Origin of the sequence: Undibacterium sp. Ren11W, assembly GCF_049340485.1 — a bacterium.
Lineage (GTDB): Bacteria > Pseudomonadota > Gammaproteobacteria > Burkholderiales > Burkholderiaceae_D > Undibacterium.
Genome location: NZ_JBMPPB010000008.1, coordinates 114908 through 230250 on the forward strand (window position 1 = coordinate 114908; position 115343 = coordinate 230250).

The 115343-nt window shown below is 50.7% G+C and carries 101 protein-coding genes (2 of these 101 running past the window's edge); 46 read left to right on the forward strand and 55 right to left on the reverse strand.

The genetic code is table 11. The annotated features are described in order from the left end of the window. From ACO0K8_RS17060 to ACO0K8_RS17070, 3 genes are all read left to right on the forward strand, one after another. Window positions 1–411: the 3' portion of a lysophospholipid acyltransferase family protein gene (locus ACO0K8_RS17060; RefSeq protein ID WP_422947860.1), read on the forward strand. 438 nt of this gene lie to the left of the window's left edge; the window shows 411 of its 849 coding nt (coding positions 439–849); the start codon falls outside the window, past its left edge; the stop codon is at window positions 409–411. Further along, on the forward strand, window positions 408–1271 hold the full coding sequence (locus ACO0K8_RS17065) for a lipid A biosynthesis acyltransferase (RefSeq protein WP_422947861.1): 864 nt from the start codon (window positions 408–410) through the stop codon (window positions 1269–1271). Before ACO0K8_RS17060 ends, ACO0K8_RS17065 begins: the two co-directional genes overlap by 4 nt. Before the next feature lie 208 nt (window positions 1272–1479). Further along, entirely contained in the window at window positions 1480–2229 is a 750-nt protein-coding gene (locus tag ACO0K8_RS17070) for a transporter (RefSeq protein ID WP_422947862.1), read from the forward strand. 32 nt (window positions 2230–2261) lie between these two features. On the opposite strand, the gene phhA is transcribed toward ACO0K8_RS17070, so the two are convergent. Continuing rightward, window positions 2262–3143, reverse strand: a complete 882-nt coding sequence (gene phhA / locus ACO0K8_RS17075; protein WP_422947863.1) for a phenylalanine 4-monooxygenase — start codon at window positions 3141–3143, stop codon at window positions 2262–2264. Between the two features lie 101 nt (window positions 3144–3244). Then, window positions 3245–4360, reverse strand: a complete 1116-nt coding sequence (gene hppD, locus ACO0K8_RS17080; RefSeq protein WP_422947864.1) for a 4-hydroxyphenylpyruvate dioxygenase — start codon at window positions 4358–4360, stop codon at window positions 3245–3247. A gap of 190 nt (window positions 4361–4550) precedes the next feature. On the opposite strand from hppD, the gene ACO0K8_RS17085 reads away from it, so the two are divergent. Further along, on the forward strand, window positions 4551–5060 hold the full coding sequence (locus ACO0K8_RS17085) for an Lrp/AsnC family transcriptional regulator (RefSeq protein ID WP_422947865.1): 510 nt from the start codon (window positions 4551–4553) through the stop codon (window positions 5058–5060). Window positions 5061–5246: 186 nt separating this feature from the next. Here the strand turns inward: ACO0K8_RS17085 and ACO0K8_RS17090 are convergent, their stop codons facing one another. The 7 genes from ACO0K8_RS17090 to ACO0K8_RS17120 form a co-directional block, all read right to left on the reverse strand. Then, entirely contained in the window at window positions 5247–5969 is a 723-nt protein-coding gene (locus ACO0K8_RS17090) for a flagellar brake protein (RefSeq protein WP_422947866.1), read from the reverse strand. A 164-nt stretch (window positions 5970–6133) separates the two neighbouring features. Continuing rightward, the gene (locus tag ACO0K8_RS17095; RefSeq protein ID WP_422947867.1) at window positions 6134–7009 is read right to left on the reverse strand and encodes a MipA/OmpV family protein; all 876 of its coding nucleotides are present in this window, start codon (window positions 7007–7009) and stop codon (window positions 6134–6136) included. Between the two features lie 178 nt (window positions 7010–7187). Further along, window positions 7188–8612 carry a tetratricopeptide repeat protein gene (locus ACO0K8_RS17100; RefSeq protein WP_422947868.1) on the reverse strand — a complete coding sequence of 475 codons (1425 nt, stop codon included), beginning with the start codon at window positions 8610–8612 and terminating at the stop codon, window positions 7188–7190. 220 nt (window positions 8613–8832) lie between these two features. Next, entirely contained in the window at window positions 8833–9855 is a 1023-nt protein-coding gene (locus tag ACO0K8_RS17105; protein WP_422947869.1) for a rhomboid family intramembrane serine protease, read from the reverse strand. Between the two features lie 93 nt (window positions 9856–9948). Next, complete coding sequence (locus ACO0K8_RS17110; protein ID WP_422947870.1) at window positions 9949–10476, reverse strand: hypothetical protein; 528 nt, start codon at window positions 10474–10476, stop codon at window positions 9949–9951. A gap of 91 nt (window positions 10477–10567) precedes the next feature. Next, window positions 10568–12595: a M13 family metallopeptidase gene (locus tag ACO0K8_RS17115; RefSeq protein ID WP_422947871.1), complete on the reverse strand. Its 2028-nt coding sequence runs from the start codon at window positions 12593–12595 to the stop codon at window positions 10568–10570. A 429-nt stretch (window positions 12596–13024) separates the two neighbouring features. Continuing rightward, entirely contained in the window at window positions 13025–13768 is a 744-nt protein-coding gene (locus ACO0K8_RS17120; RefSeq protein WP_422947872.1) for a TetR family transcriptional regulator C-terminal domain-containing protein, read from the reverse strand. 319 nt (window positions 13769–14087) lie between these two features. Here ACO0K8_RS17120 and ACO0K8_RS17125 point away from each other — a divergent pair, with 319 nt between their 5' ends. The 5 genes from ACO0K8_RS17125 to ACO0K8_RS17145 all read left to right on the forward strand — a co-directional run bounded on the left by ACO0K8_RS17125 (window position 14088) and on the right by ACO0K8_RS17145 (window position 21181). Continuing rightward, complete coding sequence (locus ACO0K8_RS17125) at window positions 14088–15461, forward strand: NAD(P)-dependent oxidoreductase (RefSeq protein ID WP_422947873.1); 1374 nt, start codon at window positions 14088–14090, stop codon at window positions 15459–15461. Then, complete coding sequence (gene preA, locus ACO0K8_RS17130; RefSeq protein WP_422947874.1) at window positions 15454–16737, forward strand: NAD-dependent dihydropyrimidine dehydrogenase subunit PreA; 1284 nt, start codon at window positions 15454–15456, stop codon at window positions 16735–16737. Before ACO0K8_RS17125 ends, preA begins: the two co-directional genes overlap by 8 nt. Before the next feature lie 176 nt (window positions 16738–16913). After that, window positions 16914–18422: an NCS1 family nucleobase:cation symporter-1 gene (locus ACO0K8_RS17135; protein ID WP_422947875.1), complete on the forward strand. Its 1509-nt coding sequence runs from the start codon at window positions 16914–16916 to the stop codon at window positions 18420–18422. A gap of 35 nt (window positions 18423–18457) precedes the next feature. Next, the gene (hydA, locus tag ACO0K8_RS17140; RefSeq protein ID WP_422947876.1) at window positions 18458–19900 is read left to right on the forward strand and encodes a dihydropyrimidinase; all 1443 of its coding nucleotides are present in this window, start codon (window positions 18458–18460) and stop codon (window positions 19898–19900) included. Between the two features lie 33 nt (window positions 19901–19933). Then, on the forward strand, window positions 19934–21181 hold the full coding sequence (locus ACO0K8_RS17145) for a Zn-dependent hydrolase (RefSeq protein ID WP_422947877.1): 1248 nt from the start codon (window positions 19934–19936) through the stop codon (window positions 21179–21181). A gap of 92 nt (window positions 21182–21273) precedes the next feature. Here ACO0K8_RS17145 and ACO0K8_RS17150 read toward each other — a convergent pair whose 3' ends face one another. The 3 genes from ACO0K8_RS17150 to ACO0K8_RS17160 all read right to left on the reverse strand — a co-directional run bounded on the left by ACO0K8_RS17150 (window position 21274) and on the right by ACO0K8_RS17160 (window position 23486). Then, entirely contained in the window at window positions 21274–21774 is a 501-nt protein-coding gene (locus ACO0K8_RS17150; RefSeq protein WP_422947878.1) for an REP-associated tyrosine transposase, read from the reverse strand. A 90-nt stretch (window positions 21775–21864) separates the two neighbouring features. Continuing rightward, entirely contained in the window at window positions 21865–22527 is a 663-nt protein-coding gene (locus ACO0K8_RS17155; protein WP_422947879.1) for a glutathione S-transferase family protein, read from the reverse strand. Window positions 22528–22811: 284 nt separating this feature from the next. Beyond that, on the reverse strand, window positions 22812–23486 hold the full coding sequence (locus ACO0K8_RS17160; RefSeq protein ID WP_422947880.1) for a substrate-binding periplasmic protein: 675 nt from the start codon (window positions 23484–23486) through the stop codon (window positions 22812–22814). 385 nt (window positions 23487–23871) lie between these two features. Between ACO0K8_RS17160 and ACO0K8_RS17165 the strand changes: the two genes are divergently transcribed. Further along, window positions 23872–26022: a DUF6600 domain-containing protein gene (locus ACO0K8_RS17165; protein ID WP_422947881.1), complete on the forward strand. Its 2151-nt coding sequence runs from the start codon at window positions 23872–23874 to the stop codon at window positions 26020–26022. Window positions 26023–26176: 154 nt separating this feature from the next. Here the strand turns inward: ACO0K8_RS17165 and ACO0K8_RS17170 are convergent, their stop codons facing one another. After that, a complete protein-coding gene (locus tag ACO0K8_RS17170) occupies window positions 26177–26809 on the reverse strand; it encodes a tetratricopeptide repeat protein (protein WP_422947882.1) in 633 nt (210 codons plus the stop codon). A gap of 244 nt (window positions 26810–27053) precedes the next feature. Here ACO0K8_RS17170 and ACO0K8_RS17175 point away from each other — a divergent pair, with 244 nt between their 5' ends. The 4 genes from ACO0K8_RS17175 (at window position 27054) to ACO0K8_RS17190 (ending at window position 30280) form a co-directional block, all read left to right on the forward strand. After that, the gene (locus tag ACO0K8_RS17175) at window positions 27054–27638 is read left to right on the forward strand and encodes a LysE family translocator (protein ID WP_422947883.1); all 585 of its coding nucleotides are present in this window, start codon (window positions 27054–27056) and stop codon (window positions 27636–27638) included. A 139-nt stretch (window positions 27639–27777) separates the two neighbouring features. Continuing rightward, complete coding sequence (locus tag ACO0K8_RS17180) at window positions 27778–28632, forward strand: helix-turn-helix transcriptional regulator (protein WP_422947884.1); 855 nt, start codon at window positions 27778–27780, stop codon at window positions 28630–28632. Window positions 28633–28871: 239 nt separating this feature from the next. Then, window positions 28872–30074: an ABC transporter permease subunit gene (locus tag ACO0K8_RS17185; protein ID WP_422947885.1), complete on the forward strand. Its 1203-nt coding sequence runs from the start codon at window positions 28872–28874 to the stop codon at window positions 30072–30074. Next, window positions 30065–30280: a hypothetical protein gene (locus ACO0K8_RS17190; protein ID WP_422947886.1), complete on the forward strand. Its 216-nt coding sequence runs from the start codon at window positions 30065–30067 to the stop codon at window positions 30278–30280. The genes ACO0K8_RS17185 and ACO0K8_RS17190 overlap by 10 nt, the downstream gene beginning before the upstream one ends. Window positions 30281–30546: 266 nt before the next feature. On the opposite strand, the gene ACO0K8_RS17195 is transcribed toward ACO0K8_RS17190, so the two are convergent. The 4 genes from ACO0K8_RS17195 to ACO0K8_RS17210 all read right to left on the reverse strand — a co-directional run bounded on the left by ACO0K8_RS17195 (window position 30547) and on the right by ACO0K8_RS17210 (window position 37457). Next, window positions 30547–34824 carry a hypothetical protein gene (locus ACO0K8_RS17195; protein ID WP_422947887.1) on the reverse strand — a complete coding sequence of 1426 codons (4278 nt, stop codon included), beginning with the start codon at window positions 34822–34824 and terminating at the stop codon, window positions 30547–30549. After that, a complete protein-coding gene (locus ACO0K8_RS17200; protein ID WP_422947888.1) occupies window positions 34817–35044 on the reverse strand; it encodes a hypothetical protein in 228 nt (75 codons plus the stop codon). The genes ACO0K8_RS17195 and ACO0K8_RS17200 overlap by 8 nt, the downstream gene beginning before the upstream one ends. Window positions 35045–35180: 136 nt before the next feature. Beyond that, complete coding sequence (locus ACO0K8_RS17205) at window positions 35181–35975, reverse strand: substrate-binding periplasmic protein (protein ID WP_422947889.1); 795 nt, start codon at window positions 35973–35975, stop codon at window positions 35181–35183. Window positions 35976–36077: 102 nt separating this feature from the next. Continuing rightward, on the reverse strand, window positions 36078–37457 hold the full coding sequence (locus tag ACO0K8_RS17210; RefSeq protein WP_422947890.1) for a sensor histidine kinase: 1380 nt from the start codon (window positions 37455–37457) through the stop codon (window positions 36078–36080). A 257-nt stretch (window positions 37458–37714) separates the two neighbouring features. Here ACO0K8_RS17210 and ACO0K8_RS17215 point away from each other — a divergent pair, with 257 nt between their 5' ends. From ACO0K8_RS17215 to ACO0K8_RS17230, 4 genes are read left to right on the forward strand one after another with little or no spacing between them, the layout of a single operon-like run. Beyond that, on the forward strand, window positions 37715–38665 hold the full coding sequence (locus ACO0K8_RS17215; RefSeq protein ID WP_422947891.1) for a 4-hydroxyproline epimerase: 951 nt from the start codon (window positions 37715–37717) through the stop codon (window positions 38663–38665). Beyond that, window positions 38662–39792 (forward strand): NAD(P)/FAD-dependent oxidoreductase, encoded by a 1131-nt coding sequence (locus tag ACO0K8_RS17220; protein WP_422947892.1) that lies wholly within the window; start codon window positions 38662–38664, stop codon window positions 39790–39792. The genes ACO0K8_RS17215 and ACO0K8_RS17220 overlap by 4 nt, the downstream gene beginning before the upstream one ends. Next, the gene (locus ACO0K8_RS17225) at window positions 39789–40064 is read left to right on the forward strand and encodes a (2Fe-2S)-binding protein (RefSeq protein WP_422947893.1); all 276 of its coding nucleotides are present in this window, start codon (window positions 39789–39791) and stop codon (window positions 40062–40064) included. Before ACO0K8_RS17220 ends, ACO0K8_RS17225 begins: the two co-directional genes overlap by 4 nt. Beyond that, a complete protein-coding gene (locus ACO0K8_RS17230; RefSeq protein ID WP_422947894.1) occupies window positions 40061–41338 on the forward strand; it encodes an FAD-dependent oxidoreductase in 1278 nt (425 codons plus the stop codon). Before ACO0K8_RS17225 ends, ACO0K8_RS17230 begins: the two co-directional genes overlap by 4 nt. A gap of 20 nt (window positions 41339–41358) precedes the next feature. Here the strand turns inward: ACO0K8_RS17230 and ACO0K8_RS17235 are convergent, their stop codons facing one another. After that, complete coding sequence (locus ACO0K8_RS17235) at window positions 41359–42480, reverse strand: PilT/PilU family type 4a pilus ATPase (RefSeq protein WP_422947895.1); 1122 nt, start codon at window positions 42478–42480, stop codon at window positions 41359–41361. Window positions 42481–42820: 340 nt separating this feature from the next. On the opposite strand from ACO0K8_RS17235, the gene ACO0K8_RS17240 reads away from it, so the two are divergent. The 3 genes from ACO0K8_RS17240 to ACO0K8_RS17250 all read left to right on the forward strand — a co-directional run bounded on the left by ACO0K8_RS17240 (window position 42821) and on the right by ACO0K8_RS17250 (window position 46408). Further along, entirely contained in the window at window positions 42821–43981 is a 1161-nt protein-coding gene (locus ACO0K8_RS17240; protein ID WP_422947896.1) for a hypothetical protein, read from the forward strand. A gap of 16 nt (window positions 43982–43997) precedes the next feature. Next, the gene (locus tag ACO0K8_RS17245) at window positions 43998–44423 is read left to right on the forward strand and encodes a hypothetical protein (RefSeq protein WP_422947897.1); all 426 of its coding nucleotides are present in this window, start codon (window positions 43998–44000) and stop codon (window positions 44421–44423) included. Window positions 44424–44656: 233 nt separating this feature from the next. Further along, window positions 44657–46408 (forward strand): GspE/PulE family protein, encoded by a 1752-nt coding sequence (locus ACO0K8_RS17250; RefSeq protein WP_422947898.1) that lies wholly within the window; start codon window positions 44657–44659, stop codon window positions 46406–46408. A 7-nt stretch (window positions 46409–46415) separates the two neighbouring features. Here the strand turns inward: ACO0K8_RS17250 and ACO0K8_RS17255 are convergent, their stop codons facing one another. Next, entirely contained in the window at window positions 46416–47210 is a 795-nt protein-coding gene (locus ACO0K8_RS17255; RefSeq protein WP_422947899.1) for a helix-turn-helix domain-containing protein, read from the reverse strand. Between the two features lie 317 nt (window positions 47211–47527). On the opposite strand from ACO0K8_RS17255, the gene ACO0K8_RS17260 reads away from it, so the two are divergent. From ACO0K8_RS17260 to ACO0K8_RS17270, 3 genes are all read left to right on the forward strand, one after another. Continuing rightward, window positions 47528–48439: a dihydrodipicolinate synthase family protein gene (locus ACO0K8_RS17260; RefSeq protein WP_422947900.1), complete on the forward strand. Its 912-nt coding sequence runs from the start codon at window positions 47528–47530 to the stop codon at window positions 48437–48439. A gap of 22 nt (window positions 48440–48461) precedes the next feature. Continuing rightward, window positions 48462–49886, forward strand: coding sequence for an aldehyde dehydrogenase family protein (locus ACO0K8_RS17265; protein ID WP_422947901.1), 1425 nt, complete (start codon window positions 48462–48464; stop codon window positions 49884–49886). 274 nt (window positions 49887–50160) lie between these two features. Then, window positions 50161–50826: a GntR family transcriptional regulator gene (locus tag ACO0K8_RS17270; protein WP_422947902.1), complete on the forward strand. Its 666-nt coding sequence runs from the start codon at window positions 50161–50163 to the stop codon at window positions 50824–50826. Window positions 50827–50916: 90 nt separating this feature from the next. On the opposite strand, the gene ACO0K8_RS17275 is transcribed toward ACO0K8_RS17270, so the two are convergent. The 19 genes from ACO0K8_RS17275 to ACO0K8_RS17365 all read right to left on the reverse strand — a co-directional run bounded on the left by ACO0K8_RS17275 (window position 50917) and on the right by ACO0K8_RS17365 (window position 71270). Next, window positions 50917–52533, reverse strand: a complete 1617-nt coding sequence (locus ACO0K8_RS17275; protein WP_422947903.1) for a M28 family peptidase — start codon at window positions 52531–52533, stop codon at window positions 50917–50919. A 75-nt stretch (window positions 52534–52608) separates the two neighbouring features. After that, a complete protein-coding gene (ylqF, locus tag ACO0K8_RS17280; RefSeq protein ID WP_422947904.1) occupies window positions 52609–53550 on the reverse strand; it encodes a ribosome biogenesis GTPase YlqF in 942 nt (313 codons plus the stop codon). A 207-nt stretch (window positions 53551–53757) separates the two neighbouring features. Further along, window positions 53758–54924: a tetratricopeptide repeat protein gene (locus ACO0K8_RS17285; RefSeq protein WP_422947905.1), complete on the reverse strand. Its 1167-nt coding sequence runs from the start codon at window positions 54922–54924 to the stop codon at window positions 53758–53760. A 9-nt stretch (window positions 54925–54933) separates the two neighbouring features. Further along, window positions 54934–55836 carry an ExeA family protein gene (locus ACO0K8_RS17290; protein ID WP_422947906.1) on the reverse strand — a complete coding sequence of 301 codons (903 nt, stop codon included), beginning with the start codon at window positions 55834–55836 and terminating at the stop codon, window positions 54934–54936. Window positions 55837–55838: 2 nt separating this feature from the next. Continuing rightward, window positions 55839–57557, reverse strand: a complete 1719-nt coding sequence (gene mshL / locus ACO0K8_RS17295; protein WP_422947907.1) for a pilus (MSHA type) biogenesis protein MshL — start codon at window positions 57555–57557, stop codon at window positions 55839–55841. Further along, window positions 57550–57978, reverse strand: a complete 429-nt coding sequence (locus tag ACO0K8_RS17300; RefSeq protein ID WP_422947908.1) for a hypothetical protein — start codon at window positions 57976–57978, stop codon at window positions 57550–57552. Before ACO0K8_RS17300 ends, mshL begins: the two co-directional genes overlap by 8 nt. Further along, window positions 57963–58694, reverse strand: coding sequence for an MSHA biogenesis protein MshJ (locus tag ACO0K8_RS17305; RefSeq protein ID WP_422947909.1), 732 nt, complete (start codon window positions 58692–58694; stop codon window positions 57963–57965). Before ACO0K8_RS17305 ends, ACO0K8_RS17300 begins: the two co-directional genes overlap by 16 nt. After that, the gene (locus tag ACO0K8_RS17310; RefSeq protein WP_422947910.1) at window positions 58691–59371 is read right to left on the reverse strand and encodes a PilN domain-containing protein; all 681 of its coding nucleotides are present in this window, start codon (window positions 59369–59371) and stop codon (window positions 58691–58693) included. Before ACO0K8_RS17310 ends, ACO0K8_RS17305 begins: the two co-directional genes overlap by 4 nt. Continuing rightward, the gene (locus tag ACO0K8_RS17315) at window positions 59368–60318 is read right to left on the reverse strand and encodes an agglutinin biogenesis protein MshI (protein WP_422947911.1); all 951 of its coding nucleotides are present in this window, start codon (window positions 60316–60318) and stop codon (window positions 59368–59370) included. The genes ACO0K8_RS17310 and ACO0K8_RS17315 overlap by 4 nt, the downstream gene beginning before the upstream one ends. A gap of 108 nt (window positions 60319–60426) precedes the next feature. Then, complete coding sequence (locus ACO0K8_RS17320; RefSeq protein WP_422947912.1) at window positions 60427–63627, reverse strand: DUF6701 domain-containing protein; 3201 nt, start codon at window positions 63625–63627, stop codon at window positions 60427–60429. Between the two features lie 37 nt (window positions 63628–63664). Further along, window positions 63665–64189 carry a pilus assembly PilX family protein gene (locus ACO0K8_RS17325; protein ID WP_422947913.1) on the reverse strand — a complete coding sequence of 175 codons (525 nt, stop codon included), beginning with the start codon at window positions 64187–64189 and terminating at the stop codon, window positions 63665–63667. After that, entirely contained in the window at window positions 64161–65033 is an 873-nt protein-coding gene (locus tag ACO0K8_RS17330; RefSeq protein WP_422947991.1) for a type II secretion system protein, read from the reverse strand. The genes ACO0K8_RS17325 and ACO0K8_RS17330 overlap by 29 nt, the downstream gene beginning before the upstream one ends. Next, entirely contained in the window at window positions 65011–65586 is a 576-nt protein-coding gene (locus ACO0K8_RS17335; protein ID WP_422947914.1) for a type IV pilus modification PilV family protein, read from the reverse strand. Before ACO0K8_RS17335 ends, ACO0K8_RS17330 begins: the two co-directional genes overlap by 23 nt. Next, the gene (locus ACO0K8_RS17340) at window positions 65576–66037 is read right to left on the reverse strand and encodes a pilus assembly FimT family protein (RefSeq protein WP_422947915.1); all 462 of its coding nucleotides are present in this window, start codon (window positions 66035–66037) and stop codon (window positions 65576–65578) included. Before ACO0K8_RS17340 ends, ACO0K8_RS17335 begins: the two co-directional genes overlap by 11 nt. 140 nt (window positions 66038–66177) lie before the next feature. Continuing rightward, entirely contained in the window at window positions 66178–66573 is a 396-nt protein-coding gene (locus ACO0K8_RS17345) for a pilin (protein WP_422947916.1), read from the reverse strand. A gap of 70 nt (window positions 66574–66643) precedes the next feature. Beyond that, complete coding sequence (locus ACO0K8_RS17350) at window positions 66644–67111, reverse strand: pilin (protein WP_422947917.1); 468 nt, start codon at window positions 67109–67111, stop codon at window positions 66644–66646. 161 nt (window positions 67112–67272) lie between these two features. Continuing rightward, a complete protein-coding gene (locus tag ACO0K8_RS17355; protein ID WP_422947918.1) occupies window positions 67273–68502 on the reverse strand; it encodes a type II secretion system F family protein in 1230 nt (409 codons plus the stop codon). A 1-nt stretch (window position 68503) separates the two neighbouring features. Then, window positions 68504–70207: a GspE/PulE family protein gene (locus ACO0K8_RS17360; protein WP_422947919.1), complete on the reverse strand. Its 1704-nt coding sequence runs from the start codon at window positions 70205–70207 to the stop codon at window positions 68504–68506. A gap of 97 nt (window positions 70208–70304) precedes the next feature. Further along, a complete protein-coding gene (locus ACO0K8_RS17365; RefSeq protein WP_422947920.1) occupies window positions 70305–71270 on the reverse strand; it encodes a histone deacetylase family protein in 966 nt (321 codons plus the stop codon). Between the two features lie 365 nt (window positions 71271–71635). Here ACO0K8_RS17365 and ACO0K8_RS17370 point away from each other — a divergent pair, with 365 nt between their 5' ends. The 5 genes from ACO0K8_RS17370 (at window position 71636) to ACO0K8_RS17390 (ending at window position 77496) form a co-directional block, all read left to right on the forward strand. Further along, window positions 71636–72556 carry an AAA family ATPase gene (locus ACO0K8_RS17370; protein ID WP_422947921.1) on the forward strand — a complete coding sequence of 307 codons (921 nt, stop codon included), beginning with the start codon at window positions 71636–71638 and terminating at the stop codon, window positions 72554–72556. A 135-nt stretch (window positions 72557–72691) separates the two neighbouring features. After that, window positions 72692–73690 (forward strand): DUF58 domain-containing protein, encoded by a 999-nt coding sequence (locus tag ACO0K8_RS17375; protein WP_422947922.1) that lies wholly within the window; start codon window positions 72692–72694, stop codon window positions 73688–73690. Beyond that, window positions 73687–75744, forward strand: a complete 2058-nt coding sequence (locus tag ACO0K8_RS17380; protein ID WP_422947923.1) for a transglutaminase TgpA family protein — start codon at window positions 73687–73689, stop codon at window positions 75742–75744. Before ACO0K8_RS17375 ends, ACO0K8_RS17380 begins: the two co-directional genes overlap by 4 nt. A gap of 51 nt (window positions 75745–75795) precedes the next feature. Next, entirely contained in the window at window positions 75796–76887 is a 1092-nt protein-coding gene (gene mltB / locus ACO0K8_RS17385; protein WP_422947924.1) for a lytic murein transglycosylase B, read from the forward strand. A 303-nt stretch (window positions 76888–77190) separates the two neighbouring features. Beyond that, window positions 77191–77496, forward strand: a complete 306-nt coding sequence (locus tag ACO0K8_RS17390) for a hypothetical protein (protein ID WP_126126903.1) — start codon at window positions 77191–77193, stop codon at window positions 77494–77496. 211 nt (window positions 77497–77707) lie between these two features. Here the strand turns inward: ACO0K8_RS17390 and ACO0K8_RS17395 are convergent, their stop codons facing one another. After that, window positions 77708–78136, reverse strand: coding sequence for a MerR family transcriptional regulator (locus ACO0K8_RS17395; protein WP_422947925.1), 429 nt, complete (start codon window positions 78134–78136; stop codon window positions 77708–77710). Window positions 78137–78203: 67 nt separating this feature from the next. Between ACO0K8_RS17395 and ACO0K8_RS17400 the strand changes: the two genes are divergently transcribed. The 6 genes from ACO0K8_RS17400 to ACO0K8_RS17425 all read left to right on the forward strand — a co-directional run bounded on the left by ACO0K8_RS17400 (window position 78204) and on the right by ACO0K8_RS17425 (window position 89172). Then, complete coding sequence (locus tag ACO0K8_RS17400) at window positions 78204–80867, forward strand: heavy metal translocating P-type ATPase (RefSeq protein ID WP_422947926.1); 2664 nt, start codon at window positions 78204–78206, stop codon at window positions 80865–80867. A gap of 193 nt (window positions 80868–81060) precedes the next feature. Next, complete coding sequence (locus ACO0K8_RS17405; protein WP_422947927.1) at window positions 81061–82236, forward strand: efflux RND transporter periplasmic adaptor subunit; 1176 nt, start codon at window positions 81061–81063, stop codon at window positions 82234–82236. Window positions 82237–82247: 11 nt separating this feature from the next. Next, window positions 82248–85406, forward strand: coding sequence for an efflux RND transporter permease subunit (locus tag ACO0K8_RS17410; protein WP_422947928.1), 3159 nt, complete (start codon window positions 82248–82250; stop codon window positions 85404–85406). Next, on the forward strand, window positions 85399–86865 hold the full coding sequence (locus ACO0K8_RS17415) for an efflux transporter outer membrane subunit (RefSeq protein ID WP_422947929.1): 1467 nt from the start codon (window positions 85399–85401) through the stop codon (window positions 86863–86865). Before ACO0K8_RS17410 ends, ACO0K8_RS17415 begins: the two co-directional genes overlap by 8 nt. 140 nt (window positions 86866–87005) lie before the next feature. Then, the gene (locus tag ACO0K8_RS17420; protein WP_422947930.1) at window positions 87006–87947 is read left to right on the forward strand and encodes a metallophosphoesterase family protein; all 942 of its coding nucleotides are present in this window, start codon (window positions 87006–87008) and stop codon (window positions 87945–87947) included. A 184-nt stretch (window positions 87948–88131) separates the two neighbouring features. Beyond that, complete coding sequence (locus tag ACO0K8_RS17425; protein ID WP_295759796.1) at window positions 88132–89172, forward strand: GMP reductase; 1041 nt, start codon at window positions 88132–88134, stop codon at window positions 89170–89172. Window positions 89173–89449: 277 nt separating this feature from the next. Here ACO0K8_RS17425 and ACO0K8_RS17430 read toward each other — a convergent pair whose 3' ends face one another. The 7 genes from ACO0K8_RS17430 to ACO0K8_RS17460 form a co-directional block, all read right to left on the reverse strand. Next, window positions 89450–90127, reverse strand: coding sequence for a hypothetical protein (locus ACO0K8_RS17430; protein ID WP_422947931.1), 678 nt, complete (start codon window positions 90125–90127; stop codon window positions 89450–89452). A 270-nt stretch (window positions 90128–90397) separates the two neighbouring features. Further along, the gene (locus tag ACO0K8_RS17435) at window positions 90398–90763 is read right to left on the reverse strand and encodes a hypothetical protein (RefSeq protein WP_422947932.1); all 366 of its coding nucleotides are present in this window, start codon (window positions 90761–90763) and stop codon (window positions 90398–90400) included. A gap of 372 nt (window positions 90764–91135) precedes the next feature. Further along, the gene (locus tag ACO0K8_RS17440; protein ID WP_422947933.1) at window positions 91136–92020 is read right to left on the reverse strand and encodes a hypothetical protein; all 885 of its coding nucleotides are present in this window, start codon (window positions 92018–92020) and stop codon (window positions 91136–91138) included. Between the two features lie 412 nt (window positions 92021–92432). Then, the gene (locus tag ACO0K8_RS17445; RefSeq protein WP_422947934.1) at window positions 92433–92579 is read right to left on the reverse strand and encodes a hypothetical protein; all 147 of its coding nucleotides are present in this window, start codon (window positions 92577–92579) and stop codon (window positions 92433–92435) included. Between the two features lie 207 nt (window positions 92580–92786). Continuing rightward, on the reverse strand, window positions 92787–93053 hold the full coding sequence (locus ACO0K8_RS17450; protein WP_422947935.1) for a DUF2326 domain-containing protein: 267 nt from the start codon (window positions 93051–93053) through the stop codon (window positions 92787–92789). A gap of 70 nt (window positions 93054–93123) precedes the next feature. Continuing rightward, a complete protein-coding gene (locus ACO0K8_RS17455) occupies window positions 93124–93831 on the reverse strand; it encodes a lasso peptide biosynthesis protein (protein ID WP_422947936.1) in 708 nt (235 codons plus the stop codon). Window positions 93832–94410: 579 nt separating this feature from the next. Next, window positions 94411–94569, reverse strand: a complete 159-nt coding sequence (locus ACO0K8_RS17460; RefSeq protein ID WP_422947937.1) for a hypothetical protein — start codon at window positions 94567–94569, stop codon at window positions 94411–94413. A gap of 32 nt (window positions 94570–94601) precedes the next feature. Between ACO0K8_RS17460 and ACO0K8_RS17465 the strand changes: the two genes are divergently transcribed. Then, a complete protein-coding gene (locus ACO0K8_RS17465) occupies window positions 94602–95009 on the forward strand; it encodes a transposase (protein ID WP_422947938.1) in 408 nt (135 codons plus the stop codon). A 710-nt stretch (window positions 95010–95719) separates the two neighbouring features. Continuing rightward, a complete protein-coding gene (locus tag ACO0K8_RS17470; protein WP_422947939.1) occupies window positions 95720–95875 on the forward strand; it encodes a hypothetical protein in 156 nt (51 codons plus the stop codon). A 434-nt stretch (window positions 95876–96309) separates the two neighbouring features. Here ACO0K8_RS17470 and ACO0K8_RS17475 read toward each other — a convergent pair whose 3' ends face one another. Further along, a complete protein-coding gene (locus ACO0K8_RS17475; RefSeq protein ID WP_422947940.1) occupies window positions 96310–96858 on the reverse strand; it encodes a DUF5625 family protein in 549 nt (182 codons plus the stop codon). A gap of 916 nt (window positions 96859–97774) precedes the next feature. On the opposite strand from ACO0K8_RS17475, the gene ACO0K8_RS17480 reads away from it, so the two are divergent. After that, window positions 97775–98023 carry a hypothetical protein gene (locus ACO0K8_RS17480; RefSeq protein WP_422947941.1) on the forward strand — a complete coding sequence of 83 codons (249 nt, stop codon included), beginning with the start codon at window positions 97775–97777 and terminating at the stop codon, window positions 98021–98023. Between the two features lie 267 nt (window positions 98024–98290). Here ACO0K8_RS17480 and tcdA read toward each other — a convergent pair whose 3' ends face one another. Further along, the gene (gene tcdA / locus ACO0K8_RS17485; protein ID WP_422947942.1) at window positions 98291–99124 is read right to left on the reverse strand and encodes a tRNA cyclic N6-threonylcarbamoyladenosine(37) synthase TcdA; all 834 of its coding nucleotides are present in this window, start codon (window positions 99122–99124) and stop codon (window positions 98291–98293) included. Between the two features lie 216 nt (window positions 99125–99340). On the opposite strand from tcdA, the gene ACO0K8_RS17490 reads away from it, so the two are divergent. Both ACO0K8_RS17490 and pdxH read left to right on the forward strand, forming a co-directional pair. After that, complete coding sequence (locus ACO0K8_RS17490) at window positions 99341–99880, forward strand: hemerythrin domain-containing protein (protein WP_422947943.1); 540 nt, start codon at window positions 99341–99343, stop codon at window positions 99878–99880. Between the two features lie 12 nt (window positions 99881–99892). After that, window positions 99893–100528, forward strand: a complete 636-nt coding sequence (pdxH, locus tag ACO0K8_RS17495) for a pyridoxamine 5'-phosphate oxidase (protein WP_422947944.1) — start codon at window positions 99893–99895, stop codon at window positions 100526–100528. A gap of 66 nt (window positions 100529–100594) precedes the next feature. Here pdxH and msrA (ACO0K8_RS17500) read toward each other — a convergent pair whose 3' ends face one another. Further along, complete coding sequence (gene msrA / locus ACO0K8_RS17500) at window positions 100595–101179, reverse strand: peptide-methionine (S)-S-oxide reductase MsrA (RefSeq protein WP_422947945.1); 585 nt, start codon at window positions 101177–101179, stop codon at window positions 100595–100597. A 183-nt stretch (window positions 101180–101362) separates the two neighbouring features. Here msrA (ACO0K8_RS17500) and ACO0K8_RS17505 point away from each other — a divergent pair, with 183 nt between their 5' ends. Continuing rightward, window positions 101363–102139 (forward strand): helix-turn-helix domain-containing protein, encoded by a 777-nt coding sequence (locus ACO0K8_RS17505; RefSeq protein WP_422947946.1) that lies wholly within the window; start codon window positions 101363–101365, stop codon window positions 102137–102139. A gap of 128 nt (window positions 102140–102267) precedes the next feature. On the opposite strand, the gene msrA (ACO0K8_RS17510) is transcribed toward ACO0K8_RS17505, so the two are convergent. Further along, window positions 102268–102816 (reverse strand): peptide-methionine (S)-S-oxide reductase MsrA, encoded by a 549-nt coding sequence (gene msrA, locus ACO0K8_RS17510; RefSeq protein WP_422947948.1) that lies wholly within the window; start codon window positions 102814–102816, stop codon window positions 102268–102270. A gap of 261 nt (window positions 102817–103077) precedes the next feature. Between msrA (ACO0K8_RS17510) and ACO0K8_RS17515 the strand changes: the two genes are divergently transcribed. The 5 genes from ACO0K8_RS17515 (at window position 103078) to ACO0K8_RS17535 (ending at window position 110320) form a co-directional block, all read left to right on the forward strand. Next, window positions 103078–104622, forward strand: a complete 1545-nt coding sequence (locus tag ACO0K8_RS17515) for a hypothetical protein (RefSeq protein WP_422947950.1) — start codon at window positions 103078–103080, stop codon at window positions 104620–104622. Then, window positions 104619–105374, forward strand: coding sequence for a hypothetical protein (locus ACO0K8_RS17520; RefSeq protein ID WP_422947951.1), 756 nt, complete (start codon window positions 104619–104621; stop codon window positions 105372–105374). Before ACO0K8_RS17515 ends, ACO0K8_RS17520 begins: the two co-directional genes overlap by 4 nt. Before the next feature lie 5 nt (window positions 105375–105379). Further along, a complete protein-coding gene (locus ACO0K8_RS17525) occupies window positions 105380–108208 on the forward strand; it encodes an ATP-binding protein (RefSeq protein WP_422947952.1) in 2829 nt (942 codons plus the stop codon). Between the two features lie 82 nt (window positions 108209–108290). Further along, on the forward strand, window positions 108291–108878 hold the full coding sequence (locus tag ACO0K8_RS17530) for a hypothetical protein (RefSeq protein WP_422947953.1): 588 nt from the start codon (window positions 108291–108293) through the stop codon (window positions 108876–108878). An 836-nt stretch (window positions 108879–109714) separates the two neighbouring features. Further along, on the forward strand, window positions 109715–110320 hold the full coding sequence (locus ACO0K8_RS17535) for a hypothetical protein (protein ID WP_422947955.1): 606 nt from the start codon (window positions 109715–109717) through the stop codon (window positions 110318–110320). A 287-nt stretch (window positions 110321–110607) separates the two neighbouring features. Here ACO0K8_RS17535 and ACO0K8_RS17540 read toward each other — a convergent pair whose 3' ends face one another. From ACO0K8_RS17540 to ACO0K8_RS17560, 5 genes are all read right to left on the reverse strand, one after another. Continuing rightward, window positions 110608–111741 carry an aminotransferase class V-fold PLP-dependent enzyme gene (locus tag ACO0K8_RS17540; protein ID WP_422947956.1) on the reverse strand — a complete coding sequence of 378 codons (1134 nt, stop codon included), beginning with the start codon at window positions 111739–111741 and terminating at the stop codon, window positions 110608–110610. A gap of 203 nt (window positions 111742–111944) precedes the next feature. Continuing rightward, window positions 111945–112391, reverse strand: a complete 447-nt coding sequence (locus ACO0K8_RS17545; RefSeq protein WP_422947957.1) for a type II secretion system protein — start codon at window positions 112389–112391, stop codon at window positions 111945–111947. 277 nt (window positions 112392–112668) lie between these two features. After that, the gene (gene glcF / locus ACO0K8_RS17550) at window positions 112669–113901 is read right to left on the reverse strand and encodes a glycolate oxidase subunit GlcF (protein ID WP_422947958.1); all 1233 of its coding nucleotides are present in this window, start codon (window positions 113899–113901) and stop codon (window positions 112669–112671) included. 9 nt (window positions 113902–113910) lie between these two features. Then, window positions 113911–114975 (reverse strand): glycolate oxidase subunit GlcE, encoded by a 1065-nt coding sequence (glcE, locus tag ACO0K8_RS17555; RefSeq protein ID WP_422947959.1) that lies wholly within the window; start codon window positions 114973–114975, stop codon window positions 113911–113913. A 127-nt stretch (window positions 114976–115102) separates the two neighbouring features. Continuing rightward, window positions 115103–115343, reverse strand: partial view of an FAD-linked oxidase C-terminal domain-containing protein gene (locus ACO0K8_RS17560; protein ID WP_422947960.1) — the 3' end only. It continues 1244 nt past the right edge of the window; only the last 241 of its 1485 coding nucleotides appear in the window; its start codon lies beyond the right edge, outside the window — the gene reads right to left on this strand; it ends in the stop codon at window positions 115103–115105.

The following is a 115343-nucleotide window of genomic DNA, read 5'->3' on the forward strand; positions in this document are numbered from 1 at the left end:
TTGATGCTGGCTCCGGCGAATTTATCCGGCGTGCGCCTCATGCTGAAGGCCTTGAAAAAAGGCGAGCTGATAGGTTTATTGCCAGACCAGGTACCGCAGCAGGGTGAAGGCGCGTGGGCAAATTTTTTTGGCAAAGCCGCTTACACCATGACCTTGCCGGCAAAAATGCAAACCATGACAGGCGCCCCCATCATCCTGACTTACGCCGAGCGTTTGCCACACGGCCGCGGTTTTGTGGTGCGCTTCGTCGCCTTCGATGCGATTCTGGAAGGCGATGCCACCCAACAAGCCAACACCATCAATACGGCCATGGAACAATTAATAGCGCGCTGCCCGGCCCAATATTTTTGGAGCTATAACCGCTACAAGACACCCGACGGCGTCAACGGACCAGAACAGGAAACTGCATGAAACTCGTACTTGCCTTGATGTGGTTACTGCATTGGCTACCTCTATCCATTTTAGGACGCATAGGAGAAGCGGTCGGCAGCCTATTGTTCAAGCTGATCAAATCGCGTCGCCATATCACCCTGACCAATTTACGCTTATGTCTGCCGCAGCTAAGTGAAGAAGAAAGAGTCGCCATCGCGAAACGGCATTTTCAAGTCTATGTACGCAGTGTGTTAGAGCGCAGCATACTGTGGTGGGCTTCCGAGCGCCGCCTGCGCAAGCTAATCCATGTAGAGCCGTCGGTGCCAATGGATATCATCACGGCTGGCCCCACGATCTTGCTATGCCCGCATTTTGTCAGTCTCGATGTAGCCGGTATCGCGCTCTCGTTAGAATCACCGGTGTGCTCCATCTATACCGAACAAAGAAATAAAGTATTTGATGAGGCGCTGCGTAAAGGTCGTCTGCGCTTTAACAAAATCAAATTATTCTCGCGCGCCGAAGGCATCAAACCCATCATACGAGCGATGCGCGAACCTACGCCCTTCTTCATGTTACCCGACATGGATTTCGGCCCCAAAGATGCAGAATTCGTCCCCTTCTTTGGCATCAAGGCGGCTACGCTGACGGCAGCACCACGGATCGCCGCAGCCACCAAGGCCAAGGTGATACCGGTGATTGCCACCATACTGCCCAATTACCAAGGTTGGAAAGTGGTGTTTCATCCGCCTTGGGAAAACTACCCAGGCGATGACATGGTAGAGGCGACCCGCTTCATGAATAGCTTCATAGAAAAAGAAATCATGAAAGCGCCGGCCGAATATTTCTGGGCGCACCGCCGTTTTAAAACCCGTCCAGAAGGTGAAGCCAGCGTGTATTAAGCGGCACGGCACTTAGCTTAAAACCTCGCGTATTGGCATTCGCCAGCCCTGCCTCAAATAAAAAAGGCATTGAAACTCTTTATCGGATTTCAATGCCTTTTTAATTGAAATTAGAAAAAAATATCTGGCTCAACTTATCGCCTGTCACAATTTCTCATTAAAATATGACGTCCAAATAAACTCGCCGTCATACCTAGAAACAGCACTGATGTTAATAAAACTGCCCCTACCATTTTTACTAAATCTGACTTTGCTATTATTGTTCAGCGCCGATTGCACCTATGCGGCCCACCCGCTGGTGACTGAAGATAGTGGTGTACAAAGCACTGGCAAGCAACAAATCGAAATCAGTACTGATCACTACAGCGAGTCAAACCGCCAAAGTCAGAATGCTAGCTGGACCTATACCTACGGCGCAAATGATCAACTCGATCTATTTTTCGCTATTCCGATGAGATGGTCGGCCACGACAGGAATAGGCGACGCCTCGCTAGGGACGAAATATCTATTTTCAGAAAAAGATGGGGATAGCTGGGCGCTAAAAACAGAAATGTTTTTCCCTAGCGGATCGACACAAAAACAACTGAGTAAGGATAGCCACGACTTAGCGCTTACCTTAGTCTATAGCTATACAAACGCGGCATGGACCACGCACAGCAATCTAAGTATGACGCAAAGAAATTTTCACCAGGAACAGGCCAGCATAGAGCAGCGTGCGACGCAATGGCGCGTCTCATTGGCAACGCTATTTGCAGTCACACCAAAAATACAAGTGCTAGCCGACGCCGGACTATACCAAGCCAATCTCAAATCTGAAACCTACGTAGATCAGCATCTACTGACAGGCATCATTTACTCGCCGACTGACGATCTAGATCTGGATCTAGGCATCAAATATCTGCGCCACAAAAATTCTATTGAACGCCAGGCCGGCATAGGCATGGCCTGGCGGTTTTAAGAGTTATAGCTATTCCGATCGATCCGCAAGCCTTACGCTAGCAATTCAAGCTCATCCGCCAGCAAAGTATTCGCCGCCAAGGTATCGAGATGTTGGAGTTTTTCGTACAAGGGAGTGAAATCAGGTGCAGTCCCATCGAATAATTCCTGATAGCTATCGATGGCGAAATAAGTCTCTTGGTACGAATCGATCTTGTAGAGAGTACGCAGGCAACGCTCAATATTTAGATGGATATGGCGCGCTCCAGTTCCCTGCTTCAGACAATACTCGACCTCGCCACCTGAAGACAAAATACCTGCGCCATAAATGCGCAAACCCTGCGGCGTATTGATCAGACCGAACTCTACGGTGTACCAGTACAAGCGCGCCAGATTTTCCAGGCCACCGAGCTTCATCGCTTTCAAGCCGCCTTGACCATATCTTTGCATGTAATCGGCAAACACAGGATTAAACAGCAGCGGTACATGACCAAAAAAATCGTGGAAAACATCTGGCTCTACGATGTAATCGAATTCTTCCGGAGTGCGCAACCATACCGTCACCGGGAAGCGACGGTTGGCCAGATGATTGAAGAATGCCAACTCGGGGATCAAGCCAGGCACGGCCACAATGCGCCAGCCGGTAGCCTTGAATAACTCTTCCGAAGTGCTCTCGAATTCGGGGATGCCATCGGCTGCCTTCATCTGCTGCAGGGCATCAATGAACTCATCACAGGCTCGGCCCGGCAACAAGGCTGCCTGACGCTGATACAGTTTACGCCACAACTCATGCTCGGCTTCGGTGTAAGCGCTCCAATCCTGCTTTACGACGTATTGATCGTCGGCGTGAGTGTAGTCGCCGCGCAAGGCGGCGCCATCGGATTTTTCAGCGACTGTGGCTAAAAAATCGGCATTTGAAACGACTGAGGTTTGCATAATTTTTATCTCGAAATGAGTGAGTGTAGCCAATGCTAAGATCAAAAAAGGCTGGCAGCGCGAAGATCACGACAGCCAGCCTGAGAATTTCTGAGCGCAGCTTAAGCGCTGGCTTTCTCGTCTTTCAATACACCGCGGCGTATCTGATCGAGTTCTATCGATTCAAACAGGGCGCGGAAATTGCCCTCGCCAAAACCTTGATCGCCCTTGCGCTGGATTACTTCAAAGAAGATAGGGCCGATCACGGTCGTAGTAAAAATCTGCAACAACAATTCGCGTGAAGTTTCTGTGCTCTTACCATCCATCAAAATGCGTAATTTACGCAGCTCGGCTACGTTTTCGCCATGCCCCGGCAAACGACGATCGATCAGATCGTAGTAGGTTTCTATGGTGTCCTGGAAATCGACGCCGGAAGCCTTCATATCGGTGACGGTTTGATACACATTATCGGTACCCATCGCAATATGCTGTACGCCTTCGCCGTGATACAGATCGAGGTATTCGGAAATTTGCGATTTATCGTCTGAAGATTCATTGATAGGTATGCGTATCTTGCCGCAAGGCGAAGTCATGGCTTTCGATTTCAGGCCAGTATGCTTACCAGCGATATCGAAGTAACGCACTTCACGGAAATTAAACAGGCTTTCATAAAAATCCGACCATTCTTTCATGCGGCCCCTATGCACATTGTGCGTCAGGTGATCGATGTAGGTCAGGCCATTGCCTTTGTGATTGGCGTTGACGCCGGGAATCGCCACGAAATCGGCATCATAAATGCTGATATTGCCGATAGCGCCAGGTTCGCCGCCATCTTTGCCCTGCCAGCGATCGACGAAATAGATCAGAGAATCGCCGATACCCTTAATCGCAGGAATATTCAACTCCATAGGACCGGTCTGATTGTCAAAACCCCATGCGCCCAATTCCAAGGCACGTTTATATGCCAGATTGGCATCCTTGACGCGCAGCGCAAAAGCGCAAACGGAAGGGCCATGCTTGCGAGCGAAACGTTGTGCGAATGAATCCGGTTCGGCATTGATGATGAAGTTCACATCGCCCTGACGATACAAGGTGACGTTCTTGGTTCTGTGCTTGGCGATCGCAATGAAACCCATGCGGCCAAACAATTCGGCCAACTCTTTAGGATCGGGGGCGGCGTACTCGATAAACTCAAAGCCATCGGTGCCCATAGGGTTGTCCCAAGTCTGGATTTCCATGCGTGTCTCCTTTATATGTACTGCATTTGTAGGTTGATTTTTACTTCACCACATCAAAATTTCAGTTAACTTTGATATAGATCAAGCACTCAGTATAGTACGCAGCCCGCGCCATTAAATTGCAAAATACCCCAATAATTGAGAAAATTGCGCAATAATATGCCAAGATAAATAATATTATTAGCAGGCTATGACTAAAATCCCACTAGACAAGATAGACCGCAAGATTTTGGCGATTTTGCAAGCCGACGGCAGGCTGACCAATCAGGAAGTGGCCGAACGCGTCAACCTGTCGCCCTCGCCTTGCCTGCGCCGCATCAAGCGCCTGGAAGAAACCGGCGTCATCCGCAAATACGTGGCCTTGCTGGAGCCGGCCAAGATAGGCCTGGGCTTACTCGCCTACGTGAACGTGCGACTAGAGAAACATAATGAAGCGCCGGGCAAAGGTACATCACGCTCACCGCGTAGCGATTTTTCTGCCTCGGTGGAACAATGGCCGGAAGTGGTTGCCTGTTATGCGATGACAGGAGAAATGGATTATTTACTACGCGTCCACGTCGAAGATATGGATCATTTTTCACGCTTCATGATGGAAACGCTGCTGCGCCACACCGCGGTACTCGATGTGAAATCCAGCTTTGCCTTACAACAAATCAAGGACACCACAGCCTTACCGGTGATGAGCGCAGCAGCCAGTTAGCAATGCTCCAACAGGACTTCCTTCATCGGCACTAGGCTGACTTCGCCATAAAACTCTACTGGGAAAAGTTTAAAACAACCCCAGCCAGCGCGCATATCCCATGCGGGTTTCAAGCAGGTGTGCCTGAAGAAGCGCATGGAATATGCGTAGTGGCGGGGTGCGTTTTTTTAAATAGGAGCGTTGCCACTATACCACCGTGTGCGGTTGCTCTATCATTTGCTGGTAGATCAGGCTATGCAGCAGCATAGTGTTATTTGGTTCTACATCGACGAACTGTAAGCCGTGGCTGATGCTGACAGGCGCGTCGGGGTCGCTACGCTCGTCTTCGCTAATATTTCTGATGACAGCGCTGACCATCATCAGACTTTCGATGTGGTGCAATTTAATTTGAAACGACATCAAGAGTTTTTGATTTTTTTCAAACAAGGGCCGATTGGTCGTCACCAAAGCACCAGCAGCGCTGAGATTGGTAATCAAGACCGAAAATTTTTCATCCGGATTGGCACTACCGGCGATTTTTACCGAGGCGATGATACGCGACTTGATGCGCGGGTCTTTGCGCACCACCGAGCCCTGAATTTTCTCGGGGAAGGACAGGTGCATATACGCAAAAGGGGCACTGTTGACGCGCTTTACGTAACAATCAAAAGCAAATGCCTTTTGATTCGAAAACACCCGCACCACCACCTTATCGTTTTCCCGCAAGGAAGGCCGATTGCCGAGCACCAGCGGTGCGCCAACTAGGAAGCTAACGTTATCGAGATGGCCGATGACTTTCACAAAGGCCCGTTCGTCACCACACGAGACCGGCAGTTGTAACTGTATGCGATCACCGACCCGCAAACGCATATCGGCAAAAGAAAATTGGGAGTCGCTTTCTTTACTAGCTAAATTTTTTCCAGAACTCATTTTTTGTCTGATGAGGTAAATTAAAAAAGGATAACAGAGCACAAGCAGTCGGCATTTTTCTGTAGTCTGGCTCAGTATCGCCTGCCTACTCATCGAGCTCATTTGGCAAATTTATATTTTGGCGTTAATCGCCAGCTGCACTTAGCAACTAGGCGCCTGACGCATCAAAAGCTGTAATTTAAGCTGACCGCGAGGCTAACATTGGTTTTATTTTTGCTCAATGGACTGCCTGCCGGATTACCAAGTAATTGTTTAATTTCCAAACTAGAAAGCAGTGCCCACTTATCGTTATAGACATGATTCCATTCCACACTGGCGGTCAGCGATTCTAAGCCCGCTTGGCCCTGATAGCGCGGATAAGCAGAGCGCAGATGCTGGCCTAGCGTGACGCCATAATTGGTCTGCGCATAGGCGGCGTCGGCATAGCTAACAAGCAGCTCAAGGTCGAGCTGATCCTTACTAAGGTCGAGCAAACTAAGGTTAACACCGAGTTTGTATAAGTTTCCATTATCTCGATTTGTCACAGGCAATTCGGCTTGCAGACCAACGCTGAGCTGCTCCGTCACCGGGATGTTCAAAGACAGATCCGCCGTGGCAGAGAGCAGAATATCGCCCATGCCGAGTAAACTAGCAGAACCGGTATTGATAGAGCCAGAATTACTGCTCTCGGTACGCCCGCTACGATAGTTCAGCGCCGCACTCCACTCATAAGTATCGTCCAGCACGGTATAGCCTAAGCCACGCTTGCTACTGGCGAACCAGCCGTTAGGATTTTGGTATTCGAACACCAGAGAGCGACTCAGCCTGTATTGATGAGACCCCATATATTCAGGTTCAAGACTCAACTCCAGACCGACATAGCGTGCCGCTTCTATCTTTTCGCAGGTCTGCGACCGGGCTTGTGTCTGACTAGCAAGCTGCGGTTGTTCTTCATCATCGGCATCATCATCGTTGCCGCCCTTCGCCAGGGCGTTCACGCTAAAAATTATCAGGGCGGAGATAGCTAAAAATTTGCACCAAGTGTGCGTGAACGTATTCATGATGAGGGGGGCGTTTTCTCTTTGAGTCTGTGCGTCTGTGCGTCTGTGCGTCCTGGCCACATGCAAATTTACTGTTTGCGACGAACTCTAGCAAACTGCCGCAACGAATACCAGAAAAACGGCAGAAAAATCCAGGCTTGCGTGTTTCAGCCAAGCTTAAGCGCTTGCTACCTGGTGCTTATTTAGCGGCACTTAAATTTGGGTTCAGGTCCTGCAAGGCACCGCATTCTTGAAAATTCCCCGTCCGACAATTTTCCATCAAGCTCTTCGCCAGCGCCATTTCCGGTGCGCTCATCTGTTTAGCTAGCAGCTCTTGATGGCGTAAGGCATCCTCATGCTGCAAGGCCGCCCCCAGACTAAACCACAAATAGGCGCGCGCGTAATCCTGCTTGCCGCCCAAGCCTTTGGCCAGCATCAGGCCCAGATTATTCGCCGCATGTGCATATCGTTGCTGCGCGGCCTGGCTATACCAATGTAAAGCGAGGGCATAATCCTGAGCTTGGCCTAGCGCATTTTCGTAGATCGTTCCAAGATTATTCTGGGCCACGGCATAACCCTGCTCTGCTGCTAGCCGATACCATTTCAACGCTTCCGCATAGTCTTGCGGCACACCGCGTCCATTTGCGTACATATAGCCCAGATTGGTTTGCGCCACCGCACCACCCTGTGCCACTGCCATTCTGTACCAGCGCTGTGCCTCAGCATCATCTTGTGCGACCCCTTGTCCATAGGCGTACATTTGCCCCAGATTGATTTGCGCGGCGGCCAGACCTTGCGCCGCTGCCAGGCGATACCATTTCTGTGCCTCTGCATAATTTGGCTCGCCGCTTTCCGGCTTAAAATACAACAGCCCGAGCGCAAATTGTGCGGCACTATTACCTTGAGCCGCGGCCAGCTTAAACCACTTCTTAGCCTCGGGAATATTTTGCACTACGCCTCGGCCATCAACATACATGGCAGCCAAGCTTGCTTGCGCCTTGGCATATTTTTGCGCAGCAGCCAGACGCAGCCATTTCAACGCCTGCGCATAATCCTGCGGCACCCCAACACCACTTTCGTAAATTGCAGCGAGACTGGTTTGCGCCCTGGCATTACCTTGGTCGGCTGCCAACTGGCACCATTTGAGCGCTTCGGCAAGATCAACTGCGCTGCCCTGACCATTTTGCAACATCACCGCCAGATTAGTTTGCGCCCGCTGATTGCCCTGTTGCGCCGCCAACCGATACCAGCTTAAGGCGACTGCATCATCCGGAACCACACCACGACCTAACTCAACCATACGACCAAGATTAGTTTGCGCAACCGGATTACCCTGGCTTGCCGCCTGCCGGTAAAGTTTCAGGGCACGTTCGTAGTCCTGCTCTATCCCTTGCCCATTTTCATACATCATGCCCAAGGTCAGTTGCGCCCTAGGGTGAACAGACAGTTTATTTAGTTCGCGTAAAGCAAGTGAGTAATCGGCACGCTCGTAGGCGGCAATAGCCACGTTCAGTGCATCGGCGAGTGCGCCGTTAGAGTAAAAACTGCTGAATAACAGTAAGGCAGCAAGCAGGTGGCGCAGGAACGGGCAAAGCGGACGAAGAAAGCAAAAATCACGAGACATAGAATAGCGAAAAAAATACACAGAATTGCGCAGAAAAAGCCGCTATTGCGGCGCGAATAAGCTGTCAAATAGTAGCTGATTAATTAGCCAATAAAGCAATAAATTCGCGAATGTGTGGGGTTTTAGACAGTCGCAGCATGCGTAACCACTCTGTCTAGCCCTATGCGCCATGGTATTCGTGCAGCCCAATTACGCGCCAAGCTGACGCCATACTCAGTGCTTATTCCTGTAGCAGGCGCAGACGGGCATCGTCAAATAGTTGCTGCACCACGATAGCTTCACCGCGCTGCAATAAAGTCGAGATCGCATTGACTGCCAACACCTGCATGCTGGCACCCTCTTTCATCAGTACCGGTTGCCGGTTGTCATCATCATCGGCCAATACCGCCCATTGGGCGCCAGTGTCCTGCACCAGCGCATCGCCCAGCGCGGTATCGAGTGCCAGCATTTGCTTGAGCTGCCTCAGGGTCTGACTGCTAGTGTTTTCTTGCACGATGGCGTCTATGATGCTCAGTTTACCGGCCACGCTCTCATAGTTGTGCTGGGCCTCAGGCAGAGAGTGTTCACGCACCCAGCGTCTTTGTTCCTCCAGCAACAACATGTCGGCCATCGACAAGTATTCGAGGCGTTGCTTGTTAGGCGCACGATCTGCCGCAGTGATTGCCGGAATCGAGCGCGTGCCAAGGTAAGCCCACAGCGCACCTACCAGCAAACCTACGGTGTGCGCCCAATTGGCAATCGGACCGAGTAAGCCGGTCCAACACAGCAGGAACCAGATCAGCATCATATTCACCGTGGTCTTGGGCAAATCGGCAGAGAACTTGGCGTCATAACGACCGCGTATCCAAATATACCCAAACAGGCCATAGACCACGCCCGACATACCGCCAAAATACGGCGAATGCGCAAATAGGTATTGCGCCAGATTCGACATGCTCGCCACTACCAGCACGAAGACGACATAAAAACCCGCGCCTTTTTTGGCCTGTATCAACTTACCTAAATCCCAGACCCACATCATATTAAATACAAAATGCATGATACCGAAATGGATGAACATCGGCGTCACCAGACGCCAGACCTGACCATGCAAAATATCGCTCAACCCCTCGCTGCCCGGATTGGCAATAAACAGAGGCACTAATACTCCACGCGCCTCGCCCAGGCGTGACAATAGCGCGACGATGCCGCACAGAACTATCAGTACGATAGAAACCGAAGAGTAGCGTTTTATTTTTTGCATGAGGCGTCAATCATCAATGATCAATAATAGCTGCCGCGTATTTGCGGCGGTGTAAATGCAAACGCTCCTGGGTCGCATACCGACCTCACGAGATCAATGACCGCAACTGGGAGCAATCCCATCGCGCCCCACCAGATTCGGTCTTTGTCCGACCGAGCGTACGGTGCCGCTGCTGGCATCAAACAGCACATCCAGAAAAGCCTGCGTATTCCAACTATCGCAAAACAACCACGACCATGCCAGCTCGTCTCTTGCTTTGAAATATTGCGTGGATTGCGGCTGCGGCGGCCCGATCAGGCGCAGCACCTGCTCTTTGCTCATCCCAGTCTGTATCCTCGCGAACACCGCCATCTCCAACACCTTATCGATACGCTGCAGTTTCTGGTCTGCATCCAGATAGGCCATAAAGCTCTGCGTGCCTAAGGGCCCACGCGGATACGCCAGTTGCTTGCTACCATCCGGATTAGTCCAAAGCATGGCCGGCTCCCCCATAGTCGCCAGCACCTCTGGTAAGCTGGAAACACCGGGCTGTAGTGAGCTGCCGCCGTAAGAGGCGCAACCGCCTATCAACAGTGCGCCCACGAGCACAGCGCTGAGTTTTGTTGAAAATATCTTATTCATTACGCCTCCATGCCAAATCAATTCAGGTGTAGAAAATCAGTCATTATGCCGCAAGCAACGGCGTTCTAGGGCACCGCTGCTTGCACCTTACTTACCAGATAGTAACGCGCTGCTCGGGGGACAAATACATCTTATCGCCGTCCTTGACTTCAAAGGCTTGATAAAAATCTGCTAGATTTTTCAGGCTGCCGTTGACGCGAAACTCGGCTGGCGAATGCGGATCGGTTTTGATCAGCGCCAGCGCTCTTTGTTCTCGTGCCTTGTTGCGTCTGGCCTGAGCTAGTCCCATAAATAATCTTTGCTCGGCGGTCCAGCCATCAATTACCGGAGCCGGTTTGCCAGCCAGTGAAATTTTATAGGCTTTCAGGGCCATCACAATACCGGCGTTGTCCGCAATGTTTTCACCCAGCGTCAGCTCGCCATTTAAGAAATGACCTTGCACCGGGCTATAGCCATTGTATTGATCGACTAAGACCTTGGTTTTGGCTGCGAAGCGGACCCGGTCTTCTTTAGTCCACCAGTCGCGCAGATTGCCGTCGCCATCGTATTGCGAACCGGAGTCATCAAAGGCATGGCTGATTTCATGTCCGATAGAAATACCCAGCGCGCCATAATTAAAAGCATCTTCCGCATTCACATCCACCAGAGGTGCCTGCATACGCGCCGCCGGAAACACGATTTCATTCATCTCCGGGCTGTAATACGCATTCACGGTTTGCGGTGTCATGCTCCACTCTTCATGATCGATCGCTTTGCCCAGTTTATTTAGTTCACGCTGCGCCTCCCACTGATGCGCCCGCATCACGTTACCCAGCAGATCATCCCTGGCGATAGTCAATGCGGAATAATCGCGCCATGTATTTGGGTATCCGACCTTAACCTTAATCTTAGCGAGCTTGATTTGGGCTTCCTTCTTAGTCTCAGAACTCATCCAGTCAAGGTGCTCTATGCTTTCCTTGAAGGCAGTCAGGAAATGACCAACCATCGCGGCGGTTTGTTCCTTGCGCTCAGCCGGAAAATATTTTTCTACATAGCTGCGACCTATGCTTTCACCCAGCGTCTGATCGACCAGGGAAATCGCTCTTTTTTGACGTGTGCGATTTTCTTTGGCACCGCTCAATACTGCGCCCTTAAACGCAAAATTCTCTGCCACCAGGGCCGACGACAAATAGGGGCTATAACTGTTGATGAGCTGCCATTCGAAATAACTCTGCCAGACCGTCAGGGGAGTGTTTTTCATGATTTCACTAAAGCCCTGCAGATAGCTGGGCTGGCTGATGTTCACCTTAGTCGTCTGGTCCTGTATCCCGATTTGCTCAAAGTAGGCCTGCCAGTCATAGGCTGAACTGTTACCCTGCAGTGTGGCAATCGTTGTCAGGTTATACCCTTTAACCGGATCACGGTTTTCTACCGCGCTCCACTGTGCCGTGGCCATGGCAGTTTCCAACGCAAGGATCAGGCCGGCATTCGCAGCGGCCTCTTTATTGCCCGCCAGGCTGAGCATTTTTTCTACATGCAATTGATATTTGGCGCGTACCTCGCTGGTCTTGGGATCATCGAGCTTAAGGTAGTAATCGCGATTCGGCAGGCCCAAACCCGACTGATTGATGTCGGCCACATAGCGGGTCGCCTCCTTATTGTCCTGATGCACATTTAAAGTGTATGGAGCACCGACGCCGATCTGATTGTAATGCGCGATCAAGGCCGGGATCTGGCCCTTATCATTGAGTGCGGCGATTCTGGTCATTTCAGCCTTCAGCGGCTGCAAACCTAGTTGCTCTAACTTGGCCTCATCTAAAAAACTGGCATACAAGTCGGCGATTTTTTGCCTATCCGAACCTGGCGTATTTTCAGTTGACGCCGCGATTCCTTCTACGATGCCGCGCAATTGTTGCTGCACATCTTCGCGTGCCTTCATGAAACTGCCCCAATCGGATTTATCTGCTGGAATCTCGGTACTCTTTAACCAGCTGCCTTGCGAATAGCGGAAAAAATTATCCTGAGCGCGCACCGTAGTATCGATAGCCTGTGCTTGTACGCCAGAACCGAAAGGCGCAGCAGCCTGAGCCAAACTAGCTAGCAGTGAGAATGTGAGAGTACTGAGTAAATAAGATTTCATAGTGGTCTTTATGGGTAATGGAGCACGCTTTTTCAGCCGGATAAAGCTGTAAATAAGCAGAAATATTTTGCGGCGCCTGAGGCAAGTCGGGCCGCCAGTCAACGCCTGGCTATTCTGACCTAGCAGCATACAGGCAAGTTCCAAAGAGTCTGCAAAAAAATATTTACTGACAAGCAAAAATTTCTTGTTATTTTTAAAGTTAAAAGACCGCTTAAAAAAACGCCTTCATCGAGATGCAGCGCAAGGCACGATCCAGAGCTATACCTCGCTATTGCGAGAATTTGCAACAACGCGATGCATCCGAGTAGTGGTTTTTAGAAGTTCCCAAAAGTCGATACGCATATTCCATGCGCCTTTCCGAGGCAAATCAGGCTGCAAGGCGCATGGATTATGCGTGTACCCTCTGCCTATACGGACAAATATTGAGATTCAATTGTGTATTGCCACCGCCGCTAACACCATATCGACGATCAGTTTTTCGGCAGCCTCAAAATCTTTTGCGCTGAGCTTCTTTTGATTCAACACCAGATTCATTTGGGTAGAAAAGTCGGCATAGGATTGCGTCATGGCCCAGATGGTAAACAGCAAATGGGTGGGATTGACGGTAGCGATCTTGCCTTCGCTCATCCATTTTTCGAAGCTGGCGATATCCTTGCGCAGATAAGGGATAACTTTAGAGCGTATCTGCTGTCCATAGATTTTTGCCCCACCGATCACTTCCATCGCATACACCTTAGAAGCACTCGGATGTTCGCGTGAAAAACGTAATTTGGCTTGGATATAGCTACGCAATAATTCTTGCGGCTCGCGGCTCTCATCAGCCAGGCTATCCATACGAGCTAGCCAGACATCGAGCACATCGTCCAAGACGCGCTGATACAGAGCGGGTTTACTGGCAAAGTAATACAGCAGATTTTGCTTCGATACGCCGGCTTGCTGGGCGATGCTAGCAATAGAGGTACCTTGGTAACCGCATTCGGCGAACATGGTGACGGCGTGCCGCAAGATCTCCGTCTCAAGCTTGCCGCGCTTGTCAGCGGCTAGTGTTGCTGTTGTCGCCACCGTCGCTGCAGTCGCAGATACGACAGAACTCGCTGCTGTTCCGTTTGATTTAGCCGTCCGTGGCTTTTTCACAACGATGCGTTCTGATTTTTTGACGGATTTTTCAGGCATTTTTAAGCACTTTTTCTATGTATCCTGCTGCAATCACATACTGAGGGTCTACACATTGAGATCGGGCCACAAGGATAAAAACTTTACAAGGCGATCAATCAAGATGGTCGATCTGCTGTTTATTATGGCATCATAGTTTTACCACTTGGTAAAGTTTCTGCGAAATTTGTTGTATTTGGCTAGACCAATATTCATAGGACTTACGCAAAATTATTCCCGCTACAGCGTGCCGCCGACGACAGTAGTATGGCAAGCCGGATACGAGGACGCTGGGGCGGTTTTGCGTAAGTCCTAATTCAGACATTTTGAGGGATGGATCATGATAGATGCTCTACGACATTTACCCCATGCACAAGCCAGCCAAGAAACGCTGGCCGCGGCCTTCAGCGATCTGGCACCGCCCTTAACGGCGCGCCAGGCGCAGATAGAAAGCGAACGCTGTCTGTATTGTTACGATGCACCGTGCAGCCGCATCTGCCCATCCGAGATCGACGTAGCCAGCTTCATCCGCAATATCGCGCATGAAAATATCAATGGCGCGGCCAAAGTCATTTTGCAATCAAATATCCTCGGTGGCAGTTGCGCCCGCGTTTGCCCTACCGAGATCTTGTGCGAGCACGCCTGCGTGCGCAATCACGATGCCGAAGCCCAGCCCGTGAAAATTGGACTATTGCAGCGCCACGCGATCGATCATATGCACTTCGAGCAGCATCCATTTCAGGCCGCGCCTGCAACTGGCAAGACCGTAGCGATCGTCGGTGCCGGCCCTGCGGGCCTGGCCTGCGCACACCGACTGGCGATGCTGGGCAACCAGGTAGAGATATTCGAGTCACACGCCAAAGCGGGCGGTCTGAATGAATACGGTATCGCAAAATACAAACTCACCGATAACTACGCGCAGCGTGAAATCGATTTTCTGCTAGAGATAGGCGGCATACAAATTCACTACGGTCAAAGCTTGGGCGCGAATTTGCAGTTGCAGCAGCTCCAGGAAAAATTTGATGCAGTGTTTCTTAGTCTGGGTTTAACTGCCAGCCGCAGCCTGGGTTTAGCGGCAGAAGATGCGCCCGGCATTTTAGCCGCAGTCGAGTACATCGCAGAACTCAGACAGGCGCAGGATTTGAGCAACTTACCTGTTCCCAAACGGGCGCTGGTAATAGGCGCGGGCAATACTGCCATCGATATGGCGGTGCAAATAGCGCGCCTCGGCGCCGAAGAAGTCACTATCGTATATAGACGTGATATGGCATCGATGTCGGCTACCGTGCATGAGCAAGAGATCGCCAAATCAAATCAAGTCAAAATTAAACTCTGGGCGCAGCCGCAAGCCGTATTACTAGATGCGGCCGGCCGCATACGCGGCATGCGCTTTGAAAAAACCAAATTGTATGCAGGTCAATTGATCGCCACCGGCGAGAGTTTTGAGATTGCCGCTGACGCCATCTTTAAAGCCGTAGGCCAAACCTTGGACTCACATTCTATCAGCGATGCCTTGGCGCTCACACTGCAAAAAGACGCAGGCAAGATAGGAGTCGATGCACAGTTCAGAACCAATCTTACCGGCGTATATGCAGGCGGTGATTGCGTGACGCCCGGCCAGGATCTGACGGTGCAGGCAGTGCAACATGGCAAACTGGCGGCGCTCGCCATACATAGCGATCTGACTTCAAACATGGAGGCCCATCATGGCTGATCTGAGCATCAATTTTGCCGGCATCAAAGCACCTAATCCGTTTTGGTTAGCCTCGGCACCACCCACCGATAAAGCGTATAACGTGGTGCGCGCCTTTGAGGCGGGCTGGGGTGGCGTGGTCTGGAAAACCCTGGGAGAAGATCCACCTGCGGTGAATGTCTCTTCGCGCTATTCGGCCCATTACGGAAAAAATCGCGAGGTGCTGGGTTTTAATAATATCGAGCTGATCACCGACCGTACGCTAGAAATTAATCTACGCGAAATCACCCAGGTCAAAAAAGACTGGCCAGACCGCGCCATGATCGTGTCCCTGATGTACCCCTGCGAAGAAGCCGCCTGGCGCAGCATCTTGCCACTGGTAGAAGCCACCGGAGCGGACGGCATAGAACTCAATTTCGGCTGCCCGCATGGCATGCCAGAACGCGGCATGGGTGCGGCAGTCGGCCAGGTGCCAGAATATGTGGAGAAGATCACGCGCTGGTGCAAGCAGTATTCTTCACTACCAGTAATCGTCAAGCTGACACCTAATATTACCGACATCCGTCAGCCGGCGCGTGCCGCCAAAAACGGTGGTGCCGATGCGGTATCGCTGATCAATACCATCAACTCGATTACCTCTATCGATCTCGATAGAATGGTGGCCAGACCGATAGTCGGCGGGCGTAGCACCCATGGTGGTTATTGCGGCTCTGCCGTCAAACCTATCGCCTTAAATATGGTGGCCGAAATCGCGCGTGACCCGGCCACGCAAGACTTACCGATTTCGGGCATAGGCGGTATCTCCAACTGGCGCGATGCGGCAGAATTTATCGCGCTCGGCGCTGGCTCGGTACAGGTTTGCACGGCGGCGATGCTGCATGGTTTTCGTATTGTCGAAGAAATGAAAGACGGTTTATCGCGCTGGATGGATGAAAAAGGCTACGCCCGAATCGACGATTTTTGCGGCAAGGCGATCGCCAATACCACAGACTGGAAATACCTGGACATGAACTATCAGGCGATTGCCCAGATCGATCAAGACAAATGCATAGGCTGTGGCAAATGCTATATCGCCTGCGAAGATACCTCGCACCAGTCTATCCATCAATTGATTCAGGACGATGGCGGGCGCAAGTACCAGATCAACGAAGCAGAATGCGTGGGTTGCAATCTGTGTGAGATCACTTGCCCGGTAGCCGGCTGTATTACGATGCTGGCACAGGAAACAGGAAAACCGTATATGAATTGGACACAAGATCCGCGCAATCCGCGTGCCGAACTAGCCGGGCAGAATTAAACCTGTTAGATTAAGTATGGTATTTCCGCATCAGGACTTACGCAAAATTGTTCCAGCTAGGCGTACCGCCGAAGGCAGTACTTTAGTACGAGAAGGCGGATACAACGACGCTGGGGCGATTTTGCGTAAGTCCAATACATGTTTCAGCCAGCCTTCACCCGTCAAAGGAAACGAGCATGAACCAAGATCATTCTGTTAATTTTGAATTGTGGAATGAAGATCTGGCACCGACCACGGCCAGCCAGCGCACCTGGCGCTGGTTTCATTTTGCAGCACTGTGGGTAGGGATGGTGATGTGTATCCCGGCTTACACGCTGGCAGCGAGCCTGATAGAAGGCGGCATGTCGGCCATGCAGGCAGTGCTGACGGTGTTTCTCGCCAATGCGATTGTGCTTCTGCCCATGCTCTTGATAGGGCATGCCGGGACTAAATACGGGATACCGTATGCGGTACTGGCACGCGCCTCCTTCGGCACCAGCGGCGCCAAATTACCGGCTCTGATGCGGGCCATTGTGGCTTGCGGTTGGTACGGCATACAGACCTGGTTTGGCGGTCAGATGATTTATACCCTAGCCGGTGTAATGTTGGGACATGCACTGGGTGGCGATGCGATCGCCGGTTTAGGTATCAATGGCGCGCAACTGATCTGCTTTCTGATTTTTTGGGCGATACAGTTCTGGTATATTTTTCACGGTATGGATTCGATACGTAAGCTGGAAACCTATACCGCCCCCTTGAAAATCCTGATTTGCTTCGTCCTGCTGGCTTGGGTCTACAATAAAGCCGGTGGTTTTGGCACTATTATGGATCAACCATCTCAGTTCGTAGCGGGCGGCAAGAAAGCTGGCCAGTTCTGGTCTAGCTTCTGGCCTTCATTAACCGCCATGGTCGGCTTTTGGGCTACGTTGGCCTTAAATATTCCTGACTTCACGCGTTTTGCCAAGACCCAGCGCGATCAGCTCTTAGGCCAAAGCATAGGCTTACCAGTGCCGATGGCGCTGCTGTCTATGCTGGCAGTGATCGTTACTTCGGCGACCGTGGTTTTGTATGGCAAGGCGATCTGGGATCCCGTCGATCTGGCCAGTCGCATGACCGGCATCGCCGTCTTAATTGCCCTGATTATTTTGCTGATCGACACCGTCGGCGTGAATCTGGCGGCCAATCTGGTCGGGCCGGCCTATGACTTTTCAGCACTCAGCCCAAAACACATTTCCTACAAAACCGGTGGTTACATCACCGCCTTCATTGCAATCGCTATCATGCCTTGGAAGATACTAGAATCGACTCAAGGTTACATTTTCACCTGGCTGATCGGCTACTCTGCCCTGCTCGGGCCGATTGCCGGCATCTTGATTGCAGACTATTACCTGATACGCAAAACCGAACTCGTTGTCGCCCAATTATACGTGGCAGATGGCCAATATTCCTACGCCGACTCTGCCATACCTGGCTGGAACATGGCCGCAATCATTGCCTTCATCATCGGAGTGATGCCGAATATTCCCGGGTTTTTAAATGCGGCGTTTCCGACCTCCTTCCCCGCAACGTCGGTAGCCTTCAAGACAATTTACACCTATGCCTGGTTTGTCGGCTTGCTGCTCGCCAGCCTGCTGTATTTGCTCATGATGCAAGGCCAGCGCGACTCTATCAAAAATGCGCCTCGTAGCGAACACGCCAGCATGTAATTATCAGTATCTATCAGTATCTTTAAGGAGTAGTGATGAGTATTTTGATACGTGGAGGAACGGTGGTCAATGCCGACCGCGAATATCGGGCCGACGTGCTCTGTGCCGATGGCAAGATCATCGCGGTGGGCGAGGATCTGCGAGCCCCAGGCAGCGCCATCATTATCGATGCCGGTGGCCAATACGTGATGCCTGGCGGCATCGATCCGCATACACACATGCAACTGCCCTTCATGGGCACCGTCACCGCCGACGATTTTTTTACCGGCACCGCCGCCGGTCTGGCAGGCGGCACTACCAGCATCATCGATTTTGTCATACCCAACCCGCAGCAGTCATTAATGGAAGCCTACCAAACCTGGCGCGGCTGGGCCGAAAAATCCGCCGCTGATTACAGCTTTCATGTCGCTGTTACCTGGTGGGATGATAGCGTGCATGCCGACATGGGCAAGCTGGTGCGGGATTGCGGCGTGAATAGTTTTAAACACTTTATGGCCTATAAAAACGCCATCATGGCCGATGATGAAATTCTGGTGAAAAGCTTCAGCCGCGCACTGGAACTGGGTGCCATGCCTACCGTGCATGCAGAGAATGGCGAACTAGTTTTCACTCTGCAACAAAAACTCTTAGCGCAAGGCATGACAGGGCCAGAAGCCCATCCATTGTCACGCCCGCCCGCGGTCGAAGCCGAAGCGGCGAATCGCGCCATCGCGATTGCCAACGTGCTTAATACACCGGTGTACATCGTGCATGTATCTTGCATGGAGTCGCTAGAAGCCATCACGCGCGCGCGCAGCAAGGGCCAGCGCGTATTTGGCGAAGTACTGGCCGGACATCTGACGATAGACGACAACGTGTACCGTAATCCGGATTTTGACTTTGCAGCCGGCCATGTGATGAGCCCACCCTTCCGCTCGAAAGAACACCAGGCTGCTCTTTGGCAAGGTCTGCAAAGCGGCAATCTGCACACCACCGCGACCGACCACTGCACCTTTTGCGATACGCAAAAAGCGGCTGGAAAAAACGACTTTACCAAAATACCGAATGGTTGCGGCGGCGTAGAAGAGCGCATGGCGGTAATCTGGGATGGTGGTGTCAACAGCGGCAGGCTGACCCCGTCAGAATTCGTCAAAGTGACATCGACCAACGCTGCACAAATTTTCAATATTTATCCGCGCAAGGGCATTATTGCGACGGGTGCCGACGCTGATATCGTGGTGTGGGACCCGCAAGCGACGCGCACTATTTCGGCCAAAACACAATTTGCCAAAGGTGGCTTCAATGTGTTCGAAGGCCGCACCGTGCGCGGTCTACCTACACATACAATAAGCGGCGGCAAGCTAGTGTTTAAAGAGGGCGATCTACGTGCAGTGGCGGGGGCTGGCAAGCATGTGGATAGGCCGGCGTTCTCGCCTATGTTTGAGGCCTTGAAACAGATGAGCAATCTGGCTGCGCCTGTCAAAGTAAACAGACCCTAATACCGTTACTTCCCACCTTCAGAAAGTATCAGCATGCAAAGCGAGACACTAAGAATCAATGGCTCACGCCTCTGGTCAGCCATTATGGAGTTGGCGCAAATCGGCGCCACCGCCAAAGGCGGCGTGAAACGTCTGGCGCTCACGGAGCTGGATAGACAAGGCCGGGACCTGGTCGTTGGCTGGGGCAAGCAGGCGGGCTTAAGCATCACGCTGGACCAGATAGGCAATGTCTTCATGCGCAGAGAAGGCACAAACCCGGCCCTGCCGCCGATAGTCTCAGGCAGCCATATCGATACCCAACCCACGGGCGGAAAATTCGACGGCAATTACGGCGTGCTGGCAGCGCTGGAAGTAGTGCGCACGCTTAACGATCACAAGATTCAGACCGAAGCGCCGATAGAGGTGGCGTTCTGGACCAATGAAGAAGGCTCGCGCTTTGTACCGGTGATGATGGGTTCTGGCGTTTTCTGCGGGGCCTTCAGCCTCGAGACCGCGTATGCCGCCACCGACACCGAGGGAAAAAACGTCAAGGATGAGTTGCAACGCATAGGCTATCTCGGCACGCAAGTACCGGGAGATCATCCTATCGGCGCCTACTTTGAGGCCCACATAGAACAAGGCCCGGTGCTGGAAGACGCCGACAAAATCATAGGCGTGGTGCCTGCGGTCATGGGATTATCCTGGTACGACTGCGTCGTCACCGGCATGGAAGCGCACGCTGGCCCGACGCCCATGCATCTGCGCAAAGACGCACTGCAAGTGGCGACCAAGATCATGCAAGAGGTAGTGAATATCGGCAACCGCTATCCGCCGTATGGGCGCGGCACGGTAGGCATGGTGCAGGTGTTCCCGAACAGCCGCAACGTGATCCCGGGCGAAGTAAAATTTAGCATAGACCTGCGCAATATTAATGACGAATTGCTTAATAAAATGCATGAGGAAATCCTCGCCTTCGCCGCCCAGACTGCTGCTGAAACAGGTCTCAAGATACACACAGAAAGAGTTTCGTATTACCCGCCCTGCCCCTTCCATCCGGAATGCGTGGATGCTGTCAGGAGCGCCACCGCCAAACTCGGTTACAGCAACATGGACGTCGTCTCAGGCGCTGGCCACGACGCAATCTACGCCGCCAGGTTGGCACCGGCAGGCATGATCTTTGTTCCGTGCAAGGACGGCATCAGCCACAATGAAATCGAGGACGCCAGAGCCGATCATCTGGAAGCCGGTTGCAATGTGCTCTTGCATGCCATGCTGGAGCGAGCGAAAGTGGTGGTGGATTGATTTTCTAAAACGTAGGGTGGGCACGGCGTCATCGTGCCCACGCGTATCGATTGATAATTGGCCAAACTCGCAAGCAACGACGTTTGCATTTTCTAAGCGATGGCCCAATCGTGTGAATATGTTCCATTTTTTACATATCGATGAAAGCTCGAATACGGCCAATCAAGCACACGATCGACCAAGCGGTGTTTCACCGGATTGAAATGTAAATAATCCATATGACGAGAATAGTCGGCGTCATCACGAATTTGATGCTCCCAAAAACGTCGTTGCCAGATGGTCGATTCGCGATGTCTTTGTTTCGACGGAGTGATCCAATCATTGCGGAAATAGCTGGCTTTGCATGCCAAAGATACCTTTCTTTTAATCATCATCCAGCGCGTAGAAAAATCGACGTCGCCTTCGGGTAAAGTCCAAATACAATGCAAATGATCTGGTAACAAAACCCATGCATCAATAACGAAAGGTCGGGAGCAGCGCACCGATTCAATTGCTCCTCTCAAAGTATCGCGGACAAATTCATCGCATAAAATGCTCTGTCGACGGTAAGTAACAACGGTAAAAAAATAGGTGCCCCCCTGCGACAGACGCACGACGATAATGCGACACAGAAACTCCTAAACAAAATAATCTGTTCCCGCGTGGGCACAAAAAACCTGCCCACCCTACTTGGTCAAACACAATCAATAAAACGGTGCCTGTATGCCTTCCATCTCGAAAGACTTAACGATCGATGGTCGTGTCAGCATGCGCTGCAAATACGGGGCTACGTGCGGATAGTCGCGCGCTGGCTTTTGCATGCCGCGGGTCCAGCGACACAGCATGAACAAAAACAAATCGGCAATACTCACATGTTCACCCAGCAGATACTCGCCTTGGGATTGCGCCAGATTATCGTCGATATAGCCCAGCATTTGCGCCACGCGCTGCTCCGCATGCGCTTGAACCTGGGCCGCGCCTAACACATCATCATGCAGACGTTCGGGGTAAAAGTAACTCAGTAACTCCGCTTGCAAAGTATTCGTCAAATACATCATCCACTGATACAAGCGGGCGCGCTCTGGCGTCGCTATCGCCGGTGAAAAATTGCCAGACTGAGCTGACGCACCATATTGATCGGCCAGATACAGGCAGATTGCGGCGCTCTCGGTCAGCTGCAAATCGCCATCGATCAGCAGCGGAATCTTGCCGTTCGGATTGAGCTTGAGATAAGCAGCCTGCTGATGTTCTTGCTTACTGGTATCGACCAGCACCAACTGATACGGCAAGCCCAGTTCTTCCAGCAAAAAATGCGGTGCAAGGCAGGCGGTTCCTGGCGAATAATAGAGTTGCATCATGAGATCCATAGATGTTTAAAGTAAGAAACTGGCGCGTAGCTTGTCATGCTCCACAAGCAGACTTAGCTGCAGGCATCATAGCAGAACACCACTATTTTAAAACAATCTCTCAAGGACTCAAATCGAGATGCTGAGTAAGCCAGCGCAGCAAGGCGCAATAGGCATGCGCCTCACAGGCCGAAATGCCGCCAGCAGGCGCAGCGCTATTGCGTACTGACTTTTGGGAAGTTCTAAAAATCTATACGCGGACGCATCGCGGCCTTGCGACTCCTTGCGATCTCGATGCAAGGTTTTTAATTCGGATGCAGGGCTTTGGCCAGGCTGCCATTCTTCACGCCGCGCCGTATGACCTGATCGAGTATCGCCATTTCTGCTTCGTATTTTCCTTTGGCACTGGCAAAATGCATGCTGTCATAGAACATCGGTTGGATAGACACATTAAACACTTTATCGCGCAATTGAGCATCATTAAAACTCGGGATTAAGGTTTTTTGAATATACAGAGAGACTTGCTCGGCAGTGTCTAAATCGCGCGATTGCCATAGCATGACTTCACTATGTTTAGCGACTAGCTTCTTAAATCTCGCAGCCTCAGAAGCGCTGTCTTCCTGCACCGTAAATAGCACATTTTTGGCTTTTTCAAACTCCATACCGTGGCTAAAACCGCGTCCTATGCTAAGCACCTTGCCTTTCAAATCTTGTGCCGAGAGAAAAACGGGGGCTGGTTCACCATAGCTAATGACCCACACTTTTCCGGTTACCACAGGCAGAGAAAAATGATAGATCTGCAGTCTTTGTGGCGATTTTGAAAAACCATAAATGATGCCTTCGCCTTCTCTGGCCATTAACTGAGCACGATTCCAAGGTAGTTGGCGGCGCTCGAAACGCAATCCAGACTCCTGCTCAAAATACACTAGCAAGCGGTCAATTGATTTGCCGATAGGGAGCTGCTCGCCGTTGGGTCCCAATGACTCCTTCAAAAACAGCGGTATGTTTTTTTGAGTCTGAGCGACTGCGGATCCAACACTGAATAAGGCGCTAGTAAAGAGGGCAATTTGACAGTAGCGCTGTAGCGACATAGCTGAGGTGGAGAAATAAGGTGGAGAAATAAGGTGGGGAAATAAGGTGAGAAAATAAGGCGGAGAAGTCGTTCAAGAAATATATTCCTCTTAAGTATCCTTGCCTGACACTGTACAGTCAAGCCACACTTCCACGTAGCGATGCCCATCCTTAAAAAATATGAAAATACATTGCGTATTTTTACATATCGTGACATCCAAACCGCAACCTCCTGCGTTAAGCCCTTATGTGTATCTGCGCCGCAGATTCCGGCCTGCCCTCAGAAAGCCAACAATGCCTGCATTTCAGCAATATTCTCTTCGCCTGGCGCTCGCTGTGTTGCTCTTGTGCCAGCTCTTTACGAGTGACTCGGCGCTGGCCCAGGAAGATCCTCCGAGTCGGGTGGCGCGCCTGAGTTACACCCAGGGCAGCATCAGTCTGGCACCGGCCGGCAGCGAGCAATGGATAGTGGCCGACCCGAACCGGCCACTCACTTCCGGTGACCGTCTGTGGGTACCGGCCGGTGCCAGAGCCGAACTGCACATGGGTGCCAGCAGCCTGCGTCTGGCAGAAAACACCAGCCTGAGCATTAGTGAGCTGAGCGACAATCACCTACAGTTAAGCCTGACTGCCGGCACCCTGGTATTACGTCAACGCAGCCTGGGCACGCAAGAAGTGGTCGAGATCAATACCCCGAACTTTGCCTTTACCTTGCAAGAAGCAGGAGAGTACAAGCTCAGTGCCTATCCCAACGAGAGCCGCATCATCGTCCGACGCGGAACCGGGATTGCCTATGGGGAAAGCGATAGCATCACTCTGCACGAAGCCGAACAAGCGAACTTCTCAGGCAATAATCTGGCGCACAACAGCATAGATAGAATGCCGCCCTACGACAGTTTTGATCTGTGGGTGAATGACAGAGATAAGCTGGAAGATAATTCGGTCTCGGCACGCTATGTATCACGTGAAGTGATCGGCTATCAGCAACTGGATCAGCATGGCACTTGGGAGACCCATGCCGAATATGGCGCGATCTGGATTCCGCGCACTGTCGATGTGGGCTGGGCGCCGTATCGCAACGGTAATTGGGTCTGGGTAGCACCCTGGGGCTGGACTTGGGTGGACCGCGCCCCCTGGGGTTTTGCGCCTTTCCACTACGGGCGCTGGGCGCATATAGGCCCACGCTGGGCCTGGGTGCCAGGCCCCTATCTGCATCACACTTCGCCGGTGTATGCACCGGCGCTGGTGGCCTTTGTCGGTGGCGCACCTGGCGTGCATCTGAATCTGAACATCAGCACAGGATCGCATCCGCATCCAGCCTGGTTACCGTTGGCGCCCGGCGAGGCCTATCGTCCGTATTACCGTGGCAGTAGCGGCTATATTGACCGTCTCAACCAACATCAGGACTATCGCGCCAGCGTCCAGCAAAATAGTTCGCAAGAACGCGATCATCACGGCAGCCGCCCCTATCAAAATCAAGCTATACAGAATGCCATCAGTTCTATGCCTGCCAATCAATTCCTGCGTGGCCAGGCCAGCAGCTTAAACCCGGCAACGTTGGGATCGCCATTCTCGCAGAGCACAGCTGCAATCGCACCGGCGACAGCACGGCCACCATCCAGAGAGAGTATCTACGGCAACGCCAGACGGCTCAGCGCACCTGCAAACGAGCAATGGCTGCAGAGACCGGTAGTGCAGCGCCCGGACTCAGGCCGCATTAGTAGAGATGGTGAGCACCAGGCTGCATCAAACAATGAAAGATATACGCCACGCTATGGCGCCAGAATCGCCACTCCGCCTGGCGAAAACCAAACCACGCCAGCCGAGATCAGAACCCGCGCCAGCCCAGTCATGTCTACGCCCGTCGCGGCCACCCCGGAACGCGCCCGCAGTAATGCGGTCGACTACCGAGCCCCTGTCAACAACCATGTCAACCCAACTTCAAATCCAGCGGCGGCAAGCGTAGCGCCAGTCAGCAGATCGACACCGGGCTATGCCGGATGGACCCAAAATAATCCGGCTCAAGTGATCTTGCAAGAGCGTGAACATGCGCGCGAACCAGCACATGAACCTGCACGCGATGCCGAACGCCAACGGGAACAATTGGAACGCCGTACCGAACACCCGTCATCGCGTCGCAATGAAAACGAACGTGAGAACTATGGAGTGCGCTACCAATCATCCGGCAGCAATCAAGCAGAACAAAATCAAAGGCGAACAGACGCGGCCAGAACAGCGCAAGAAAGCAATAACAATACGAGAAGCACGATAGCGCCGGCAATAAACAGCGCGCCGACAGTAAGGCCGGAAGCGGCGCACACCAGCCCGCCGCCAGAAATTAAATCAGCACCCCAGCCACGCCCGGAACGCGCCGGCATCGCCGAACCAAAAGAAAATCCGCGCAATACGCACAGACCTGGCCAGGCCAGAGAGCAGGAACGATAAGTGCAACAACTACCATTTCCAGTCGCGCTAGCACTGCTGCCGGGGTAAGAAATTTGTCGAGCAATGGCAGAGCTATGCGCAACATCCACGCGGCCTGCAGGCCGAAATGCCGCCACCAGGCGCATCGATATTGCGCAAACGTCTGTGGGTGTGATTATTTATTGAGCTTAGTCAAATACCTGTCGATCACTTCCAAATTGCCGTTGGCTTGTTGTAGTTCCTGTCCCAGGCTCAGGGCGAGCTCGACATCTTTGATAGGCATACCTTGCAGCGCCAGCGCCTGGCGATTTTTCTTCGCGTTATTTGTCGGGCTGGCATCCAAGGCCGCCGAATAATTCCAGAGCGCGAAAGCGACGATCTTATTCGCAAGCACACCCTTCCCATCGCGATACAGTACGCCCATATTATTCAAAGCCAGAGGATCATTTTGCGCTGCAGCTTTTCGATACCAGCGCAAGGCCTCGGAATAATTTTGCGCGACACCAGTGCCATTTTCGTAAAGCGCACCCAGATTATATTGAGAAAACGAGCCACCCTGTTCTGCCGATTTTTTATACCATTTGGCCGCTTCTTTGCCATCTTTGGCGACACCCTGACCGTTTTCGTACATCACACCCAGATTGTATTGGGCGTACATATTCCCTTTTTCTGCCAGCGGTCGCATTTCCTTCAACGCTACTGCGTAATTTTTCGCATCATACGCTGCCGCCCCCTCATCCATCCCTGCCCAAGCGTAGGCGCACACGCCTATCGACAGCAGCAATACCGCAAAACTTTTTAATTTCATGATGCACCGTATGAGTAATTTGACGTGCGTGTATTTTACGGTGCATTCAGGCTAAATATGCTGCTTGCACGCTCATAAGCATGCACTTTTCAGCTCTGCGTCAAAACGCAACGAGGTGGCTGCGACGCAGATATGCTAGTGCGGGGACAGATACAGACGCATCACAAAAGCTGTCATCTGTATCTTGACGCAGTTTGGCAGCGCTCCTAGACTAGCCTCACTTTATACCCACCGTTAGATCCACATGACCGAACTACTACCTTTGATGACGTATTGTTTTGTGATGTCGGGCACCCCGGGGCCAAACAACGTCATGCTGGCCAGCTCGGGCGCGAATTTCGGTTACCGCGGTGCGCTGCCGGCGATACTAGGAATACAGTTTGGCGTCTTCGTACAAACGCTGGTGGTCTGTATCGGTCTGGGTAATGTCTTTATCGCCTATCCACAAATCCAGCAAGTGCTACGTATTGCCGGAGCCGTCTATCTGGTGTATTTAGCGTGGAAATTAAGTGGCGCAACAGTGGGAGAGGCGCACGCCCCCACTCCTGTTTCATTCGCTCAGGCGGCACTATTTCAGGCACTTAATCCCAAGACCTGGGTCAAGTCTATTACCATCGCCTCGGTGTTCATGCCGCTAGGCCTAAGCGCCAGCAGCGCTGCGCTGCTGGTCTCGGTTGTCGGGACATTGGTAGGTTTTCCGTGTAGTTCTATGTGGGCCTTATTCGGGGTGGCAATACGCGGTTTGCTGCGCGATCCACGCAAACAGCGCGCGTTCAACCTGACGATGGGTGCGACCCTGCTAGTGCTGGCCGGTTTATTTTTACGCTAAACTTCCTGCTGTGATGATGCTAGCTAAATCCTGAGAGAAGAACTTTTAAGCAGCGGCGGCGATTACTGTAGAATTAATTGACTATGTAGACTAGCTCCTGCTCTTCTGCCAGCTACTTCCCGGCCTGGATACTAAGCACATGTTACTCGTACTAAAAACTCTGTTCGAGAGCGAGTTATTAAGTATTCGCCACGCCATCGCACGCCCCGCATCCAAACTCTGCAGTGAGCTCAGGCATGCCAGCGCCGACGTCTTTTTATTGCCGATTGCCGGACTGTTTGCCAAGCATGACAGCCCCAGGCAACATTTCATTGCCAACCCTAATCACGCTTTGTTCTTTGGCTGCGGCCAGGCGTATAGGCTCAGCTTCCCTGGCGGTATCGGCGATGAATCTCTGCTATTTGAATTCTCGCCAGAAGCGCTCTCTAAGCTAGTCAATGAAACCCTAGGTCTGCCGGATCTACGCTCCGCCGCGCTCAATCGGCATTGCCTGCTAGCGCCAGCCACATTGCTGGAGCGCGAGCTGCTCTGGCGTCATTTAACGCTAGCCCAAGGCAAGCCGCTTGCGATAGAAGAACTCAGTGTGACAGTGCTCACTAAGGCCCTGCAAACGGCCTGTAAAGATAGCAGGCTTGCCGAACGCGCCAGACAGGTGCTGAGCGTAACTCGCAGACGCCAGCAAGTGGAGACCGTGAAAGAAGCGATTTCGCTCCAGCCTATGCAGGAATGGACACTCACTGAGCTAGCGTGCCTGGCCGAAACTTCACCCTATCATCTGGCACGCATCTTCAGGAGCGAAGTTGGCTTACCGGTGCATCGCTACCTGATACGCACGCGGCTAGGCCAGGCTTTAGAGACTATGCGCACGCAGGATCAGGATCTGACGGCCATCGCCCTAGATTGCGGCTTTGCTCATCACAGCCACTTTAGCGCCAGCTTTCGCTCGGTATTTGGCTTGACGCCCTCGCGCTTACGCACGCGCATGCGGGTCTGAGGGGAACTTCTAAAAACCCGTTAATCGGGATGCAGCGCAAGGCGCAAACCGGAGCAATACGTCGGTATTGCGGGGATCGTATTGAGCAATCGACGCCGCGACGCGCCCGAGTATAGGGTTTTTAGAAGTTCCCTGAGCAGCGCGCCATCGCTAGACGCTAGTATCGAGCAAGATCCTGATAGCGCAAATAATTCGCTTTCTTTAAGATACAAAGATATTGCTACTTTCAGGGAAATGTTATGCCGCACTATGTCGCCAACAAAACCTTGCTGGCTCAACCCGGCAGCCTGATACTGCTGGCCCTGCTCCTGTTAGCTTTTCCCTTTTTTGCCGCCCAGTTCGGTAATGCATGGGTGCGCATCATGGATCTGGCCTTGTTGTACATCATGCTGGCACTGGGTCTGAACATCGTGGTCGGTTTTGCCGGTCTGCTCGACCTCGGTTACATCGCGTTCTATGCACTGGGCGCGTATATGACGGCACTGCTGGCCTCACCCCAATTTGCGCTGGTACTCGAATCTATCGTCAACCACTATCCGCTGCTAGGGAAGGGCTTGCTGTGGCTATGCGGGCCTGAGATTGCGCAAAACGGCATCCACTTATCGGTATGCTTCATCGTTCCGCTGGGCGCGGCCTTAGCGGCATTTTTCGGCGTGTTGCTGGGTGCACCTACGCTCAAACTGCGCGGTGATTACCTGGCCGTGGTGACTCTGGGCTTTGGCGAAATCATCCGTATCTTTATCAACAACCTCAATGCCCCCATCAACATCACCGATGGTCCGCGCGGCATCAATATGATAGACCCTATCCGTATCTTCGGGATCTCGCTGGCGGGCGAACCAGGCTCGGGCGCCAATCTGGATCTGGGCGGATATTCTATGCCCTCGGTGAATGCCTATTACTTCTTATTTCTATTTTTGTGCGTAGTGATCGCCATTATCTCTATACGTCTACAAAACTCGCGCCTGGGGCGAGCCTTTGTGGCAATCCGCGAAGATGAAATCGCCGCGATGGCGATGGGCATCAACACCCGCAATATTAAATTACTAGCCTTTGCGCTGGGCGCCTCTTTTGGTGGTGTGGCCGGGGCCATGTTTGCCTCGTTTCAAGGCTTTATTTCGCCGGAATCTTTTTCGCTGAGCGAATCGATCACGGTACTGGCTATGGTCGTGCTGGGCGGCATGGGGCATATTCCCGGCGTTATCCTGGGTGCGATCTTACTCGCCGCTTTGCCAGAAATTTTGCGCTACCTGGTTGTGCCCATACAGCTGCATCTATTTGGACAGCTAGTGATAGAAGTCGAAGTCTTACGTCAATTGCTGATGGGGATGACGATGGTCCTCATCATGCTGAAACGCCCTTGCGGCCTATGGCCCAGCCCCAGGCATGAAGACCGCCTAGGCCCAGAGCCAGATCCCGCCACCTGCAGATCATGCCCGTAAAAATGAGCGCCGGCTATGCGGCGCTGCTGGTGGCAGTGATAGGCGTACTGGTGAGCCTACCATGCAATTCACTGTGGGCCCGGATCGGGGTGGCGCTACGTGGCCTGCTACACGATCCACGCAAACAGCGCTTATTCAATCTGACTATGAGTGCCACATTACTGCTGCTGTCCGGTTTATTTTACGCTAAACCTCATCCAAGCTAGCAGCGTCCGCCGCTGCTAATCGGCAGATCACGAGCACATTACGCGCCTAAAAAACTTAAATGGCATGCTGCCAAGCCGCATATCCGATGCGGGCTGCAGGCCAGGCACGCCGGAGAAGCGCATGAAATATGCGCGCTGGCAGGGTGCATTTTTAGAATCTTAAACCGCCATAGATAAGCAAGAAAATGCCTTTGAAGATTTTTATCTTGGTCCTCAGCTAGCCGCAACAAGATTAGCTGAGGACGGTGTTGACTATCGAGGGCTAGCTAGTCGGCCTGATCTTGAATTGGCACAGACTCGCTTGGCACTTGCGCTTTCACGCCCGCAGCATCGGCCACTGGCACGAGTTTCTTGGGTTTGTGTCGCCACAGGCCGTCGCTGCTGTAGGCGCTCCAGCCCCACTTGAGCCAGGCCAGTAAAGACCAGGCTAACCACAAGGCCCAGGCCAGCATCAGAGCGCGATACAGCATGATGGGCAGGCTGAGGACCCACGCGCCTTGCAGCTCTTTGCCGGACCTATCCAGGTACCAATTGAGCTTATCGTAGCTGGAATTATTCCCGGCTACTTGCATGTCTGGATAGCCCAATAAGCCGCCGCGTACCGCCTCTAACAAGACTCCTAGCATGGCCAGACTGAGTAGCAGTAGTGCCACTTGACGCCAGTTAAACAACCAGGTGGCGCTGGTTGTCGCGAGCCCGCTGCGGCCGGATTTTCCGCGCATAGCAAAGGCAAAAAACCAAACGATGACGATACTCGCAGCCCACCATTGCACTTGGGTCAGACCGAGCACCAGCAGTATCCAATGCCGGGTCTGCATAGGCACGCCTGATTGCCGACTAACGCGTCCTAGCACCACGGCCACGGCCAGCAAAACGAGCAGTTTGCCCCAGAATAAAATCGCCGGGCCGACGCCGGGGCCGCTACTGAGCAACAGCCAACGATCGTGTGGCATCTGCAGGCTGAGGCGGCTATTCACACTGGCGATATTCAGATCGACGCTTGCCGTGGCATAGCTGAGCGCCATGCCTTGATCGAGACGCCAGCGCACTTCTAACTCTTGTTTGCCGGGTAGGATGGGCAAGATGAGCTGGCGGCCGTTGGCGCGTATCGGCCTGACCTGGCCATTGATACTCACGCTTTGCAAAACCGCGCCTGGCGGCAAGCTGATACTGTGATCGCCACCGCGGCTACTACGCAGACTGAGCGCGAACAGATAGTCGCTGGCGCGCGCGCCTGGAGTGACTAACAAACGTGAATGATCGATGGTCAGGGTTTGCCCTACGATTGCTTGCGGCCGCTCTATACGCAGTTTTAGCACTTCGCCCGGCCATGGGTAAAACGCCAGATCAGCGTCGCCTCCTGCCGCCATCGCCACTGGCGCTATGCCATTGGCAGCGACATGCCACATGGTAGAAGCCGCTATCACCCAACTCTCTACCCATGCGGTATTCGGGATCGCAGTGAGACTTAACTCAGGCGCTTGCGCCAGAGTCGAACTCCAGCTCAGACTAGTCGCTTGCGGACCCAGATTGACCAAGACCTTGCCGTCTTTCACGATGACCCCGGCACTAGTGACCGCCTCGCCCGGTAGTAAAGGGATCTCGACCAAAGCCGGCACACCCAGAGGTGAATCTCTTTGCACCGTGGTCTCTACCCGCCACAACAAATCAAGTACCAGCCGTCTTTGCACCCGCAACAAAGGCGGTAGAGGCTGGGCCTCGCCTATGCTGCCGGCCTTGACGCGGCGCGACAGTTGCAGAGTATCGGCGGCCCCGTTGTCGTCGGAGATACCGGCCACATCCCAACCATCGGCATTGATATCGACGCGTCTTGGTTTGCGCGGCAAGGGCAATTGCAGGGTATCGCGATTACTCAGCTCACCGATCAGCTCTACCCTATGTTTACCAGCGGCGGCCAGCAACCACAAACCACCTTGCGCATCCTTTTGTACATAGGCAATTTTTCCATCGACTCTGGCCTCATGCGGCAACCAGTGTTTAGCACCGCCCGGCAAAGGCAGGGCGCTGTCGATCGCCGCATCGACCTCTAAACTAAGCCTGAGGCTAGTGCCGCTTAATTGCAGCGAGAGTCTGGAAATATCCACGCACTCAGGCAGGCAATCGGCCGGGCGCGTGAGTTTCTCACGCAACTCGTCGAGTTGTTCTGTACTCGGCGACTGCGCTTGCGCATGGCCGCTAGCGAGCGCTATCAGTGCCACGGCCAGCGCGGGCGCGAAGACCGCAATGGACGGTATCAAATGCGCCGATTTAAAACCGCCCGCAGCAGGCTGTGCTGGCGTACTCGCAGACCCGGCGTCCGGGGTATCCGGCGCGCCTTTGCGTTTACCTATTTCTGCCACACACCACAGCAATAAACCCAGGCACAGCAGGCGTAGCAGCACCACCAACTTATTCATCCAGGGTGAAAGTAACCATAGATCGAGTTGCTGATCCTGACGCACTGGGCCATCCCAAGTCAGACTATAAGTATTCCAGCTCCAATCCGGTAAGCCCGGGCCGGTTTGTACTTTGGCGTTTGGATCTATGCTTTGATATGGCTGATATTTTGCCAGTGGGGCAGACAATTTTGGCGGTGGTGGAGGAATCTCATAGACCTTAGATTTCAGCGCCAGCGATCCGGCCAGCCTGACGGAAGCGTCCCGCTTGCCTTGTTCGCCCTCCTCATCCGCCATAGACTTGTCTTCACTGATACTCACTTCAGGTGCTGCCGCTACTTCGATCGCCGCCGCCACTGGCGCTGCAACTGGCGCGGCGGGTGCCGCACGCTGAGCAAAGTTCATGTTAGTGCCGTATTCTAAAACCGGATATAAAGCGCCGCGTAGTTGTGCCGTGGCGAACACCAGACTAGTCATGAGCAAGATGAAGAAACTCAGTCGCTGCGCCCACAGCATGCCCTCTTTAAAGCGCCCGGCCGGCAAGGCCCGCATCAACGCCACCGTCGCCAGCAAGATTATCCACAGATAGCGCGGCGCGTCGACTTCCTGATAGGTCAGGATCAGCAAGAGTAATGCGAGCGCGCCCCACTTGCGGCCCCACAACTGGCCCACCGCCAAAGCGATCACCAACACCACAAAAAAATCGAGCAAATTCCAGGCCGAGATCCAGGCGCCTTGCGCATGATCGGCACCGCCTGCATGCAGTAGACGCCAACCGGCAGGCAGCGATAAAGCCATGCTGAGCTGATCCACATCATGCTGCCAGCCTAACGCGGGTAAGCGATGGCCAACGTTAGTCAGCACGCTGTCAGCGCTCATGATCAAGCGTCCGCGCTTGACCTCGACACCAGCCAGATTATCACTACCACGGGTAATCAATTGATCCTGACCGGCGATATCAACACGCCCTAATTGTGCCAGCCCACCCATATTCAAACGCGAGGCACGACTGATATCGCCGTGCAGACGATCGCTGATGGAGATAACACTACCGTCAAAACTCATCCATAACTGCCGCTCCAGCGCCAACTTATCCGGTGCCGGTTCGCTATCGCCGCGACGGATTTCTTTCAGGCCGAAACTGCTATCGGAGCGCATTAAAAACGCTGGCAGACTGCGCCACTCTGGCGGCAAACTGGTTTGTTGCGGATCGACCGCCTCTGGCCCGATCACGCTGGCGCTACGCAATAAGGGCGCGGCCTCAAAGACCCAGACTTCCTCAGTTGCCAACAGTGCTGCTGAAGTTGCCGCTGTTGGCGCTGTTGCCGGCGGTAAGTTTAGGGTTGGCACAGTGCCAGGATAACGTGCCAACAATTGTATGTCCCACACGCCAGCACGCGCCTGCACTTTTAGACTGCCGTCGGCTTCTAGCGTGACCGGTAGCATTGCGCTTAATTGTTTAGGGATCATGCCCGCCAACAAGGCTCGCCCCAGCACTAGCTCACGACTTTTTCCCGATACTTCCAAGCGCAAACGCGTTTCCACTTGCAAGGGTATGCCGTCTATCACTTTTCTAAATACCCGCACTTGAGCTTGCTCCTCGCCTTCGGTATCGGTCCTGCGTTGCAACCAGAGCCGATTGCTTTCATCGCGCACCGGCAGGTTGACCTGGCGGCCATTCAGCTCCAAACGCAAAATCCCGGCCGTCAGCGGCAAGGCCATAGATTCAGGTAAAGCGCTCCAGTAAAAACGCCCGCTCAGCTTGTGACTACCGACACCCAGCTTGAGCGCCGGCAAGCCATCGCGACTGAGCACCGCACTGGCCTTGCCGTCCACACTGAGCTCTTGCGGCCATTGCTGCTCATCCCCTGGCAAAATCAGCCACGTGTCTTGATATACCACCCAGTCTTGCGCGAAAGTAGCGCCGTTCGCGCCCGCCTTCAATTCTAAAGTGCCACCCCAGGCACACTGGCGCGTATTCACATCGTTGAACTGATGCGGACAGGTGGCGTCAGGCACGCTGTCGAGTACCCAGGGCACCCAAGACTTGAGCGGATCGGGAATCGCGCTACGCGGAAATTCGGCAGCATGGGCAGTTAGCATCGCGCTAAAGATGAAGGCGACTAGGCCTATCCAATGTTTAAGCATAAATATTTCCAGGTAGGCAGACTCGATTGATCTGGGGTGGGCGCGGCCAGCAGGCTAGCGACGCAGGCTCTGGTTTAGACTGAGGAAGATTATAAAGGGCTTCATGCTCAATTTTTGCAAGCCACACAACAAAAATAGCTGAAACAACATTCGGACTACGCAGAAAAACTGCCACGCGCAGCAGATTTGCAAAGCTATAGGCCGGACGCGCATATTCCATGCGGGTTTCCAGCCTATCTGGTCTGCAGCCCGCATGGAATATGCGCGCTGGCGGCATGCCATATTTTTGATGCAGGACGTTGTTACTGTTCAGCCCGCCTGACAATCCGTATCGATCTGACGAGAATCGGAAAACCTCAATCTACCGCTTTAACTAAGTGCGCAACTTTGCCTTTAAACTCCGCCGAGTCACGCACTTTGCCCTGCAAACGCCAGACTTCACGCACGCTCTGGCGATATTTAAGTTCGAAGGCTTTATTAAAAACCGTGTAATACGGTTTTTCTACCAGAGGCGTGTTGACTCTTTCTACCTTAGCCTTCAGGTCGGCATCACGCAAAGCATCATCAGCTTCGGTCGTTTGCAGCGCTGCCCCCTGCAACTTACCACTGGCCACTTGCTTGAGTAGCTCATCGGCCTTCGTCATGCTGTCATCGACTTTGACACCGAGTTGTTTTAACTGCGCGATGATAGAAAAGCCGGTTTGGGCACCGATAGATCCCGTGGCGCCATTCACTTTATGTCCGTCAAAATCGATACTTCCGCCTTTTTGCCGATACAAAGCATAGGTGGCGCGATACATACGTTTGCTGGCATCCGGTTCGCCATCCATTTTTAGTGGGAAGGCAGCGAATTCGGCGCGCTCTTTCGAGTAACTGGCATTAATCGCCCCATCTACCGCGCCGCTCTTGACATCATCCATACATTGCTTCCAGGGCCGCGCCACCAGCTTAATCGGCAGCCCTAACTGTGACTCGATTTCTTTCATCAGTATCATGCTATAGCCGGGCTTAGCCTTGAGTATCCATGGATAGGAATCTTCATTCTCGTGACACAGGGTAATACTAGTGGGATTGGTTTGCGCCAGACTGAGACTGCTGCTGGTCACAGCTAACAAGGCGATAATAAGGGAAAAAGAAGAGCGAGCTATCATGAATTTCTCCTGAGGCTAAGTATGCGGAATGCGCACCTCATAGTAGCGCCTGCAATTCTTAAAAACAAGATTTCCTCATTCAAACCCAGCCAATTGAAACACTTACACCACGCAAGCAGGGAAGTGTAAATTGACCTGCAAGCCACCGCTAGCCGGGCTACGCACCTCGATCGTGCCGCCCAATCTTTGCATCAGCGTGTACACCACATGCATCCCCAAGCCAGAGCCACCCTGCCCAAAACGAGTGGTAAAAAACGGCTCGAACATACGCCGCAAGACCTCTGGCGTTGCGCCCACGCCATCATCACTAAAACTCACATACAAATCTTTGTTGGCCTCCCCTTCCAGGTGGGCGACGATGCTGATGGTGCCGCTACTACGATCAACAAAACCATGTAGTAAGGCATTCATGAGTAAATTCGAAATAATTTGCGAGAGCATTCCCGCGGGCAAACGCACCAAGAGATTATTCACTACCTCGGTAATGACTTGCACCTGGCGTTTCTTCAATTCTGGTTGATGGGCAATACAGATACCGGTCAGGTAGTCATACAAATTCAAGTCACTGAGTTCATCAGTATCCTGAGTAATGGCCAGCATACGGAAGTTACTAATCAGTTCGCTGGCTCTATGCAAGTTACGCTCTATCAGCTCGGCCCCGCCGACTAACTGACTACTCGCCTCAAGCAGACGTTTTCTATCGATATTTTCCGCCTGAATTTGGGGTGCCAACTCATTGGCATAGTCACGTAAAGCGGTGACGGTGGTGAGTGCATTTCCTACCGGGGTATTGATGGCATGCGCAATCCCTGCCACCAGCGAACCGAGAGCCGCCAATTTTTCACGCTGCAGCAATAGATCGCGGGCATTGGCCAAGGCTTTAGTGCGTTTCTCCACCAGTTCTTCGAGTTCAAGTTCACGCCGCCGATGTTGTAATTCAGCAGCACAACGGGCAGAAAATATCGATAACAAAGACAGTGCCATCAGGCGCTTGTTCTCATCGATAGGCTTGGTATCGAGCGCAACGAGAATTCCTAGTGTGGTGCCATCGGTGCCGACCATAGGCATGCCGACATAGCTTTGCGCCTGCATATCGACAAGTAAAGTGTCCAAGGGATAGGCGGCTTGAATATCACAAGGATGAAAACACATACTTTGATCATTCACCTCACTGCATGGCGTGTTTTTCAACGAATAGGTCAGATTATCCATATAGTCCTGACCCGCCCATACCGCCAGGGTACGATTAGCCTCGTCGCCATCGACGTTAACGATTTCTCCGACAACCACATAAAACACATCGAGCGCAACTGCCAAATCCTTGACGAGTACGCGAAAAAACTCATCGCCTCGTGCGCGCGAAGTAGACAACGTAATCGAACGCAAAGAAGCTTCCGCCAACTTTCGTCTTTCGCTCTCATCAAATAGCGCCGATGGCACCACCATAGGAGAAACTTGAATATTCAGTGTTGAATTTTCCATCTGAGAGTTCTTTCAAAAGTTAATTACTCCTAAGCAATACTGAATATTTGTCTGTCCCAGTTAATACAATGTATAAAAAACATCTACCTAAGCCCAAGTATATGAGTAAAGTTAAAATTTACAAGCACGTGCGCCTACGCAGATGACACTGACATAGTTGCTCACCTGTTTTTGGTTTGTTGCCGGTGTGCCGATTTCTGCATCATTCAGCAGCGAATTATCAAGACACACGCGAAGGTTTTTTGTAAGCTAGACGCATGAAAAAAATATCCATCATCGACTCCCATACCGGCGGCGAACCTACCCGTCTGATCGTAGCGGGCGGCCCTGAGCTTGGCTCAGGCCCATTGGCGCAGCGCCTGGCGCTGTTTAAAGAGAAGTTCGATCATCTCCGCAGTGCGACAGTGTGTGAGCCGCGCGGCTCCGACGTGATCGTCGGTGCACTGGCCTGCGCGCCGCACGATCCTGCTTGCAGTGCAGGCGTGATATTTTTCAATAACGTAGGCTACCTAGGCATGTGCGGGCACGGCATGATAGGTTTTATCGCCACTTTGGCGTATCAAAATAAAATCGGCCTAGGACATCACAAGATAGAAACCCCGGTCGGTGTGGTAGCGACCGAACTGCACGCGGACGGCAGTGTGACGGTGCATAATGTGCCGGCCTACCGGCATCAGAAAGATGTGAAGATCACAGTGCCCGGACATGGCGAAGTGAGCGGTGACGTGGCCTGGGGCGGCAATTGGTTTTTTCTGATCGCCGAGCGTGGCCAGAATCTTAGTCTGGCCAACGTCAACGCATTGAGCGATTTTGGCCGGCGTGTCAAAACCGCGTTGGCAGAAGCGCAGATTACTGGCCAGGACGGTGCCGAAATCGATCACATAGAATTATTTGGCGCACCAATAAATCCCGCCAACGATAGCCAAAACTTTGTGCTCTGCCCCGGCAATGCCTACGATCGCTCACCCTGCGGCACCGGCACTAGCGCCAAACTGGCTTGTCTGGCGGCCGACGGCAAACTGGCAGAAAACCAAATCTGGCGTCAGGAAAGCATTATCGGCAGCGTGTTTGATGCCAGCTATCAAATACTGGAAGCTGCACCATTACAAAAAATCCTGCCTAGCATCAAGGGCCATGCCTATGTGAACGCGGAGGCGACTTTATTACTGGACCAACGCGACCCCTTTGTCTGGGGCATCAGAAATTGAGTAGTTATGCAAACAACGTGATCGTGGTCGGTGCCGGCATCATAGGTTGCGCTTGCGCTGCTGCATTATCCAGGCAAGGCATGCATGTCACCATCATAGAAGCGGGCATCATTGGTGGCGGTGCGACCGCCGCCGGCATGGGCCATCTGGTGGTGATGGACGATAATCCGGCCGAACTGGCACTGACTAGTTACTCCTTAGAGCTTTGGCGCAAGCTAGTTGCCAAACATGCAGCCGGCCACGAATACCATGCTTGCGGCACGATCTGGGTCGCCACCGATGAAGAAGAAATGGCGGCGGCAAAACTCAAACAAGAAACCTTGCTGGCGCATGGGATAGCGTGTCAGATGCTCGACGCACAGGCCCTGGCAAAAGCCGAACCATGCTTACGTACTGGCTTGGCGGGAGGCTTAAAGGTGGCTGGTGATGCCTTGGTGTACCCACCAAAAAGCGCCCAGTTGTTGCTCAATCTGGCGCTGGGGCATGGCGCAAAATTAGTACAAGGCGAAGTGAGTGCCTTAGTTGCGGGCGGCGTGCGCCTAGCCGACGGCAGCGTTTATCTGGCATCCGAAGTTGTGATCGCCAACGGTATCGCAGCGGCCACTCTGTTACCTGAGCTCCCCTTGCGTTACAAAAAAGGGCATCTGTTAATTACTGATCGCTACCCCGACTTTATCCGCCATCAACTGGTGGAACTGGGCTACATCAAAAGTGCTCATGCCTCGGATGGCAACTCGGTTGCCTTCAATCTACAAGCGCGCCCAACCGGGCAAATTCTGATAGGTTCGTCACGCCAGTTTGATGTCAAGGACAAGACGGTGGAAAGCGCAATGCTAGCCAAAATGCTAGACCATGCGCTGCAATTCGTACCAGGTTTAAGTGAGCTCAAAGCACTGCGCAGCTGGACCGGATTTAGGGCCGCCAGTCCTGACGGATTGCCGCTGATAGGCGAGCACCCAGAGCGGCCTCATGTGTGGCTGGCGACTGGTCATGAGGGGCTTGGAATTACCACCTCGCTGGCAACGGCTGAACTACTCACAAATCAGATTTGCGGTCTAAGCAGCCAGATTGATACTGTGCCCTATTCACCTTCACGTTTTGAGTTAAGCGTTCAGCAATCGACATGACAGACACTATTTCCATCAGGATCGACGGCCAAATACTGCAGGTAGCAAGCGGCATCAGTGTCGCCGCGGCTATCGCGCTGGCGGGACATACTTTTAGCAGAATCTCCGTGAGCGGACAACCGCGAGCGGCCGTCTGCGGGATGGGCATCTGCCAGGAATGCCGGGTCAGTATCAATGGCCGTGCGCAACAACTAGCTTGCCAGACTTTGTGCCAGGAAAACATGCAGATACAGCTAGCCAAGCCGGCTGCAGCAAGTGAGGTCTTGACATGAAAACCGATATTCTCATCATAGGTGCTGGACCGGCCGGATTGGCAGCAGCACAGAGCGCGGCACAAAGCGGCGCCAGAGTCGACGTGATCGACGATAATTTTCGATCCGGTGGGCAGATTTGGCGCGGCGGTGCAGATACAAACCAGGATCAACGAGCGCGCGAATTATGGCAAAATTTACGCGAGAATAACAAGGTTCACTTCCATTTCCAAACGCGGTTAGTACATGCAAAATCGGCGCAAGAGATCCTGACCGAAGACCATCAAAAAGCCCGGCTGTTTGAATGCCAGAAACTGATACTAGCCACCGGTGCGCGCGAACTACTGCTGCCGTTCCCTGGCTGGACCTTGCCCGGCGTGACCGGCGCGGGGGGCTTGCAAGCGCTGGCAAAGAACGGCTACCCCGTCGCGGGCAAACGCATCGTAGTGGCCGGTAGCGGCCCCTTGTTATTAGCCGTAGCGGCTAGCTTGATAGAACGCGGCGCTCTGGTCACCCATATTCTGGAGCAGGCCAGCCTGCCACAACTGGGGCGATTCGCGCTTTCGCTACTGGCGACACCACGCAAGCTATTCCAAGCCTTGCAATTAGCGAAAAATTTAAGCTCGGCTAGCTATTCCAGCAATAGTTATGTGATCGCAGCCCATAGCGATGCCAATGAACAGCTCAGCACCATAAGCATCAACATCCAGGGCCGGCAGCAGAACATTGCCTGTGATTATCTGGCTTGCGGCTATGGCTTGCTGCCCAATAGCGAGCTAGCTGCCAGCCTCAATTGCGCACTCGATCTCACTGCCAGCCATCCCAAAGTAAAGGTCGATCAATGGCAACGCACTAGCATAGAAAATGTGTATGCCGCGGGTGAAAGTACCGGAATAGGCGGTGTCGATCTGGCATTGGCCGAAGGGGCTATCGCGGGCTTTGCCGCAACTGAGGATGAACAAAGTGCGCGTGATTATTTCAGGCAAAAACAAAGCGGCTTGAACTTTAGCCTGAAGCTAAGCCGACATTTTTCATTACGGTCTGAGCTGCTGCAATTATGCGCGCCAGACACTCTGGTATGTCGCTGTGAAGACGTGTCTTACGCGCAATTGCAAGGCCATAGTAATTGGCGCAGTGCTAAGCTGCATACGCGTTGTGGCATGGGTGCCTGCCAGGGACGTATTTGCGGTGCTGCCGCACAGACCTTGTTTAACTGGGACAAAGACGCTGGCCGTTTGCCATTTGCCAATGCCCGGATTGCCAGCCTGTGCGAACTGCAAAAAGACTCTGCTTAGCCAGCGCAGCTCGGCCCAGCTTAAAAATCTTTTTTCTGCATTGTATCAATCGTATATGCCGGCGCATCGCTGGGCAAATGATGCTCGGACAAACGTATTTTCAAAGCAAGATCGGTACTGGAGTCGGCATTTTGTATCGCCACTTCGGCCGAAATTTTTCCTGCCTGGTAGAGCGCAAACAAAGACTGATCAAAGGTAACGATGCCTTCTTCATTACCCTTGGCCATCGCGTCTTTAATCTCGCCAAGACGCCCGCGTTGCATCAACTCAGAAATGAATGAAGTTTGCAACAAAATCTCTAGCGCCAATACCCGCTTCTGCTTAATCGCAGGAACCAGTCGCTGAGACACTACGCCTTTTAAATTCATCGATAAATCAAGCAAAATCTGCTTATGCGCGTCTTCCGGGAAAAAATTAATCAGTCGGTCTATGGCTTGGTTTGCGTTATTCGCATGCATAGTAGAAATACATAGATGACCTGTTTCTGCATAGGTAATTGCATGCTGTGCAGTTTCGCGATCGCGAATTTCACCTATCATAATGACATCCGGTGCTTCTCTTAGGGCGTTGCGTAAGGCCTCGCCAAAATTGAGTGTATCGATCCCCACTTCGCGCTGATCCACCATGGAGCGGGCATGTGGGAACAGAAACTCGATCGGGTCTTCTATAGTTAAAATATGCCCCTCGGCGTTGGTAGATCTATGCTTGATCATGGCGGCCAATGTGGTACTTTTTCCGGATCCCGCAGCGCCGACTACCAGTACCAGCCCACGTTTAAGCATGGCTAATTCGGCCACCTTAGGCGGCAAGCCCAGGGTTTCAAAATCAGCTATTTGTGAGTTAATCATACGCATCACCATCGCCACTTCACCGCGTTGATGATACACATTGATGCGATAACGTCCCAAATCCTTGCAGGACCAGGAAAAATTACATTCCATGGTGGTGGCAAATTGATTTCTTTGCTCTGCCGTCATGATGTGCTCGGCGATTTCTTTGACTTCCCCGACGGCCAGTTTAGGCACATTCAGTGCAAAAATCTGACCGTCGACTTTTATACTTGGAGGAGCTCCGGTGGTAAGAAATAGATCGGAAGCAGAACGATCCACCATCAGCGTTAGATAGGTATTCATGTTGGTCATGGCAATTCCTTGGTAGCAGATTTTAGCGTTCATGACTTGCGTATTTAGAAATCAAAGTATCTACCTCGCAAGCAATTCATAGTGAATAAAAATACCTATACGTCAAGAGTAAATGAGACCTTGTTTTTTTATTTGTCGCAGATCAATGAAGTTAATTTCAAGCGCTACGAAAACAACAGGTCCTCCCAAAATAAAAATACTCCCTCATAGCAGTAACAGGCACACCATTGAAAAAATACCTCACTCTCCGGCAGTAAACATTGCCCCGATGAAAAAAATAGCGTAGTTTTTATAGAGGTTTATCATTTTTATTGTATACCTCGCAAAAAGGAAAGCAATCATGATGGATATCAGCGTTACCGTCCCCAAAACACTCCTAGGCCTAGCAGCAGCCAGTATTTTCCTCGGTCTAATTACCCCCGTTTCAGCGCAAGAGGAAAAATCTAATTCAGATCTGAAAATTTCCGGTTTTCTTTCCATTGTCGGAGGAAAAATTCTCAATGGAAATATGGATGCAAATTATCTTGGCCCTTCTCAAATAAATGGAAGTAATTGTCCTTGTTACACCGCAGACTGGAGTAACGCCGGGGTTTATACGGATAGCGCATCCCTAACCCCTGAATCGCGCGTCGGCATCCAGATCACCTACAAGATGAACGCCAATACCACCTTTGTCGGTCAGCTCGCCAGTCGCGGAACAGATGGTACGCCCAACGTCCAATGGGCTTATGGCGGATACAAGCTCAATCAAAACTGGGAAATTCAAGTCGGCCGTAAACGCATCCCGCTTTACTATTATTCTGACTTTCAAGACATCGGTGTCTCTTACCCATGGATCAGCCCACCACCTGAGCTATACGGATGGGAAGCGACCAATTACAACGGCGCTAGCCTGCGTTACAACGGCAATGTCGGGGATACCAATGTGAGTACCAGCATTTTTATGGGGTCTGAGAAAGTAAAAGATTCTTTATATCAAAAACTCTACTACCCGGGAAAAACCGAAGTTACCTGGAAAAATTTAATTGGTGCCGACCTTGAAGCCAACAATGGTCCTCTGACAACCCGTCTGATTTATATGCAGGCGGACGTAAGAAATCAAAACATAGAGATAGGTCTCGATAGCTCTGCGGCATTAAATGCGTTAGGTATTGCGATCAACCTTGATTTCGAGAATTGGTTCGTGCTATCTGAAGTGACCCAATTGAAACGTGAATTTAAGGCCAATCAATATACGGTAACTGCTCCCGCATTTACCATTGGTGCTGGTTGGCGGATCGGCCAATGGACACCATTTATCAACTATGCCGAATACTCAGAAAAATCGAGTGATCTTGCGCAATATTTGCCTCAATCATATAAGCGTAGCTCGCTGACATTACGCTATGACCTGGGGTCAAGTAGTGCAATCAAAGCGCAAATTGATAGAAATACCGACGTCACGAATAATTTTGGCGGAAATTCGACCTTATTTCGTATCAGTTATGACCGCGTATTTTAATGAGGGGTAGATCAAAATGAAAAATATTGTCCAATTTTCTTTACTACTAGTCAGTATGCTGATGGCTCATACCTGCAGTGCGCAAATGGTCGTCGTCGCAGGCATAAACAGTCCGGCGAAAGTGCTCACACGTGAACAAACGGCATCGCTATTTCTTGGTAAATCATCGCAATTACCTGGCGCAGGCATTCCAGTATTGATTGATCAAGTTGAAACTGTCGAGGCACGCCAAATGTTTTATACCAAAGTAACGGATAAAACAGCCGCACAAGTAAAAGCCGTATGGTCTCGTTTAGTTTTTTCAGGTAAAGGATCTCCACCAAAAGAGGTTGCCAATAGTGCGGAAGTAAAAAAATTGGTTGCAGCCAATCCCGACGCCATTGGTTACATCGAAAAAAGTGCAGTCGATGGCACGGTGAAAATATTATTCACCATCGAATAAGCTAACATTTACAGCGGCCAGAAAATCAGATTTTCTGGCACTTTCATTATATTGTTTGGTGTCAACACCGCACCAAGTACTTAATCGACTTGACTAAAAGCGGCGCATTGCTAAATACAAAGACATATCGTCATTTCAACAACTCACATATTGATGTTAAGCAAAAGACGATTTGATTTTTCATGTCAAAGTCAAGACATCGCATTTACATTCATAACACCAACATTCCAAGCATGAGCACGCCTGAAAAAAACAAAGGCCGGAACCACTTGCATTGCGCTAAAAACTCCAGTGAGTTGCAGCAATTGCTAAACACACAGAATTCACATCATCAAAAACTCGGACAATTTTTACTCGACGAGCAATTGGTCACAGGCGAAAATCTTCGAATCGCACTGAGTTTGCAAAACGTTTCGCCAAAAAGAAGATTGGGCGAAATTCTCATCGACATCGGTGCGATCAGCAAAGATGCTTTAGATCATTCGATACTGGAGACCCTGGATCTGCCAAGAGTCGCCTTAGACGAATTTGATTTCGATACCAAAATTATTGGACTTCTCCCGGTCCAATTAGCATTGAAACTACATGTGCTGCCGCTCATGCTCAATGACGATGTACTGATACTGGCGACCGCTAATTTGCCTAGTCCCCAATCCTTAGAATTATTACGCTTTACCGTAGAGCATGCTTTACGGTTTGTGCTCACGAGTGAGTCTGAGATAGAACAGGCAATAAGACTGAACTACCAGGAATCGCAGACGGTACAAGAGTTAGACATTCCCACACCGGAATTAGTCGACGAACAAAAAATCTGGCGTGATGCCGAACAATTGGCAAAAGAAGCGCCACTAGTTCAACTGGTTAACTCAATTATTCTCGATGCAATCAATCAACGCGCCTCGGATATCCACATACGGCCTAGCAGCAAAACCTTCGAATTACTGTATCGCATCGATGGCAGTCTGTTGTCGATACGTCAGTTCAAGTCCAGCTTACTGCCAGCCTTTGTGAGCCGTATCAAAATACTCTCCAACCTGAATATTGCCGAGCATCGCCTGGCACAGGATGGCAGAATAAAGATCAACGATAAAGGCCAGGCTGTAGATTTAAGAATATCGATTATTCCAGTCCAATACGGTGAAAGTATAGTCATCCGTATTTTGAATAAGAGCCAGGGCTTGCGCAACATCGATGACATAGGATTTAAGACTAGTGACAAAGAGCGTTTTTTAGATTTGATACATCGCAGTTACGGCATTATTTTGGTCACAGGCCCTACCGGCTCGGGAAAATCCACGACCCTGTATGCGGCCTTGCAAGAGGTGGGGAAAGATAAACTCAATATCATCACGGTAGAAGATCCTATCGAATATGAATTAGCGAACACCCGGCAAATCCAGACTAACCAAGCGATTAATTTCGGTTTCCCGCAAGCCTTAAGACATATCCTGAGACATGATCCCGACGTCATCATGATAGGAGAAATGCGTGATGTTGAGACCTGTAAAATCGCAGTAGAGAGTGCCTTGACCGGGCATCTGGTGTTTAGCACCCTGCATACCAACGATGCCGCGAGTGCCTTAGTGCGTTTAATGGAAATAGGCATCGCGCCCTACCTGATACGCTCCGCCGTGATCGGTGTACTGGCACAGAGGCTGGTGCGTCGCAATTGCCCGGATTGTTTACAGGAGGAACCAATTGCGGCACTGATGCGTAAAAATATGGGTTTAGACGAAACCGAGAAATTTTATCGTGGCAGCGGCTGCAAGAGCTGCCGCCACACTGGATTTAAGGGACGATTGGCGATCTATGAATTACTCGTCATGGATGAAGAATTACGCGCAGAAATCAAGGCCGGTGTCGCCAGTGAAGAGTATCGAAAACTGGCACTCAAGAATGGCATGATCAGTTTGCCCGTCAACGGGGTTGAGCAGGCGCGTAACAAGCAGGTCTCGATTGCCGAAGTCTATCGCGCCTGTATGTAGCTAGCGCTTACGAGTTGTGCCTGGCCTGACTCAATAACATGAGGCGGTAGTCACTCGGGGTAGCGCCGACAGTGGCCTTAAACACCCGCGAGAACGCGCTGTGATCTTGATAACCACAAGCGGCAGCGATCTCAGTGATACTTTTCGCAGGATCAGCCAACATCCCAGTAGCGGCATCGAGCCGTATCTTAATGATCATCTGACGCGGTGTCAGTGAAAATATTTTTTGGAAATAACGTTCAATTTGCGCCACCGATAAATTGGTAATATGCGCCAGATCCGCCATGTGGATAGCTTCAGCATAATTGGCATGCAAATGACGTAAGGCCGCAGCGATTTTATGATACACAGGATGGCGTTGATCTGGCATTGCTAAATCGCGCGAAATTCCGGTCAAGCCTATGATTTGTCGCTGTGCATCGAACATAGGTATCTTATACGTCAAACACCAGCCAGGATCGCGATCAGGGTACAAATGAAGTTCAAGCTGATCACGTAATTCCCCCTCACCATTGAGCACATACTTATCCTGCTCGCTGTAATTGACCGCCAACGTAGCGGGAAACACCTCGCTTGCAGTACGCCCAAGCAGCGCACGTTTATTTTTCTGGCCACATCGGTCAACCAGGGTTTGATTCACGACGACATAGCGGCCAGTAATATCTTTCACAAAAAACACCACGTCGGGCATCGCATCAAACAAAGCTTCGGTAAAAAACACATCCGAGATTTGGCTGGCGAGTTGCTCGCGCGTTAATGCTAAGGCTTGCTGAGGTTGTAGATCTTCAGAGGTGTTGTACATGCGCTAGGTTTTAGAAAAGCTCGATGATAGATTAACTATCCGACAAGTGGTTAATGAAAGTGCAAGAATGATTGTACCTCGCTCTAACAGCTTTCTCCAAGCGGCTAGAAATATTAGAACTACATATCATCATATATTGCTAATATATTTAAATGGTATTAATATTCAGTTCTCAACATCTGCTTAGGACTTACTTAAAACTGTTCTCGCTAAAAATTCCGCCGAAAACTTTCTTTAGTACGGCAAGGTGGATGCAACGACGCTGGGGCGGGCTTGCGAAAGTCTGACTAATCACAAACATTATCAGGAGATATAAATTGCACAATCCAAAATGGCGCGGCATTTTTCCGGCAGTTACGACTAAATTCAAAGAGAATGAGGATCTCGACCATGCCGCAATGGAAAAGCACTTCGATTTCCAAATTAACAGTGGCGTACATGGTCTGCTTACTTGCGGTTCGCTCGGTGAGGCCAGCACACTGTCATTTGACGAAAAACTTGAAGTTACTCAAACTGCTCTGAATGTCGCTGACAAACGCCTGCCGGTTTTAGTCAATGTCTCGGAAACGCGCACCGCGAATGCAGTGCGTTTTGTCGAACAGGCGGCAAAAATGGGCGTACAGGGTTTCATGGTCATGCCTTCGGTCTTGTATGCGGCCGATTCACGCGAAGCCAAAGACAATCTACGCACCATCGCAAAAGCAGCGCAACTGCCTATCATGGTGTACAACAATCCGGTTGCTTACAAAGTGGACCTGACGCCTGCCGACTTTATCGATCTGTCCGATTGTGAACAAATTGTCGCCATCAAAGAGTCAACCGACAATATCCGCCGTATTACTGACTTGCGTAATGCGGTTGGCACACGCTATCAACTGTTCATGGGCGTAGATGATTTATCGTTTGAAGGTCTAGCGGTCGGTGCCGATGGTTTGCTGGCGGGACTAGTAGTCGCCTTCCCGAAAGAAACCGTCGCCCTGTATAATTTAATGCAAGCAAAACGCTACGATGAAGCGCTCAAGCTCTATCAATGGTTTATGCCTTTGATGCACTTGGATGTTTCAAATAAATTAGTCCAAAACTTAAAGCTGGTAGAAACTTTGGTAGGAGTAGGCAATGAATTCGTGCGTCGCCCTCGTCAGCCACTGGTTGGTGCAGAACGTGAGTTCGTCACGCTCGTGGTCAGCAAGGCGCTGGCGACCCGCCCCGATGTTTCAGCCTATCTTTAATTTATCTATTTAAGGAACACCCGTGCCACTTCACCACCATTTAATCGCCGGCGAGCGGCTCCGCTCCAACAGCACGCGCAGCAATATCAATCCATCCAATACCGATGAATTGATAGGCGAGTTTAGTGAAGCCGATGCCAGTCACGTTGATCTTGCCGTGCAGGCGGCAACGCGAGCTTTACCGCAATGGAGCAGATCAACGCCGCAACAGCGCTTTGATGTGCTTGACTTCATAGGCAGCGAAATTTTGGCCCGGAAACAAGAGCTGGGGACCTTGCTGGCACGTGAAGAAGGTAAAGTCTTGGCAGAGGCAATCGGTGAAGTGGCACGGGCAGGCTATGTTTTCAAATTTTTCGCAGGAGAAGCATTACGCATAGGCGGACAGGCGATCGCCTCGGTACGCCCAGGAATGGAGGTGATTACCTCACGCGAAGCCGTGGGTGTCGTTGCTTTGATTACCCCTTGGAATTTCCCGATTGCGATCCCCGCCTGGAAAACCGCACCGGCACTAGCTTGCGGCAATACGGTCATCTTGAAACCCTCAGAATTAACCCCCGCCTGCGCTTCAGCCTTGGCTGACATCATTAGTCGCTCCGGCTTACCAGCCGGTGCATTTAATCTGGTGCTAGGCGCAGGCGTTGCTGGCAAAGCCCTGGTAGAACATCCTCAGGTCGATGCCGTCAGTTTTACCGGGTCCATTGCCACTGGCAAATCTATCGCCCAGCATTGCGCCTTGCATTTGAAAAAATTCCAATTGGAAATGGGCGGAAAGAACCCACTAGTGGTGCTCGATGATGCCGACCTGCCACTGGCGGTCGAGTGCGCCGTGAATGGTGCATTTTTCTCAACGGGTCAGCGCTGTACCGCATCGAGTCGCACCATTGTCACTGAAAAAATATACGCGGAATTTACCGCTGCTTTGCTCGCCAGAACCGCGCAATTGCGGGTTGGCGACGCCTTGGATGCCAGCACCCAGATAGGACCAGTGGTCGATCTGCGCCAACTGGAAAAAAATCTGAGCTATATCGATATTGGCCTTGCAGAAGGTGGGAAATTACTGATAGGTGGTCAGCGTCAAGCAGGTAAAGGTTATTTCTTTAGCCCCGCCGTGATCGAAAATCATGATGCGCAGGCACGTATCAACCAGGAAGAAATATTTGGCCCTGTCACCAGCCTGATCAAGGTCAAGGATTTTGAACAAGCCCTACAAGTTGCCAACGCCACGCCTTTCGGCTTATCGGGTGGCATTTGCACCACTTCGCTCAAATACGCAACGCAATTCCGCCGTGAAATGCAAGCCGGTATGGTGATGGTCAACGCTCCAACCGCCGGGGTTGATTACCATGTGCCGTTTGGCGGCAGCAAAGCATCAAGCTTTGGCCCGCGCGAACAGGGAGGTATGGCGATGGAATTCTATACCCGGGTCAAAACACATTATCTGGCCTGAGTCCGAACAGTCTAGCAATAGCAAACCTAGTCCAGTATGAAGACGCGACAAGGAGGCAAATAGATAGCAGCAATACCAGTTAGCGAAGCGACTCTTTTAGCGCGCAAAGATGCGTGTCCCCCGCTGCATGAGCCAGGTTTCGACCTGGCTCTTTTTTCTTTTATCTCATTATCGTAATCGAAACAGATTTAATCTGTAAAAATCGACAATAACGAGGTAAAATTCTGTGCAGCATCAATATAAAATCTAGTCTAAATACAGAAAATAAAAGCCCATGCTCGCTCAACCGATAAAATCTGCCACTCCCAAACTGCGCGCTGCGGACATTGCCTATGACGCCATAGAAAGCATGATAGTCACTCTGCAGCTCAAGCCCGGCACGCCTATCGTAGAGTCAGAATTAGTTGAAATTACCGGCTTGGGACGCACGCCGCTGCGTGAAGCCTTAATGCGCATGTCATCGAATGGCTTAATTATCCAACTGCCCCGACGTGGCTTGATTATCAGCGACATCGAGGCCGCTGAGCACATGACTTTGATCGAAACGCGTCGCGTAATTGAGCGCCTGATCGCCAGCAGTGCCGCCAGACGCGGCACCCCGCAACACCGCAAGGATATTGTCACTTGTGCCGACAAGATGATGGTCGCGGCAAAACTCGGTGATTTGGCCCAGTATATGGCGGCCGACCAAGCCCTTGATCACGTGATACATGAAGCCTGCCGCAATCCATCTGCGGTGGCTGCAGTAATCCCCTTGATTATTAAATGCCGTCGTTTCTGGTATGCCTTTCAGCACGAGGGTGACATCGAAGAAGGTGCCCGTTGTCATATGTTACTGGCCAAAGGTATCGCCAAAGGTAATGAAGAACAGGCGGTCAAAGCGGCCGATAGTTTGATGGATTATCTGGATTCTTTTGCGCGTAAAGTTATCAACGGCTAGCGTTTTCCGAAATACTAGGCCAGCTCGTCGTTGCGCTGGCCTAATTGAGCTAACATCGTTGCCTTGTCCCCATATTTTGAACAATCAAACTTAAGGGCGGGAAAACTGATCGCCCTTGTTCCACACCGGCATACGCGCTGCATTAGCAACTAGATAGCCTAGATTAAGTGTAAATTGTGCTTGCTGGCGCATGCCGGACAAATCCCAAGACGCTTGGTATTGATCGCGCACGGTGTGGTAATCACGCTTAAAGCCCTGCATTTGTGCGGTCGATTCGCTTGCCTTGGCGGCATACTCAAAATGCCCATCGCCTGAAAACACCGCTGACCCGACATTAAAAGCAGGTACACCTGCTCTGGCGAAGCTAAAATGATCAGCGCGAAAATAAGCACCACCAAGATCAGGTACGGCTGGTGCCAGTTTAATACCCATATTTTTAGCCACCTGCGCCGCGCTTTGATACAGGCTCGTACGCTCACTGCCGGCAACGCCCATATCGCGCGTCAAACCGACGAAATTCATACTGTCAAGATTGAGATCAGCGGCAGTTTTTTGCAGCGGCCACAGTGGATTTTTGACATAAGCGGCACTGCCCAGTAAATACTGCTCCTCAGCACAAGGCCATAAAAAAATCTGAGTTCGTTTCGCCGGATGTGCGACTGCGGCCTGCGCCATCGCCAGCAACGCGGCCGCGCCAGACGCATTATCGACGGCACCGTTCCAAATCTGCGGCGGCTTGCCAACTTCCTCAACCATCCCAAGATGATCCCAGTGGGCAGAATAAATTACGGCTTGTTTTTTTAATTCAGTATCGGTACCTGCGACCATGCCGATGACGTTAAATTGTTCAACCTGGCGGATCGCACTGTGCAGACTGACGTGGACATTCATCTTTAAATCCAGCGGATGAAAGTCACGACTCTCGGCGCTGGCTCTGAGGGCATCCAGATCATGGCCAGCGGCTTTCAACAAGGCGCGTGCACTGTCTTCTTGCCACCATCCTTCCAGCGCATTGCCGGAGCCTGCCAGAGCGAAGCGCTCGTTGCTAAAACTGGTCTGCGGTACATTCCAGCCATAGGTGGCTGAGGCCGTCGTATGTATCAAGAGCACGCCGGCAGCGCCCTGTCTTACTGCTTCTTCAAATTTATAGGTCCAACGACCATAATAGGTCAGCGCCTGAGCACCAAAGCGTTGCGGTTCTTGCGCAGTAGCTTGTGGATCATTCACCATCATCACCAATAGCTTGCCTTTGAGATCGGCACCTTTATAGTCATCCCAGTGCTCTTCCGGTGCCCGGATACCGTAGCCGACAAACACCAGCGGCGCATCGAATGCGACATTGGTGTTGCCGCTCATAGTGCCAAACACGATCTCAGTACCAGGAGCGGGAGAAATTCGAGTCCCGTCCAATTCGAACTGCAGACTGCTATCACTGAGAGTTTTACTGCCAACGATATTCACTGCTTGCCGAAACGAGCCTTGGTTCATCGGTGTTAGACCGATCAGGGCCGCTTGCGTTTCCAGATAACGAACTGCCAGAGCACCGCCTCTTTGGCCTGTTCCCCGACCTTCCAGCAAATCGTCGGCAAGAAAAGCCAAATGCGCGCGCAAAGGACGCTCGTGAACTTGAGGTGCTTGCGCCAAGGCCTTAGCACCAAATATCTGAGTCAAAGCCACACTTAGCAGCAAGACAGAAAAAACCCGCATGGATAATCCTTTATAGATCAGACCTAGATGATGAGTTAGCCGAACTTGCTGAACTTGTTGAGCGTACAAAGCTAACTATTCGGCCTCGGGCTCTTCTTCGTCTTCAGGAAGAATGCCGGTATCGACGCTCTTACCTAAACCTAGCAATACCGGCGGCACATAGCTGGCCAATAAGAGCTCACGGCTTTGCGGAGTTTCCAGGCTGACGCGACCCAGTGCGCCGCTACGATAATCGAGCAGTAAAGTGTGGGCGGCTTTTTCATAATCCCAATCGCCGCCTTTGAGACGATAACCACGCTTCTTGGCAACGCCTTCGATCACACTAACCGCGTCGATACCCTCAGTATTGATGCTGTAACGTGTCGTCAGGTATTGTGGATAACGCTGCAAAATAATCTCGGCCAAAAAGGTCGCGACCTCTTCTTCGATCAAGGCGTTTACCCCAACCGCATGGCTGGCTGCCAACATCAAACCATCGGTAGGATGGGCAATTTTTGGCCACAGCATGCCCGGGGTATCGGTCAAAATCATATTCTTGCCCAGATACAGGCGTTGCTGCACTTTCGTCACCGCCGGCTCATCACCGACATTGGCAACGCGTTTTTTCAGCAAGGCATTCATCAGGGTAGACTTGCCAACGTTAGGTATGCCCATGATCATCATGCGCAAAGGCTTAGTCGGCACGCCGCGATGCGGTGCCTGCTCCAGCGCAAAACCTGGCACTTTGAGTACGTCAGACGGCTTCTTGCAGCTCAAGGCGACTGCGCGTACCCCTTTTTGGCTATTGTAAAAATCTAGCCAAGCCTTGGTCGCGTGCGGATCTGCCAGATCGCTCTTATTGAGAATCTTCAGACAAGGACGTTGACGGAAAATGCGCAGCTGCTCCACCATCGGGTTGCAACTCGCCTGCGGGATGCGGGCATCCAGCACTTCTATCACCAGATCGGTGTTTTCCATGGTTTCCGCCGCTTTTTTGCGGGCGGCATTCATGTGACCAGGGAACCATTGTATTGACATGCTTATTCTTCTTTTTGCTAAATTCAAACCGCTATTTTACGGACTTGTGCAGGAACTGACCGATTTGTTTTATTCGCGCTCCTCACTCACTCTTCTGCCACCGACATTTATAGGGGGTATAGCAAAAAACATGCGCTTTTGCGCATATACCTATTGCGCAATAAAAATATACTCACCCCTAGTATATAAATTTACCGAAAATCTGCATTACTGTAACTGCGTGATCTTTTGTTCCACGAATGCGATTAATTCCGGGCTCAAACCAGTGAGGGACTTAGCACGCCGATACGCCTCCAAAGCCTCAGCACGGCGTGCATCGGCCTGCAAGGAGAGACCCAAGCCCATCCACCACACCGGATTCTGGGGATTTTTATTCAAGGCCTTTTGATACAGATCGATAGACTCTTTATGGCGTGCTTCTCGCTGCAGCAAAGCGGCCAAAAAAGCCAGATAGTCGGCGCGTTCGCTGGCGTAAGGTAAACTCCGCTGCAAGGTGTCGACCGCCGCAGACAGCGTCGATTTTTCTACCTGCAAGCGCGCCAAGATCATCGCCAGACCAGTTTGATTTTGATCCTGGGCTAAGCCTTGCTCCAAATAGCGTATCGCCTCGTCATAGCGCTTACTCTCCAATAACAATGAAATCAGAGCTTGCCGGGCCGCCGCATGTTGCGCATCAATTTTTAAGGCTAGCTCTAACATGGATATTGCCTCGGCAGTTCGCCCCTGTTGCTGCAAGACTGTAGCCTGGCGATATTCCCCCTCGGCCTGCTGATGCGTTGTGGCCTCCTTCAGCAACTTCATCTGGGGCTGAGCTTGAGGCTGGGATGACTCGGTCGATTTAACCTGAATTTGTGGTGCCGTTGACTTGTTTGCCAGGCTAGCATCTGGCTTACTCAAGTTTGTTTTTTCTGGTTTGGCGCTGCTGGTCTGAGCATACGGTTTCGGACCCCCTTCTATCACATCAGCAGAACCAGCTGAGCGTACATCCAACGCGGAAGATAATTTAAGCAAGACCGGCAGATTTGAAATAGGGGACACATCCTCAAGCGCAGCTTCGGTCTCATGTAGCAGCGACTTAGGTGCGGAGATAGCTAGCGGTGCGCTGACTGCGATGGGTGCCGGGGTAACGGCTATAGCCTTGACCGTAGTCAACGGCGCAGTAGCGGGCACGGCATTAGCAACGGGGCGCAGCTGATGCCATGCCAACCATGCCAAGCTCAACAGCAGCATTAATATCAAAGCTAATATCCATTGCCATTTACTTCTAACCGCAGTCAATGGCAACGCAGCGACTGGTGTATAGGCGGTATCGCCCCTGGCCGGATTAGCGCCACGCTTATCCAGATCTTGCAGCATCTGATTAATCAAACTCATGGTGTAAATTTACTCAAGAAAATGCAGCCAGGCCATCGTCGCCAGCACCAGGATGGACGCCGTACCGGCAATCGCAGTCAATCTCACATAGCGGCTCAACCGTGCCAGCGCAAAAGTGTCTTTAGCGGCTAACACAACATGGCGTGCGCTGACCGCCTGACGCCCTTCGCCAAAACTCAGCATCATGGCTTTATGCGCCAGAATATTTAACAAGCGCGGCACCCCGCCACTACAACGACTTAACATGTACAACGCAGCAGCACCAAATAAAGCTGGCCCCTGATAGCCTGCCACATTGAGTCGGTGATTGATATAGATTTTAATTTCATTCGATGACAAAGTTTGCAACTGGTAATGAAAACTAATGCGTTGAGTTAGCTGCCGAATATCTCTATGCGCTAGCTTGCTATCGAGTTCGGGCTGGCCGAACAAGACTATCTGCAAAAGCTTTCTTTTTTCGGTCTCAAGATTACTTAACAAACGCAGGGCTTCCAAAGTTTCCAAGGGCAAGGCTTGCGCTTCATCTATGCACAACAGAGCGCGCTTGCCAGTGCGGGCAATATGCAAGAGGCTAAGATTAATCGCCTTAATCAATTGATGTTGGTCTAACTGCCTATCTTCTTGTATGCCCAACTCATCGGCCAGTGCCAGCATCAGGCTGCGCGGCTCCAGCAGAGGATTGGGGATATAGGCCGTCACAAAATCGGCGTCCAGTAAGGACATAAATTTACGACACAAGAGAGTTTTTCCGGTGCCGACCTCACCGGTGATCTTGATAAAACCCTCGCCATTTCTGGCCGCCACCAAGAGCGTATTGAGCGCCTCTTGATAACTACGAAAAGAAAAGAAATAGCCGGTATCTGGCGTAATACTAAACGGCAGCTCGCGTAATCGAAAATGCGCCTTGTACATCGTCACTGCTTTTCAAATCGACTCCGTGGAGCCATGTTTTCTATCCGGCTCTGACTCTCCAGAACATCCTGCTCCCAGGCGCCGTCACCTTGCACGATAATCGGTTTAATTAAGATAACCAATTCTCTTTTTTGTGCGATCTGATTGGTATTACGGAACAAGCCGCCCACCAGAGGCATTTCACCTGCGCCCGGTATTTGCGATCTGTCGTTGATATTCGCTTGCCGCATCAAGCCACCAATCGCGACAATTTGCCCATCTTTGCCGCGTACCACGCTATCGGTTTCAGAGACGGCACTCGATGCCAGCGGCAAGCTGATCACGCCAGCACTGCCAGCGTCTACCGACTTATTCACGGTGGTCACCTTGCTCACCGAGGGATGGACGTGCAAAATGATATTGCCAGATTCATCGATTTGCGGCGTTACGTCCAGGGCCACACCGGAAAAGAAAGGCTGCACATCGACGCTGACGGTAGGTGCCGTATTGCCTGAGCTACTCACGGTGCCAGGCGTGGTGGTTAATTTGGTGACAAAAAATTCATCGGTTCCCACTTTCAAAACCGCTTTTTGATTATTTAAAGTAGCAATCCTAGGACTGGATAAGACATGCACATTACCCTGAGATTCGAGGAAAGATAAGAGCGCCGCGAAATTTGCGGTTTGAAACGCCAGGCCAAACAACGAACCACCAGCGGTGGCTGCCGCACCCAAGGCCGTACCCGCAGAAGCAGTAATACCTGTATCGGTTGCCGTGATGGTCGTCGTACTAAGATTGGTACCTGGCGATACAAAACCAAAAGAGGCTTTACTATTTGGTGATGACTTCAGAGATGCAAAAGAGGCCCAATTAATTCCTGACTGATACTGGTCGTTGAGTTCTACTTCGAGTATTTTCGCTTCGAGTATCACCTGACGGTCAACCGACAATTGCGTCGCCTTCAAATAGCCAACCACATTACGCATTTCGTCCGACATGGCGCGCACCACTACCACGCCAGACTGAGGACTAATCACTACTTGGCGTCCTTCTTTACCTGCACCGGCGAGTAATTCCAGTGACATTTTCAACTCTGACCAAAAATCATTATTTGTAGTAGTACTGATCTTGCTAGAATTCAAGGATGGCGAAGTATTAGACGATTGCGAATTACTTTGCCCGGCTTGCCCTGTACTACCACTAGAGGGGGACACGGAGTCAGACACGGACCCAGAACTGACCCGAATATCAGAAGTACCTTTGCGTATCGATGCCAGGTAATTAATCTGGAACACCCTGGTTTGCAAACTCAGGGGTTTGATATAAATCCGGCTACCCTCAACTTTATATTCGTAGCCATACAGTTCGCGTATCGCGTCCAAGGCCTCAAATAGAGTGACATCTTTTAAATTGGCCGAAATACTACCCGTCACATCCGGATGCACCAGCATGTTGTAGCGTGTGCCCGAAACTATCCCCATAAAAAACTGATTCGCAGGTGCATTGCTAAAACTGAGATTAAATCTTTCGTCCAAAGGTTTTCGTAATGGCGGCAAATCGACCGTCAAGGCCGGTAACAGAGAGGCAGAAACCACATCGGCCTCAGCTGGCTTGACTTTAGCCAGTGCCGCTGCCTTGCTCATTTCTAACTTAATCTGATCATAGGTCTCCTGGCGCGATGCAGGCAGCGCACAACCTAACATAATGGGGAGTATAGCGAGCGATAGAACGGTCTTATTCATGCGTTTTGCCTTTATTGACGGGCGTTGTCGTTCTCACGCTGGGATTAGGCTGACTCATGCGTTTATCAATACCAGGGAAAAGTTTCAAAGTCTGGGTCTCTTTTGCATTTTGGGTATTGCGCAATACTACTTCGGTTTCTGTCATACGTATCAAGGTTAACTCGCCATACTTAGCATTTAACTCCACAGCTTGTCCGCTGATGATCGCAACCCGACGATGCGGCGCGATCAAAATTGACTGTAAAACCGGGCCAGAAACCACTTGCTCAGTGGCGTTTTCCGGCATTACCAGGGCCGGTGGCCGCGTTGGATCTGGCAAGGTTTGCGCTGTCGCTGCATCTACTAATACGCCCACGATGAGAGCCATTGCGACGTAAGGAACCTTGTTGGCCATGTTAAACACGATCATAGGTTGAGCCATTTCTTTTCCAGACTCAAGGTAAATAATTTCAGCTGCAGGCGCGCTTGCGGATATTCTATGACGCTTAACTGTCCCTTGCTCCAATAGACACTTTCAGGCAGGGCTTCCAATTCGCGTAAATAGGTCAAGAGCTCCAGGTAGCCCCCTTGAACCACCAACTCCATCTCATGTTTATACACGATACCGGCATTATTCAAGTCCTGAACTTTAACATCGGCGGTGCGTGGGCTCTGGGCAACCTGGGCCAGTTTGCTTGTCTGATTCGCCCCGTCAAGCTCATCAAGGACATCAACAACATTAACGGCCGGCAAACTATTTAAGGAAACCAACTGCAAGCTGCGATTGCGTTTCAATAGATTCTCTAATAGCGCCGCCATTTTTTCCGGCTGTACCAGGTTTTTGTGGAGCTCAAGCAGATTACTGGTCATCTGCGCTAACTGTGTTTTCTTAGCCTGCAAAATACGTTTAATTTCGAGATCAGGATCGACGCTTTGCATGACGAGTCTTTGCGCAATCTCGGCTTGGATCGCCGCGATCTGTGCACGTTGCGTTTTCATTTGATCAGCCAGCATTTTTTGTTTACGAAACTGCGGATCAATGATGAGGCTATTGACAATAAACACAATTACTACAGCAAGTACCACCAACATGATGCCGCGTTCACGCAGACTCAGCGCATCAATTTTTGCGGCAATTTTCTCCCATTGTTGTTTCATTTCAATTTCGCTCCCGCCAGATCTGCTTTATCTTGTGCGAAGGACGAACGTAAATCAAACTCCAAATAGGGCGGCAGATGCGTCGTCTTACCAGAATTTAACTGTCCGCTGCCGGATAACTTGGTCTCGACTGGCAACTCCATCTTCAATGCAGAGAAACTCTTGCCTTGCATGATGTTCTCACGTTTAAGCTGGCTCACGTATAAGGCCACTAATTCGGGTTTTAGAGTGCGCCCTTGCAAAGCAATTTCACTACCACCGCCTAGAATAGTAAAACCGGTCAACCATAGCCCGCTTGGAATTTGACGCGCGAAAGCCGTCATATAAGAAGAATAGCCTTGTGTATTCCCAAAATCACGGCGCTGTAAAACATCGGCAATTTGCTGCTTGGCCTTAATTTCAGCCTCGGTCTTAGCCACTGCATTTTCTAGCGCCGTATTTTTAAGTTGCCCTGAATTCTGAGCACGCAACACGCTGACCTGAGCTTCAACTGCGCGCAATTGCGCACTGACCGTATCAGCGCCTCGTTGCAAGTCAGCCGCCTGAAAAGAGACATACCAAGCGACGCCCAAGGCACCAAGAGTAACCAAGACAAAAGATTGAAGTATGGCCAGTGCCGATAAGGTTTTTTTTGTTTTTAGGAATATCGGATTATAGAGATTAATTTGCTGACTCATAATTCGACCTCTTCACGCCTTAAGGCTGCGCCCAGTGCCATAAAGTAGCTTTGCTGGCGAGCGAGATCCTCTAGCTCGGGAATTTTCGAAAAATCAAACAGGCTGGCCAAATTAAGCATTTCTACCGGCATATACATATTCGATGCCAAATAACTTTGCAACTCGGTCGCCACCTGCCCCATAGGCGCCAACACCAGTTTCGCGGTGGTGATAAAACTATGTTGACGATCAAAATTATCCAGGGAGCGTTGCAACTCTAGAGTAATACGCTCGAACGCCTGGACTTTTTTGTCATCAGCTTCGGTTTGAATTTGCAGCAATTTAATATCAAGTCTACGCGAGAGATAAAGCTCTGCTCCGAAAGTAAGTGTCAGCAAACCGCCTTGATCGTCGAAGGACAACAAGGCCAAGCCGCGTCCTTCAGGCTCTAATAAAGCAGAGATATTTCTTTGTGCCATCTCAGGAATGTCGATCACACGCAAGCCTAACTTGGCGTCCGCAAACCAGGCTTGACGCTCACCGATGAGCTTATTTCGGGCTGCCACGGCAAACTGCGAATGCGTACGGGCAGCGGAACTTTTGTCGCCAGGGACATTGAGCACATCGACGGTGGCATCGTCAATATGGTAGTCGAGCATATCCTTGAGACGCCAGCGCATTGCGCTCTTCAATTCTTCTACTGGAACATTTAAAGCTTCAAGTGAAAATAGCTGATACTCATCGGAGGCGAGCAACAAGCTACAGTGAAAATTTTTAGCGGGGGACTCTTTTGCCAATCGCAGTAATTGATCAGGCAAAGATTTATCTGCTTTGGGATAAAAAGAAACGAATTCGACTACTGGTCGCACGCCATCTGAATAAGCCAGACTCGCGGCATAGATTCCTTCAGCACTTAGCTGAATCGCCATTAAGCCTGCCATCTTCTTTTTGTTGGAGAAAAATCTCATGCACAGAACCTAATTAGAAGTCTTGCTTGACGTTAAGTCAATATCGATCGGCTGTCAATCAATGTTCGCCGGAATGTTGTCGAAAATCGCTATTGCGCGAAAACTGTTTCAATATAACTCGCGTAGATAAATAAACTCGCCGGCGTTTTTATAAATACCAAAAGTCGCCCTAGCCGAAGGATTTTGCAAGGCGGTCCCAGGCCCGGTCCAGTGAAACTGCAACCATGGCCACCCTAAGCCAAGCGCCGCCGAACCTGCCGCCCCGACAGCAGTGCATTGATTACCACTGGCCGTAGCTAGATTGAGCGTCACATCGGTCCAGCCATTATTCCCAGTGCCTGGTGCACTCAGGCTAATGGTCTGCCCCGGTGTAGCTCCGGCAAGGCTAAGCGCAGTTTCGCAGGCCGCCAAATTATTCGGCTTACCGGTGGTTCCGCCAGGGAAACTCAAGGAGAAATTACTGGCAGCGACGGTACTGCAAGTATCTAAAGTATTCGTGACCCAACCCGCGCCATTCCAATATTGTAGCTTCATAGGAATAGCTAGCTTTAGACGCTCGCTGCCATGGATACTGGAAAGTTTAAGTCGGCCATAACGCATTTTTATTGTAGGAGTAAAGGGCGGCACAGATGCAGGCACCGGTTTGGGAATAATGTTTTTTCCGGTGCAATTCCCATCTGAAGTCCCAAGGCTATCAGGAGTACATGTGCTACTAGTGAGATTATCCATGTCACGATCTACCAACAAGACTCCAGCTTCATCGGCCACGCTCACACCTATGGTCAACGCATCATAAGGGCCATCGACGACTGACGTCTGACGTTCAAATTTACTGGCGACAAAAGAATAGCGACCACCAACCCAACTAGCTACCGGAGCACTGGGGCGCTTAGGCGTCACAGTCACCACTTTATTCGCATCCTTCATCTGCGTGGTCACAAGCCCTTTTCCGAATACGGCACCACTATAATTAAGCGTAGCAGTATTTGCCAGGTTGCGCGCCTCAATATTTGCACTCAGGGTGAAAGGCTGATCCATATAGATTACACCTGCCGCGACGCAAGCTGATGGAGTGCTAGCTGGGTCAGTCAAACTTGAAGAAGTTAGCGTGAAATGATGGGGAATAAAGCGGCCAAAGTAAGCTGTCGTCACAATGTTACCGAACTTGCAGCCATATTTACCACCGACCAAAATGTTGGACGCATCATTGGTACAGTCGCCACTAGTAGAATCGCCGGACGCCGTGGTAAAGCTATTGTCATACACGCCCTGTGCCTTAAACCGAAAATACCCAACCTCACTATAGGTAAAGGCATTTCCGCTCGCGCCATTGCCGGTAGCAATGGCCGCCGCGCTGGAAAAATTGCCCGCTAATGTGTTCGTTCCAGTTCCAAATTCAGGTGGCGACGGAGAACGTCCACCTGAAGGCGCAAGCGGCCACTCCAGCAAAGTTGGGTCAATCGCAGGTAAACCGTCATAACCCGCGGTAGAAGTATTGACGTTGAGATTAAAAGGCAGACCCGCCTTTATTGCTGGCAAAACAGAGGCGTCACTTCCCGTACCGCCAACAGCTACGTTTGTAGAACTGATTAAATCAAAGGATTTTGGCCTCACGGTGAAACGATCAGAAGAGCAGCCAGATACCGCCGGGACCAGACTACTGTCGGTCACCCGACAACGTAATTTACGATAGGCCTTAGTCAAATTTATAACCGTGGCCAGAGTTTTTCGTCCCAAATCGCTTCCTACAAAACTAATCTGCTGACTCGCCACAGGTGCCGATAAGGCGTTACAAGCCAGGGCTGGAGTAGCGCTATCGTCAAACAATTCCACCGTCACGTTGGTGCCGGTATACGTGCTTGCTACGGCTCCACTAGATTGAAGAGCGAGGACATCAAATTTAAAATCCGTTCCTACTAGCTTGGTGTAAAGCGGGTTCCGCAAATTCACGGCCGGCGGCGGAGACTGAATATTGTAAGCGGTTGCCGTTTCCTGACATTCAAAATTGGCGACACACGGGGTATTCGTGATCGTCAGGATGCAACTGGTGGCAATAGTGCCGTTCGAGCATTTAGTCCCATTCAAAGGTGGTGTGCCGCTAATATTTGCGGTACTTAAGGTATACACGCCTGCGCCGCTACCCTTCAAAACAACATCGGCGATTGCTCCAGCGCCGCCTATAGAAAAACTAGCTGGTGTCACCGTTACCGCAGGTGCTGCGGGCGTCACTGTCAGATTGCCTGTGATGGTGCCGGTATTCACGATATTGCCTGTCGCGCAGGGTACCCCTGCTGTTGTACAAGCCAATACCTTGACCGTTTCGGGGCACAGGCTAGCGCTGCCGTCATGCACAATTTCTATGTGATCGTAGGCCGGCACCACCGTGGTACCTATCACAAAATCGTAGCTAAAGGTATAAGTTCCGGGTGCAATGAAATCAAAGGTTGCACCGATACCAGTGTCCTTATAACTAGTTGTAATAACATTACCAAATGGAGCAAATTGTGGCACTGCGCAGTTGTCTCCGCCCGTCACATAAAAGGATTGCCAACCCGTTGCGCAATAGCTGGAAAACTTTATGCCGCTGCGCTCACGGAATGATTCTACGACATCGACGTTTGCAGGCAACGATGAACTCGATGGGCACGAGGCTCCGGTAGGTTTGTAAGTTCCCACCACCAATTTTCCATTGGCATCGGTGTATTTGATGCCGCAGCCGCTGTCCGAACCGCCCAGATAGGTATCAAATACATGAAAATACCGAATCGGGTTAAATGCGCTGACAGGCACGCTGGCGGGAATAGTTAAAGTCACATCCGCCGTCAAAAAATCCAAAGGTGTCGTGTATTTCCAGGCGATGACCATTTGAATGCCGCCGACCACGCCTATATTACTAATGGCAATTTGCTGTACCCCTGAGGTCGCCGGATTAGCCGGGCTAGTAGGCGTGATGGTATAGCTACTAAACATGCCGCCATTAGGGGTGTAACCGCTACCGACGTTATGGGATGGCCCGTACACCCAGCCATTGGAGCGTATAAAAACGCCATTATCCAAACTGATATTGGGAGGTATGGTGCCGGACGGATAAACCTGCCCAGAATTATTTAGACGCCGCACCTGTATATGAGTACTATCGTCTATGTAAAAATGCAGGCCGTTCGTCGCGCTATTGCCGCCTGTACTATTAAATTCGACCATAGTTGCATATGCTGGTCGCGAGCCCACCAGCAACAGTAGCAGCACGGCACCTACTAATGCAGGCAACATTTTCTTCGACAAATAATTGTAGTGGTCAGAATATTTCATGTCTTTTAGATGTCGAATTCAAGGCAAAAATGCTGTTTCAGCATGGTCCACCCAAGGGGCCTGGTGCCACGCCAGTACGACAGGCATTGATCGTGGCGCTCATGCTGCGCGAGATAAAATTAGGACTGGAAAATGTCCCGAAGACAGCGCTTGAAGTGAGCTGATACACCCTAACTGTATTCCCGCCCTCTACAAAATCAGCACTGCTACAGCTCACAGTCACCGCAAAGCCAGCCAGAGCACCGCCCAATGTCGGCAACACCGTAACACCTGGACAAGCAGTTAAATTAACTGGAGTAAGTATCTGATATGCGCCCCACTCTATTCCCGCCTTGGCAGCCTGATAGGCTTTACTGCCTTGCATATCCTGGGTCGAGGTAGTTTGCTGCATGGTCGACATAGACAACATAAAAACACCGAGCGCCGTCAACACTACCAACAGGAAAATAGCCGAGATCAAAGAAAAACCGCGCTGCTTTGAGTTGCATACAGCGGCCGTTTTTACGGATGATGGCGCTACGGAAAATGAAGGTTTATGGCACATTACTGACATGAACCTCATGATAAATATTTACCTCTTCATCGCCTTGCGTAATACCCAAAAGCATAGTGACCAATCCACTACGCTCAGAAACGCCGCTGGCATAACTAAACACGCAGCGACTGATGTTTTGCGCCAGGATAGGAGTATTGGCTGGAACACTAGGGCACGACCCAGGCTCGGCTGAATTAAGGCCGTAGCCAGACATGCGATACAGTGTACCTGTGCCATTTCCGCCGCTGACGCCTACCCCTGAACAGACATAAAACACTGCCTTTTGTGCACCAGAGACTACATGGTAGCGATTGCCAGGCGAACTAAACGGGAACAGCGTTGAGCCTACCGTGATTGATGTCGGGGTCGCGGCGGTCACTATCCCAACATTATCCATGTTATAGGCATTCGCCCCTGTAATTCCGAGATTGTAGACGACGATTAAATCGTTGACACTGGCGGCCGCGCTCGGACTGGGCGGTTTCAATACATCGAAGGTAGATACTGACGCCGCAGTTGTAAACAGATTGCCTGCTGGCGGACTGGCACCATCCACATCGGCTCTATAGCGCCCGCCATCGACGGTAGGAATAAACTCCAGGCAAGAATTACCTGTATTCGGCAAACGCACACTATTGGGCAAGGCAAGATGTAAATCACGCGAGATACGACGCACTGCGGTGTCAGTAATATCAGTGATAGCGGTGCGGCGCGCCAGATCCATATAGCCGTCAATAGGTTTGCGTAAAAATACCGCGACGCCAGCTGCCAATACAGCGGTGATAGTCATCACCATAATCGCTTCGATCAGGGTAAAACCACACTGATTTTTACAGGACTTGTGCATATCAGGGTAGCGCCCTGGGCGCATAGCGGAAGCGATAAGCACTCAACAGTACCGAAGTACTACCTGTAGTCACCGTCACATTGATCTGCAAGACCTCGTCCGCTGCCAAGCCGAAACTAGCACCATCACTGAGCATATTTACTGTGGCGGTATAGCCACCCAAACCGGTCACCGCTGTATTTTGTAAATCTTTGATACCGGTCATAGTGAAGCCATGGTAATCGCCGACATTATTAAACCGTGGCTCGTTGTAACGCGACTCTGTATTCGGTTTCGGCCCCAAAGTCGGGGCTTGCGCAGTACTGGCGCAACCGGCTTGGCTGAGTGAGGTACTGGCATTGGCGTCTGCGGGATCGCAAAAAGTAAAGGCTTGCAATTGAATTTCTTCCAGCAAGGATTCGGCAATCGATAAGGCTTGCTTGCGTAGCATAGGATCTGCGCTGGCCTTGGTTGTGACATTCATGACTGAGAGTATGCCGACTATGCCTAGACTGACGATCACGATAAACATGATCAACTCCACCAGGGAGATACCTTGTTGCTGACGCTGGCGTAGCAAATGCGACTCAGTGCACATAACCGGTTTCGCTCTCTACCGTAATCGTTGTGGTGACACCGTCGCCGGTAAAACTGATCGATTGTCCGCTCGAAGGTTTGCCCAAGGCATTAAATGAAAAGGAGCTGCTGCCCGCAAAGCTCATCCCAGATGGCGCTGGCTTCAAAAACCATGTGCGATCGTCAGGACTCACAACTTGATTGGCGACAGAAGTGGAGCACGTCGTATCGCCAACATAGGTGAGGCAAATGCTATTGCCAGTGACATTGACGAAGACATCGCGGCGTTGGGCGATCGCGAGTTTTTGCGCATAGCGCACCATGGAGATGCTTTGATCAAAATAGCCGCGCGCATCAAATGTCTTACGATCGAAAAATCTAGGTAAGACGGCGATCGCAAGAATTCCTATCAATACCATGACCATGACTAATTCGATCAGAGTAAAACCCAGAATTGCTTTTCGAGTCTTCATCTAATTGGCCGGTAATGTTGACTACAGAGATCGTAACAAAGGTAATCGGTACCTTGCGTTTCATCAAATTAGATGCGAAACGGGAGCAACAGCATGCGGCCGCTCCCGTTTCAATTAAACCGATTGCCGATTTTTCAAACTTAAAGAATACCGATAATATTTAAAGTTGGGGTGAGAGGCAATACTGGGGTAAAACCAGTCAAAGTCAGGGTGCAGGAATTATCCCCGGCTACGGTGGCAGTAGTATTCAAGGAGTAACCAGCCGTCAAACCTCCCTGCAAGATAGCTACTGCTGCGGTCTGACATGTCAAGCCACCACCAGTGGTCGCAGCCCCTTTGGCTGCATTTGCGCTTCTTGATGCATAGTTAATCGCACTGGCTGACTCAATCGCACCTTTCACACCCGCAAAGGCGGCTGCCTGCGCATCAGATTTAAGATCAACAAACTTAGGCAAAGCAGTCGCCGCCAAGATGCCCAGAATCACGATGACCATTACCAATTCAATGAGGGTAAAACCAGATTGTTGCTTGTTCATTTTATTTTCCTTAGTAAGTATTTAAATTAATTCTAATGAAACGAAATAGTGTGAAGTTGTGAATAAACGCTCAGCAATTAAGTGCAGTAATACCCACATTACTGTAAGTAGGTGCCGCACCAGCTGCCGGAACGGTATAAGTAACTGCGCAACTAGGATGGTTGATATCGGGTGTTACGGTAAATACCGTAGCTGTACTCGCCAGCGTGTAATCATTAAAAGCATTACCTAGAGTATCAGCAAAACCTGCCGCGTGCCCGATAGAAATATTCGTGCTTTGCGGATAGGCGTTCGTCATGGTGATGGTGGATCCCTCCATAATGACGGATGTGCCAGCCGCCAACTGTTGGGTCAATTGTATAGAATGCGCCAGCACTGCCGCGGCCTTGATAGAACCGAGCGCACCGTTCATTTTTGCCATGCGCGCTTCCGTTTGCAGATTGGCAAATCGCGGTAAGGCAAGTGCAGAAAGTATCCCCAAAATGGCAATCACAACGATCAACTCGATTAGAGTAAAGCCTGATGATTTTTTGTTCATGGCACTCTCCTGCATTTAATTAAGTTTCTAACGATACAAGCTGTAGATTTACCGTTGAAAAAACTCTAAAACCCATTTACGTCTTCATCATACTAGCAAATTCCAGGCAGAAATGCACAGAAGTAACGAAAAGCAACAAATTTAGATTTTTATTGAGATATTTATTTTTTCAAAGCAACCTTACCTAAATCCCAGATAGGCAAGAAGATGCCTAGCGCAAGTATCAACACCAAGATGCCCAAGCCAACGATCAAGATAGGTTCGATATTCGCCGACAGATTCTTCAACTCGTATTCGACTTCGTGCTCGTACATGCCAGCGATTTCATCCATCAGATCATCAATCGCGCCGGTTTCTTCGCCGACCGCGATCATCTGCAGGACTACCGGAGTAAACACGCCCGCCACAGCGGCGGTGCGCAAAATACTGTCACCGCGCTCAACTCCATCACGCATTTGCTCGATGCGGCTAGAAATGTAGGCATTGTCTACCGTTTGCGATACCACGGTCAGAGCCTGCACGATAGGTACGCCGCTTTTACTCGAAAGCGCAAAGCTGCGGGCAAAACGTGCCAGGGTACCTTTGAGAATAATTCGGCCGACGATAGGGAAGCGCAATTTGCTACGATCCCATACATAGCGTCCTTTTGGGCTCGCGATGAAAGTCAAAAATCCAAACACCAGTGCCATCATCCCTATCGCAATATGCGGCCAGTACTCGACCACAAAATCCGAGGTCGCGATTAATATTCTGGTCATCAAAGGCAGCTCGGCATTAAAGCCGGCGAACACCTTGGCAAACGCCGGTATCACCCAGATATTAATAATGGCCATCGCGACCACCATCGCGATCATGACAAACATAGGATAGCGTAAGGCGCTCTTGACACGCTCGCGCATATCGCGCTCAAACTCGAGATGGGCATACAGGCGTAAGAAAATATCCTCTAACTGCCCCGTCATCTCGCCCACCTTCACCATGCTGATATAAAACGAAGAAAAGGCCTTAGGGTGATGCCGCAGAGCTGCCGACAACTCACGCCCGGAATCGAGCGACTCGCGCAAGTCTTGTATCAGTTTGCCAAATGCCTTGTTTACCGCCGAATCTTGCAAGCCTGCCAGTCCGCGCATGATGGGTACACCCGATTTTAACAAGGTGTACAACTGCCGGCTAAACAACTGCACATCGATAGCCTGTACCTTCTCTTCGGTCCAACGTTGCCACCAATTTAATTCACCGCCCACCGAAGGTTTACGGGTGCTATTGATTTGCACAGGCGTGACGCCAGAATTAAACAATTGGCTAGCGACCGCATTTGCATCCGCGCTTTCGAGCACGCCTTCAACCATTTCACCGCGTGCATTTCTGGCTTTATAGGCAAAGTAAGGCATGCTATTCCTCTAGCTGATTACTAATACGCATCGCTTCTGCCACCGTAGAGACGCCGGACACAACCAGATCGACTGCATATTTTCTGAGCGTACGCCCACCCATTTGCTGTTTTGCGATCTTCATAAAGTGGGATGGGTCGGCATGATGCGCGGCCTCGACCACGGGTGCGGTCATCTCGAGTAATTCATAAACGCCGATACGACCACGGTAACCAGTGCTATTACAATGACCGCAACCGCGGCCCGCATGATATTGATGCTGATCGACGTTTTCGCCTAACTCTGCGGTCAGCCATTCTCTTTCGGTGGCGATCAGCGGCGTAACCTGCCGGCAGCTCTCACAAATCACGCGCATCAGTCTTTGCGCCAGTACCGCTTGCAATGAACTGCCCATCATATAACGCGGCACCCCCATATCGAGCAAACGTATCGGGGTACTCACCGCATCATTGGTATGCAAAGTAGATAACACCAGATGGCCGGTCATGGCGGCGCGCATACCTATCTGGGCAGTCTCTTGATCGCGCATCTCACCTAGTAACAAGACATCTGGATCTTGTCGCAAAGAGGCGCGCAGCACTTTAGAAAAACTTAAATCTATCTTTTCATTGACCTGCACCTGATTGATACCCGGCAGACGATACTCGACCGGATCCTCTACCGTGATGAGTTTTTTCTCTTGCGTATTAAGTTCGGCCAGAGCGCCATACAGCGTAGTCGTTTTGCCGCTACCAGTAGGCCCAGTCACCAGCACCAGGCCATTCGGACGTTTGATGATGGAACGAAATCTTTCCAACATCTGCTTAGGCATGCCTATCTTATCCAGATTAAGCGTGCCGCCGCCCTGATTGAGCAAGCGCATGACGACCGATTCGCCATATTGAGTCGGCATGGTAGAAATACGCACATCGATATTTTGCTGTCTGACCTTGATCGCAAAGCGGCCATCTTGCGGCAGGCGTTTTTCTGAGATATCCATGTCCGACATCAGCTTTAAACGCAGCGCTAATGAGCTGGCGATTTTACTGTCAGCCTCGGTTTGCAAATGCAAAACCCCGTCTATACGAAAACGTATCTGCAGCCGCTTTTCTTGCGGCTCGATATGAATATCTGAAGCCCTTACCTGGGTGGCGTCATCAAAAACCGACTGCAGCAATTTCACCACGGGCGCGTCTTCCATCCCCGGGGAGATTCCGAGCGCGCCAAAATCGACATTGGTGTCACCTAACTCTTGTTCGAGTTCGCGCGCAAAATCGGTAATATCTTCGGTACGACGATATACATTATCGATGGTGGCCAGCAATTCGGTCTCGTTCACCACCGCCAGCAGAATATCGCTCTTGAGTATACGGCCGATCTCATCGTAGGCGAATAGATCGGTAGGGTCGGCCATCCCCACCAATAAAGCGCCCTCTTTTTGCTCAAGCACGATGGCGCGGAAGCGTCTGGCCTGCAATTCAGGCATCAACCTGACGGCATTCGGATTGATATTGAGCTGTTTTAAATTCAGATAAGGAATATTGAGCTGTCTGGCCAATGCCCCGGAAATTTGATCTTCACTGACAAAACCATTCTCGACAAACAAGCGACCGAGTTTGCGACCTGTGCGTTTTTGCTCTGTCAAAGCAAACTGTAACTGCTCTTCCGACATCAGCTTTTGTTGCAACAAGATCTCGCCTAAGCGAATTTTTTCTGGCCTTGCCATGCACTTCCCCTGGTTGGTCGGCACTAAAATCGCCAACTCACATTGCCGCTACGTAAATTTATTGTCTCACATCATCAAAAAAACCGTAACACTATTCCTAATCAGGCAGATCCGCCAACACCTTCAAATGCGCCACCACACTACTCCCCAGCGCTGGCAAGTTATAACCGCCTTCCAGACAACTGACGATACGCCCATGCGAATAAGTCTTTGCCACTTGCATAATCTGCTGCGTGATCCAGGCGTAATCGTCCTCGATCAAGCCCATCTGCCCCATTTCATCGTCACGATGTGCATCGAAGCCGGCAGAAATAAAAATCATCTCGGGTTGATGCAAATGCAGCGCCGGCAGCCATTGCTGCAAGACGATTTGGCGCACTAACTCACCTTGAGTATGCGCCGGCACCGGCACATTAAGCATATTTGTTGCCGCTTGTTCGGCACCAGAATACGGATAAAAAGGATGCTGAAAAAAACTCACCATTAACACCCTGGGGTCGCCAGCAAAAGCCTGTTCGGTGCCATTTCCATGATGCACATCAAAATCAACCACCGCCACTCTTTTCAATCCATGCACTTGCATTGCATGTTGGGCGGCAAGTGCGACATTATTAAATAGACAGAAGCCCATAGAGGCCGATGGCGTCGCATGATGACCTGGCGGACGGATAGAGCAAAATGCATTTTCAACCTCACCGGCGAGCACCGCATCGGTGGCGGCCAGTGCCGCACCGGCTGCCGCCAAGGCAGCGCGCCAGCTATGTGGATTGAGTTTAGTATCCGGGTCCAACATAAAATAGTCGGCATCGCCGGTGCCACCTTGTTCGCAGGAAGTACTCAGTGGCGGGCAATTATCCCGCACTCTGGCGATAGCAGCGGCAGTGTGCACCAGCGCCAGAACGCTCTCCTGTGCAGGTACCGCCTGACGATGTTGTAAGGCGCTATGAACCTGACTGGCGATGAGCTGATCGGCGATCGCTTGCAGACGCGATGGCGCTTCCGGATGCCATGTCCCCATCTCATGGAGTTGACAATCAGTATGCGTATAAAAAGCAGTAGTCATGGAATCGGCAGATTTGATCGTCGCAAAATTTAAATTAAAAAATAAAATTGATCAGCAGGATGAAGATAACAAGGGCAATCTCCACGCCTGGCCGCTGCCTGCAAGTGTCAACCTATTTTGGCAAATTTGCAAATGTGATGGTTCTTTTTGTAAAACTAAAAACACAGCTGTACATTTCGGTTTACACTTGCCGCAGGAAAATGCATCGAGACCCACACGTATTTTCAACTTTACTTTATGCGGTTGTTTCTACGGTTGTTTCTACGGTTGTTTCTACGGTTGTTTCTACGGTTGTTTCTACGGTTGTTTCTACGGTTGTTTATACATTTGTTTCCACATTTTTTCTACCCAACAAAGGCAGTCCCATGTTTTCCAAAATTCACGCGGTCGCCGAACAGGTCTCCCACATCATCATCGGCAAGGATGAACAAATCCGGTTAGCCCTGGTCTGCCTGTTGGCAGGTGGCCACTTGCTGATAGAAGATGTGCCCGGCGTCGGCAAAACAACGCTGGCCCACGCGCTGGCGATCTCTTTAGGTTTGCAGTTTAACCGTCTGCAATTTACCAGTGATTTGCTCCCGGCGGATGTGGTGGGGGTATCGATTTTCGACCGAGAAAAGAATCAATTCATTTTTCATCCCGGTCCTATCTTCACTCAAGTCTTGCTGGCCGATGAAATCAATCGAGCCACTCCCAAGACCCAGTCGGCCTTGCTAGAAGCGATGGAAGAGCATCAGGTCACGGCAGAAGGAAAGACCCGTGAGTTGCCGGAGCCCTTCTTTGTGATCGCCACCCAAAATCCTGCGCATCAAGTCGGCACCTTTGCCTTGCCCGAGTCGCAGCTAGATCGCTTTCTGATGTGCCTGTCTTTGGGCTACCCTGACGCCGCCGCCGAGCGCGCCCTACTGCTAGGTGAAGACCGTCGTACGCTGCTCAAAAGCATGCAAGCGGTGATGCAGGCGCATCAACTGGTCGAGGCGCAACAGGCTTTGCGACAAATCCACACCTCGCCTGCGCTGGTCGATTACGTACAGGCACTGGCGCATACCACACGACAAGGCGAGCTGTTTGCCGAGGGCATGAGCCCGCGAGCCGCGATCGCCTTATTGCAAGCGGCGCGCGCCTGGGCTGCGCTGGAAGGGCGCGACCATGTGATACCGGAAGACGTACAAGCGGTCTTGATCCCGGTCGTCGCACACCGATTGCGACCGCTCAAATCACTCAGTGGCAAGATTAGCCCGAGTAGCGACCTATTGCGCCAGCTGATGTTAAAGGTCCCCGTTTAAAAAAGGCAGCCGACCAGAGGCGCATATCCCATGCGCCTTGCAGGCCTGGCAGGCTGGGAACCCGCATGGAATATGCGCACTGAGCCTGCCTTAAAATGAAAACTCTATTTACTTACCTCACCTGATACTGCCAGCATGAATGTATTAACGCCATTAAGAACGAAATTTCGCCAGTGGCTATTTCTGGAGCGTCTGCCGGAAAACGGCGAGGTCTTCCTCAAGCAACGCCGGGTTTTTACCCTACCTAGTAAGGCGGGTTGGAATTTCCTGCTGCTCTTGTTATTGTTATTTATCACCTCGGTTAATTACAACCTGAATCTCGGTTTTGTACTAACTTTCATACTCGGTGCCTGTGCCTGGATCAACGCTTTTCTGGCTTTTCGCAATTTGGCTTATCTGCATTTACTTGCTGGATCGGTAGCGCCCGTGTTTGCTGGCGAAGAAGCACAATTTAATCTGAACTTGATGAATCGACGCAACTATCCGCGTTACGCTCTGCACCTTGGTTTTGCAGCTAAAGGCCACGCTGAGCAAGCGATCGACATCGCGGCCAACAGCCGCGTGACAGTGCAACTGAGCCAGGCCACCAGCCAGCGTGGCATGTTGCCTATCGCCAGAGTGCGGCTGCAAACCTGGTTCCCCCTAGGCCTATTGCGCGCCTGGAGCACCTGGCTGCCCGATGTGCAAGTGCTGGTCTATCCACAACCGGAAGCGAACCCGCCACCGCTACCGAGTTCAGGTCTGGCGAATAAGGAAGGGCAAGGCCAAAGCGGCGATGAAGATTTTTCCGGCGTGCGCGCCTATCAAAGCGGCGACCCGCTCAAACATCTGGCCTGGAAGCACATCGCCAGAGTCGATCTGGACGCTGGTGGCACGCTGATCTCCAAGCAATTTTCGGGAGGATCGGCGAGCGATATTTTTTTCGATTTCTCTCAGCTACCAGGCAATCTCGATCTGGAATTACGCTTGGCGCGTATGACTAGCTGGGTGCTGGAAGCCGAGAGCAAAGGTCTGAGCTATGGCTTCCAGCTAGGCGCACTGAGTTTGCCTGCCGCCAGCGGAGAATCACATAGACTGGAATGTCTGCAAGCGCTGGCACTATATGAGCTACCTGAGCTGAAAGGTGGCGCATGAAACCGCCGGCAAATTCCTGGTTCAGCAGTTGGCGGCAATGGAGAAAGTCGCCAGCCCTGGCGCGCGACAAGGCAAATACTTTGCTGTTGCTACTGGCCGGCCTACTGGTAGTGCTGCCGCATAGTTCGGCATTGCCGTGGTGGACCAGTGCCGCTTGCCTAGTATTGATGGGATGGCGCACTCTACTCACCGTAACCGGGCGCAGATTGCCATCGCTCTGGATCTTGACACCGATTAGCGTGCTTTTGATGGCGGCGGCCTATCTCACTTACCACACTTTACTCGGACGCGAAGCCGGCATCTGCATGCTCGCTTTGCTGCTGACCTGCAAGCTACTAGAAATGCATGCAAAGCGCGACATCTTTGTGATTATTTTCCTGAGTTTTTTTCTGCTACTGACCAGTTTTTTCAACTCTCAAAGCATCGCCAGCGCCGGCTGGGCGACACTGGCAACACTGGCGCTACTGACTGCACTCCTCTCGTTTCAATACACCGGCTTAATGCCCAGTTTATGGCAACGCATCAAACTGGCCATGCGTATTTTAGGCATGGCGATACCGCTGACCGTGATTGCGTTTTTTTTGTTTCCGCGCATACAGGGGCCATTGTGGGGTTTACCTGGGGATGCGAATACCGGGCGCAGTGGTTTATCAAACTCTATGACACCGGGGAATATCAGCAAATTAGTGCAGTCCGAAGAAATCGCTTTCCGGGTGAAATTTTCGGGCGCGCTACCGCCTAAATCCGATCTATATTGGCGCGGCATCGTCCTCAATCAATTTGATGGTCGCACCTGGTCGCATACAGACGAAACGCAGGCACAAGCGGACCAGGACGCGGCAAAAGATCACAACGCGGCTATACTGAATGGCGAGGCGGTGTCGCAGGACATCATCTTAGAGCCGAGCGGACAGGCCTGGCTATTTGCGCTCGACATTCCCGCCGCTGCGCCGAGCAAGGCTGGCTTGCTGGTAAAACTCAATCACCAGCGCGAACTAAGTAGCGTAACCGAGATCAACTCCCGTCTGCGTTACTCCGTTGTTTCGCATACGAGTTACCGTCTACAAGCGCAACTGAGCGCCAGCGACTTACAAAGCTCCTTATATTTACCGCCCAACTACAATCCCAAAACCCGCAACTACGCCGCGAGCCTGAAACAAGGTGTCAGCAATCCGCAGCAGGCGATCGTTGCGGTATTGAATCTATTTAGAAATGAAAATTTCAGCTACACCTTAGAGCCGCCCTTACTCGGCACCAATAGCGTAGACGATTTTTTGTTCGGCAGCCGGGCCGGTTTTTGCGAGCATTATTCAAGTGCTTTCGTGGTGCTGATGCGCGCCATGGGAATACCTGCGCGGGTGGTCACTGGTTATCAGGGCGGCAGCCTGAATCAAATCGACAATCAGCTGGAGGTGCGGCAGTCCGATGCGCATGCCTGGGCCGAAGTATGGCTAAACGGACGCGGTTGGGTCAGGCTTGATCCTACCGCAGCAGTAGCACCCGAGCGCATACAAAAAAACCTCGGTGCAACCCAAGCGGCAAGTGGCTTGGCGGGATTAATACAATTAAGTATGAACCAAAATTCATGGTTGGGTAGCAGTCTGAATGGCTTGCGCATGCGCTGGAATGCCGCCAACAACTCCTGGAACTTATGGGTACTCAATTACGATCAGGGTAAGCAATTTGACTTGGTACGCGCGCTCGGTCTGGAAGGTTTCGACTGGACTCAACTAAGTCTGATTGCATTTTTACTGATAGGCCTGGCGATGGCGGCGATGGCTTTACCCTTCATGCTGAACCGGCCACAAGTGACTCCTATCGATAGGTTATACTTAGACTTATGTCAAAAGATGGCACGCAAAGGCTTTCCGAGATTGCCGCACGAGGCTCCGCGGACCTATAGTTTGCGGCTGCAAAAACTAGTACCTGCACCGCAATATGGCGCATTACAGTCCTTTATTCTGGCCTATAGCGCAGCCAAATACGGAAAAACCATGGGAAGTGACAGCGCCTTACTCAAACAGCTCAAGGTCTTATTCGCGCGATGTCGCTAAACTGATAAATATGCCCACCTCCTTTATCCAATTTTTTATCATTATTTTATTTTGAACACTACACTACGCCTCGCGATTTCTACCCTATTGGCCGGCCTGATCAGCCTGGCACCTAGCGCACACGCTGGCACTAAAACATCGAAAAATTCGACACCAAAAACGGCCGCCGTGAATACCGAATTCGCCCACTTTAGCCAATGGAAAGAAGTCGCCGAATTCATAGCTCAGATGGAGACTAAACATGGCATGAACAAGACCGATCTGGAGACCAGCTTTAATCAAATACGCTATGTAGAAAGTGCCATACAATTGATCAAGCCTGCTCCAAATGGCAAACCAAAAAACTGGAAAGCCTACCGCGCGCGCTTCGTCGATAATTACCGCATCGAAGCTGGTCTGGCTTTTTGGGATCTGTACGGAGATGCTCTGGCAAGAGCAGAGAAACAATATGGCGTGCCGGCAGAAATCATTGTCGGACTGATCGGGGTAGAAACCGTATTTGGCCGAAATACCGGAAATTTTCGCGTCATGGATGCCCTGACCACGCTCGCCTTTGCCTATCCAGATACGCCAACTCGCGAGGCGCGCATGAAATTTTTCAGAGGCGAATTAGAAAGCATGCTGTTGATCGCGCGCGACTCTGTGGTTGATCCCTTCAGTTTCAAAGGCTCCTACGCCGGCGCGATAGGCTGGCCACAGTTTATGCCTAGCAGCATACGCAGCTATGCGGTGGACTTTGATGCGGATGGAAAAATAGATTTAATCGGCTCACCGGTAGACGCGATCGGTAGTGTCGCCAACTATCTGGCGCAGCACGGCTGGAAAGCTGGGCTGCCTACGGTATTTCCCGCCACTCTGGTCAATAATGAGAACGACGCCGGTAAATTGAACGAAGCGCTGGCGCAAGGTTTAAAAGCGAGTTACCGCCTGGAAGAACTGAAACCGATCGCCACCACCGCCAACCCAGATGCGCCGACACAACTATCTTATGGTTTAGTCGATTTGCAAAATGGCTTAGAAGCCACAGAATACTGGCTCGCTACCGAGAATTTCTTTGCGATTACACAATATAACCGCAGTTATTTCTACGCCATGTCGGTGATAGATCTGGGTAAAGTGATAGCTTCGGCAAGAGTTAAGTAAAAAACTAAATTTCGGTAAAACTTGGCTTAAACCGATAAAAAATTACTTATGTCAGCCGTTTGCACACAAAACAAAATTTTCTTCGATTAATATTGCTATATTGCATACCTTATACTACAGTAATGTTATCGAATGATACATTTGCGGCCGCTTAACGTAATGTGTCAATAGATTTAACAAATTTTATCATTCCCAAAAGTAAAAATTAGTCATTTTAAAGATACAATATTACCGGATGATTAATTTTTTATTGAAGCAACATTTTTCCGCATCAATAACCATATATAAAACAGCGAGGTAATTATGGCAAATCTGACCCAGCTTGAATCTGATGAAATCGACTACGATCCAAATAACTTATTGGATACTCTGATCAAGCAATTACATTTAAAAAACGATGCTGCTTTGTCGAGAGCACTCGAAGTAGCACCACCAGTGATCAGTAAAATCCGTCACCGTCGTTTGCCTGTAGGCGCATCTTTGTTGATACGCATGCACGAAATCAGCGATGTCAGCATCAAGGATTTACGTGGCTTGATGGGCGACCGTCGCGCGAAATTCCGCATCAGCGACAAGCAATTCAAACCAAAGGAAGATGGCAGCAATTAATATTGCTGCTTAACCGATTAAAGCCTGAGCGGCGCATGCGCCTACTCAGGTTTTTTTTCGTCCCAGCGTTTAATCGCCAGCCCGATGCAAATAGCTTGGCTAGCAGTTTCGCATATAGGTAAGCATATTGATGTTCTTCTCCGTAAATTATCAATACTCCCGCCTAGTATAAAATGAGTACGCAATAGGAATGTACGCAAAAAGGCCAGTTTTAAGACATACTCCCCTTTTCTGCAAGAGCATGAATAATCGGGCATGCCTTAGTTTGCGCGGTAGCCTCGCATTCATGGATCAATGAGGTCAACATTTTCTGCATCTTTTGCAAGTCCTCAAGCTTCTCCTCAACCTGTAGCAATCGATCTGCCGCCACTTTGCGGATAGCAATCCTATCGTCGTTGTCCTCCAACTGCAACAAGGTCGTGATCTCTGCCAAGCTAAATCCTAATTCCTGTGCGCGCTTGATAAACCGTATCCGTTGCACCAAGAGTAAGGGATAGGTTCGATAGCCTCGCGCCACCACGGGCACGGGCAACAAGGCGCGGCGCTGATAGTAGCGTATGGTCTCCAGCCCCACCCCGGCGGCGCGCGCCAATTGGCCTATTGTCAACTGGTCTGAAGTTTGATTTTTATCATGTGACATTTAATGATTGACTCCGTTCTTGGGTACAGGGTCTATCATAAGATAAAAATCGACTGGAGAATTTGCGATGACTCAAATCAAGCCCCCGCCTACGTCCGAACAACACGATGGCGCTTGTTGCGCAGCTAAGACAACAGAGGAAGTAATTACACAGTTAAGTGAGGCACCAAATACTCCGCTCGAGAAAAAATATATCGATCCTGTGTGCGGCATGAGCGTGAGTAAAAATACTGAGAAAATGGCCAGTTACCAAGGCAGCACTTATTATTTTTGCAGCGCATCTTGCGTGACTAAATTCAATACTGAGCCTCTGGCTTACGTGAAGGCAAAAAAACTCTTGATGCCGCTGGTGGCCGCTGCCGCGCCTGGCATAGCGCCGCTAGTCCACAGCAAAGCGGCAGCGGGCTGCTGTGGCGGCGAACACGAGGTAATCAATAGCGCTGCAGGTTTAAAAGATCCGGTCTGTGGCATGAATGTCACGCCAGATAGTCCGCACCATACCGAATACCAAAATACAACCTATTATTTTTGCGCCGCCAGTTGCCTGGAAAAATTTCGCCAGAATCCGCAGATCTGGCTAGATCCGGCGCAACGCCCGGCACCAAAAACTGCGGCCAAGGATGCCATTTTCACTTGCCCCATGCATCTGGAAATAGAACAAGTCGGCCCCGGCACTTGCCCAATCTGCGGTATGGCCTTAGAGCCGAAGGAGGCCAGTGCCACCGAAGATACCAGCGAGCTCGACGATATGAGGCGTCGTTTTAAATACAGCCTGGCTCTCAGTTTGCCGCTACTGATCATGACCATGGCCGATATGCTGCCAGGTATCAACATACACGGCTGGCTAGGAATGAGTGTATTTAGCTGGTTGCAATTTGCGCTGGCCACGCCAGTGGTACTGTGGGCAGGTTTGCCATTTTTTGAACGGGCGCTGGCCTCGTTCAAAAGCGGCCACCTAAATATGTTCAGCCTAATCGGCGTCGGCACCGCCGCCGCCTATCTATTTAGTCTGGTGGCTTTATTGTTTCCTGAGCTGCTGCCGCAAGCCTTCAAGATGAACGGTATGGCACCTTTATACTTTGAAGCTGCCGCCGTCATCATCACGCTGGTGTTACTCGGCCAAGTACTAGAACTGCGCGCCAGGTCACAAACCAATCTGGCGATTAAATCCTTGCTGGCACTGACCCCGGCTACAGCCATCCGCATAGGAGACAATGGCGATGAAAGCGAAATCGCGCTCGATCAAGTGCAATTGAACGATGTCTTACGTGTCAAGCCTGGTGCCCATATCCCGGTTGATGGCGTCTTGCTGGAAGGACGTTCTAACGTCGATGAAGCAATGATCACAGGCGAAGCTTTGCCTGTGACCAAGCAAACAGGCGATAAACTCAGCGCTGGCACCGTGAATCAGCAAGGCAGTTTTAGCATGCGCGCCGAACGCATAGGGCGCGACACCTTGCTGGCAAAAATTATCGATCTGGTGAATCAGGCTGGTCGCTCACGCGCACCGATACAAAAACTGGCAGACACGGTATCGGGCTGGTTTGTGCCCGGCGTGATAGCCATCGCAGTACTGGCCTTCCTCGCCTGGGCCGTGCTTGGCCCTAGCCCGGCATTAGCCAATGGGCTGATGGCAGCGGTCTCGGTACTGATCATTGCCTGCCCTTGCGCGCTCGGGCTGGCGACGCCTATCTCAGTCACGGTAGGGATAGGACGCGGTGCTACTGAAGGGGTGTTGATCAAGAATGCTGAGGCACTGGAAAGATTAGAAAAAATCGACACCCTGGTGATCGATAAAACCGGCACCCTGACCGAAGGCAAGCCAGCTTTGCAAACCATCGTTGCCGCGCCGGGTTTTAGCGAAGACCAGCTATTGTCTTTAGCGCTATCCATGGAAAAACTTAGCGAACATCCGGTCGCCAGAGCCATTGTCAATTACGCCGAAACACATCAAGCGCCAATCCTCAGCATCAGCGACTTTACCTCGATCACAGGCAAAGGCGTCAGTGCCAACTGGTCGGGTAAAAGCGTCTTGATCGGTAACCAGCATTTAATGCAAGATCATGCGATAGAGATGAAGGAGCTAGAGCAGCGCGCTACCGAACTCAAGCAATTGGGCCAAACGGTCATGATGATCGCCATCGACGGCAAGGCGGCCGGCTTAATCAGCGTGGCCGATAGCATCAAGCCTAGCAGCGGGCTAGCGATCAAACAATTACAGGATGCCGGCATCCGCATCGTGCTAGTGACCGGCGACAATCTGCTTACCGCACAGGCGGTAGCGAGCCAACTAGGTTTAAGCGAAGTACATGCCGATGTGCTGCCTGAGGATAAATATCGTTTTGTCCAGCAGCTACAGCAAGAGGGGCGCATCGTCGCCATGGCCGGTGATGGTATCAACGACGCACCAGCGCTGGCGCAAGCCGATGTCGGAATCGCCATGGGCACCGGCACCGATGTCGCCATGCACAGCGCCCATGTGGTCTTGGTCAAAGGCGATCTGAGCGGCATCGTCAAAGCGCGTTCATTAAGCAAGCATGCGATGAAAAACATACGGCAGAATCTGTTCTTCGCCTTTGCCTACAATTTTGTCGGCGTACCGATTGCCGCTGGCGTCTTATACCCATGGTTTGGGATCTTACTGAGCCCCATGATAGCCAGCGCCGCCATGAGTCTGTCTTCGGTATCGGTGATCAGCAATGCGCTACGCTTACGGCATAGCAAGTTATAGATATTTGCAGTCGCACTAAGCTTCCGGTTCATCGTCGCTACCAATGCAACGGAAACCGGAACTTTTCCTTTTGTACATCGCTGATACCGATAAATCTCTGATAACATGCAAAAAAACCTCGTCTTCCTGATAAGTTTTGATACTTTTCAGGAGACCTGTTTTTTACAACTTCAAAACTTTTTGGAGCATTTGCATGTCTCGTTCATCCCAATTTCCTCTCCGCCTAACTTCTGTCAGCCTGTTTATTTTGGCCGCAATCAGCGCTTGCAGCAAAGCGCCCGAGGCTCAGCAAAGACCGCCAGCTCCGGTGACGGTAATCAGCCTGGCGCCAGTCGATGCCCCTCTGACTAAAGAAATGGTGGGTGAGACTGCCGGGTTCCGTGATGTGGATGTGCGCTCTCGCGTCAATGGTATTTTCATCAAAAAAACTTATACCGAAGGCCAGATCGTGCAGGCCGGACAAGTCTTATTTGAAATCGATCCCGAGCCATATAAGGCGGCGCTGGATCAAGCCAAGGGGGTATTTTCGCAAGAGGTCGCCAAATTAGAAAAAGCCCGCGCCGACCGCGACCGCATCGCACCTCTGTATAAAGAGAATGCCGTCAGCCGTAAAGATTTTGATGATGCCAATGCCGCCTACAATACAGCCGTTGCCAGCAATAGCACGGCGCAAGCGAGCCTGAAACAAGCCGAATTGAATCTGGGCTATACCAAAGTCATCGCACCAATTTCCGGCACGACTAGTAAATTAGTGCAATCGGAAGGTAGTTTGATCAGCGCCAGCGGCGATTCAGGCAAACTCACCACCATTTCCCAACTCGATCCCCTGTACGTGAATTTTTCTTACTCTGAACAAGATAAACAGGAGCTCGATGCGGCGGTGCGTAGCGAAAAGGTCTCACTCAACGATCTAAAAAACCTGAGTGCAACACTCAAACTGTCGGATGGCAGCCTCTACCAGCACAAAGGAAAAATCAATTTCTCGGATAACCGGGTTGACCCTAAAACCGGCACCATCCGAGCCCGCGCCATCTTCAGCAACCCCAAGGGCGAATTGCTGCCAGGCCAATTTGTGCGCGTCACTCTCGATCTGGGCGTGAGGAAAAATGCGCTGGTGGTGCCAGAGCGCGCCATTATGCAATCGCAAGCGGATCACATCTTATTCACGGTCGACAAAGAAAATAAAGTGGTGCCAAAACCAGTCAAGCTAGGCAGCATAGTCGACGGCAAAGTCATCATAGAATCCGGTGTGCAAGCCGGAGAAAAAGTAATTATAGATGGACAGATGAAGGCCCCGCCCGGCTCCACCGTGAGTCCGACCGCGGCGACTGCCAATCAGTCTGCCAGCGCCGCCGCCAGCACCAAATAAGCGGAGGCCACATGTTTTCAAAATTTTTCATAGAGCGGCCTATTTTCGCCAGCGTGATCTCCATCATCATCGTGCTGGGCGGTCTCGCCGCCATGAAGTCGCTACCGATAGAGCAATATCCGGGGATTACACCGCCCGTGGTTTCTGTCGTCGCTTATTTCCCTGGCGCAACGCCAGAAGTGATCGCGCAGACCGTGGCCGCGCCGCTGGAGCAACAGATTAATGGCGTCGAAAAAATGATTTATGTGCAGTCTGGTTCCGCCTCAAACGGCCAGATGAATATGAATGTTTACTTCGCCATCGGCACTGACCCCGATCAGGCCACCATTAACGTTAACAACCGCGTCTCTGCGGCCATGGCGCAATTGCCCGATGAAGTCAAACGTCAGGGCGTCACGGTAAAAAAGAAATCGACCTCCATCCTAAATTTAGTGGCGATCAATTCACCGAATGGGCGTTACGACACCACCTTCCTGTCGAATTACGCCCTGTTAAATATCGTCGATGAACTCAAGCGTATTCCTGGCGTCGGCGATCTGACCATGTTTGGCGGCACCGATTACGCGATGCGCATCTGGCTGCGTCCGGATAGGCTGGCGCAGCTAAGCCTGACGCCGACCGATATTATTAATGCTATCCGTGAACAAAACTCACAATTTTCAGCCGGTAAAATTGGCGCGCAACCGACCAGCCAGCCTATCGATTTTACCTACACCGTGAACGCCCAGGGTCGCCTGAGCACAGTGGCAGAGTTCGAAAACATCATCGTGCGCTCCATGTCTGACGGCGCTAAAACCCGGCTCAAAGATGTCGCTCGCGTAGAAATGGGCGGTAAAGATTATGATCTGAAAGCCAAACTCAACGGCAAGTCGGCAGTAGCGATGGGTCTGTATCTGCAACCGGGTGCCAATGCCATCGGTGTCGCCGCTGCGATTACCGCCAAGATGGAAGAGCTCAAGGCGCGCTTCCCGGAAGGCATCGCTTATTCTATCCCTTACGACACCACCACTTTCGTCAAAATCTCTATCGAAGAAGTGCTGCATACGCTGCTCGAAGCGATCGTGCTGGTGTTCATCGTGGTGTATTTATTCCTGCAAAATTTCCGCGCTACCTTGATCCCCTGTATCGCGGTACCGATTTCCCTGATCGGTACCTTTGCCGGCATGCTGGCGTTCGGTTTCTCTATCAATTTGCTGACCTTATTCGGATTAGTCTTAGCGATCGGTATTGTGGTCGATGACGCCATCGTGGTGCTGGAAAACGTAGAGCGCATCATGAGCGAAACCAAATGTTCGCCGAAAGATGCGGCGATACAGGGGATGGAAGAAGTTTCAGGCCCGGTAGTGGCCATCGTCTTAGTGCTGTGCGCGGTGTTTCTGCCGGTCGCCTTCATGGGTGGTATGACCGGCGTGATGTACCAGCAATTTGCGGTCACCATCGCCGTCTCGGTAGTGATTTCCGGCATCGTTGCGCTCACTTTGACACCGGCCTTATGTGCGATTTTGCTAAAAAGCACCCACCATCAGCCGAATCGCTTTTTCGTCGGCTTTAATAAAATTTTCGATAAGCTCACCAATGGTTATGTGGGCGGTGTCGCTTTTCTGAATCGCCGAGTGGCGATCGCGTTTTTGATCTTTGCTGCGATTCTGGCTTCCATGGCGTTTTTACTTAAACATGTGCCTAGCACTCTGGTTCCGGATGAAGATCAGGGTTATTTGCTCAGCGTGGTAATGCTGCCCGACGCGGCCTCGTTAAATCGCACCGAACTCAGTGGTGCGCAATTCGATCAGATGCTGATGGCAAATAAAAACGTCGCCAATGTGGTGTCGTTTACCGGTTTTGATCTTTTGTCTGGTGCCGTCATCAGCAATAGCGGGATCTCCTTCGTTACTCTAAAAAATTGGGAAGAGCGGCGCGCCAAGGCGGATAGCTCATTCGCACTGGCGAAAACATTTCAGGGTATGGCGTATATGGGAATGAAAGATGGTTTTTCCGCCAGCTTTAACCCGCCACCTATCTCCGGTATGTCAACCACCGGCGGGATCGAAGCCTATCTGCAAAACCGCGGCTCCGGCAACACAGCGACATTCTCAACGGCGGTAAATAATTTTGTCGCCGAGGCCAAAAAACGTCCTGAGTTTGCCAGCGTCTCGACCACTTTCCGCGCCAATGTGCCGCAAATTTATCTCGACCTCGACAGAGAGAAAACCAAGGCCCTGGGCGTGAATATTAACCAGGTCTTCGATGCCATGTCGGCGACCTTCGGGCAGGTGTATGTGAATGATTTCAATCAGTTTGGCCGCACCTATCGCGTCCAATTGCAGTCTGAGGCAGATTACCGCGCCCGCCCTGACGACATCCGCAATGTCTACGTGCGTTCGGATAAGGGCGATATGATACCGCTGACCAGTCTGGTAAAAGCGAAGACATCGCTGGGGCCAGAATTGGTCGAGCGCTTCAATGTCTTTCAGGCCGCCAAAATCATGGCGACACCGGCCGCCGGGATTAGCTCAGGACAGGCGATTGCAGCGTTGGAAGAAGTAGAAGCCAGCCTCACCAGCAAGGACTACAAATTGCAATGGACAGGTTCGGCGTTTCAAGAGAAACAAGCTGGCGGTGCCGCTGCCATGGCTTTCTTAATGGGTATCGTGATGGTGTTCCTGATTTTGGCGGCCCAATACGAGCGCTGGAGTCTGCCATTTGCGGTGATTACGGCAGTGCCATTTGCCTTGTTTGGTGCCTTGCTCTCGGTGTTTTTAACTGGACTGACGAATAATGTTTACTTCCAGGTCGGCTTGATTACTCTGGTTGGCCTGGCGGCAAAAAATGCCATCTTGATCGTCGAGTTTGCCATCATGAAATATGAAGAAGGCGACACTTTACTGGAAGCGGCGTTGGAGGCGGCACGCTTGCGCTTCCGCCCTATCGTGATGACCTCACTGGCTTTTATTCTGGGTTGCGTGCCACTGGTGACCTCCAGCGGTGCCGGCTCTGGCAGCCGGGTCGCGCTCGGGGTGCCTGTCATCGGCGGCATGCTGGCCGCCACCGTTATTGCGATTTTCTTCATCCCCCTGTTCTTCCGACTGATCATGCAAATGAGTGAAAAGAAAAAACCCGTAGCCAGTTTGCCCGTTGCGACCGAGGCCACAGCAGGAGACCATCATGCATAAAACTTTCTATGCAAGACTCCCGATCAAATCCCTCAAATCCTCTACCTTGAGCATTGCGCCACTACTGGCAATGCTGTTGGCTGGCTGTGCCTTCAATCCATCAAGTAGCTTGCCCGTGATGGATCTTCCGGCAAGCGCCTCTGTCCTTAAGTCTGCTAAGTCAGATCAGCCAGAAAATCAAGCTCAACTGCAAAGCAATTGGTGGGAGCAATTTAACGATAGCGTGTTAAATCAATTGATCGCGGATGCGGATCAGTCGAATCAGAATCTGGCGCAAGTGACCGCCAGACTGGACGAGGCACGCGCCGTGTTTGGCATAACGTCTTCAGCCCAATTACCACGCATAGATCTGGCTGCTGCTGGTAGCACTAGTCGCCAGTCTGAAAATCTGGGGCGCGCTGTCAGTAATCCGAATAAAGACTATCAATTAGTCGGGCAAGCCAGCTGGGAGCTCGATTTATGGGGACGGGTACGCAATGCCAGCAACGCGGCCAGACAAGATTTGTTTGCGGCGGAATACAATCGCGATGCCGCCTTACTGTCCTTACATGCAGAAGTCGCCCAAAATTATTTTAATTTGCGCGCCCTGGATGAACAACTGAAGATCGCCGAAGACACCGTTAAATCGCGGCAAGAATCCTATGATTTGCAACAAAAACGCTTCCTCGGAGGTGTCACCTCTGAACTGGACGTGCGCCAGGCCGAGGTAGAACTGGCCAGTACACTATCGGCCTTACCTGATCTGAAACAGTCGATTGCGCAACTAGAAGCAGCGCTCAGCATACTCTCAGGGCAAGCACCGCGCGCGCTGATCGAACACGGTATAGAACGCGGCAAAACCATCCCCGATCTGCGTGTCGCTGATCCGGTTCCGGCCCAGCTCAGTTCCGATTTATTGCTGCGGCGCGCCGATATTGCGCAAGCCGAAGCGAATTTGCTGGCAGCACGCGCCAGAATCGAGGCGGCACGCGCAGCGTATTTCCCGAAAATTTCATTGACCGGCTTACTCGGTTTTGAAAGCAATGACCTGGGCAAGCTGTTTAGCACCGGCTCAAATATCTCTTCCTTTGTCGGCAACCTCAGCATGCCGCTGTTTGACAACGGCATGACAGCGGCGCAGGTCGATCAAGCCAAGGCCAGAGAACGCCAAGCCGCTGCCGTATATCAATTGGCGGTGCAGAATGCCTTTAGCGAAACCCGCACCAGCATCATCAGCAATCAAGTGCTGGGCGAAAAAGTGTTGAATGAAAAAACCAAGGTCTATGCCCTGCAAAGACAACTGCGACTGGCCAATTTGCGTTATGAAAACGGTTACTCCAGTTATCTGGAGGCGCTCGATGCACAACGCAGCCTGTTCAATGCGCAACTCAGTCTGATCAGTGCGCAACGCAACCAGATCAACGCCCGCGTAGAACTCTACAAATCTCTGGGCGGCGGCTGGCAACGCGCCGCTCAATAAGGAGTAAGCCCATGCGCTTAGCTTAGTTCAGCATAGAACGGCTACTCTCATGGGTCTAAGGTCCCACCTTAGCCAGACGAAACAGGTAGAATGCTGCTCTTGGCGTCACGCCTAGCCCTTACTTTACCTGAACTTTGTCCATGTCTGATTTTTTTGCGCGTTGCGCGTCCCTTACTAGCTGCGCGCTCCTGTGTTGCGCCACTCTCGCCTACCCTGAATTTGCCAATGCGGCCAAAACCAAAGCCGCCAAACCTGCTGCAACGATCAAAAGTCTGACCGTGTATGTGGCTGGCGACATCGCTGACTGTAAAAAATTGCCACCCGAAGAGAGCATGGCGGCCAAGACTGCCGAAATTATCAATGCCGGTTTGCAACTAGATAGCAAGGCGCTGGTATTAACCCTGGGCGACAATACCTACCCTGTGGGCCGTCCTGAAGAATTTAATAATTGCTATGAGCCTACCTGGGGTAAGTTCAAGGCCAGCACCCTGCCCTCGCCCGGCAACCATGATTACGGCATGCCATCGGCGCTCGGTTATTACAATTATTTTGAAGAGCTGGCGGGTCCTGATAGGCGCGGTTACTACAGCAAAACCGCCGGCAATTGGCTGATACTTTCGCTCAATAGCAATCGTGACGGTCAGCCCATGCAGGAGCAATTAAGCTGGCTGAAACAACAATTGAGCAGCAACAAACGCAGCTGTATTCTGGCCTACTGGCATCACCCTGTATTTAGCTCTGGTGGGCACGGCAACAACGAAATCATGCAGCCCGCATGGGAAATGCTGGCGGCAGCCAAAGCCGATATCGTCATGGCATCGCACGACCATAATTACGAACGCATGAGCCCTCTCAATGGTAGCGGCGAACGTGACGATAAAAACGGCATACGCAGCTTTGTGGTCGGTACTGGCGGCGCGAAACTAACGCCCCTGTTTTTTTCCAAACCAAGCACGGAAGTGAGAAATAACGACAGCCACGGCGTCTTGAAGTTGAGCCTGCACGCCAATAGTTATGATTGGGAATTCTTGCCGGTAGCCGGTGCCAGCTTCAGCGACAAAGGTCATGGCAGCTGCCATTAAGCACGCTGCAACTAAGCTCGCTGTCATCTACCTAAGCTATACGGCATCTGTGATACCGGCTATTGCCAACGCTAACTCGCACTGCGCCAAAAACTGACTATACTAAATGACGGTTCAGAGCTTTCCCCTGTCACACCGATAACCGGAGCTCTGCCGCGTCGCACCGACGTTTACCGGAGCTGTCATGCATATAGAAGAGTCCCTCAAGCTAGATTTCAAAGACGTCTTGATCCGTCCCAAGAGATCCACCCTCACCTCGCGCGCGCAAGTCGAGTTGCAGCGCGAATTTGTATTCCATCATTCTGGCAAGACCTATCACGGCATCCCCATCATCGCCGCCAATATGGATAGCACAGGCACCATGGAAATGGCTGCCGCGCTGGGCCGGCATCAATTGTCAGTTGCCTTGCACAAGCATTATGATGAAGCGCAGCTGGTGAAGTACTTTTCTGGTCTGCAACATAAATCGACCGCGTTTTACTCTATGGGTATCACGCAGAGCGATTTCGACAAATTTTCAGCCGTCATGAATCAGGCGCAAAACGCCATCGAATATGTCTGCATAGACGTCGCCAACGGTTACACCGAAGGCTTCATCAATTTCGTCAAAAAAGTGCGCGCCACCTATCCGCACCTGACCATCATGGCTGGTAACGTCGTCACTGGCGACATCACCGAAGAACTGATACTGGCCGGTGCCGATATCGTCAAAGTCGGTATAGGCCCAGGCTCGGTCTGCACCACCCGCAAGATGACCGGCGTTGGCTATCCGCAATTATCGGCAGTGATAGAATGCGCCGATGCCGCCCACGGTCTGGGCGGGCAAATTTGCGCCGATGGCGGTTGCGTAGTACCGGGCGATTTGGCCAAGGCCTTTGGCGCCGGCGCCGATTTCATCATGCTAGGCGGCATGCTGGCGGGCCACGACGAATGTGCCGGCGATCTGGTCGAGCGCGACGGTCAGCAATTCAAGAGTTTTTACGGTATGAGCAGCCGCGCCGCGATGGATAAATACGCCGGTGGCGTCGCCAAATACCGCGCCTCCGAAGGTAAGGAAGTCTTATTGCCTTATCGCGGCCCAGTAGAAGCGAGCTTGCTCGACATCCTCGGCGGCGTGCGCTCGGCCTGCACCTACGTCGGCGCGCACAAGCTCAAGGAACTCACCAAGCGCACCACCTTTATCCGCGTCACCCAGCAACTCAATGAAGTGTTTGGTAAATCCTAGCTCCGCACTTATTTACGCATTTTTCAAAAACACCTGGCCGGACGCGCATATTCCATGCGGGTTACAGGCCAGGCAGGCCGCAAACCCGCATGGAATATGCGTGATGGCGGCATGTTCGTTTTAAACCCTAGCTAAGCAAATGCGGTTATTTTGGAATTTACTCAATTTCAGCATATTGGCCAGCAGCACGCAATAAGACACCCATCTCAATATCTATGTGGGTGTCTTGTTAGTTAAAACAATTTGATGGCTGGATGAAAGTTTCAAGATGTTGAAATTAAAATCCTGACGAACTTTTAAAAATATTTCCCGGTTGTGCAGTGACGACGGAATTCGTTTTATCAAAGTAAATCAGTATGCCTTTGATCCCATTGTCATACACCATCCAAGTGTTAAGCACGTAAGTCGCAGTCCGGCTGGTTGAACCAGGCACGTAAGTACAACCTAAAGTCTGGTTAACTTGTGCCATCGTCATGCCAACGGTAATGCGATTGTATTTGTCGAGATTGATGTTCGATGTTGTACAGGTTGCGGAAACAGGGCCTGGCTGCTGTGGGCCAAAACCAAAGCGTACCAAAGGCATGACCGTACCATTCGGCAATTGTAAAGTAGCAGTAGTCGTACTGGTAAAGTTAATCACGACTGAGCCAACAGCATCGTTGGATACCACCGCACTTTTGTACTGCCCATTTAAAGTCTGACCGTTAGCATACGATATCCACTTACCCTGGTATAAGACATCGGAAGTCATCGGCGCGGGGCCCGAGACGTACCAGACTGGAGTACCCGCATTGTCGTACATAAAACCAGCCATAAACATCGAGCCGTTTTGCACTTCAATTGCAAAACCACGACCACTTTCGGCAGGATTCCACCACCAACCATTTTCCGGTGGAGTGGCACCAACAAACCCAGCACTTAATAGCAATGGAGCCACCATTGCGACTTTCAGCATTTTTATTACGCGACTCAGCATAGATGCACTTTCACAAAAAAAGATAGGAAATTGAAGAAACCTAACCAGATTATCGCACACAAAATACATGGCTACAAAACAACTTTTATTGCCAACGAGCCAAAATACGGCGAAAACAACGGCAGCTCTAACATTCCAACATTTTCAAATTACATTTCCGCAGCGCGTACTGCACGGCTTACCGTCATGTAATACACAGAAAATATACTGCGATTTCGGCCATGGTGTAGGCACCGGAGCGGTAGCCGCTTACCATTGCTTGGTTGCGATCGAGCACTTGTGCTGCATAGTCTTCCAAACGCGATGCCTGGCTGCGTTTATGCGCAAGCGACAATTATCTAAGCCTACGCCGTGCAGGACAATTTGTTTGAAATTACGCCTAGCGGCGGTGCGCTGCGTGCCAAATTGTCCGAGCAGCCGATCGGCATCCAGCCTTTCCGGCATCAGCTGGTCGTTCATCACTAGCGGATAGCTACTCCATGGCAATTCTTCCGGCAGCTGCACCATCTCGGTGCGCACTGGCTTCAACATCACATAACGCGATAGCTCAAGTAGATGCGCTTCTATCCGCACCAAAATCGCTTTGTATCGACCTTGGAACAAATGCCCACTCATGTAATAGGGGCGATTAAAGCGCTAAGTATAAAGTCCATTTAATTGCCGCATCCCGGCCGACAGATTCCCTTCAATGGTTTCCACTACGAGATGATAGTAGTTCGTCATCTGGCAATACGTATGCATTACCCAATTGAAGCGATCGCACACCAAAGCAAGTACTGCCAGCCATTCTCGCCTGTCATCGTCATCGAGGTAAATAGCCTCACACCTATCCCCGCGCGAAGTCACGTTATACACAGCACCAGCAAATTCTAATCGGAGAGGTCTCGCCATATAAGTAGATTAAAATGCACGGATTTTGAAATGTTGGAATGTTAGAAGTGACCCCGAGTTATGCGAGTTACGACCCAAGTTACGAGTTAAGGCAGTCTAATTTTTAATGCCAGTAAATACAGCACCGTCGACTCCATCGGGCTGCATTGTTACGATATATAAGCGTTTTGTTTTTGGTTCAATATATGCGTGACCAGCAACGCCTTTTTTTACAAAAGTACATGGCATATCGTCAAAAATAATACTCGCATTGAATACATTGCCCCTACGATACGGGGTTACATATCCTGAGAACGTACACCCACTTTTAGTTATGCCTTTGAGCATCCCTGTTGCATCCGCTGTAATAGTGGCTAAATCGCTGAACGGCGGATTTACTGCTTGATAATCCGAGCTGCCAAACGATATAGCTCCGCTGTAACTTCCTGTAATGTCCAATAAATTAGCTGACTGTTCATATTGCGGCTCATAGCGTAAGACATCAAAGTCAACAGCAAATGCAAGAGGTAAATGCTGTATCGAGCTGCTAAGTGATCTAGGGACCACAGATCCTAATATTTGATCAAAATAAACTATACCTCCTTGAAAAGAATAAATTGGATTGGAAGGATTAGCTTTCCCCAAACTTACCAGTCGAAAGTCATTTGACCTAAAAGTACCGTCCAATAACTTACCTTTTCCTTTAGCGAAATAAGCAATCTTTGACGTATCTTGATGACCAAATTGCACTACGTAAAATGTGCCGTCGTCCAAAATCAATTTGGAGACAGTGGCTCCTGATATTGATGTTCCATCAAATAAACCCTCAACGCCAACGAGGACGAACGGACCTGGCTGGGGCTGGGGCTGGGGCTGGGGCTGGGGCTGGGGCTGGGGCTGGGGCTGGGACTCTGTATCACTGCCACTACCGCCGCCGCAAGAAGTAAGCATAAGACCGAAAATAATAGAAATTGTTATTTTAGGTAATATTGTATGCAGCATATTTGTCCTTAAGTTTTAAGAATATTTTTGAGTAATGTTTTCAATCTAGGTTAGCTAGATTAAATAATATAATGAAATTATTAAATGATAACATAATTGCAAACTCAATAACCCTCAATAACCCTCAATAACCCTCAATAACCCTCAATAACCCTCAATAACCCTCAATACACCTCAATAAAAAAACCATCTCAATAATAAGAAAAATTAAGCAAAATAGCAGATTTAACAGGCCCGCCTACACGTCTAACTAAATTAATGCCTTTCAGCAACTTAAAAACTCACGCCCTCGCCATAAAAGCGTAAAAATCAACGCAAGGCTCGTTTTGAGGCAATACCAGCCCCGCACAGTGCTTTGATCACCGCGCAATTTCACAATGAGACAGCGACTCAACTGTTTTTTGATTGATATCTACGCTGTCATGCGCATCGCGGGCATACGCACACGCATCACACAGCGTTTTTTGAGGCTGATTGCGTAGGCTTTTAATCGCTCGATCTGCCCGATTGCAGTGCCGCGCGTCATCGCCTGCGCTTGCGCGAGAGTGATTACTACCATGTGAACTTCTCCTTTTATGGGAGAAGTATAAGAAATTGCATTGTCTCAAAATAGGGGGAAGTGAGAGGAGTTTTGATGAGGTAATAACCTGAGGATCCGGAGCATTGGAAACAATCGAGATCAAATATCAATTAATCTGGATAACCCAGCAAATAGACTGTTTACGATCTATCCATAGGATTGCCCAATTATTGATATTTTTTAGATTTAAAGTTTAAAAAACTTGTTGCTCTCAGAAAGTTCCAAAATTACACAAGTTTCCCAAAAGACCGAGAATTTCCCATCCAAAACTTTGTCGCTGAGCAGTGCGACGATGTATTGATCATCAATATGATTAGCTTTTTGAAAAATATCAAAAACCTGATGGACATCAACATCTTCAATACTGTCATACACAACAAATGTAGGGCGTTTTAATTTACTAAAATTTACGAATTCAATATATGCAAGATCAAATACGCTAAGCTCTAACATTCACACATTTGGTATAGAAATATTCCCGAATGTTAAAACTAACTCCATTGTTACTACTTTGGCCGTAAACTCAAACGCAGATTTTATTTTCTGCGCTCGCCCGAAGCTTCCGGCGCACTTGCCCATACCGATCATTAAACCCTTGGAAGGTCGCATCCACATTGCCACAACGGCTGTGCATCACAACAGCGAGCGTCCAAAGATTTGGTTCCCGCTGGCTTTTTGCATAGGTTACTAGGTCAGAATCCAGCACAACCTGTGCGACATCACATAATCCTTGGCCACTCTGTACCCCAAACTGTAGGGTGCTCAAGCCACCCGTTGATAAGTCAACATTCGCAAACAATGGCCCTCCAACGGCTAATCCAGCCTGAAGTGGCATGCAAATAGCAACATCGAAAATCTGACCGTTAATTTCGATCCAAGAATGGTCGAAGAATTTTTTACCCAGGCCGACCTCTCCAACACAAAGAGTTGATTCGATGCCCAACTCTGCCAGGAGCATGTATAGAACAGCCGATGTATCGTGACATCCTCCACGATATTCATTTTCGACTACGAATTTTAGCAATTCAAAAAATGTGGACCAGATCGCTTCGCCATGAGGTATTGACTTAGATAAATCGGCCCCTCGTTTGCACACCATTTCCAGATATAAACTGCGCTGCACTGGAGATAAGAGAAGGGTATCAATATTCATTTCATGCGCATATTTAGCTCGCTCATGCGCCTGCGCAATCCTTACTTCCTGACTCCCTCGGTTCTTCGCTTGCCCCATGCACCCTCCGCCCGAATACGACTGTATTTCTTCAGATTTGACATCCCGAAACCCATATGAATGATGGATCGTTGATTACGGATATATTTACATGTTTACAAACTTAATTTCCAAGAGCAAGAAGTGTTGGAATAAACACTGCAAATAATATATCCATTTTTCCTTTGCATCAAAAAAAAATCAACTTACTAGTTGTCAAATATCAATCACGAGTGAATCGATACCTGTCTTTTTGACTGAAATACTAATTTAACGAATAAAAAATAATATCATTTTGAGTATTAATTTGACGGAATGTAAGTAAAAACTTACACTTATCAGCTAGCGCCAACACAGCTATACCTAGGTTTAAGCTAGCAGCTCCTAAATTCCCGCCCGCTTCATCAAACGATACAGCGTAGCCCGGCTAATACCCCTCTCTGAAGTAATCTGCCGGGTCGATTTGCTAGTCAAACCATCCGCAATCACCTGCTTTTTCGCATCCTCGCTCAGGCGATTTTTTTTACGGACATAAATAGTTCTGCCACCGTACTCTTAACAGATTCGGCGCTCTATCAGATCGGCAATACCCGCATCAAATCATTCTGCCTGACAGGCGGCCAAGACCAGTTGCACAATGTCTAGCTCTTTGTCTGCTGTCATACCCTGCCCCTGCGTGTGCCCACCAGCGAGATCCGGCCGCCAGCGATCAGCGATTCTTTTTGTGGTGCCGCTGCCGAAAACCAAAGGGGTCAGCATCGCATTCTTTTCAACGCCACTAAAACTAAATCATGCCACGTCGCCCACGCATTAAGTTAGCGGGAATTCCGCAGCATCTTGTCCAACGAGGCGTCAAGCTAGAGTCCTGCTTTTTTGCCGATGAAGATTATCAGCCTTATCTCCATTGGCTATTTAAGGCAACTGTCGATTGGCGTTGTCAGGTGCATGCTTATGTCCTCATGACTAAGCATGTGCATATGCTCGTTACGCCAGAGACAGCGGGTGGATTAGCTAAACTCATGCAATCGGTGGGGCGACGCTATGTGCAATATGTGAACCGCTTTTATAAACGCAGCGGCACCTTATGGGAGGGACGTTTTAAATCCAGCCTGGTGCAAACCGAAGACTATTTTTTACTCTGTCAGCGTTACATAGAACTCAACCCTGTCAGAGCCAACATGGTGGAAGACCCTGGGTAATACCGATGGTCCAGTTACCGGCATCACGCTTTAGGACAGAGCGATACGAGATGGCATCCGCACCCGCAGTATCTGGCGTTAGGCAGAGAGCAAGATGGACGGCAAGCCGCCTATCGGGATTTATTTAGGACTGCATTAGAGCAGGCGGCGATCAATGATGTAAGGCTCGCGCTATAGCAAGGGCAAACGCTAGGAAGTGAAAAATTTAAAGCCGCCACGAGTGCGGCTAGTGGGGTGCGTAGAACGCAAGCCTGACCAGGAAGACCGGCAAAACGCACGACTGAAACGATCACGAAGCCGAATCAAACGGATTTCGGCTTTTAATTTTTAAGGAAATGTAAATGCATTTAAATGCGACAAAAACTAATGTGATGCTGACCCCTTTTGGTTAAACAAACCCAGCACTCAATAGCAATGGAGCCACCATTGCAACTTTCAGCATTTTTATTACGCGACTCAGCATAGATGCACTTTCACAAAAAAAGGATAGAAAATTGAAGAAATCCAGCAAGATTATGACACTTAAAATACATGGCTAAAAAACAATTTTTTGTAACAATGAGTAAAAATGCCCCCCACTCCCAGCCAAAAAGCGCGATAACTAGTCGATTCGAGTCTCAGTTCCCCTGAGCTCCCATAAACTCCACTAAAACAAAAGACCGACACCGCTGCCTTATGCAAACGCCCGCCTTAAATACAGATGAGCTGTGATGTCAGTCAATAATGTTCGCCGCATTGAGTCGATGGTGTTGAACTTTGATGAATTCACTGCAAATCAAGTTCCATTCGCTGTGGCGCAAGCATTGACTGTTACGACCAAGATTGCACAAGTGGCGGTGACTGATCACGATCAACATCGTATTTGATCGGCCTACAGTTTTCACCGAAAAGGCGACGGAATTTGCCCCATCGAACAAAATTGGCCTGAAGTCAAGGGGTCTAATAAGACACCCATCTCAATACATTGTTAATTGTATTTTTGTGGGTGTCTTATTAGTTTTTTATGTTAGTTTTCACGCAAAACGGTGGCAGTTCTAACATCCCAACATTTTCAAATTACATTTCCACAGCGTATACTGCGCAGCTTTCGTCATATAAGCCGGTAAGACGTAATAGCTCGCATATTAAGCCGAATGGAAGCCCACCAAGCCGCCAAAAGCATGGAATATGGCAGTGGCGGCATGCTGGTTTTAAAAATCATTGCGAACACTGAGCAATGTGTTCGCCAAGGCTACCAATTACGGGCACAAGCTTAGGCTGAAAGAAATGGGTGGTCCCGTGTTCCATTTAATCTCTCTTATTAATTTTTGCTCGTGATCGGGTTCAATTTTGGATTGTAGGTGACCATCAAGAATATCGGTGTACCTAATAATTTAAGCTCGCTTTTCAAGCTTCTTACTTGCAGCCTATAGATTCCTGGCTCCAAAATAACCTCCGCAATTACTTTGTCTAGCGAGTCGGCGCCCCAAGAACTGAGAATGGGGTCCGTTATATTTTGGTACACCATGGTTTCATGCTCAGTTTCGATTCTGCTAATTTTGATCTCGACAGGCGTTGGCACTCCGGGCTTTTGATCTCCCACAGTACCACCAGTAAGCTCACGTACCTGCGCTCTGTCTACTTGATCGTCTGCTCTATATTTAAAGGAAAGATGAAAACGATACCCCCTATGTTCGGCAATTTTCATTCGCATATCTATATTGCCATCTGCATGCGCCAAATCAATTGAGCGTTCAAAATACGGGCTTGGAACAAGAGATGTGCCGACACAAGCTGTTAGCCCAAGGCAAAGTACGATGGTTAGAATAAAATGCCTATGTAAACGACTGAATCGGGGAAGTTGGCTCATTTGATTGATCTGTTATTGTTGAAATTTTGGAGGCGAAAACTAGTCTGACACAGGGCGGCTGCGGATTTTATCTATTACGCCATCTATCGTTTATGAACAATTCCATCCGGTGCAATACGCCTGCCGGTATTGGCACCCTACTTATTGGGGCTTACGGGCTTAATCCGAGAGGTCTCGCCAGATAATTAGATTAATATGCTCGGATCTTGAAATGTTGGAATGTTAGAGCTGACCTCGAGTTGTGTTTTTAACTTCAAAATATAATAATAATTTGTGAAATGAAAATGACTTATTTGCCGAAAACTTCATCTGAAGTAAATCAAAAATATTATGGACTTTTACTGGCTGGGTTTATAAATTTGTTAGTCCTTATGTACGTACACAAACTGTATTTCACAAACTATATCGGGAAGCCAGAATTATTTTTTTTAACAACATTGGGGTTTTTATTTCCTTCATTAATTAAAAATCATTATTACCCGTTAAACAAGAAAAAATTGCTAAATATTTTTCCTGAGTCTTTCGAAAATACTCCCGATCATTTTTTACCAATGGCACGAGATTCAAAAAATAAAGAGGTTCATCTCGTCGCTAGAAAAATCTGGATTCTTTATTTGATTAGCGCATATTTGGTTGGCACGTATTTCGGATGGCTACTGTCGATTTTTGTTTATTTAATTTAACTCGGAAACGTATATATGAGCAATATCGTCACGATAATGGAATACTCGCTCAATATGACACCCATATAAACGTCATGTAAACATGTGAAATTAGACATGAATTTAAGCTATTAAATTATATGGGTGCTTATGAGCTTCTTTTGACTGATGAGAGTATTTTGTATTTGGCGAATTAATGCTGTTTTTTAGCAATGCAGATTTTTAATACAAACTTAAACTAAAGCGGAAACTGAATGGACACTAACACTTTATTAATTACTGTGTTAATCGCATGGATAATATGGGGTATTTTTTGGTTACTTAAAAAAAAACTCAGAATATTCAAAAGACTAGGATACGACTTGACTGCTGATCAGTTACGTCAAAAAGGTAAAGAAGGGGACAAGGAGATTCAAAAATTACTAAAAGATACTAAAATTTTTATGTTCATTGGTATTATATTTTTTCTTTGCGTTGCAATTTCAAAAAAATATTTAGGCTAATTTATCAAAGCTCAATAAGGCACCCATCCCACTAGTAAATGCGAAAACGGAGCCAGTTCTAAGATTCCAACATTTTCAACAGCGCGTATTGCATGGCTCACCGTAATGTAAGCCGCTAAGGCGAAATCGCTAGCACATTAACCCAAATGGAAAACCATCAAGACCGCAACCCCTAGCCCAACACGCATATACCATGCGGCTTACAGGCCAAGCAGGCTGCAAACCCGCATAGAATATGCGCAGTGGCGGCATGCTCGTTTTAAAAATTTAGATCGCCTCCTGGCTCGCCGCCTTCGCCTTGGCGGCTGCTGCCAGATTGCGTAAGACTTGTGCCGCCGCCGCTAAACCGAAGGAGGCGGTGACCACGATAGAGGAGCCAAAACCGGCGCAATTGAGGCCGGTCACGCCTGCGTTGCTGGTGTCATCGACTTCGCACACTTCGGCCGTCTCAGGCATAGCCAAGGCCTCCATAGAAAACACCGCATCGATACCGAATTTGCTTTTGCTACCGCGCGGAAAGCCGAAATTTTGGCGCAGGCGTTTGCGTACCAGCGCCAGCAAAGGCTCTTGCTCGGTACGCGACAGATCACGTATTTCTATTTTGCAGGGATCAGTCTGGCCGCCCGCTGCACCTATCGTGATCAAGGGGATGCCACGCTGGCGGCAGTACGCGATCAGCGCGGTCTTGGCTTTGACGCTGTCGATGGCATCGATCACATAATCAAAATTGCGCGCGCCTATCATCTGATCGAGATTCTCCGGCGTCACAAAGTCTTCTACCTCAGTGACCTGGCAAAATGGATTGATCTGGTAGATGCGCTCGGCCAGCGCCGTGACCTTGGCTTTGCCTAGCGTCTCGCTGGTTGCTTGTAGCTGGCGATTGACATTCGATTCGGCCACGTTATCGAGGTCTATCATGGTCAGATGGCCGATCGCACTACGCGCCAGCGCCTCCACCACCCATGAACCGACGCCGCCGACGCCGACGATGCAGATATTGGCTTGCTTGAAATGTTCCAACGCCACCGCGCCGTACAGACGGGCGACGCCGCCAAAACGCCGTTCAAAATCAATATCGACAGGTTCTTGTTGCTTTTGCATGTAATTAGTATTTATAGTAAAGATGTTCGTTGAAGCCGCCATTTTACAAGATAGCGCTGTCGGCATAACAGCCGCGTTCTACGATCTGAGCGAATCTAGCGCTCGCTTGGCGTCTTGAGTGGAGATTGATCTTAGACAAGCAGCTTTCGCCAGAATCCTGCATAATTTTTCAGACAAGGATTTATTAACGCACACAAATGCACACCAAGAGGATCTGTGGATAATTTATTTAGCAGCGCGCCCGGCTTTGACCAGCCCCTAGCCGTCCTCAAACATTGCCATGACCGCATACGCAAGCAATTGACTACGCTAGACAAATTGCTGGAGCATCTGCCCGAGCAGGGTGCCGACGAGCAAGCCAGACAGGCCGCCTTTGCGGTGTTGCGTTATTTTAGCGACGCGGCCCCGCTGCATCATGAAGACGAAGAATGCGACCTACTGCCAACGCTAGAAGCGACTGCGCAAGGTGAGGATGCCGCTCTGTTGCAGCAGCTGTTGCCACGCATCTTGCAGCAACATGCAGAAATGGCCACCCTGTGGGCAAATCTGGAGCGTCAGCTTAAGGCAATTTCTCTCGGTGTTTCTGCAGTATTGGCAGAGTCTGATATCGCACAATTTAAAGAAATTTACTTTGATCACATGCACACCGAAGAAACCCAAATCGCCCCCATGGCCAAGCGTATATTTAGCGCAGCACAAATGGCTACACTAGGCAGCGCCATGCAAGAACGGCGCGGCATACCTACCCAAGCTTAACCAGGATTAATCATGTCTATTGCCAATCTGCGTAAAGATTACCAACTCGCCAGCCTGTCAGAAACCGACGTCGCTGCCGATCCCATACAACAATTTGCCCACTGGTTTGAGCAGGCGCTCAAAGCCGATGCCGCCGAAGCCAATGCCATGAGCCTGGCCACCGTGAATGCCGAAGGCCGCCCTTCCTCGCGCATCGTGCTGATCAAGGAATTTAACCAGAATGGGTTTTCGTGGTTCACCAACTATGACAGCGCCAAAGGCCATGATCTGGCCGCTAACCCGCAAGCTGCCTTGCTGTTTTTCTGGAGCGCACTGGAACGTCAGGTACGTATAGAAGGCCGTATAGAAAAAGTCTCGGAACAGGACAACGATAGTTATTTTAATAGCCGCCCGCTAGGTAGCCGCCGTAGCGCCTGCGCCTCGCAGCAAAGCCAGCCTATCGCCAATCGCGATTTACTAGAGCAACGTCTGGCACAAGTGACCAGCGAACATGGCGATCATCCGCCGCGTCCAGAACACTGGGGCGGCTACCGTCTGGTACCGGATCGCATAGAATTCTGGCAAGGTCGCAGTTCACGCCTGCATGACCGCATCGTCTACACACGCGACAGCGATGGCGACTGGAGCATCAGCCGCTTACAACCATAAGCCGGGTAACTCCATAAAAAAGCACGCATCAGCGTGCTTTTTTATTTGAGATCTCAAATAAAAACTTCAGTTAAGCATGGCATTCATATAGCCCGAATAATTAAATTTCTTGCCGCGCGCCGGTCCGGCAGCCGATACACGTGCATATTCTCTGGCGATTTGCACCTTAGGCGCCACCACCAAACTGCAATAACTCTGATGACCATTGAGTTTGAAATAATTCTGGTGATATTCTTCGGCCAGATAAAATTGCGGAGCACTCCGCAATTCAGTCACCAGAGGAGCATCCCAGACGCAGGCGATCTCATTCATTACTTTTTGCGCCATCGCGTCTTGCTCTTCGCTATGCGTGAAAATGATGGAGCGATATTGGCTGCCTACGTCACTACCCTGACGATGCAAAGTAGTCGGGTCGTGGGTAGCAAAAAATATTTCCAGCAAAGTACGATAACTCACTAAGCTACTGTCAAAACTGAGGCGCACCACTTCTGCGTGACCGCTATTGCCCTCGCTCACTTGCTCAGAACTGGGGGACTCCAGCGTGCCGCCCGAGTAACCGGAATCCACACTTTTCACCCCGCGCAATTGCTGAAATACCGCCTCGGTACACCAGAAACATCCGCCACCAAAAGTTGCCATCTCTATCGTCATACCCGCTCTCCTCTATTTGGCCATGCCTGAGTAAAAACACGCATTTCTACTTGCATAGTACCAATTACTTATCGATTTGAATTATCAAGTAGCCATTAAGTGTGAGCAATCTATATACAAAGAGTGGCAAGACAAGCCGCTTGGTGTATCATTTTTTAATACTTTTTTACATTTCAAAAAATCATGCCTAAAGCTACCACGCTGGTTGACTCCTTGAAACGCGAACTCAAGGCCAGAAACATCACTTATGCTGATCTCGCCACCCGTATCTCTATGTCGGAAGCGAGCGTCAAGCGCATGTTCTCGCAAAAGAATTTTACGCTACAAAGGCTAGACGATATCTTACAAGCCACAGAAATCAGCTTACGCGATCTGGCGCTGAACTCGGGCGAAGAGTCGCTGATCTCAGAGCTCACTTACGAACAGGAAAAAGAAATCATCAACGACCCGAAAGAATTTCTGGTCGCGGTCTCGGCACTCAATTTGCTGACGGTAGAGCAAATGATCAAAATCTACGAGCTGACCGAAGTCGAAGTGATCAAATACTTGCTAAGGCTGGATAAAATCGGCTTCCTGGAATTGCTTCCGAATAACCGCGTCAAGTTGCTGGTCTCGCGCACCTTCCGCTGGATACCGAACGGCCCTATCCAAAATGATTTCCGCGATCAGGCCTATGCCGAATATTTATCTTGCGACTTCAACGGCGACCACGAGTTAATGCGCCTGATCAACGTCATGCTGTCCAAACAGTCGGTCAATGCGCTCTTAAATCGCCTCAAGCAAGTGGCCAGAGAGTTTTCCGAACAACATCAGGAAGACGCCAAACTCCCCTTCGAAGAAAAACACCGCATGAGCTTCATGCTGGCAGCCAGGCCATGGCTACCGCAGCAATTCAAGGCGTTGGTACGTAAGGAATATATAGAGCAGTACGAGGAAAAGAAGAATAAGAAGAAGCTGTAGTCAATACAAATAGGACTTACGCAAAACCGCCCCGTGCCAACGCGCATATTCCATGCGCTTCTTCAAGCACAGTGGCCTGGGAGCCGCATAGAATATGCGCGCTGGGCCAGGCCACTTTTACAATCGCATCAGCCTATCAATTTACTGGCAAACAGCTTGCGCGCTTTGGCCACCTTCGGCGCTACCACTACCGAGCAATAACCTTGCTGAGGATGCTGGCGGAAATAATTTTGATGGTAGTCTTCGGCGATATAAAACATAGGCGCAGTACTGAGCTCGGTGACGATAGGATCGTCCCATACCGCTGCCATTTTCTGTATCACCTGCTGCGCAATCGCCTGCTGCTCTGCATCATGGAAATAAATCACCGAACGATATTGGGTGCCGGCGTCATTGCCCTGACGGTTGAGCGTGGTCGGATCGTGGATGGTAAAAAAGATCTCCAGCAGTTCCTGGTAACTGATGACTGCGGGGTCAAAACTCAGACGCACCACCTCGGCGTGGCCAGTCTTGCCGGTACAGATTTGCTCATAAGTGGGCATATGGACGGCACCGCCGGTGTAGCCGGATTCCACTTTAAGGACTCCACGGATCTGCTGAAATACCGCCTCCGTGCACCAGAAACAGCCACCACCCAGAGTGGCAATGGCGGTCGATGGTAAATTATTTTGTGTCATATTGCGTCCTTGATCTCAATTTTCTAGATTTATTAGTGGGAGTACTAAGCCCTGGCCAACTCGCATGCGGCGCTACTTCAGCTTGGTCTGTCGTGAGCGCATTTTCTTACACGTATTTTCGTCCATCTGTAGCGAAGCTGCTCGCTACGCCTCAATAGTTGCGAAAAACATAAAAATATTCGCGGATTTAATCGCAAACTCATCCGTCTTTATTAAAACCCTGACAATACTCAATCTGTCTGCAAGCGGGTAAAATGCGGCATGCAAAATTTTAGTGAAGAACCTCCTGTCCAGACCGATCAAAACGACCATGACCGAGCTCTGCAGACCTATTTCAAAACTGGCATTTCTCCTGACGACGTCGCTGCGGTTTTTCCGCTCAAGCGCGCTCAGCCTATGCTGCAAGCGTTTACTGCCTTGTTTCATGGCGGTTTTAACGGCGTACTGTTGCGCTTACTGGTATTGCGCGAGCTTACTGCCGATGTCGAGACGCCGGCTTTGTCGCGCGCCGACATCAATGCCAAACTGGGCTATTTAGAGGCCGACAGCCTGGAAACCGTGTTATCGCGGCTGCGCACTACCGGCTTATTGGTGTGGGATGCCAGCCAGGCAGTGTATAGAGTCAGCCCTACGGCGCGCAATGTACTGGCGGCGCTAGAGTCACTACTACAAGTGGAACAACAAGGCGAAATCGAATATGTACTGACCCAGGTGGCCGGTGCACAGGCCGTCGGTGGTGTCTCGGTTGAGCAATTGCATCATTTGCTGGGCCGCTTAATCGAGTTGACCGAAGAATTCTCCGACGCGATTGCATCGGGCTCAGAGTTCCAATTGCGCACCGCCCAGAAAAAATGGCATACCGCTTGCGATTGGGTAGAAAAGGGCTCGCAGATTATTCAGGCGATCACGCACGACAGCCGCGCCGATTCAGCCACTCACAGGGCAGCACAGGCAATTGGTCGCGCTCAGAGCGCACTGCTGAATATGCAAGGCATGTTTTCGCGCGCACTGAACCAGATCGAGCGGCAACGCGTACATCTGGGGCAATCTGGACTTTCGACTACCGATATCAAGACCTGGCTCTTGCAAAGAGACGATCTGGCCTCGCTGGCCGACAATGCATTGGCGCATCCGGTTACGCCCTTATTCATCACCCCTTCTGAGATGATAGACGTGGCCGAAAGCGAATTGCTCGCCACCCGGGTATCGGCAGTGGCGGGGGCTCTGCCGGAAGGCGAAAATGCGCCAGAAATCGCCAAGGATGATAGCGATGCTTTGCTAGAACTCGATCATTGGCTAGCTTTACTCAGCAACGCCAATCCGCTAGAAAAAGCGTTGCCGCTACAGGAAGTTTTGTTGCCAGCCAGCTTCGCGATTGCCTCTTACCGCGCCTCACTATTGCCGCTGCTTGGCGACATCAATGAATCGGCCTTGCAAGGCGCAACCGCCGCACTGGCCAGACTGCCTTTGGTATTTAATTCCAAAGATAAGATGCAAAAGGTGGTCTCTGAGCATGTGGCTGCGATGTCGATCGCCAGTCTGAGTCTGGCGAGTGCTGCACCAGAAGATCAGGAAGCGGTAGAGATGCCAGCATTGGCATCGCCTGCGCCCAAAAAATCGGGTAAATCCGTCAAACAAAATAAGTCAGAAAAATCAATTCAGGCCAGCGCCAACGTGACCGACGCGACCGAAAGCGTCACCGAAAGTGTCACCGAACACGCACTGCCAGAAATGGCCGCTAGCACTGACGCCGCAACAGCAGCAGCACAGCCTGACGCAATAGAAATCACCAGAGAAACACCATGACCGAAGATGCACAAATACTGATCGCCCGCCTGCTGGCACACCAGACCTTAAGACGCGAAGACAAGCTGGTAAAGCGCGCCCTCTCGGATGAAATATTCAGAGCCGATGTCGATCTGCGTCTAAAAGCTTGCGGCATGAAATTTCTCGACAATGTATATGCCGACTACGTCACGCTGGCACTCACGCGCGACAGCGAATCGAAAGTATTCGGCACCAAAGAGACCTGGCAGAACAATAATTTTGGCCTGGCACGCGATGGTGTCGCCTTATTGGTGGTGTTGTGGTCACTGATTATTTTGCCGAAACGCGAACGCCAGGAAGCGCATCAGCAAGCCGAAGAAGAACAGAACGATATGTTCGGCAAAGAAAAACCTATGCCACGCGCCGAGGAAAGTTCTATCGGTATTTCTTACCGCGCCTTGTTGGCCGATTTCGGCGAAAAGCTAGGCAAGAAAACCCGCATGGACATGAATCTGGGCCAACTGGCGCGCCTGGGGTTTATCGAGCGCAAAGGCGATCTGGTGCTAGAAGGCGCCTTGCTCGATCTGATGATGGATACCGACACCCTGAAAGACCGCATCATCAACGGCGCGCTATCGGATATTTTTCCGGCTCAAATACAACGCACCCCGGCTGTGATTGCGCCGCTGCCTGAAACAGAGCCAGAAACAGAGCCAGAAGCAGAGCCACAGCAAGAACACCAAGCGCAAGCCGAGCAGGCATCCGCCGTCACACCAACAGAAGAAGAATAAGCCCTATGTTTCATATTAAATCTTTAGAACTGGTGCACTGGGATTACTGGCAGCGCATCAAGAACATCCCGCTAGACGCCAAGATCATCACCATTGCTGGCCAAAACGGTTCCGGCAAGACGACCTTGCTCGATGCACTGCGCACCCTGTTTGGTCTGGAATGCTCGATGGGCCGCTCCTACAAACATTATGCGCGTCACTCCGGCCAGCAGACTTCATGGATACGTGCCGTGGTCGACAATAGCGCGGTCGGGCCGCAGATTTCAAACCGCCCTTTCCGCCTCTCTGGCTTATACGAGGATGATGTCACGCTGTTTTGTAAAATCGAAAAAAATGGCGGTGACTGGAAGCGGCTGTACCTGATGCGCGGCGGCAAAGTCGAGATCGAAGAAGTGCAGGAAGCCAATGACTGGCTGGGTGTAGAGAACTACCGCAAACGCCTGTCGCACGCAGGCCTGTCCAGCGCGATGGGTAAGGTGCTGGCACTGGAGCAAGGTGAGACCGATAAGCTGTGCGAATACGCACCACGTCAATTACTCGATCTGGTGTTTCAGGTGTTCGGCGACAAGGAAGTGTTAGACGCCTACGATGACGCCAAGCGCCATCAACGCGACACCGAAACCGAATTACAGCATTTCGAAACCGAATTCGATGCGGCCAAAACCAATCTGGAAGGTCTGCGCCTGCGCGTTGCCAATTATCACCAATGGGAAGCGCTGAACAAAGAAAAACGCGATTTGCAGGAAGAGGTATTACCGACCCTGCAATACCACGAAGCGCTAGAACATGCCGCTGCCACCAGCCAGGCGCTGCGCGGCAGTAAGCGTTTTCTCAAGACCCAGGATGAAGGCCTGTCTGAACGGCGCCAGCAACTGGCACAACAGGCACAAAAACTCACAGAAGCGCAACAGAGTGAAGCGGGCCTGGAAGCGGAAGAGTCTAGCCTGCGCGAAAAACTGCAACAGATTAATACCAAACTAAAACCGCAAGAAAGCCTGTTAGAGCAAAAGACCCGTTTGCAAAAACTGGCAGCAGAAGCCGATGCTGACGTCGCCAATGTGGCCGACGATCTGGAAAAAAAAGAAGCCGAGCTGTCGCGCAATAAGCAAGAGCGCGACGCCCTCAGTAGCCGCATCAGTGCCGAGATGGAAACCATTAGCGCCTTGCAAGGCAAGACCGCGCTAGCCGATCCGGAAAACGTACGCCTGATGCGCCGCGCACTCAACGACGCCGGCATTTCTCATTGCATGTTGCCTGAGATCGTAGAAGTCACCGACCAAAAATGGCAAGGCGCAGTCGAGGGTGTCTTGCGCGGCTACACCTCGGTCATTTTGCTCGATAAGGCCAGTGACGCCAGCGCCGCTTACCGTGTCGGTGAAAAGCAACGCTATAGCCACTTCATCGTACCGGACCGCATCAACGCCCCTAGCGTCAAAGACGATAGTCTGCTGTCGGTGGTGAACTTTACCGCCAAAGCACCAGGCTGGCTGATCGAGCAATTGCAACGCATAGAAACCGTTGATTCCATCGACAAGGGCATGAAGAACGCCAAGTCGCAAGAATGGATCACGCCAGACGCTTACCACTTTGAACGCCGTGGTGGCCGCTCGCTGTTTGTCGAAGCCTCGCGCTATCGTTTCGGTAGCGCCGGTCGCACCCAACGTCTGGAAGCGCTGCAAAAATCGCTGCCGCGCCTGCAATCGCAAGAAGATCAGCTCACCATTAAAATCAGCAAACTGGCGGGTGAAATCAGCTCTTACAAAGCCAGACTAGCCGGTGTCGATGCAGCCAAAGAACTCAGCGCCCGTCATGCAGAATTTGAAGAAGCCACACGCAACACCCAACCGCTGAAACAGCAACGTATGGAAGTCGGCGGCCGTCTGGGCGAGCTGGCACCCTTGCTCAAATCCGCCACCGAACAGCGCACCGTGGCGCATCTAAAATGGGAGCAAGCCAAGGCCAGCATCACCGACGCCGAAGCCCAATTACGCGGATCAGAAAAGCGTCACGCGGAAGAACGCAAGACCCAGTTCGAGACGCTCAAGGCGATGCGCGCCAGCTGGCACAAACTGCCGCATAACTGGAAGCGTAGCTCACACCGCAAAGAGCTGGTGGCCGAACACGAAAACGTCCATCAGATCGACTTGCGTCTGCGCAGCCTGGGGAATATTTTAGGACGTGATGACTGGGAAATTGACTCTACCGTGGTCGATCAATACGTGCGCTTAAACACATTACTACAAGGCCGCCAGGCAGAAACCGATGAGCGCCGCTATCAGAATAACCGCGCCATGGAAGCCACCGTCAACGCCCGCAGCGCCTACATGGACAGGCTGCGTTACACCATTAAGGCCTACAGCAAAAACATCAAGCAATTAGGCGAACTGGCCGGTATCGAAGTGCACACCGATCCGGTCAAGCTGGAAAATGACGATACCCAATTATCGCAAGCGGGCCTGCACGTGCGCTTCAAGTTTGATGGCAAAGGCCCGATAGGCATGAACGATGGCGAAGCATCCGGCGGCCAGCAGGTCATGAAGTCACTGATCTTGTTGATCGGCTTACTCAAATCGGAAGACGGTTCCGGTGGTTTCGTCTTCATTGATGAACCGTTTGCCCATCTGGATATCCGTAATATTCAGCTGGTCGGTGAATTTTTGAAAAACACCGACGCCCAATACCTGATGACCACCCCGCTGACGCACAACACCGACGTCTACGACCCATCAGAATTGACCCTGATTACCAGCAAGAAGAAAAAAGACACAGAATGGGCGCAGCCGATTTTTGTCTTGCAGCGTAAGGTCGAGAAGATCAAGGACGCCAGAGCGTGATTTTTTTTATTTGATTATCTCGAATGAACTGAGAACGACTAAATTATTTCACGAACATTTTTTAAGATTAACAGAAAAAACAATGAATTTTTTAACTCTACAATCTCGCGCCTTTTACAAACACGCTATTTGCATCGGTCTTTTATTTATACTAGCTGGATGCAAATCTCGTTATGACACAGTAAATTTCATCAAACCGCAGGCGTTTAAAATACATGACGTTTCTATCGTATGGGAAAACAACCCAAAAATACACATTGATATGGAATACGAAAAATCAAAATTTCACCCTAACTATTCCCTCTCAGAGGAAGATCAAAGATCAGCACTGAATCGCGTAAAAAACATAGTGAAATTGCTCAAGGATGAAGTGCCAAATAAACTGATGCAGGAACTCGAAAAAACTGAGATCTATCAAGGAAGCAGTTATCGTATTGTGTTACAACCATACTCCGCTTACGAAAGTTCAAGTGGATTCATAGGAACAAGAATAACAGTAATGGTTTCTATTTTTGATAATACCGGAGAAAAAAAATGGGGATGGTTAGTACACTTTAGCGACAATGGTTACACACTCAGCCGCGGAATAGGGAAGCCAAGCGATTCATTCGTGACGAATATGGTCAACGAAACTATGCGTTCATTCCAGAAAGCCCAACTCATAAAATGAGTCAGCAAACACGCTCTTAACAATAAAAAAATAACACTAATCGTTACCCCCACTTAGCAACCCCAGCTAAAAAACGCAACTAAATCTTCTGATCAATAGAATAGATACTCGGTAGACATAGTTTCAAAAAATTATTAATTTAATATAAAAATCTATATACAAGCGAGCCTTGTATATTCAAATAAATGAAAAAAACTTCTATCAATTGCATTAAATTTATTGCTTGTATAAGTCAAATTTATTTCCTGAATGGCTGTGGAGGGGGATCAGAGAATAAATCCACGTCTGCAAACAACCCTCCAAATCCCCCCCTCCTACGCAACTTTCTTCGTCTTCTGGATCCATTTCAAAATACAACGGAACATGGGTATCTGAATGCGGTCGAACTTTTTCCTCTAACGTCATTCACTCAGTAATAAACGTCTATGAATTTGGCAATTCGAATGGAAATATTATCCCAACTATAATTAGGCAAAAACAATTTACCGATGACACATGTTCAAAACCCTGGGTCATCCCAGAGGTGCAGCAATCACTTACTTTTACGGTCGTAGCGCAAATCACCCTTGGGACACCGACTAACGAAGCGAATAATTTTACGGGTGTAGCTGATCAGATTGTCGAGATCACAAATGCAAAGACCAGTACAAAATATCTCGGATTTTCTGATATCGATAAAAAACTACGTGTTACGGAAAACTTACCGTTTTCGCATATAGATTTGACGTATTCCAAACAATAGAAGATGTAATTCAAGACCTATCATTTTTGTTTTTTAGCGGGGGAAGTAAAGTCCCCTTAGTCCTATCCACAGTTTTTCATAGAAGAAAACACCCATGTTTAGAAATCTACTACTAAGTATACTTTTTACAATTTCGACGCCATTAAGTGCCCAAGAATCTGATTTCATTCTAAAGATTGGCACCTCTGAACTGTATATTCCGGCTTTTAGAACCTATTTTTCGAGTGAGTATGTTGCGCCGGAAAAAAATCTTGCATTGCTGCGAAATCTAAAACCAAAAATTTCACCGATTCACGTTATTGACTTTGCAGCCAACTCCCCTGGAGTAACAACTATATGGTGCAGGGGAAGTTATCCCGTATTTGCTCCTGAGAAAATACCATATGAAATTTTTCTTGCTGGCGCAATCAAGAATGAATTAACGAAAGCAGACATGTATTCGATAGGAGCAGGTATTCCGTTGTCTATCGATTTAAAAGTCATTGATTTCGAATCAACTGGAGACGCAAAATGGACCATCGAAGCAACGTTTTCCGTTCCCGGCAAAAATCCCGTAACGATTAAGAATCAGACGCCATTTGAAATTTCATTTGGCGCCTCAAAAGCCTGCGGTCAGGTGAAGACAGCGTTGGTACCATCGATCCAAGATTTTTTATTCAAAACGTATTCGAATTCGAAATTTCAAGAACTTTTCAAATAGGCTAGGCTGCGCATAGCATTCTCTTTGTCTGTCGAATGCTATAACGACTCCATATCGTCCTGATTCATGTTAATAGCCCAGTCGCATTTAAAGTAACTAAATTATTTCAAAGATATCAACTACAAGCCCAACATTCAAAATGAAACACGCATATTCCATGCACCTTAGCGAGCAAAAACAGCCTGTCAGGCGCATGGAATATGCGTGATCGTTTTTTGGAAGTTCCTGTTTAAATTTATTGAAATCTCAAGGCCTTGATGCCAGCAGCAAGGCGTTTTTTAGTCGTTTTATGCCGCCTCTATCTTCTGCAAGGCCCGCGCCAAGGTATCCACGGTGCGGTCGATATTTTGCAGTTTCTCTAAGCCGAACAGGCCGATGCGGAAGGTTTGGAAATCGGCAGGTTCATCGCATTGCAGTGGCACTCCGGCAGCAATTTGCAGACCTTGGGCGGCGAATTTTTTGCCGTTCTTAAAATCGGCATCCTCGGTATAACAAACCACCACCCCCGGTGCCTCAAAGCCGCTTGCCGCGACACTTTTATAGCCCTGATCGCTCAGCAGCGTGCGTACGCGCTGACCTAATTCTAATTGCTGCTCGCGGATTTTATCGAAGCCATAGACTGCCGTTTCTTGCATCACATCGCGAAAGCGCGCCAAGGCATCGCAAGGCATGGTGGCATGATAGGCGTGGCCGCCTTGTTCGTAGGCTTGCATGATCTGCAGCCATTTTTTCAGATCGCAAGCAAAACTACTGCTTTGGGTGGCATTAACCCGTTCAAGCGCGCGCTCGCTGAGCATCACCAGCGCACAGCACGGCGAGGCGCTCCAGCCTTTTTGCGGGGCGCTGATCAAGACGTCGATGCCGCAGGCCTGCATATCTACCCACAGAGCGCCGGAGGCAATGCAATCGAGCACAAACAAGCCACCTACCGCATGCACTGCGTCGGCGACGGCGCGCAGGTAATCATCGGGCAATAACATGCCGGAGGCGGTCTCTACATGCGGCGCAAACACGACTTGTGGCTGGTCGGCGGCGATGGTGGCGACGACTTCGGCGATCGGTGCCGGTGCCAAGGCTGCTTGCGAACCAGCGGTTTGCGGGCGCGCTTTTAACACTTGCACTGAAGCGGGAATATCACCCATCTCGAGTATCTGCGTCCAGCGGTAGCTGAACCAGCCATTGCGTATCACCAGGCACTTTTGTTTAGTGGCCAACTGGCGTGCTACCGCCTCCATACCAAAGGTACCGCTACCAGGTACGATCGCCACCGCATGCGCCTTATAGACTTGCTTGAGGGTGCTGGAAATATCCTTCATCACACCTTGAAATTCTAGCGACATGTGGTTCAGCGAGCGGTCGGTATACACCACCGAATATTCGATCAGACCATCGGGATCGATGCTGGGAAAGAGCTTGGACATGGGGAACTCCTTGAAATGAGTGAGAAACGAAGTGAGTAACGAAGTGAGTAACTAAGTGAGTAACTAAGTGAGTAACTAACCGAGAAAATATTTGAGCTAATTTACGCTAATTTGGCTGTGATCGCGAGAAAGTAAATCGCCCATCAAAAAAGCACCAGATCGTGAGATCTGATGCTTTTCATTGCGTAGGTCCTGCAATCAATTTACGAGCAATTGGTTTTGGTGGTGACCACCGTTGGCACTGCACCTACGGCAACAGCTTGGGTGTACACGACCTGGCAATTTGCTGGCGTGGTGACGCCGATGGGACTGACCGTCAAAGTCGTTGCTGCCGTGGTGAGGGTGTAATCCGCCGCGGCTAAACCGGCCGCCGCTGCGATGGTCGCTGCATTGGCGTAGCCATTGAGGTAAGTGACCGTTACGCCTTCTACTACCACCGTTGCGACAACCGGTGTGGTGACTAAAAATTTGCCATGTATCATGGACGAGGTCGAGACTAAGGAACCGGTCGCCGCATCCAATTTGGCCCTGCGCGCATCTGCGCCAAAATCGGCGAATTTAGGCAAGGCTGTGGCCGCCAAGACGCCTAAAATAACGATCACAACGATCAGTTCTATCAGGGTAAAACCTGAGGATTGCTTGGTTTTCATAGACACATCCATGCTAAATTTATAAGGTTTATTCATTCACTGTCATTCCCTGTTATTCACTATTGCGCGTTGGCATTGTGCAGGTATTGAACTTGTTTCATGCTCGCACTAAAACCTCAGGAATTCAAGTAGAACACGCAAAGTTTCCATGGATTAAGCCTACCTTCCCACAAACTTGTCCGGCAATCAATAAAAAAGGCTAGGCAAGGATAGTAAATGACGTCAGGTTGACGTCATTTTATCAAGACTAACTGCTTGACTAAGTGGCTACCACTTTCTAAGTCGATGACACCAAGGCCTGATCCAGCAACTCTATCCAATGCTTAACCGGTGTCGTGGTGCCTGATTGCAGATGCGTCAGGCAACCGATATTCGCCGATAAGATCATCTGCGGTTCGCTGGCCTCCAGATTGCGCAATTTATTGTCGCGTAGCTGATACGACAATTCTGGCTGCAACACCGAGTAAGTGCCGGCCGAACCGCAACACAGATGGCTGTCAGCGCACATTTTCACGTCAACACCGACACTGCGCAACAAGCCCTCAACCTTGCCACGGATTTGCTGGCCATGTTGCAAAGTGCAAGGTGGATGCCAGACGATGCGCTGGCCTAATTTGTTACCGAGTTTTTGCACCAACTCGGCTTCAAACTGCGGCAAGATCTCACTGAGGTCGCGCGTCAATTCTGAAATACGCTGCGCCTTGTCGGCGTAAGCCACATCGTGCGCCAGTAAATGTCCGTACTCTTTGACGGTAACGCCGCAACCGGAAGCAGTCATGACGATCGCTTCCGCGCCAGCCTCGACCAACGGCCACCAGGCGTCGATGTTATTGCGCATATCGTCAAGCCCACCTTCCTGGTCATTCAGGTGATAGCGGATCGCGCCGCAACAGCCGGCCTTAGGCGCGATCACTAATTGCACCTCTAAGGCATCGAGTACGCGGGCCGTGGCGAAATTAATATTCGGCGACATGCTCGGTTGCACACAACCATCGAGTAACAGCATCTTGCGTGCGTGTTGCGTCTGCGGCCAGACGCCGCACTGCTGCGCCACTGGTATCTTATTTTGCAAAGCCATAGGCAGCACAGGTCGCAAGGCCTGCCCCAGCTTCATAGCGGGATTAAACAGGGCTTTACGCGGCAAGAGATTTTTTAGGGTGCTGCGCAACACCTGCTGCGCCAACGGCCGCGGCACCTGCTCATCGACGATCTTACGGCCGATATCGAGCAGACGCCCGTATTGGACGCCGGAGGGACAAGTCGTTTCGCAATTGCGGCAGGTCAGGCAACGATCCAGATGCTGCTGGGTCTTCACGGTGGCGCGCTTACCCTCCAGCACTTGCTTGATCAGATAGATGCGCCCGCGCGGGCCATCTAACTCATCGCCCAGCAATTGATACGTCGGGCAGGTGGCAGTGCAAAAACCGCAGTGCACGCACTTGCGCAAAATCTCTTCAGCCTGCTGGCCTTCGCGCGTGTCTTTAATAAAATCGGCAAGATTGGTTTGCATGAGGGCTCTCTATAAATCGGGATACATGCGACCGGGATTGAAGATGCCGGCCGGATCGAAACTAGTTTTCAGATTGCGATGTATCTGCGCTAGCGGCTTTGATAAAGGCGTGAACACGCCCGCACTTTTATCACCGTCACGAAATTGCGTGACATGGCCACCGGCTGCTCTGGCCAGCTCGCGTATCCTTTGCGGTGCCTCGTCGCTGAACAACCAGCGTTGCGCCCCGCCCCACTCAATCAGGGATTTACCGCTCAGTGCCAGCGCGGGAGTAGTAGCAGGCAGCGATAAACGCCACAAACCGTGCTCGGCATCTTGCGAGAAAAAATCATGTTCTTGCTCACGCAGCGATGCCCAATACGCGCTGGCATCGGTGATTTCCTCGCCGCCTAAGCTCAGTTTGGCGGCACGCACTGCAGCCTCTGCCCCCGACAAACGCAACATCAAGCGCCCTACTTGCCAGGCGCTGCCAGAAATCGGCAAGGCCTGCCCACCCCACTGATTCAAACGCGTGATCGCATCGGCTTCCGACAAGGCAAATGCCAGTGTGGTTTCTGCAAAGGGCTTGGGCAAGACCTTCAAAGAAATATCCAATACCAAGCCCAGACAGCCCATAGAGCCGGCCAGCAGGCGCGAGACATCATAGCCGGCGACGTTTTTCATTACTTGCCCGCCAAAGCGCAGCACCTCGCCGCGGCCATCCATCAGCGTCGCACCCAGTGCAAAATCGCGCACTGCTCCGGCTGTGGCGCGCCGAGGCCCCGCCAAACCGGCGGCAAACACCCCGCCTAAGGTCGCGCCTGGGCCAAACTGCGGCGGCTCGAAAGCGAGCATCTGATTTTCTTGGTCCAAGGCTGAGGTGATCTCGCTCAGCGGTGTACCGCAGCGCGCAGTCATCACCAATTCAGTCGGCTCATAGGCGACGATGCCATGATAGACACGGGTATCGAGAATCTCGCCCAGCGGCTCTTGCCCATACCACTGTTTGCTGCCGCTGCCTTGCAGGCACAAGGCACGGCGATCAGCGCTGGCACGCAAAATTTGTTCGCGATACGCTAGAAGTATATGATCCATGTCTGTGTTCATCATTTTTATCATTTTCAAACTGAATGCGCACTATCCATGCGGCTTACAGGCCATTTTCGTGCCAGAAGGCGCATGGATATTGCGTACAGCCTTAGGGACTTTATTTTTATCGGTACTAAAAGCGCGGCAAATCAGGGAACTTCAATGCCCCTTTTTTCACATGCATGCGGCCATACTCGGCGCAACGATGCAGGCTAGGAATCGCCTTATCCGGATTGAGCAACAGCAGTGGATCGAAGGCGCGCTTAACTGCCCAAAAAGCCGCTAACTCCTCAGGCGAAAACTGCACGCACATAGAGCCGATTTTTTCTATCCCGACCCCATGCTCACCGGTAATGGTACCGCCCACTGCCACG

Coding starts and splice junctions, on each gene's coding strand:
- glcF (WP_422947958.1), bottom strand. CDS start 113,901: ATGCAAACCAATCTTGCCGATTTTATTAAAGACACGCGCGAAGGCCAG.
- ACO0K8_RS17170 (WP_422947882.1), bottom strand. CDS start 26,809: ATGAAATTAAAAAGTTTTGCGGTATTGCTGCTGTCGATAGGCGTGTGC.
- ACO0K8_RS17300 (WP_422947908.1), bottom strand. CDS start 57,978: ATGGCTCAACCTATGATCGTGTTTAACATGGCCAACAAGGTTCCTTAC.
- ACO0K8_RS17070 (WP_422947862.1), top strand. CDS start 1,480: ATGTTAATAAAACTGCCCCTACCATTTTTACTAAATCTGACTTTGCTA.
- ACO0K8_RS17340 (WP_422947915.1), bottom strand. CDS start 66,037: ATGAAGACTCGAAAAGCAATTCTGGGTTTTACTCTGATCGAATTAGTC.
- ACO0K8_RS17410 (WP_422947928.1), top strand. CDS start 82,248: ATGTTTTCAAAATTTTTCATAGAGCGGCCTATTTTCGCCAGCGTGATC.
- ACO0K8_RS17425 (WP_295759796.1), top strand. CDS start 88,132: ATGCATATAGAAGAGTCCCTCAAGCTAGATTTCAAAGACGTCTTGATC.
- ACO0K8_RS17420 (WP_422947930.1), top strand. CDS start 87,006: ATGTCTGATTTTTTTGCGCGTTGCGCGTCCCTTACTAGCTGCGCGCTC.
- ACO0K8_RS17540 (WP_422947956.1), bottom strand. CDS start 111,741: ATGTCCAAGCTCTTTCCCAGCATCGATCCCGATGGTCTGATCGAATAT.
- ACO0K8_RS17470 (WP_422947939.1), top strand. CDS start 95,720: ATGTCAGTCAATAATGTTCGCCGCATTGAGTCGATGGTGTTGAACTTT.
- ACO0K8_RS17415 (WP_422947929.1), top strand. CDS start 85,399: ATGCATAAAACTTTCTATGCAAGACTCCCGATCAAATCCCTCAAATCC.
- ACO0K8_RS17200 (WP_422947888.1), bottom strand. CDS start 35,044: ATGGAATATGCGCGTCCGGCCTATAGCTTTGCAAATCTGCTGCGCGTG.
- ACO0K8_RS17480 (WP_422947941.1), top strand. CDS start 97,775: ATGGACACTAACACTTTATTAATTACTGTGTTAATCGCATGGATAATA.
- ACO0K8_RS17270 (WP_422947902.1), top strand. CDS start 50,161: ATGCTCGCTCAACCGATAAAATCTGCCACTCCCAAACTGCGCGCTGCG.
- ACO0K8_RS17350 (WP_422947917.1), bottom strand. CDS start 67,111: ATGAACAAAAAATCATCAGGCTTTACTCTAATCGAGTTGATCGTTGTG.
- ACO0K8_RS17285 (WP_422947905.1), bottom strand. CDS start 54,924: ATGAGTTTGATTAATCAGATGCTGCAAGATCTGGATAAGCGTGGCGCT.
- ACO0K8_RS17240 (WP_422947896.1), top strand. CDS start 42,821: ATGATGGATATCAGCGTTACCGTCCCCAAAACACTCCTAGGCCTAGCA.
- ACO0K8_RS17520 (WP_422947951.1), top strand. CDS start 104,619: ATGACCGAAGATGCACAAATACTGATCGCCCGCCTGCTGGCACACCAG.
- preA (WP_422947874.1), top strand. CDS start 15,454: ATGGCTGATCTGAGCATCAATTTTGCCGGCATCAAAGCACCTAATCCG.
- ACO0K8_RS17250 (WP_422947898.1), top strand. CDS start 44,657: ATGAGCACGCCTGAAAAAAACAAAGGCCGGAACCACTTGCATTGCGCT.
- ACO0K8_RS17370 (WP_422947921.1), top strand. CDS start 71,636: ATGTTTTCCAAAATTCACGCGGTCGCCGAACAGGTCTCCCACATCATC.
- ACO0K8_RS17445 (WP_422947934.1), bottom strand. CDS start 92,579: ATGGTAGTAATCACTCTCGCGCAAGCGCAGGCGATGACGCGCGGCACT.
- ACO0K8_RS17190 (WP_422947886.1), top strand. CDS start 30,065: ATGCCCGTAAAAATGAGCGCCGGCTATGCGGCGCTGCTGGTGGCAGTG.
- ACO0K8_RS17065 (WP_422947861.1), top strand. CDS start 408: ATGAAACTCGTACTTGCCTTGATGTGGTTACTGCATTGGCTACCTCTA.
- ACO0K8_RS17530 (WP_422947953.1), top strand. CDS start 108,291: ATGAATTTTTTAACTCTACAATCTCGCGCCTTTTACAAACACGCTATT.
- ACO0K8_RS17205 (WP_422947889.1), bottom strand. CDS start 35,975: ATGATAGCTCGCTCTTCTTTTTCCCTTATTATCGCCTTGTTAGCTGTG.
- ACO0K8_RS17235 (WP_422947895.1), bottom strand. CDS start 42,480: ATGACCAACATGAATACCTATCTAACGCTGATGGTGGATCGTTCTGCT.
- glcE (WP_422947959.1), bottom strand. CDS start 114,975: ATGGATCATATACTTCTAGCGTATCGCGAACAAATTTTGCGTGCCAGC.
- ACO0K8_RS17245 (WP_422947897.1), top strand. CDS start 43,998: ATGAAAAATATTGTCCAATTTTCTTTACTACTAGTCAGTATGCTGATG.
- ACO0K8_RS17440 (WP_422947933.1), bottom strand. CDS start 92,020: ATGCTGCATACAATATTACCTAAAATAACAATTTCTATTATTTTCGGT.
- ACO0K8_RS17135 (WP_422947875.1), top strand. CDS start 16,914: ATGAACCAAGATCATTCTGTTAATTTTGAATTGTGGAATGAAGATCTG.
- ACO0K8_RS17460 (WP_422947937.1), bottom strand. CDS start 94,569: ATGCTGACCCCTTTGGTTTTCGGCAGCGGCACCACAAAAAGAATCGCT.
- ACO0K8_RS17325 (WP_422947913.1), bottom strand. CDS start 64,189: ATGAGGTTCATGTCAGTAATGTGCCATAAACCTTCATTTTCCGTAGCG.
- ACO0K8_RS17395 (WP_422947925.1), bottom strand. CDS start 78,136: ATGTCACATGATAAAAATCAAACTTCAGACCAGTTGACAATAGGCCAA.
- ACO0K8_RS17095 (WP_422947867.1), bottom strand. CDS start 7,009: ATGAATACGTTCACGCACACTTGGTGCAAATTTTTAGCTATCTCCGCC.
- ACO0K8_RS17335 (WP_422947914.1), bottom strand. CDS start 65,586: ATGTGCACTGAGTCGCATTTGCTACGCCAGCGTCAGCAACAAGGTATC.
- ACO0K8_RS17330 (WP_422947991.1), bottom strand. CDS start 65,033: ATGCGCCCAGGGCGCTACCCTGATATGCACAAGTCCTGTAAAAATCAG.
- ACO0K8_RS17210 (WP_422947890.1), bottom strand. CDS start 37,457: ATGGAAAATTCAACACTGAATATTCAAGTTTCTCCTATGGTGGTGCCA.
- ACO0K8_RS17535 (WP_422947955.1), top strand. CDS start 109,715: ATGTTTAGAAATCTACTACTAAGTATACTTTTTACAATTTCGACGCCA.
- ACO0K8_RS17120 (WP_422947872.1), bottom strand. CDS start 13,768: ATGCCTGAAAAATCCGTCAAAAAATCAGAACGCATCGTTGTGAAAAAG.
- msrA (WP_422947948.1), bottom strand. CDS start 102,816: ATGACACAAAATAATTTACCATCGACCGCCATTGCCACTCTGGGTGGT.
- ACO0K8_RS17215 (WP_422947891.1), top strand. CDS start 37,715: ATGAAAAAAATATCCATCATCGACTCCCATACCGGCGGCGAACCTACC.
- ACO0K8_RS17100 (WP_422947868.1), bottom strand. CDS start 8,612: ATGTCTCGTGATTTTTGCTTTCTTCGTCCGCTTTGCCCGTTCCTGCGC.
- ACO0K8_RS17185 (WP_422947885.1), top strand. CDS start 28,872: ATGCCGCACTATGTCGCCAACAAAACCTTGCTGGCTCAACCCGGCAGC.
- ACO0K8_RS17175 (WP_422947883.1), top strand. CDS start 27,054: ATGACCGAACTACTACCTTTGATGACGTATTGTTTTGTGATGTCGGGC.
- ACO0K8_RS17290 (WP_422947906.1), bottom strand. CDS start 55,836: ATGTACAAGGCGCATTTTCGATTACGCGAGCTGCCGTTTAGTATTACG.
- ACO0K8_RS17400 (WP_422947926.1), top strand. CDS start 78,204: ATGACTCAAATCAAGCCCCCGCCTACGTCCGAACAACACGATGGCGCT.
- pdxH (WP_422947944.1), top strand. CDS start 99,893: ATGTCTATTGCCAATCTGCGTAAAGATTACCAACTCGCCAGCCTGTCA.
- ACO0K8_RS17155 (WP_422947879.1), bottom strand. CDS start 22,527: ATGGATCTCATGATGCAACTCTATTATTCGCCAGGAACCGCCTGCCTT.
- phhA (WP_422947863.1), bottom strand. CDS start 3,143: ATGCAAACCTCAGTCGTTTCAAATGCCGATTTTTTAGCCACAGTCGCT.
- ACO0K8_RS17355 (WP_422947918.1), bottom strand. CDS start 68,502: ATGCCTTACTTTGCCTATAAAGCCAGAAATGCACGCGGTGAAATGGTT.
- ACO0K8_RS17430 (WP_422947931.1), bottom strand. CDS start 90,127: ATGCTGAAAGTCGCAATGGTGGCTCCATTGCTATTAAGTGCTGGGTTT.
- ACO0K8_RS17315 (WP_422947911.1), bottom strand. CDS start 60,318: ATGAGATTTTTCTCCAACAAAAAGAAGATGGCAGGCTTAATGGCGATT.
- ACO0K8_RS17365 (WP_422947920.1), bottom strand. CDS start 71,270: ATGACTACTGCTTTTTATACGCATACTGATTGTCAACTCCATGAGATG.
- ACO0K8_RS17450 (WP_422947935.1), bottom strand. CDS start 93,053: ATGTTAGAGCTTAGCGTATTTGATCTTGCATATATTGAATTCGTAAAT.
- ACO0K8_RS17320 (WP_422947912.1), bottom strand. CDS start 63,627: ATGAAATATTCTGACCACTACAATTATTTGTCGAAGAAAATGTTGCCT.
- mshL (WP_422947907.1), bottom strand. CDS start 57,557: ATGAATAAGACCGTTCTATCGCTCGCTATACTCCCCATTATGTTAGGT.
- ylqF (WP_422947904.1), bottom strand. CDS start 53,550: ATGTCAATACAATGGTTCCCTGGTCACATGAATGCCGCCCGCAAAAAA.
- ACO0K8_RS17465 (WP_422947938.1), top strand. CDS start 94,602: ATGCCACGTCGCCCACGCATTAAGTTAGCGGGAATTCCGCAGCATCTT.
- ACO0K8_RS17105 (WP_422947869.1), bottom strand. CDS start 9,855: ATGCAAAAAATAAAACGCTACTCTTCGGTTTCTATCGTACTGATAGTT.
- ACO0K8_RS17115 (WP_422947871.1), bottom strand. CDS start 12,595: ATGAAATCTTATTTACTCAGTACTCTCACATTCTCACTGCTAGCTAGT.
- ACO0K8_RS17125 (WP_422947873.1), top strand. CDS start 14,088: ATGATAGATGCTCTACGACATTTACCCCATGCACAAGCCAGCCAAGAA.
- hppD (WP_422947864.1), bottom strand. CDS start 4,360: ATGGAAATCCAGACTTGGGACAACCCTATGGGCACCGATGGCTTTGAG.
- ACO0K8_RS17515 (WP_422947950.1), top strand. CDS start 103,078: ATGCAAAATTTTAGTGAAGAACCTCCTGTCCAGACCGATCAAAACGAC.
- ACO0K8_RS17195 (WP_422947887.1), bottom strand. CDS start 34,824: ATGCTTAAACATTGGATAGGCCTAGTCGCCTTCATCTTTAGCGCGATG.
- ACO0K8_RS17230 (WP_422947894.1), top strand. CDS start 40,061: ATGAAAACCGATATTCTCATCATAGGTGCTGGACCGGCCGGATTGGCA.
- ACO0K8_RS17180 (WP_422947884.1), top strand. CDS start 27,778: ATGTTACTCGTACTAAAAACTCTGTTCGAGAGCGAGTTATTAAGTATT.
- ACO0K8_RS17380 (WP_422947923.1), top strand. CDS start 73,687: ATGAAACCGCCGGCAAATTCCTGGTTCAGCAGTTGGCGGCAATGGAGA.
- ACO0K8_RS17345 (WP_422947916.1), bottom strand. CDS start 66,573: ATGAACAAGCAACAATCTGGTTTTACCCTCATTGAATTGGTAATGGTC.
- ACO0K8_RS17145 (WP_422947877.1), top strand. CDS start 19,934: ATGCAAAGCGAGACACTAAGAATCAATGGCTCACGCCTCTGGTCAGCC.
- ACO0K8_RS17405 (WP_422947927.1), top strand. CDS start 81,061: ATGTCTCGTTCATCCCAATTTCCTCTCCGCCTAACTTCTGTCAGCCTG.
- ACO0K8_RS17375 (WP_422947922.1), top strand. CDS start 72,692: ATGAATGTATTAACGCCATTAAGAACGAAATTTCGCCAGTGGCTATTT.
- ACO0K8_RS17525 (WP_422947952.1), top strand. CDS start 105,380: ATGTTTCATATTAAATCTTTAGAACTGGTGCACTGGGATTACTGGCAG.
- ACO0K8_RS17455 (WP_422947936.1), bottom strand. CDS start 93,831: ATGGGGCAAGCGAAGAACCGAGGGAGTCAGGAAGTAAGGATTGCGCAG.
- ACO0K8_RS17275 (WP_422947903.1), bottom strand. CDS start 52,533: ATGCGGGTTTTTTCTGTCTTGCTGCTAAGTGTGGCTTTGACTCAGATA.
- ACO0K8_RS17090 (WP_422947866.1), bottom strand. CDS start 5,969: ATGAGTTCTGGAAAAAATTTAGCTAGTAAAGAAAGCGACTCCCAATTT.
- ACO0K8_RS17360 (WP_422947919.1), bottom strand. CDS start 70,207: ATGGCAAGGCCAGAAAAAATTCGCTTAGGCGAGATCTTGTTGCAACAA.
- msrA (WP_422947945.1), bottom strand. CDS start 101,179: ATGACGATAGAGATGGCAACTTTTGGTGGCGGATGTTTCTGGTGTACC.
- ACO0K8_RS17310 (WP_422947910.1), bottom strand. CDS start 59,371: ATGAGTCAGCAAATTAATCTCTATAATCCGATATTCCTAAAAACAAAA.
- ACO0K8_RS17085 (WP_422947865.1), top strand. CDS start 4,551: ATGACTAAAATCCCACTAGACAAGATAGACCGCAAGATTTTGGCGATT.
- hydA (WP_422947876.1), top strand. CDS start 18,458: ATGAGTATTTTGATACGTGGAGGAACGGTGGTCAATGCCGACCGCGAA.
- ACO0K8_RS17255 (WP_422947899.1), bottom strand. CDS start 47,210: ATGTACAACACCTCTGAAGATCTACAACCTCAGCAAGCCTTAGCATTA.
- ACO0K8_RS17435 (WP_422947932.1), bottom strand. CDS start 90,763: ATGAGTGGGCATTTGTTCCAAGGTCGATACAAAGCGATTTTGGTGCGG.
- ACO0K8_RS17305 (WP_422947909.1), bottom strand. CDS start 58,694: ATGAAACAACAATGGGAGAAAATTGCCGCAAAAATTGATGCGCTGAGT.
- ACO0K8_RS17505 (WP_422947946.1), top strand. CDS start 101,363: ATGCCTAAAGCTACCACGCTGGTTGACTCCTTGAAACGCGAACTCAAG.
- ACO0K8_RS17545 (WP_422947957.1), bottom strand. CDS start 112,391: ATGAAAACCAAGCAATCCTCAGGTTTTACCCTGATAGAACTGATCGTT.
- ACO0K8_RS17390 (WP_126126903.1), top strand. CDS start 77,191: ATGGCAAATCTGACCCAGCTTGAATCTGATGAAATCGACTACGATCCA.
- ACO0K8_RS17110 (WP_422947870.1), bottom strand. CDS start 10,476: ATGAATAAGATATTTTCAACAAAACTCAGCGCTGTGCTCGTGGGCGCA.
- ACO0K8_RS17475 (WP_422947940.1), bottom strand. CDS start 96,858: ATGAGCCAACTTCCCCGATTCAGTCGTTTACATAGGCATTTTATTCTA.
- ACO0K8_RS17225 (WP_422947893.1), top strand. CDS start 39,789: ATGACAGACACTATTTCCATCAGGATCGACGGCCAAATACTGCAGGTA.
- ACO0K8_RS17165 (WP_422947881.1), top strand. CDS start 23,872: ATGCCTGCATTTCAGCAATATTCTCTTCGCCTGGCGCTCGCTGTGTTG.
- tcdA (WP_422947942.1), bottom strand. CDS start 99,124: ATGCAAAAGCAACAAGAACCTGTCGATATTGATTTTGAACGGCGTTTT.